This window comes from Nonomuraea sp. 3N208 (assembly GCF_052245935.1).
In the GTDB taxonomy this organism is placed as follows: Bacteria; Actinomycetota; Actinomycetes; order Streptosporangiales; family Streptosporangiaceae; genus Nonomuraea.
The window spans coordinates 1-110105 of sequence record NZ_JBQQBR010000016.1; the positions used below are offsets into that span (position 1 = coordinate 1).

Annotated in this window: 113 protein-coding genes, 4 pseudogenes and 1 riboswitch (1 of these 118 running past the window's edge); of the genes and pseudogenes, 60 read left to right on the forward strand and 57 right to left on the reverse strand. The window is 69.4% G+C overall.

Annotation, left to right across the window (positions count from 1 at the left end; genetic code table 11):
* Nucleotides 1–156: 156 nt before the first annotated feature.
* Both ACTWPT_RS24245 and ACTWPT_RS24250 read right to left on the reverse strand, forming a co-directional pair.
* Nucleotides 157–321, reverse strand: a complete 165-nt coding sequence (locus ACTWPT_RS24245; protein WP_443179728.1) for a DUF3073 family protein — start codon at nucleotides 319–321, stop codon at nucleotides 157–159.
* Between the two features lie 12 nt (nucleotides 322–333).
* Nucleotides 334–1022, reverse strand: a pseudogene (locus tag ACTWPT_RS24250) (alpha/beta hydrolase fold domain-containing protein).
* Between the two features lie 451 nt (nucleotides 1023–1473).
* Between ACTWPT_RS24250 and ACTWPT_RS24255 the strand changes: the two are divergent.
* Complete coding sequence (locus tag ACTWPT_RS24255) at nucleotides 1474–2667, forward strand: NAD(P)/FAD-dependent oxidoreductase (RefSeq protein ID WP_443179729.1); 1194 nt, start codon at nucleotides 1474–1476, stop codon at nucleotides 2665–2667.
* Here the strand turns inward: ACTWPT_RS24255 and sigJ are convergent.
* The 9 genes and pseudogenes from sigJ to ACTWPT_RS24300 all read right to left on the reverse strand — a co-directional run bounded on the left by sigJ (nucleotide 2642) and on the right by ACTWPT_RS24300 (nucleotide 9871).
* The gene (gene sigJ / locus ACTWPT_RS24260) at nucleotides 2642–3523 is read right to left on the reverse strand and encodes an RNA polymerase sigma factor SigJ (RefSeq protein ID WP_443179730.1); all 882 of its coding nucleotides are present in this window, start codon (nucleotides 3521–3523) and stop codon (nucleotides 2642–2644) included. The genes ACTWPT_RS24255 and sigJ overlap by 26 nt on opposite strands.
* Nucleotides 3520–4245 (reverse strand): LysR substrate-binding domain-containing protein, encoded by a 726-nt coding sequence (locus ACTWPT_RS24265; RefSeq protein ID WP_443179939.1) that lies wholly within the window; start codon nucleotides 4243–4245, stop codon nucleotides 3520–3522. The genes sigJ and ACTWPT_RS24265 overlap by 4 nt, the downstream gene beginning before the upstream one ends.
* Before the next feature lie 25 nt (nucleotides 4246–4270).
* A pseudogene (locus ACTWPT_RS24270) lies at nucleotides 4271–4465 on the reverse strand (LysR family transcriptional regulator); the annotation flags it as partial.
* Nucleotides 4466–4566: 101 nt separating this feature from the next.
* Nucleotides 4567–5781: an MFS transporter gene (locus ACTWPT_RS24275; protein WP_443179731.1), complete on the reverse strand. Its 1215-nt coding sequence runs from the start codon at nucleotides 5779–5781 to the stop codon at nucleotides 4567–4569.
* 302 nt (nucleotides 5782–6083) lie between these two features.
* Complete coding sequence (locus ACTWPT_RS24280; protein WP_443179732.1) at nucleotides 6084–6242, reverse strand: hypothetical protein; 159 nt, start codon at nucleotides 6240–6242, stop codon at nucleotides 6084–6086.
* Between the two features lie 69 nt (nucleotides 6243–6311).
* Nucleotides 6312–6971, reverse strand: a complete 660-nt coding sequence (locus ACTWPT_RS24285; protein WP_443179733.1) for a response regulator — start codon at nucleotides 6969–6971, stop codon at nucleotides 6312–6314.
* On the reverse strand, nucleotides 6968–8122 hold the full coding sequence (locus ACTWPT_RS24290; RefSeq protein ID WP_443179734.1) for a sensor histidine kinase: 1155 nt from the start codon (nucleotides 8120–8122) through the stop codon (nucleotides 6968–6970). Before ACTWPT_RS24290 ends, ACTWPT_RS24285 begins: the two co-directional genes overlap by 4 nt.
* A 7-nt stretch (nucleotides 8123–8129) precedes the next feature.
* Complete coding sequence (locus ACTWPT_RS24295) at nucleotides 8130–9581, reverse strand: alpha/beta fold hydrolase (protein ID WP_443179735.1); 1452 nt, start codon at nucleotides 9579–9581, stop codon at nucleotides 8130–8132.
* A 68-nt stretch (nucleotides 9582–9649) separates the two neighbouring features.
* Complete coding sequence (locus ACTWPT_RS24300) at nucleotides 9650–9871, reverse strand: hypothetical protein (protein WP_443179736.1); 222 nt, start codon at nucleotides 9869–9871, stop codon at nucleotides 9650–9652.
* A gap of 247 nt (nucleotides 9872–10118) precedes the next feature.
* Here ACTWPT_RS24300 and ACTWPT_RS24305 point away from each other — a divergent pair, with 247 nt between their 5' ends.
* The 3 genes from ACTWPT_RS24305 (at nucleotide 10119) to ACTWPT_RS24315 (ending at nucleotide 12782) form a co-directional block, all read left to right on the forward strand.
* Nucleotides 10119–11378, forward strand: coding sequence for a cytochrome P450 (locus tag ACTWPT_RS24305; RefSeq protein ID WP_443179737.1), 1260 nt, complete (start codon nucleotides 10119–10121; stop codon nucleotides 11376–11378).
* Between the two features lie 93 nt (nucleotides 11379–11471).
* Nucleotides 11472–12086 (forward strand): TetR/AcrR family transcriptional regulator, encoded by a 615-nt coding sequence (locus ACTWPT_RS24310; protein ID WP_443179738.1) that lies wholly within the window; start codon nucleotides 11472–11474, stop codon nucleotides 12084–12086.
* 312 nt (nucleotides 12087–12398) lie between these two features.
* Complete coding sequence (locus ACTWPT_RS24315) at nucleotides 12399–12782, forward strand: hypothetical protein (RefSeq protein ID WP_443179739.1); 384 nt, start codon at nucleotides 12399–12401, stop codon at nucleotides 12780–12782.
* Between the two features lie 67 nt (nucleotides 12783–12849).
* Here the strand turns inward: ACTWPT_RS24315 and folP are convergent, their stop codons facing one another.
* Complete coding sequence (folP, locus tag ACTWPT_RS24320; protein WP_443179940.1) at nucleotides 12850–13677, reverse strand: dihydropteroate synthase; 828 nt, start codon at nucleotides 13675–13677, stop codon at nucleotides 12850–12852.
* Between the two features lie 27 nt (nucleotides 13678–13704).
* A riboswitch (ZMP/ZTP riboswitch) is annotated at nucleotides 13705–13797 on the reverse strand.
* A 490-nt stretch (nucleotides 13798–14287) separates the two neighbouring features.
* Here folP and ACTWPT_RS24325 point away from each other — a divergent pair.
* Entirely contained in the window at nucleotides 14288–15133 is an 846-nt protein-coding gene (locus ACTWPT_RS24325) for an NAD(P)H-binding protein (RefSeq protein WP_443179740.1), read from the forward strand.
* A 7-nt stretch (nucleotides 15134–15140) separates the two neighbouring features.
* Complete coding sequence (locus ACTWPT_RS24330; protein WP_443179741.1) at nucleotides 15141–16049, forward strand: SDR family oxidoreductase; 909 nt, start codon at nucleotides 15141–15143, stop codon at nucleotides 16047–16049.
* Nucleotides 16050–16130: 81 nt separating this feature from the next.
* Here ACTWPT_RS24330 and ACTWPT_RS24335 read toward each other — a convergent pair whose 3' ends face one another.
* Together ACTWPT_RS24335 and ACTWPT_RS24340 are read right to left on the reverse strand one after the other, a co-directional pair.
* Nucleotides 16131–16775 carry a tetratricopeptide repeat protein gene (locus ACTWPT_RS24335; RefSeq protein ID WP_443179742.1) on the reverse strand — a complete coding sequence of 215 codons (645 nt, stop codon included), beginning with the start codon at nucleotides 16773–16775 and terminating at the stop codon, nucleotides 16131–16133.
* A gap of 306 nt (nucleotides 16776–17081) precedes the next feature.
* The gene (locus ACTWPT_RS24340; protein ID WP_443179743.1) at nucleotides 17082–17483 is read right to left on the reverse strand and encodes a hypothetical protein; all 402 of its coding nucleotides are present in this window, start codon (nucleotides 17481–17483) and stop codon (nucleotides 17082–17084) included.
* 519 nt (nucleotides 17484–18002) lie between these two features.
* Between ACTWPT_RS24340 and ACTWPT_RS24345 the strand changes: the two genes are divergently transcribed.
* The 4 genes from ACTWPT_RS24345 to ACTWPT_RS24360 all read left to right on the forward strand — a co-directional run bounded on the left by ACTWPT_RS24345 (nucleotide 18003) and on the right by ACTWPT_RS24360 (nucleotide 23536).
* Complete coding sequence (locus ACTWPT_RS24345) at nucleotides 18003–21761, forward strand: nSTAND1 domain-containing NTPase (protein WP_443179744.1); 3759 nt, start codon at nucleotides 18003–18005, stop codon at nucleotides 21759–21761.
* Between the two features lie 529 nt (nucleotides 21762–22290).
* On the forward strand, nucleotides 22291–22494 hold the full coding sequence (locus tag ACTWPT_RS24350; RefSeq protein ID WP_443179745.1) for a type II toxin-antitoxin system RelE/ParE family toxin: 204 nt from the start codon (nucleotides 22291–22293) through the stop codon (nucleotides 22492–22494).
* 160 nt (nucleotides 22495–22654) lie between these two features.
* Nucleotides 22655–22963, forward strand: a complete 309-nt coding sequence (locus ACTWPT_RS24355) for a helix-turn-helix domain-containing protein (protein ID WP_443164940.1) — start codon at nucleotides 22655–22657, stop codon at nucleotides 22961–22963.
* Between the two features lie 81 nt (nucleotides 22964–23044).
* Nucleotides 23045–23536 (forward strand): cupin domain-containing protein, encoded by a 492-nt coding sequence (locus ACTWPT_RS24360; protein WP_443179746.1) that lies wholly within the window; start codon nucleotides 23045–23047, stop codon nucleotides 23534–23536.
* Nucleotides 23537–23841: 305 nt separating this feature from the next.
* On the opposite strand, the gene ACTWPT_RS24365 is transcribed toward ACTWPT_RS24360, so the two are convergent.
* Nucleotides 23842–24390: a hypothetical protein gene (locus ACTWPT_RS24365; protein ID WP_443179747.1), complete on the reverse strand. Its 549-nt coding sequence runs from the start codon at nucleotides 24388–24390 to the stop codon at nucleotides 23842–23844.
* Between the two features lie 91 nt (nucleotides 24391–24481).
* Entirely contained in the window at nucleotides 24482–24844 is a 363-nt protein-coding gene (locus ACTWPT_RS24370; RefSeq protein ID WP_305919553.1) for a DsrE family protein, read from the reverse strand.
* Nucleotides 24845–24959: 115 nt separating this feature from the next.
* On the opposite strand from ACTWPT_RS24370, the gene ACTWPT_RS24375 reads away from it, so the two are divergent.
* The gene (locus ACTWPT_RS24375) at nucleotides 24960–25652 is read left to right on the forward strand and encodes a winged helix-turn-helix transcriptional regulator (protein ID WP_443179748.1); all 693 of its coding nucleotides are present in this window, start codon (nucleotides 24960–24962) and stop codon (nucleotides 25650–25652) included.
* Between the two features lie 155 nt (nucleotides 25653–25807).
* Nucleotides 25808–26182, forward strand: coding sequence for a winged helix-turn-helix transcriptional regulator (locus tag ACTWPT_RS24380; RefSeq protein ID WP_443179941.1), 375 nt, complete (start codon nucleotides 25808–25810; stop codon nucleotides 26180–26182).
* Here the strand turns inward: ACTWPT_RS24380 and ACTWPT_RS24385 are convergent.
* The 3 genes from ACTWPT_RS24385 to ACTWPT_RS24395 all read right to left on the reverse strand — a co-directional run bounded on the left by ACTWPT_RS24385 (nucleotide 26076) and on the right by ACTWPT_RS24395 (nucleotide 30238).
* Nucleotides 26076–27605, reverse strand: coding sequence for a nitrilase-related carbon-nitrogen hydrolase (locus ACTWPT_RS24385; RefSeq protein WP_443179749.1), 1530 nt, complete (start codon nucleotides 27603–27605; stop codon nucleotides 26076–26078). The two genes, ACTWPT_RS24380 and ACTWPT_RS24385, sit on opposite strands and share 107 nt — an antisense overlap.
* Nucleotides 27602–27838, reverse strand: coding sequence for a hypothetical protein (locus tag ACTWPT_RS24390; RefSeq protein WP_443179750.1), 237 nt, complete (start codon nucleotides 27836–27838; stop codon nucleotides 27602–27604). The genes ACTWPT_RS24385 and ACTWPT_RS24390 overlap by 4 nt, the downstream gene beginning before the upstream one ends.
* 99 nt (nucleotides 27839–27937) lie before the next feature.
* Nucleotides 27938–30238, reverse strand: a complete 2301-nt coding sequence (locus tag ACTWPT_RS24395; protein WP_443179751.1) for a LuxR C-terminal-related transcriptional regulator — start codon at nucleotides 30236–30238, stop codon at nucleotides 27938–27940.
* A gap of 496 nt (nucleotides 30239–30734) precedes the next feature.
* Between ACTWPT_RS24395 and ACTWPT_RS24400 the strand changes: the two genes are divergently transcribed.
* Complete coding sequence (locus ACTWPT_RS24400) at nucleotides 30735–30860, forward strand: hypothetical protein (RefSeq protein WP_443179752.1); 126 nt, start codon at nucleotides 30735–30737, stop codon at nucleotides 30858–30860.
* Between the two features lie 71 nt (nucleotides 30861–30931).
* On the opposite strand, the gene ACTWPT_RS24405 is transcribed toward ACTWPT_RS24400, so the two are convergent.
* Nucleotides 30932–31507, reverse strand: coding sequence for a TetR/AcrR family transcriptional regulator (locus ACTWPT_RS24405; RefSeq protein ID WP_443179753.1), 576 nt, complete (start codon nucleotides 31505–31507; stop codon nucleotides 30932–30934).
* Nucleotides 31508–31564: 57 nt separating this feature from the next.
* Here ACTWPT_RS24405 and ACTWPT_RS24410 point away from each other — a divergent pair, with 57 nt between their 5' ends.
* The 6 genes from ACTWPT_RS24410 to ACTWPT_RS24435 all read left to right on the forward strand — a co-directional run bounded on the left by ACTWPT_RS24410 (nucleotide 31565) and on the right by ACTWPT_RS24435 (nucleotide 35364).
* Nucleotides 31565–32398: an SDR family NAD(P)-dependent oxidoreductase gene (locus ACTWPT_RS24410; protein WP_443179754.1), complete on the forward strand. Its 834-nt coding sequence runs from the start codon at nucleotides 31565–31567 to the stop codon at nucleotides 32396–32398.
* Nucleotides 32395–32841, forward strand: a complete 447-nt coding sequence (locus ACTWPT_RS24415) for a nitroreductase family deazaflavin-dependent oxidoreductase (RefSeq protein ID WP_443179755.1) — start codon at nucleotides 32395–32397, stop codon at nucleotides 32839–32841. The genes ACTWPT_RS24410 and ACTWPT_RS24415 overlap by 4 nt, the downstream gene beginning before the upstream one ends.
* A gap of 181 nt (nucleotides 32842–33022) precedes the next feature.
* Nucleotides 33023–33715: a peroxiredoxin-like family protein gene (locus tag ACTWPT_RS24420; protein ID WP_443179756.1), complete on the forward strand. Its 693-nt coding sequence runs from the start codon at nucleotides 33023–33025 to the stop codon at nucleotides 33713–33715.
* A gap of 122 nt (nucleotides 33716–33837) precedes the next feature.
* Complete coding sequence (locus tag ACTWPT_RS24425) at nucleotides 33838–34182, forward strand: hypothetical protein (RefSeq protein WP_443179757.1); 345 nt, start codon at nucleotides 33838–33840, stop codon at nucleotides 34180–34182.
* Between the two features lie 43 nt (nucleotides 34183–34225).
* Complete coding sequence (locus ACTWPT_RS24430) at nucleotides 34226–34873, forward strand: response regulator (protein ID WP_443179758.1); 648 nt, start codon at nucleotides 34226–34228, stop codon at nucleotides 34871–34873.
* 77 nt (nucleotides 34874–34950) lie between these two features.
* Complete coding sequence (locus ACTWPT_RS24435; protein ID WP_443179759.1) at nucleotides 34951–35364, forward strand: hypothetical protein; 414 nt, start codon at nucleotides 34951–34953, stop codon at nucleotides 35362–35364.
* Between the two features lie 142 nt (nucleotides 35365–35506).
* Here ACTWPT_RS24435 and ACTWPT_RS24440 read toward each other — a convergent pair whose 3' ends face one another.
* On the reverse strand, nucleotides 35507–36103 hold the full coding sequence (locus tag ACTWPT_RS24440) for a superoxide dismutase family protein (RefSeq protein ID WP_443179760.1): 597 nt from the start codon (nucleotides 36101–36103) through the stop codon (nucleotides 35507–35509).
* A gap of 420 nt (nucleotides 36104–36523) precedes the next feature.
* Here ACTWPT_RS24440 and ACTWPT_RS24445 point away from each other — a divergent pair, with 420 nt between their 5' ends.
* Complete coding sequence (locus ACTWPT_RS24445) at nucleotides 36524–37234, forward strand: hypothetical protein (RefSeq protein WP_443179761.1); 711 nt, start codon at nucleotides 36524–36526, stop codon at nucleotides 37232–37234.
* A 104-nt stretch (nucleotides 37235–37338) separates the two neighbouring features.
* Here ACTWPT_RS24445 and ACTWPT_RS24450 read toward each other — a convergent pair whose 3' ends face one another.
* The 4 genes from ACTWPT_RS24450 to ACTWPT_RS24465 form a co-directional block, all read right to left on the reverse strand.
* Complete coding sequence (locus ACTWPT_RS24450) at nucleotides 37339–37557, reverse strand: hypothetical protein (protein ID WP_443179762.1); 219 nt, start codon at nucleotides 37555–37557, stop codon at nucleotides 37339–37341.
* Nucleotides 37558–37661: 104 nt separating this feature from the next.
* Nucleotides 37662–38102 (reverse strand): cupin domain-containing protein, encoded by a 441-nt coding sequence (locus ACTWPT_RS24455; protein WP_443179763.1) that lies wholly within the window; start codon nucleotides 38100–38102, stop codon nucleotides 37662–37664.
* A gap of 116 nt (nucleotides 38103–38218) precedes the next feature.
* Entirely contained in the window at nucleotides 38219–38710 is a 492-nt protein-coding gene (locus ACTWPT_RS24460; protein WP_443179764.1) for a hypothetical protein, read from the reverse strand.
* A gap of 523 nt (nucleotides 38711–39233) precedes the next feature.
* Entirely contained in the window at nucleotides 39234–39386 is a 153-nt protein-coding gene (locus ACTWPT_RS24465) for a hypothetical protein (protein ID WP_443179765.1), read from the reverse strand.
* Between the two features lie 253 nt (nucleotides 39387–39639).
* On the opposite strand from ACTWPT_RS24465, the pseudogene ACTWPT_RS24470 reads away from it, so the two are divergent.
* Both ACTWPT_RS24470 and ACTWPT_RS24475 read left to right on the forward strand, forming a co-directional pair.
* Nucleotides 39640–39855 (forward strand): annotated as a pseudogene (locus ACTWPT_RS24470) (nuclear transport factor 2 family protein); the annotation flags it as partial.
* Between the two features lie 74 nt (nucleotides 39856–39929).
* Complete coding sequence (locus ACTWPT_RS24475) at nucleotides 39930–40529, forward strand: dihydrofolate reductase family protein (RefSeq protein ID WP_443179766.1); 600 nt, start codon at nucleotides 39930–39932, stop codon at nucleotides 40527–40529.
* A gap of 33 nt (nucleotides 40530–40562) precedes the next feature.
* On the opposite strand, the gene ACTWPT_RS24480 is transcribed toward ACTWPT_RS24475, so the two are convergent.
* A complete protein-coding gene (locus ACTWPT_RS24480; protein WP_443179767.1) occupies nucleotides 40563–43301 on the reverse strand; it encodes a SpoIIE family protein phosphatase in 2739 nt (912 codons plus the stop codon).
* Nucleotides 43302–43559: 258 nt separating this feature from the next.
* On the opposite strand from ACTWPT_RS24480, the gene ACTWPT_RS24485 reads away from it, so the two are divergent.
* The 9 genes from ACTWPT_RS24485 (at nucleotide 43560) to ACTWPT_RS24525 (ending at nucleotide 53230) form a co-directional block, all read left to right on the forward strand.
* The gene (locus tag ACTWPT_RS24485) at nucleotides 43560–44453 is read left to right on the forward strand and encodes an ABC transporter ATP-binding protein (RefSeq protein ID WP_443179768.1); all 894 of its coding nucleotides are present in this window, start codon (nucleotides 43560–43562) and stop codon (nucleotides 44451–44453) included.
* Nucleotides 44450–45172 (forward strand): ABC transporter permease, encoded by a 723-nt coding sequence (locus ACTWPT_RS24490; RefSeq protein WP_443179769.1) that lies wholly within the window; start codon nucleotides 44450–44452, stop codon nucleotides 45170–45172. The genes ACTWPT_RS24485 and ACTWPT_RS24490 overlap by 4 nt, the downstream gene beginning before the upstream one ends.
* Before the next feature lie 8 nt (nucleotides 45173–45180).
* The gene (locus ACTWPT_RS24495) at nucleotides 45181–46302 is read left to right on the forward strand and encodes a sensor histidine kinase (protein ID WP_443179770.1); all 1122 of its coding nucleotides are present in this window, start codon (nucleotides 45181–45183) and stop codon (nucleotides 46300–46302) included.
* Complete coding sequence (locus ACTWPT_RS24500) at nucleotides 46299–46892, forward strand: response regulator (RefSeq protein ID WP_443179771.1); 594 nt, start codon at nucleotides 46299–46301, stop codon at nucleotides 46890–46892. The genes ACTWPT_RS24495 and ACTWPT_RS24500 overlap by 4 nt, the downstream gene beginning before the upstream one ends.
* A 118-nt stretch (nucleotides 46893–47010) precedes the next feature.
* Complete coding sequence (locus ACTWPT_RS24505; protein WP_443179772.1) at nucleotides 47011–48891, forward strand: hypothetical protein; 1881 nt, start codon at nucleotides 47011–47013, stop codon at nucleotides 48889–48891.
* 8 nt (nucleotides 48892–48899) lie between these two features.
* Nucleotides 48900–50288 (forward strand): hypothetical protein, encoded by a 1389-nt coding sequence (locus ACTWPT_RS24510; RefSeq protein WP_443179773.1) that lies wholly within the window; start codon nucleotides 48900–48902, stop codon nucleotides 50286–50288.
* A gap of 132 nt (nucleotides 50289–50420) precedes the next feature.
* Complete coding sequence (locus ACTWPT_RS24515; RefSeq protein WP_443179774.1) at nucleotides 50421–51017, forward strand: LGFP repeat-containing protein; 597 nt, start codon at nucleotides 50421–50423, stop codon at nucleotides 51015–51017.
* A 34-nt stretch (nucleotides 51018–51051) separates the two neighbouring features.
* Nucleotides 51052–51576 (forward strand): hypothetical protein, encoded by a 525-nt coding sequence (locus ACTWPT_RS24520; RefSeq protein WP_443179775.1) that lies wholly within the window; start codon nucleotides 51052–51054, stop codon nucleotides 51574–51576.
* Between the two features lie 136 nt (nucleotides 51577–51712).
* The gene (locus ACTWPT_RS24525) at nucleotides 51713–53230 is read left to right on the forward strand and encodes a serine/threonine-protein kinase (RefSeq protein ID WP_443179776.1); all 1518 of its coding nucleotides are present in this window, start codon (nucleotides 51713–51715) and stop codon (nucleotides 53228–53230) included.
* 4 nt (nucleotides 53231–53234) lie between these two features.
* Here ACTWPT_RS24525 and ACTWPT_RS24530 read toward each other — a convergent pair whose 3' ends face one another.
* On the reverse strand, nucleotides 53235–54146 hold the full coding sequence (locus tag ACTWPT_RS24530) for a hypothetical protein (protein WP_443179777.1): 912 nt from the start codon (nucleotides 54144–54146) through the stop codon (nucleotides 53235–53237).
* A 107-nt stretch (nucleotides 54147–54253) separates the two neighbouring features.
* Complete coding sequence (locus tag ACTWPT_RS24535; RefSeq protein ID WP_443179778.1) at nucleotides 54254–54685, reverse strand: DUF6294 family protein; 432 nt, start codon at nucleotides 54683–54685, stop codon at nucleotides 54254–54256.
* 291 nt (nucleotides 54686–54976) lie between these two features.
* On the opposite strand from ACTWPT_RS24535, the gene ACTWPT_RS24540 reads away from it, so the two are divergent.
* Entirely contained in the window at nucleotides 54977–55960 is a 984-nt protein-coding gene (locus ACTWPT_RS24540) for a hypothetical protein (RefSeq protein ID WP_443179779.1), read from the forward strand.
* A complete protein-coding gene (locus ACTWPT_RS24545; RefSeq protein WP_443179780.1) occupies nucleotides 55960–56325 on the forward strand; it encodes a GntR family transcriptional regulator in 366 nt (121 codons plus the stop codon). Before ACTWPT_RS24540 ends, ACTWPT_RS24545 begins: the two co-directional genes overlap by 1 nt.
* Before the next feature lie 150 nt (nucleotides 56326–56475).
* On the opposite strand, the gene ACTWPT_RS24550 is transcribed toward ACTWPT_RS24545, so the two are convergent.
* Nucleotides 56476–57228 (reverse strand): DUF429 domain-containing protein, encoded by a 753-nt coding sequence (locus tag ACTWPT_RS24550; protein WP_443179781.1) that lies wholly within the window; start codon nucleotides 57226–57228, stop codon nucleotides 56476–56478.
* Between the two features lie 106 nt (nucleotides 57229–57334).
* Nucleotides 57335–57994: a maleylpyruvate isomerase family mycothiol-dependent enzyme gene (locus ACTWPT_RS24555; protein ID WP_443179782.1), complete on the reverse strand. Its 660-nt coding sequence runs from the start codon at nucleotides 57992–57994 to the stop codon at nucleotides 57335–57337.
* Between the two features lie 131 nt (nucleotides 57995–58125).
* Here ACTWPT_RS24555 and ACTWPT_RS24560 point away from each other — a divergent pair, with 131 nt between their 5' ends.
* Nucleotides 58126–58278, forward strand: a complete 153-nt coding sequence (locus ACTWPT_RS24560; protein WP_443179783.1) for a hypothetical protein — start codon at nucleotides 58126–58128, stop codon at nucleotides 58276–58278.
* A 6-nt stretch (nucleotides 58279–58284) separates the two neighbouring features.
* On the opposite strand, the gene ACTWPT_RS24565 is transcribed toward ACTWPT_RS24560, so the two are convergent.
* From ACTWPT_RS24565 to ACTWPT_RS24580, 4 genes are read right to left on the reverse strand one after another with little or no spacing between them, the layout of a single operon-like run.
* On the reverse strand, nucleotides 58285–59022 hold the full coding sequence (locus tag ACTWPT_RS24565) for a class I SAM-dependent DNA methyltransferase (protein ID WP_443179784.1): 738 nt from the start codon (nucleotides 59020–59022) through the stop codon (nucleotides 58285–58287).
* A 48-nt stretch (nucleotides 59023–59070) separates the two neighbouring features.
* Entirely contained in the window at nucleotides 59071–59781 is a 711-nt protein-coding gene (locus ACTWPT_RS24570) for a hypothetical protein (RefSeq protein WP_443179785.1), read from the reverse strand.
* Between the two features lie 58 nt (nucleotides 59782–59839).
* The gene (locus tag ACTWPT_RS24575; RefSeq protein ID WP_443179786.1) at nucleotides 59840–60001 is read right to left on the reverse strand and encodes a hypothetical protein; all 162 of its coding nucleotides are present in this window, start codon (nucleotides 59999–60001) and stop codon (nucleotides 59840–59842) included.
* Between the two features lie 26 nt (nucleotides 60002–60027).
* Nucleotides 60028–60318 (reverse strand): hypothetical protein, encoded by a 291-nt coding sequence (locus ACTWPT_RS24580; protein ID WP_443179787.1) that lies wholly within the window; start codon nucleotides 60316–60318, stop codon nucleotides 60028–60030.
* 207 nt (nucleotides 60319–60525) lie between these two features.
* Between ACTWPT_RS24580 and ACTWPT_RS24585 the strand changes: the two genes are divergently transcribed.
* Nucleotides 60526–61671: a sensor histidine kinase gene (locus ACTWPT_RS24585; protein ID WP_443179788.1), complete on the forward strand. Its 1146-nt coding sequence runs from the start codon at nucleotides 60526–60528 to the stop codon at nucleotides 61669–61671.
* A gap of 9 nt (nucleotides 61672–61680) precedes the next feature.
* Nucleotides 61681–62147: pseudogene (locus ACTWPT_RS24590) on the forward strand (response regulator transcription factor).
* A gap of 1 nt (nucleotide 62148) precedes the next feature.
* Here ACTWPT_RS24590 and ACTWPT_RS24595 read toward each other — a convergent pair.
* Nucleotides 62149–62787 carry an HNH endonuclease family protein gene (locus ACTWPT_RS24595; RefSeq protein WP_443179789.1) on the reverse strand — a complete coding sequence of 213 codons (639 nt, stop codon included), beginning with the start codon at nucleotides 62785–62787 and terminating at the stop codon, nucleotides 62149–62151.
* 263 nt (nucleotides 62788–63050) lie between these two features.
* Between ACTWPT_RS24595 and ACTWPT_RS24600 the strand changes: the two genes are divergently transcribed.
* Nucleotides 63051–64085 (forward strand): ROK family protein, encoded by a 1035-nt coding sequence (locus tag ACTWPT_RS24600; protein ID WP_443179790.1) that lies wholly within the window; start codon nucleotides 63051–63053, stop codon nucleotides 64083–64085.
* A gap of 10 nt (nucleotides 64086–64095) precedes the next feature.
* Here ACTWPT_RS24600 and ACTWPT_RS24605 read toward each other — a convergent pair whose 3' ends face one another.
* From ACTWPT_RS24605 to ACTWPT_RS24615, 3 genes are all read right to left on the reverse strand, one after another.
* Nucleotides 64096–65334 carry an FAD-dependent oxidoreductase gene (locus tag ACTWPT_RS24605; protein ID WP_443179791.1) on the reverse strand — a complete coding sequence of 413 codons (1239 nt, stop codon included), beginning with the start codon at nucleotides 65332–65334 and terminating at the stop codon, nucleotides 64096–64098.
* Nucleotides 65335–65456: 122 nt separating this feature from the next.
* Nucleotides 65457–66404, reverse strand: coding sequence for a pectate lyase family protein (locus ACTWPT_RS24610; protein WP_443179792.1), 948 nt, complete (start codon nucleotides 66402–66404; stop codon nucleotides 65457–65459).
* Nucleotides 66405–66414: 10 nt separating this feature from the next.
* On the reverse strand, nucleotides 66415–68010 hold the full coding sequence (locus ACTWPT_RS24615; RefSeq protein ID WP_443179793.1) for a pectate lyase family protein: 1596 nt from the start codon (nucleotides 68008–68010) through the stop codon (nucleotides 66415–66417).
* Between the two features lie 343 nt (nucleotides 68011–68353).
* Here ACTWPT_RS24615 and ACTWPT_RS24620 point away from each other — a divergent pair, with 343 nt between their 5' ends.
* Nucleotides 68354–69637, forward strand: coding sequence for an ArsB/NhaD family transporter (locus ACTWPT_RS24620; RefSeq protein ID WP_443179794.1), 1284 nt, complete (start codon nucleotides 68354–68356; stop codon nucleotides 69635–69637).
* Here ACTWPT_RS24620 and ACTWPT_RS24625 read toward each other — a convergent pair.
* Nucleotides 69630–70079 carry a nuclear transport factor 2 family protein gene (locus tag ACTWPT_RS24625; RefSeq protein ID WP_443179795.1) on the reverse strand — a complete coding sequence of 150 codons (450 nt, stop codon included), beginning with the start codon at nucleotides 70077–70079 and terminating at the stop codon, nucleotides 69630–69632. The genes ACTWPT_RS24620 and ACTWPT_RS24625 overlap by 8 nt on opposite strands.
* A gap of 70 nt (nucleotides 70080–70149) precedes the next feature.
* Between ACTWPT_RS24625 and ACTWPT_RS24630 the strand changes: the two genes are divergently transcribed.
* Entirely contained in the window at nucleotides 70150–70704 is a 555-nt protein-coding gene (locus tag ACTWPT_RS24630) for a TetR/AcrR family transcriptional regulator (protein ID WP_443179796.1), read from the forward strand.
* Here the strand turns inward: ACTWPT_RS24630 and ACTWPT_RS24635 are convergent.
* From ACTWPT_RS24635 to ACTWPT_RS24645, 3 genes are read right to left on the reverse strand one after another with little or no spacing between them, the layout of a single operon-like run.
* Nucleotides 70682–72940, reverse strand: coding sequence for a xanthine dehydrogenase family protein molybdopterin-binding subunit (locus tag ACTWPT_RS24635; RefSeq protein WP_443179797.1), 2259 nt, complete (start codon nucleotides 72938–72940; stop codon nucleotides 70682–70684). The two genes, ACTWPT_RS24630 and ACTWPT_RS24635, sit on opposite strands and share 23 nt — an antisense overlap.
* The gene (locus ACTWPT_RS24640; protein WP_443179798.1) at nucleotides 72937–73926 is read right to left on the reverse strand and encodes an FAD binding domain-containing protein; all 990 of its coding nucleotides are present in this window, start codon (nucleotides 73924–73926) and stop codon (nucleotides 72937–72939) included. The genes ACTWPT_RS24635 and ACTWPT_RS24640 overlap by 4 nt, the downstream gene beginning before the upstream one ends.
* Entirely contained in the window at nucleotides 73923–74387 is a 465-nt protein-coding gene (locus ACTWPT_RS24645) for a 2Fe-2S iron-sulfur cluster-binding protein (RefSeq protein WP_327590971.1), read from the reverse strand. Before ACTWPT_RS24645 ends, ACTWPT_RS24640 begins: the two co-directional genes overlap by 4 nt.
* A 97-nt stretch (nucleotides 74388–74484) precedes the next feature.
* Here ACTWPT_RS24645 and ACTWPT_RS24650 point away from each other — a divergent pair, with 97 nt between their 5' ends.
* A complete protein-coding gene (locus ACTWPT_RS24650; RefSeq protein WP_443179799.1) occupies nucleotides 74485–75126 on the forward strand; it encodes a TetR family transcriptional regulator in 642 nt (213 codons plus the stop codon).
* A 115-nt stretch (nucleotides 75127–75241) separates the two neighbouring features.
* Entirely contained in the window at nucleotides 75242–76837 is a 1596-nt protein-coding gene (locus ACTWPT_RS24655) for a cellulase family glycosylhydrolase (protein ID WP_443179800.1), read from the forward strand.
* 54 nt (nucleotides 76838–76891) lie between these two features.
* Here ACTWPT_RS24655 and ACTWPT_RS24660 read toward each other — a convergent pair whose 3' ends face one another.
* The 8 genes from ACTWPT_RS24660 to ACTWPT_RS24695 all read right to left on the reverse strand — a co-directional run bounded on the left by ACTWPT_RS24660 (nucleotide 76892) and on the right by ACTWPT_RS24695 (nucleotide 88489).
* Nucleotides 76892–77305 (reverse strand): DNA-binding protein, encoded by a 414-nt coding sequence (locus tag ACTWPT_RS24660; protein WP_443179801.1) that lies wholly within the window; start codon nucleotides 77303–77305, stop codon nucleotides 76892–76894.
* Nucleotides 77302–77568, reverse strand: coding sequence for a CopG family transcriptional regulator (locus tag ACTWPT_RS24665; protein WP_443179802.1), 267 nt, complete (start codon nucleotides 77566–77568; stop codon nucleotides 77302–77304). The genes ACTWPT_RS24660 and ACTWPT_RS24665 overlap by 4 nt, the downstream gene beginning before the upstream one ends.
* A 37-nt stretch (nucleotides 77569–77605) precedes the next feature.
* A complete protein-coding gene (locus tag ACTWPT_RS24670) occupies nucleotides 77606–79663 on the reverse strand; it encodes a sensor histidine kinase (protein ID WP_443179803.1) in 2058 nt (685 codons plus the stop codon).
* Nucleotides 79664–79735: 72 nt separating this feature from the next.
* Nucleotides 79736–83647, reverse strand: coding sequence for a galactose-binding domain-containing protein (locus tag ACTWPT_RS24675; RefSeq protein ID WP_443179804.1), 3912 nt, complete (start codon nucleotides 83645–83647; stop codon nucleotides 79736–79738).
* Between the two features lie 97 nt (nucleotides 83648–83744).
* On the reverse strand, nucleotides 83745–85550 hold the full coding sequence (locus tag ACTWPT_RS24680) for a glycoside hydrolase family 127 protein (protein WP_443179805.1): 1806 nt from the start codon (nucleotides 85548–85550) through the stop codon (nucleotides 83745–83747).
* Nucleotides 85543–86307 (reverse strand): carbohydrate ABC transporter permease, encoded by a 765-nt coding sequence (locus ACTWPT_RS24685; protein WP_443179806.1) that lies wholly within the window; start codon nucleotides 86305–86307, stop codon nucleotides 85543–85545. The genes ACTWPT_RS24680 and ACTWPT_RS24685 overlap by 8 nt, the downstream gene beginning before the upstream one ends.
* Nucleotides 86304–87218, reverse strand: a complete 915-nt coding sequence (locus ACTWPT_RS24690; protein WP_443179807.1) for a carbohydrate ABC transporter permease — start codon at nucleotides 87216–87218, stop codon at nucleotides 86304–86306. Before ACTWPT_RS24690 ends, ACTWPT_RS24685 begins: the two co-directional genes overlap by 4 nt.
* Nucleotides 87215–88489, reverse strand: coding sequence for an ABC transporter substrate-binding protein (locus ACTWPT_RS24695; protein WP_443179808.1), 1275 nt, complete (start codon nucleotides 88487–88489; stop codon nucleotides 87215–87217). The genes ACTWPT_RS24690 and ACTWPT_RS24695 overlap by 4 nt, the downstream gene beginning before the upstream one ends.
* A gap of 111 nt (nucleotides 88490–88600) precedes the next feature.
* Here ACTWPT_RS24695 and ACTWPT_RS24700 point away from each other — a divergent pair, with 111 nt between their 5' ends.
* The 12 genes from ACTWPT_RS24700 to ACTWPT_RS24755 all read left to right on the forward strand — a co-directional run bounded on the left by ACTWPT_RS24700 (nucleotide 88601) and on the right by ACTWPT_RS24755 (nucleotide 97841).
* Nucleotides 88601–89614: a LacI family DNA-binding transcriptional regulator gene (locus ACTWPT_RS24700; RefSeq protein ID WP_443179809.1), complete on the forward strand. Its 1014-nt coding sequence runs from the start codon at nucleotides 88601–88603 to the stop codon at nucleotides 89612–89614.
* A 135-nt stretch (nucleotides 89615–89749) separates the two neighbouring features.
* Complete coding sequence (locus ACTWPT_RS24705; protein ID WP_443179810.1) at nucleotides 89750–90019, forward strand: sulfurtransferase TusA family protein; 270 nt, start codon at nucleotides 89750–89752, stop codon at nucleotides 90017–90019.
* Nucleotides 90020–90086: 67 nt separating this feature from the next.
* Nucleotides 90087–91121: a LacI family DNA-binding transcriptional regulator gene (locus ACTWPT_RS24710; RefSeq protein ID WP_443179811.1), complete on the forward strand. Its 1035-nt coding sequence runs from the start codon at nucleotides 90087–90089 to the stop codon at nucleotides 91119–91121.
* 166 nt (nucleotides 91122–91287) lie between these two features.
* Nucleotides 91288–92025, forward strand: a complete 738-nt coding sequence (locus ACTWPT_RS24715) for a CAP domain-containing protein (protein ID WP_443179812.1) — start codon at nucleotides 91288–91290, stop codon at nucleotides 92023–92025.
* Nucleotides 92026–92425: 400 nt separating this feature from the next.
* Nucleotides 92426–93010, forward strand: coding sequence for a hypothetical protein (locus tag ACTWPT_RS24720; protein WP_443179813.1), 585 nt, complete (start codon nucleotides 92426–92428; stop codon nucleotides 93008–93010).
* A gap of 16 nt (nucleotides 93011–93026) precedes the next feature.
* Nucleotides 93027–94190 carry a sensor histidine kinase gene (locus tag ACTWPT_RS24725; RefSeq protein WP_443179814.1) on the forward strand — a complete coding sequence of 388 codons (1164 nt, stop codon included), beginning with the start codon at nucleotides 93027–93029 and terminating at the stop codon, nucleotides 94188–94190.
* Complete coding sequence (locus tag ACTWPT_RS24730) at nucleotides 94187–94840, forward strand: response regulator (protein ID WP_443179815.1); 654 nt, start codon at nucleotides 94187–94189, stop codon at nucleotides 94838–94840. The genes ACTWPT_RS24725 and ACTWPT_RS24730 overlap by 4 nt, the downstream gene beginning before the upstream one ends.
* 29 nt (nucleotides 94841–94869) lie before the next feature.
* Entirely contained in the window at nucleotides 94870–95187 is a 318-nt protein-coding gene (locus tag ACTWPT_RS24735) for a DUF3140 domain-containing protein (RefSeq protein WP_443179816.1), read from the forward strand.
* A 3-nt stretch (nucleotides 95188–95190) separates the two neighbouring features.
* Complete coding sequence (locus tag ACTWPT_RS24740; RefSeq protein WP_443179817.1) at nucleotides 95191–95541, forward strand: nuclear transport factor 2 family protein; 351 nt, start codon at nucleotides 95191–95193, stop codon at nucleotides 95539–95541.
* Between the two features lie 37 nt (nucleotides 95542–95578).
* The gene (locus ACTWPT_RS24745; protein ID WP_443179818.1) at nucleotides 95579–95791 is read left to right on the forward strand and encodes a hypothetical protein; all 213 of its coding nucleotides are present in this window, start codon (nucleotides 95579–95581) and stop codon (nucleotides 95789–95791) included.
* Between the two features lie 142 nt (nucleotides 95792–95933).
* Nucleotides 95934–96602 carry a CGNR zinc finger domain-containing protein gene (locus tag ACTWPT_RS24750; protein ID WP_443179819.1) on the forward strand — a complete coding sequence of 223 codons (669 nt, stop codon included), beginning with the start codon at nucleotides 95934–95936 and terminating at the stop codon, nucleotides 96600–96602.
* Nucleotides 96603–96689: 87 nt separating this feature from the next.
* The gene (locus tag ACTWPT_RS24755) at nucleotides 96690–97841 is read left to right on the forward strand and encodes an MFS transporter (RefSeq protein ID WP_443179820.1); all 1152 of its coding nucleotides are present in this window, start codon (nucleotides 96690–96692) and stop codon (nucleotides 97839–97841) included.
* 79 nt (nucleotides 97842–97920) lie between these two features.
* On the opposite strand, the gene ACTWPT_RS24760 is transcribed toward ACTWPT_RS24755, so the two are convergent.
* The 5 genes from ACTWPT_RS24760 to ACTWPT_RS24780 all read right to left on the reverse strand — a co-directional run bounded on the left by ACTWPT_RS24760 (nucleotide 97921) and on the right by ACTWPT_RS24780 (nucleotide 100985).
* Nucleotides 97921–98592 (reverse strand): glycosyltransferase family 2 protein, encoded by a 672-nt coding sequence (locus tag ACTWPT_RS24760; RefSeq protein ID WP_443179821.1) that lies wholly within the window; start codon nucleotides 98590–98592, stop codon nucleotides 97921–97923.
* 62 nt (nucleotides 98593–98654) lie between these two features.
* The gene (locus ACTWPT_RS24765) at nucleotides 98655–98951 is read right to left on the reverse strand and encodes a helix-turn-helix domain-containing protein (RefSeq protein ID WP_443179822.1); all 297 of its coding nucleotides are present in this window, start codon (nucleotides 98949–98951) and stop codon (nucleotides 98655–98657) included.
* Entirely contained in the window at nucleotides 98948–99304 is a 357-nt protein-coding gene (locus ACTWPT_RS24770) for a type II toxin-antitoxin system RelE/ParE family toxin (protein ID WP_443179823.1), read from the reverse strand. The genes ACTWPT_RS24765 and ACTWPT_RS24770 overlap by 4 nt, the downstream gene beginning before the upstream one ends.
* A 73-nt stretch (nucleotides 99305–99377) precedes the next feature.
* The gene (locus ACTWPT_RS24775; protein WP_443179824.1) at nucleotides 99378–100346 is read right to left on the reverse strand and encodes an NAD-dependent epimerase/dehydratase family protein; all 969 of its coding nucleotides are present in this window, start codon (nucleotides 100344–100346) and stop codon (nucleotides 99378–99380) included.
* A 36-nt stretch (nucleotides 100347–100382) separates the two neighbouring features.
* Nucleotides 100383–100985 carry a TetR/AcrR family transcriptional regulator gene (locus ACTWPT_RS24780; RefSeq protein WP_443179825.1) on the reverse strand — a complete coding sequence of 201 codons (603 nt, stop codon included), beginning with the start codon at nucleotides 100983–100985 and terminating at the stop codon, nucleotides 100383–100385.
* Nucleotides 100986–101048: 63 nt separating this feature from the next.
* Here ACTWPT_RS24780 and ACTWPT_RS24785 point away from each other — a divergent pair, with 63 nt between their 5' ends.
* Genes ACTWPT_RS24785 through ACTWPT_RS24795 form a run of 3 tightly spaced genes read left to right on the forward strand, consistent with a single transcriptional unit; the run spans nucleotide 101049 to nucleotide 104476 of the window.
* A complete protein-coding gene (locus ACTWPT_RS24785) occupies nucleotides 101049–102302 on the forward strand; it encodes an FAD-dependent oxidoreductase (RefSeq protein WP_443179826.1) in 1254 nt (417 codons plus the stop codon).
* Nucleotides 102303–102346: 44 nt separating this feature from the next.
* The gene (locus ACTWPT_RS24790; protein ID WP_443179827.1) at nucleotides 102347–103084 is read left to right on the forward strand and encodes a hypothetical protein; all 738 of its coding nucleotides are present in this window, start codon (nucleotides 102347–102349) and stop codon (nucleotides 103082–103084) included.
* Nucleotides 103085–103090: 6 nt separating this feature from the next.
* A complete protein-coding gene (locus ACTWPT_RS24795; RefSeq protein WP_443179828.1) occupies nucleotides 103091–104476 on the forward strand; it encodes a fatty acid desaturase family protein in 1386 nt (461 codons plus the stop codon).
* 9 nt (nucleotides 104477–104485) lie between these two features.
* Here ACTWPT_RS24795 and ACTWPT_RS24800 read toward each other — a convergent pair whose 3' ends face one another.
* Nucleotides 104486–104704: a hypothetical protein gene (locus tag ACTWPT_RS24800; RefSeq protein ID WP_443179829.1), complete on the reverse strand. Its 219-nt coding sequence runs from the start codon at nucleotides 104702–104704 to the stop codon at nucleotides 104486–104488.
* Nucleotides 104705–104735: 31 nt separating this feature from the next.
* On the opposite strand from ACTWPT_RS24800, the gene ACTWPT_RS24805 reads away from it, so the two are divergent.
* The 4 genes from ACTWPT_RS24805 to ACTWPT_RS24820 all read left to right on the forward strand — a co-directional run bounded on the left by ACTWPT_RS24805 (nucleotide 104736) and on the right by ACTWPT_RS24820 (nucleotide 108662).
* Nucleotides 104736–105860 carry a sensor histidine kinase gene (locus ACTWPT_RS24805; RefSeq protein WP_443179830.1) on the forward strand — a complete coding sequence of 375 codons (1125 nt, stop codon included), beginning with the start codon at nucleotides 104736–104738 and terminating at the stop codon, nucleotides 105858–105860.
* Entirely contained in the window at nucleotides 105857–106525 is a 669-nt protein-coding gene (locus ACTWPT_RS24810; protein WP_443179831.1) for a response regulator, read from the forward strand. The genes ACTWPT_RS24805 and ACTWPT_RS24810 overlap by 4 nt, the downstream gene beginning before the upstream one ends.
* A 96-nt stretch (nucleotides 106526–106621) precedes the next feature.
* Nucleotides 106622–107875, forward strand: coding sequence for a cytochrome ubiquinol oxidase subunit I (locus ACTWPT_RS24815; protein WP_443179832.1), 1254 nt, complete (start codon nucleotides 106622–106624; stop codon nucleotides 107873–107875).
* A gap of 10 nt (nucleotides 107876–107885) precedes the next feature.
* A complete protein-coding gene (locus tag ACTWPT_RS24820; RefSeq protein ID WP_443179833.1) occupies nucleotides 107886–108662 on the forward strand; it encodes a cytochrome d ubiquinol oxidase subunit II in 777 nt (258 codons plus the stop codon).
* 28 nt (nucleotides 108663–108690) lie between these two features.
* On the opposite strand, the gene ACTWPT_RS24825 is transcribed toward ACTWPT_RS24820, so the two are convergent.
* Nucleotides 108691–110105: the 3' portion of an alpha-amylase family protein gene (locus ACTWPT_RS24825; protein ID WP_443179834.1), read on the reverse strand. It continues 247 nt past the right edge of the window; the window shows 1415 of its 1662 coding nt (coding positions 248–1662); its start codon lies off the right edge, out of view; its stop codon occupies nucleotides 108691–108693.

Genomic DNA, 110105 nt, shown 5'->3' on the forward strand with positions numbered 1-110105 from the left:
CATTCTCGTGGAGATCGAGCCAGGATTGTTCGCTCAGCCGCGTCCATAGCCCGGCAACGAGCCCGTGACCAGCACTCCTCATGCAGCGCAAGCGATCAAAGGGGCATCAACTCGCGAACCGCCCTCTCAGAGCGGCTTGCGGTAGGACACAGCCGCCTAGCCCTGCTCGTGACGAGAGAGTTGCTGAGGCTGCTCGTCAGCCTCCATGTCGCTGTCGGAGACGAGTTCCGTGCGGAGACGTTCGAGGTCGAGTCCGTGGTCGGCGTACTTCAGCTCGCGAGCCACCTTCGTCTGCTTGGCCTTGGCTCGTCCTCGTCCCATGCTTGCCCTCCCTCACAAGGGGCCGCCCCGGGCCCGCCGTTTTGTGGACTGTGTCCATCTCTCACACGGCGCTGATGCTACCGCGCCGTCCCGCCGCCCCTCGCCCCCAAGCACGTGCCATGGGCGCCCGTCACCGGAACGGGCGACCGGTCGACGTCTGTTCCACAGCGGCACGTCGTCGTAGGCGCGCATCGACGGCGTCTGGAGGCGGTCGTCGAGCTCGGGGACGCCCAGGTACTGGAAGCACAGCGTGGGCCCGCCGCGGTCGCGGGCGAGGAGGGTCACCGCGGCGGCGAGGCCGCCTCCCGCGCTCTCCCCGGCGAGGCCGAGGCCGTTGGGGTCGATGCCCAGTTCGCTCGCCGACTTCGCGGTCCACACCAGGGCCGCATAGCAGTCCTCCAGCCCGGCGGGAAGGGGTCTTCCGGGGCGAGCCGGTACTCGACGGAGACCACCACCGTGCCGACCTCCGCGGCGATGCGGGTGGCGGTGGCGTCGAACTGCTCGACGCTGCCCATGATGAACCCGCCGCCGTGGATGTACAGCAGGCCGGGCAGCAGGCCGTCGCGCTCGCCGGGCGCGTAGACGCGGACCAGCACGTCGGGTGCGCCGTCCGGCCCGGGGACGGTGACGTCGTGGATGCCGATCGGGATGTTCGGCTCGTAGGACGTATGGGGGATGTCGGCGAGCGCCCATCGCGTCATGACCCAGGCCCCGGACAGCAGGAAGGTCGCGCCCACCACCGCCCAGGCGGTTACCGGTGGCCCACCATGGAGCCTGTTGTGACCGTGATGCAGGGCGCGTCTTCGCGTGGACGCTCATTTAGCTCTCCGGACCAGCCGTGGCCCCACGCGAGGTGCGGCGGTGTAGCCACCACGTGCCCCGCGTCGGCGCCGGCGAAGCAGCCCGGCCCCGATCAGCAGCGGTAGCGCGCAGCAGTCCGCGTACGCCAGCACGGCCAGGGCGCGGTGACCTTGCTGCTCGGCGGCGGCCCGCCGACCCACAGACCTTCGGGTGAGGCCGTCTCTCATCGACAAGGTCACTGACGGTTGTGTATGACCAACGTCACATCCGCCCGAGCTCACGCCAGGACCTGTTCGCTTCGTCCGTGGGTGTGAAGGCGCTCCGATCGGGGCGCCAGGTGAGGAGGACATCATGACAACCGCGATTGTCGTGCTCGGCGGCGGCTACACCGGCGTCATGAGCGCGGTCCGGCTGGCCCGGCGTATCCGGCATGCCGACGCCCGGGTGACCTTGGTCAACCCGACCGACCGGTTCACCGAGCGGCTGCGGCTGCACCAGCTCGCCACCGGCCAGCCACTGGCCGACTACCGGATCCCGGAGCTGCTGAAGGGAACCGGCGTCGAGTTCGTGCAGGGCCGGGCCACCCGCATCGACCCTAATAGGCGCGAGGTCCAGGTCGCGAGTGCCGGTGGCGAGCGGTTGGTGGCCTACGACTACTTGGTGTACGCGGTCGGTGGCGTCACCGACACCACCAGTGTGCCGGGTGTGGACATGCACGGGTACACCCTGGACAGTCCGGCTGCGGCGGCCCGCCTCGCCGAACGGCTGGCCGAGCTGGAGAGCCGGGGCGGCGGAACGGTGGCCGTGGCCGGCGCGGGGCTGACCGGCGTCGAGGCGGCCGCGGAGATCGCCGAGAGCTACTCGGCCCTGCATGTGATGCTGCTCGGCCGCGATGAGCCGGGCTCGATGATGGGCCCCAAGGCCCGTCGTTACCTGAGCCGCGCGCTGGAGCGGCTCGGCGTGGAGGTGCGGGCCTGCGCCGAGGTGACCAAGGTGCTGCCGGATGCGGTGGAGCTGACCGGCGGCGAGCTGGTGCCGGTGGACGCCCTGTTGTGGACCGCCGGTGTGGTCGCCGCACCACTGGCCGAGGAGGCAGGCCTGACCGTGGACGCCAAGAGCCGGGTGGTGGTGGACGCCACACTCGCGTCGGTCTCCCACCCATCGGTGTACGCGATCGGTGATGCCGCCGCCATTCGGCAGGCCTGGGGCGAGATCCATGGCACCTGCCAGAGCGGCATACCGACCGGTGCGCACGCCGCGGACACCATCGCCCGCCGGCTGCGCGGCAAGAAGGCTATGCCGTTCCGGTTCGGCTACATCCATCAGCCCGTCAGCCTGGGCCGACGGGACGCCGTCATCCAGTTCACCCGGCCCGATGATTCTCCAGGGCGGTGGCACCTGACAGGCCGGGCCGCGGTGTTGTACAAGGAGGCCGTGACCAGCAGTCCGCCCGCGACCTACCGCATCTCGCGGTGGGTCTCCATCCCCACCCGCGCGTTGGCCCGCACCGGCGGCCGCGCTAGCCGGGCGGTCGCAGCCCGGTGAGCTTGTCCGGGTTGCTGACCAGATGCACGGTGTGCACCGCGCCGCCGACCAGGTGCAGGGTGAGCGCGACGACCGGGGTGTCGCCGGAGTGGACCACGATGCCGGGGCCGCCGTTCAACTCCATGATCTCGGTACGCGGATCGGCGGGCATCCGGCCGGCGAACCTCGCAAGCGCCTGCGCCACCAACCGTGGCCCCACGATGGCCTGGCGTGGCGCGGGCGCCTTGCCGCCGCCGTCGCTGACCAGCCTGACGTCCGGCGCCAGCACTGCCATGAGACCGGCCAGGTCACCGCCCGCCGCCGCGGCGAGGAACCGCTCGGTCACCTCGGCGCGGGTGGCGGGGTCGGTGTCGTAGCGGACGCGCCGCTGCTCGACGTGCTCACGCGCGCGGCGGGCGGTCTGGCGCACTGACGCCTCGCTGCGTCCGACCATCTCGGCGATCTCCGCGTATGAGTAGCCGAACGCCTCGTGCAGGACGAAGACCGCCCGCTCCAGCGGCGTCAACGATTCGAGGAGCACCAGCACGGCGGACGAGACGGTGTCGGCCAGCGCCACCTCGTCGGCGATGTCGGGCGTGGTGACGACGGGGTCGGGCAGCCAGGGCCCGACGTACTGTTCTCGCTGTGCCTGGGCGCTGCGCAGCCGGTCGATCGCCAGGCGCGTCACCACCCGCACCAGATACGCCTCCGGGTCGGCCACCTCGGCGGTGTCCGCGTTCGACCAGCGCAGCCAGGCGTCCTGAACCACGTCTTCCGCCTCACCGATCCGGCCGAGCATGCGGTAGGCGATCGCGCGCAGCCGGCCTCGATGCTCAGCGAAGATCCGCGTCGCCTGGTGGATGTCGACCGCCGTCACAGCAAGCACTCCGATCTTCGCCGGTCGGCGGCGAGGCCTTGGGCCACCTGGGCGAGGGCACGGATGCGCGCATTCTCGTGGGCGGTGCACCAGATCGGTCCCAGGCCGATGGGCGGCATGCCATGGATGGGGATGAGGACGATGTCTTCCCGGTTCTCCAAGATCTGTATTCCGGTCACGGTGGCGTGGACGATGTGCCCGAGGGCGATTTGGGCCACGACCTCCGACACCGACGTGCATGAGAAGACCCGCCGGAGTGGGCGGCCGGATGGGGTCCGCGGCGGCAGGAACCGGGTCAAGAAATCTTGCGGGAAGGGTGGAGGAAACGTTGGCGACTCGAAATCGGCAATGTCCTCAAGGGATATCGACGCCTTGCCCGCCAGCGGGTGGCGGGTGGAGGCGGCGAGGCGGCGCTGCCGGTATTCGATCGCCGGGCCCATGGTGAGATCGGGTTCGTCGTCGGCCACCAGCCAGTTGAAGGTGACGTCGACCTCACCGGTTCGCAGGGATCCGTATGGTTTCATGGTGGGGATTTCCTGGAGGATGACCTGGGTCTCAGGGTGGCGCGCTTCGAACGCGGCGACCAGGCGATAGAGGGCCACCCCCTCGGTGGTGTTGGTGAACCCGATGCGCAGCGTGCCGGCGAGTTGCTGCGCTGTGGCGCGGGCCTCGTGGACGGCGTCGCGCAGTTGGGTGTACGCCGGGGCGAGCCGGTCGCGCAGTTGCCGCCCGAGGGGGGGTGAGCCGGACGCGCCGGCTGGTGCGCTCGAACAGCGCCCCGCCGACTTCCCGTTCGAGCGCCGCCACCAGCCGGCTCACCTTCGGCTGGGTGAAGCGCAGCCGCTCTGCCGTGCGTCCGAAGTGCAGTTCCTCGGCGAGGACGAGGAACGTCTCGACCTGGAAGAGGTCCATGGTTCGCTCCGATCCATGCGTCGTCGACATGGATCTTCACATAGGCCGGCAGTGGCGGGAAGCCGGCGAACAGGAGCATATGGCCGCCGGGTCATGGAAGCTGTGGCCCTCGCCCCATGGCCTCCCGGTTGTCACGCGCTGGCCGGTCGCATCGACCTGGTGGCCAAAACGACGGGCAACGCCAGCAGGCAGACCGCGGCCCCGGCAAGTGCGGTGTAGTGCACCCCGACATGGGAGACGACCTGGCCGCCGATCAACGCGCCGGTCGCGATCCCGGCATTCGCCGCCGAGGCGCCAAGGCTGGCGGCCAGGTCCTTGCCCTGGCCCGCCAGGCTGATGACGCGAACCTGGATGGCGATCGAGACGAGCCCGAACCCGACATGTCCCCAGACGACGAGAACAACCGCTACCAAAACAGGGCTGGGACCGATCAGGTATAGCCCGCCGAGCACGCCGACCAGGGCGGCGTTGGTCACGATGAGCGTGGCGGTGGCGCTGCGGTCGACGAGGCGACCGCCGGCGAATGTCCCCGCTGCGGTGGCGGCGCCGTACGCGAGCAGGAAGGCGCTGATCGCGCCGCCGGAGACTCCGGTGACCTGGTTGAGGAACGGCTCGATGTAGGTCAGGGCAGTGAACTGACCGCCGATGATCAGGAAGCCGATGCCCAGGGTGGCCAGGACCGGCGGCGCCATCGCCTGGCGGGCTCCGTCGGTCAGGCGGCCCCCGCCCTTGCGCGCGACGGTCGGCACCAGGGCGATGGTGAGGACGAGCGCGAGGGCAGTGAGTATCGCCACGCTGCCGAACGTCGCCCGCCAGCCGAACGTCTGCCCGATCAGCGTGCCCAGAGGAACGCCCACGACCGTGGACAGGGCAACGCCGCCGAACACGATCGAGATCGCCCGGCCCTCGCGGCCCGACTCGACGAGTCCCGCCGCGATCATCGACGCCACCCCGATGAAGGCTCCGTGGACCGAACCCGCGACCATCCGCGAGACGAAAAGCAGGCCGAAGCTCGCCACGACAGCGATGAGCAGGTTCGCGGCCACGTACACCAACAGCGTGCACCACAGCATGAGACGGCGGTCGACGCGGCCGGTAAGAGCGGTGAGAACAGGCCCGCCGAGGGCGATGCCGAGCGCGTACGCCGTGACGAGCGTCCCTGCGGTCTCGATGGAGACCCCGGTATCAGTCGCTATCGGGTCAAGGATCCCGACCAGGACGAGTTCGGACGTGCCCACGACGAAAGCGCCGAGCCCGAGTGCGCCGAGCGCCAGCCCGCTACGACGTCCCGACAGTGGCTCACTCCTCGTCGCCGCCGGCAGTCCCGCCCGCGCGGTGCCCGACATCTCGCCTCCTCACTCCGGCCGCCCCAGCGGGCGTCCGGCGGTGCCGTCGTCGTCAGTCCATGCCGCGGACGCGTCGCGCACCACCAGCACGGTTTGTCAGGCCGAGGATGCTCCCGCACCCGAAAGCCATCAACGGAAAGTTCGGCATGCATCGATGCGCCCAGCGCATCGATGACGCTTCCGGCTCATTCCAGGTGTTCTGCTGAGGTGGAGTGATCCGCACGCCCTGAGCTTGTCGTTGAAGTTGCGTTCTTCGCATCGAGCCAGCCGATGTGCTGGGCCTGGCGGGCGGGCGGGGGCCGCTATCCGGCTCCGGCTCCGGCTCCGGCCTGGATGTTGTCGGCGGCCTCCTGCGGGCTGATCTCCGCCGCCTGCGCGGCGCTCCGCAGGTCCTGTGCGGTGATGTTGGCCGGATTACCGTGATCGTTGTCGGGCTCTCCGCAGCCACAGCTCAGACACATGTCAATCCCCCTTCTGCGAGCCCGCGTCCTACCCGACAGACGGTAATGAAACGGACGCCCTCCGCAAGGTCAGGGCAGATCCGTCCACGTGACGAGACCGTGCCGGTGGGCGTAGACGGCCGCCTGCACGCGGGTACGGAGCCCGAGCTTGGCCAGGATCCGCTCGATGTGGATCTTCACCGTGCCGGGTGAGATGACCAGTTCGCCGGCGATCTCGGCGTTGCTGCTGCCGGCGGCCAGGTGCCGTAGCACGTCCGCCTCGCGCGGCGTCAGCGTGGCCAGCTCGCTGGTCGGCGGGCGGGGCGACGTGGCCGCGAACCGATGCAGCAGGCGGGGGGTGACCTGCGGATCCACCAGGCCCTGCCCCTCGTGGGCGACCCGCACCGCCTCGATGATCAAGCCGGGGTCGCTCTCCTTCAACAGGAACCCGACCGCGCCCGCCTGAAGGGCGCCGAACAGGTATTCGTCCAGGTCGAACGTGGTCAGCGCCACCACGGCCGGGGCGGGGTCGAGGGCCACGAGGTCTCTGATCGCGGCCAGCCCGTCCATGCGCGGCATGCGGATGTCGGTGAGAACGACGTCGGGCCGGTGCCGCCGGGCCATCGCGACGACCTCGTACCCGTCCGACGCCGTCGCCACCACCTCGATGTCCGGTTCGGACGACAGCAGCAGGCGCAGGCCCTCCCTGGTGGGCGCCTGGTCGTCGGCGACGATCACGCGAATGGTCACGGGTCGGCTCCTTCCTTTTCGCCGAGTTCGCCAAGTTCGCCGAGCGGGAACCGGGCGGTCACGCGCCAGCCGTGGGGCTCTCGCGGCCCGGCCGTGAGCGTGCCGCCGAGCAGCGCCGCCCGCTCACGCATGCCCCGCAGCCCGCCGCCCTCGGGTTCACAGGGTGCGCCGGGTCCACCGGGTGCGCCGGGTCCACCGGGTGCGCCCGGTCCGCCGGGTCCTTCTGGGACTGCCTGCCCGTCGTCCTCCACCGTCACCTCCACGGCCCCGGACCTGCGGCGGATGCGGACGACCGCGTGCGAGACCCCCGAGTGGCGCATGACGTTCGTCAGCGACTCCTGAACGATCCGGTACACCGCGTACTGGATCCGGGGCGGCACCTCATCGCGGAGCGGGTCGCCGTCCAGGCGGACGCGGAGCCCTTGACGGGACAGGCGGGCGAGCAGCGGGCCGAGATCGGTGTCGGCGTGTTCCTCTTCGCGGAGCAGGCCGAGCAGCCGCCGGGTCTCGCCGAGCGCGGTGCCGGAGATCTCGGCGATCACGTCCAGTGCCCGGCCGGCGTCCGCGGGCGTGCCCCGCCGCGCCCCCACGGCCTGCAGCCGGATCGCGCTGAGGTGGTGGCCCACCACGTCGTGCACCTCGCGGGCGATCCGGGCACGCTCCTGCGCCCGCCGGACGAGCTCGGCCTGGCGGGCCTGGTCATGGCGCAGCCGCAGGATGTGCCCGAGCGCCACCGGAGCCAGCCCGGCGGCCACCGACCTCGCCAGCCCGGACGGATCCTCCATGGTCCCGCCGTACGCGAGGTCGAGCGCGACCAGCCAGCAGGTCGCGGCCACCGCGGGCAGCCACCGGTCATGGTCGCGATGGTAGGCGGCCGAGGCGAACGCCGCCACCGTCACCCATGCGCCTACCTCCGGCTGGTGGAGCAGCCGCGCGAGCACGACGACCGCGCCCGAGACCAGCGCGGCCGTCAGCGGCAGGCGGCGGCGTGCGGCCAGCGGCGCGCACACCGCGCAGACCAGCATCACCCACAGGAACGTGTGCCCGCCGGGAGCGCCCAGCAGCGGATACCCCGCGGTCACCAGTGTCGTGAGCAGGGCCAGCGCGGCGTCCTGCGCGAGCGCGGGCAGCTTCCGCCAGGCTCCGATCACACTCGGTTCACCCCCGGGGAATCCTAGCCATCAGGTCCCCGGGGCAGCGCGCCCCGGACCGGGGCAGGGCGCCGGCGGTCAGGTAGTCGTGCACGTATCGGCGCAGGCAGGTCGCCCCGAGCCCGGACGCGCTCTGCATGAGGTACGCGGCGTGCCCGTCGCCGTGCCTGACCACCCGCGCTCCGGGGACCTGCGCAGCCAGGTGCTCGGCGCCGGAGTGCGGCGTGTTGACATCCGTGTCACCGATCGCGATCAGCACCGGCGGCACGCCCTCGGCCCGCAGCGGGTGCGGCGGGTTGGCGGGGCTCTTGCCCATGCCCACGCAGCGGGCGACCTGGTACCGGCCATGGATCCAGCCGATGCGGGGCGCGACCGCGCGCAGCCGCGACTCGATGGCCTGGAACTCCCGGTATCCGGGCAGGCCGGGCATGAAGTCGTGGCAGAGCATCGCGCCGGCCGGGTACCCGGGAGACTCCGGCGGGAGCGGCCGCAGCTTCGCCAGGTCCGACGCGTCGCCGTCGGCGGCCTTGCGCAGCGCTGCGGCCAGGCGAGGCCACACGGGCGGGGTGAGCCCTTCCTTCACCGCGAGGAGGAACTCCTCCTTGCTCACCGTCCCCTTGCCCGCGGGGAGCGGGACGCGGGTGAGCAGCCGGTCGAACACCTCGATCGCGTCGTCGCCGCCCAGCGCGCATCCCGCCCTGCACCAGTCGCGGAAGCGCCCCAGCTGCTGTTCCTCGGTGCGGGCGTATTCCGTCAGCCAGCGTTCCAGCGAGGGCCGCGTGTGGTCGGGGACGCCGTCGAGTGCCATCCGGCCGACCTTGGCGGGGAACAGCTCCAGGTACGCCTGGCCGTACACGGTCCCGTACGAGTTGCCGAAATAGCGCAGCTCGGGTTCGCCAAGGGCGGCTCGCAGCGCCTCCAGGTCGTGGGCCACCTGCCAGGAGGTCAGGCCCGCGTAGGCGGCGCCCATGGCCTTGCGGCAGGAGGCGTCGTAGGCGGCGTTCGCCCTGGCCTGGGCGCGCCACCCGGCTTCGCCCGGCGCCAGGATCAGCCCCGCGATGCTCGGCTGCGGTGTGTCGCACTCGACGGCCGCGGAGCTGCCCTTGTCGCCCATGCCCCTGGGGTCGATCAGGACCACGTCGAACCAGGTGGTCAGCTCCGAGACGACCGTGGGTGTGGCGCGTACGGGTTGGATGGTCGCGCCGCCGCCGGTGTTGACGACGAGCGAGCCGAGCTTGCGCGCGGGGTCGCGGGCGGGCATCCGCGCGAGGTCGACCTGGGTCTTCCGGCCGTGCGGGCGTCTCCAGTCGATCGGTACGGTCAGCTTGGCGCATTGCATGCCGTCGCCGCACCCGGCCCACGTCAGGGCCGGGGGCGCGGCGGCCACCGGAGCCTGGAGGGTGGCCGCCAGCGCCGTCCCGAGGACGAGGCCGGCCAGCGCTCTGGTCGAGATTCTCATGACACCAACCTCGCCCGGAGCGCCCCGCGCCGGCATCTGCCGTCCGGCATATCCTGCGCGGCGGTCTCTCAACCTCCAGTTGTTCCGCGGCGCCAGGCGATGAACCGGCGGACGTACTCCCGGCAGGCCGGGACGATCGCGAGCGACTCCCGGCCGAGCAGCAGCGTGGCGCAGAACGGCGCCCACCAGAACTGGCCGGTGAGCGGAACCAGCGCGGACCGGATGCCGGCGGGCGAGGCGGCGGCCGACTCCTCGGCGGGAGCCCCCGCTAGGCGAGAACGGCTGACCACCCGTCCTTGACGGTGGCCTTCACGGCCTCGACCTTGCGGACCTCGATCTTCAGATCCTCCTCTCACAGGAAACGTGCGAAGCGCTGAGCTGAGCGTCGTTCCTGAGGAAATAGTCCCAGCACCCCGGTGCGGCGGGTGCCGGAGAAGTTCGTGATGGCCAACGGGGCGGCGCCGTTGCCGTTGACATATTGACCTGAGGTCACTATTAATGACCCAAGGTCAATAGCGTGCGTCCCAAGGAGTGCAGATGTCCATGGCAACCGACAGCCAGACACCCGGTTCCCGCCTGGTCGGCAGGCTTCTCGACCCCACGTCGAGGGCCGACCCGTACCCGATCTACGCCGGGTTCCGCGCCCTGGGCCCGGTATGGATCGAGGAGATGTCCTCGTTGGTGGTGGCGAGCTACCGCGACTGCGAGACCCTGCTGCGCGACCCGCGACTCAGCGCCGAGCGCGACCGGTTCTTTCAGGCCGATCAGGCAGCCGATCTGTATCCCGCGCACGCGCCGTCCTCCGTCCGGCAGCCCTGGTTCCTCTCCCTGGATCCTCCGGATCACACCCGGCTGCGGCGCCTGGTCATCAGCGCGTTCACCCCCCGTGCCGTCGCCCGGATGGAGGACTCCATCGCCCAACTGGTCGACGAGTACCTCGATGGCGCGGCCGAGCAGGAGACGTTCGACGTGCTGTCCGGCCTCGCCTACCCGCTGCCGGTGACGGTCATCTGCCGCATGCTCGGCGTCCCGCCGGCCGACGAGCGGTTGTTCCACCGATGGTCCGCCCAGCTCACCCGGATGCTCGACGGCTTCTCCAACCGCTATGACGGGAGCGGCGAGACCCCGGAGTGGATGCAGGGCGAGGTCGAGCTGCACCGATACGTCAACGAGCTCGTCGCCGACCGGCGCAAGAGCCCGCGCCGGGACGACCTGATCTCCGAACTGCTCGCCGCGGAGGACGGCGGTGACGTGCTCAGCCATGACGAACTGGTCTCCACGGTCGTGCTGCTGCTGGTGGCGGGGCACGAGACGACGGTCAACCTGATCGCCAACGGCGTGCTCGCCCTGCTACGGCACCCCGGCCACCTCGCCGCCCTGCGCGCCGGCCCCGGCACGGCCCCCGCGGTCGTCGAGGAGATCCTGCGCTACGACCCGCCCGTCCAGCTCACCGTCCGCGTCGCCGACCACGACCTGCGCGTCGGGGACGCGAAGGTGCCCGCAGGCGGCCTGGTCTTGCTCCTGCTGGCCGCGGCTCACCGGGACCCGGAGGCCACCCCGGACCCGGACCGGTTCGACCCGAACCGCGAACAGGTGCGGCACCTGGGCTTCGGCTTCGGCCCGCACTTCTGCCTCGGCGCGCCACTGGCCAGGCTCGAAGGGCGGCTGGCGCTGGCCGCGTTCGCCCGGCGCGTCCGGGAGCCGGAGCTCGTCGCCGACCCGCCGCCGTACCGGGAGCACGTCAACCTCCGCGGCGTTAGCGAGCTGCTCATCTCCCATGCGGGGGTGACGAGGTGAAGAGCGTGCCGGATGGGAGCGGGAGGCACGCCGACCCTGGCGAGCGCTTCAGATGATCAAGCTGAAGCGCTGACGTTCAGCTAACCTGGTGCGGTGGTCACCTCCAGGAGCCGGCGCCGCCTCTCCCCCGAGGCCAGGCGCAGTGAACTCATCGATGCCGCCATCCGGCTCCTGGACTCTGGACAGAAGGTGACCAACTGGGTTCAAGCCGTCACCGCCGAAGCCGACGCCGCCAAGGGCACTTTCTACGTCTACTTCTCCTCCTGGGAGGAGATGCTCGCCGCGGTACGGGACCGCGTGCTGCGGGACTACGTGGGCCGGTTCCACCAGCTCGCCGAATCCACCGAGCCGATCGACTGGTGGGCCACCCTCGACGCCGAATGCGCGGCGGCCATCGAGGCCATCGCCCGCCCCGGCGGGCTCCATGCCGCCGTCTTCCACTCCGGCTCCGCGCTCGCACCCGCGGGCGAAGGGCGGCTGGACACCATCGCCGCCATCGCCAAGGCGCTGCACCGCGGCATGGACGAGGGCGCGTTCCGCCCGGTCGACCCGCATATCGCCGCCACGATCCTGTTCACCGTCCTCCACGGCGCCGCAGACGCGATCGCCGCCGGAGAGCAACCGCAACGCTGGCTGGCGGGCGTCCGCGACCTCACCCGCCACTGGCTCGCACCATCACCAAGCGAGGAGTCACAGCGGATTGGGTGACCACCGCCAGCAAGAAGACTTCATGCCACTTCGTGGCGCCCGCGGATGCAGGAAACTGGGGGTGCGCCGACCACTCGTCGCCGTACGCCCTTGGTGCCATGTGACCGTATTTAAGACTGGCGCTGGAGCCTGTCCGGGACCTGCAGCAGCGGGGACGTTGTCGCCAGCACCAAAGGCGCAAGTGTAACTCCACCAGGGATTGTCCGTGAGTCTAGGCCCGGCATCATCGTCTTGGGAGGAGGCGTACGTGGGCAGAAGGTGCGGCTGCCCCTCGAGACCGGACGCAGGCGCGCCTCATCGTAGAGTGGCCCCGTGGCAAGGCCAGGTGATCTGCTCGCCGCGTACCCGTGGCTGAGGCTGCTGGGGACCGATCTGCTCGGCCGCCTCGACTTCGCCGAATTGGCCGATCCGCATCCTTGCGCGCTGGCGCTGGGGCCGACCGTTGTTGCCTACCGGCGCGGCGCCTGTCCCCGCCCGGGGCGGGTCTCGCTGTGCTCGCTGATTCCAGCAGCGCGGATCGGACCGGCACGGGTCGCGTTGCTCAATGAGGCCGAGCGTGTCAATCCCGAGATCGTGCTGGTCGAGTACGCAGGTGTTGACGAAACCGGCTTGTGCGGGGGTCTTCGGGGGGCCACGGCGGCGCGTCGGCCCATGTTGCTTCATGTCAACGACGGCGAACGTCGCGATGCCCTTTGAAGCCTTGCGCGGTCGGCCGGAGGGGCGAAGGCCGCACGCACCCGTGCCGCCGCCCCGGTTCTGGCTGTCAAGGCAGGCCGTGAGCAGTCTCCACGGCGGCGAGCACTGTGAGGGCGTCGTGGAGGGCGGCGACATCATGGGTCCGGATGAAGTCCACGCCCTGCCAGGCCGCGTACAACTCGGCCGCGAGTGTGCCCGATCCGATCCGATTCAGGTCGCGTCCGGTCAGCGTGCGCAGGAACGATTTGCGCGAGGGCGAGACCATGATGGGAACCCCGAACCGGTCTTTGAGCCGCCGCAGCCGCGACAGCACCAGCAATGACGGTTCAGGGGTGCGCCCCAGGAAGTAGCCGAGCCCGGGGTCGATGATCAACCGTTCCCGACCGACGCCGGCCGCCTCCAATGCTGCCAGGCGCTCGGCGAAGAACCGCTCCATGCCCGCCCAGACCTTCTCCGGGTCGGTCAGTACCTTGGTGGCCGAGCCGATGCGCTGCACCGAATGCATAACGATGAGTCGGCACGAGTCAACGGCCAGGTCCTTGTAGCGGCCCCGATCGGGAAAACCCTGAATGTCGTTGAGGTACGCTGCCCCGCACGCGGCGGCGAAACGCTGCGTCCCGGCCGCGCACGTGTCGACTGACACCGGGACATTCTCCGCGACCAACTGCTGGATTACGCCACTCAGCCTCCGTTGTTCCTCCTCCGACGTCACCGGCTCGGCATTCGGGTGGCTGGCCGCCGCGCCGAGCTCGATGACGTCGGCCCCGTCCGCCCGCAGCCGCCGGGCATGGGCCAACGCGTTCTCAGTGGTCAGGAATCTTCCGCCGTCGGAGAACGAGTCCGCAGTGATATTGACGATTCCGACCAGTTGCGGCCGTGTATGAGATGCGAACAAAGGCCGGGCCACAGCGCCACCTCCAACACCGAAGGCCCAGGCGCGCGACGCTGCATCACCGTGATGGGGTCGCTCCCCGATGGTTCATCCCATCCCGACACGCCAGTCACGACCCGGGATCACTATAGGGCGGGGGCGGGCACTGAGCCAGCCCTGGCCGCAAGCCGGCCCCGCGCGGCGCGGCGGGAGCGGGCTCGAGGGTGAGATGCCCGGCGGCCTGGTAGCGCCGCAGGTCACGCGCCGCGCATGTGTATCACGTTTGCCAGAGGGGCAGGGCGGCGGTCTTGGTGTGCAGTGAAGCCCTCGGGCCAGGAGCGCCCAAGGTTTGGCGTGAGCACGAAAACTACCCTGGCCGTTTCGGCCGATTTCATGGTGGACGTTGGAGAAAAATCTCAGAGATTATCTCTTTTTGAGAAAAGCGCAGGTCAGAGGCTCTGCCGACGCTTTCAGGTCACGCCGCAAGCCGCCGCTTTTCTGCAGGTCAAAGCAGAATGTGAACGTTATGTTCGCATTTGCTAGAAAGTGGGTCGAATAGCAAGAATAGGCCTGATCCACGCCAATCCCCGATCAGGGGTTCCGTTGGCGTGCGCGGAATCACAAAGGAGCGACGATGCCGATTCTGGTCACAGGAGCGACGGGGACGGTCGGGCGCAGCCTCGTCCGGCAACTCCTTGAGGCGGGGCAACAGGTGCGGGCGCTGACCCGCACTCCGGAGAAGGCGGCGCTGCCGCCGGAGGTCGAGCTCGTACGGGGCGACTTCGGCGACCCCGCGAGCCTCGCCCCGGCATTTCGCGGGGTTGAGCGGATGCATCTGGTGGCCATCGACGGCTACGGGCCGCTCACGACCGGCGCGGAGATCACCGAGCTGGCGGAGCGGGCCGGGGTGCGACGGCTCACCCACCTGGGCCACAACGATCCCAGCGCCCCCGACGACGACCCGATGGAGGCCGACCACCGCGCGCTGCATCGCGTCATCGAGGGCTCCAGCCTGGAATGGACCCACGTGTTCCCGGGCGAGTTCATGGCCAACACCCTGGACTGGGCGCCCTCCATCCAGGCCGAGAGCGTGGTGCGGGCACCGTTCGGCGGCTGGACCAACGCCATGGTGCACGAGGCCGACATCGCCGCGATCCTGACGGCCGCGCTGCTGGAGGAGGGTCACGCCGGCCACACCTACTGGCCCACCGGGCCCGAGCCCGTACGGCGGGCGGAGGCGGTGCGTCTCATCGGGGAGGCGATCGGGCGGGAGGTCCGCTTCATCGAGCTGACCCCGGAACAGGCCCGCGAGGAGTGGAGGGACGCCTACCCGCCCGAGGTGATCGAGTGGTTCCTGCAGCTGGGCGACTCCCTGAACGACGCCGAGGTGCCGATCTCGCCGGATGTGGAGAAGGTGACCGGACGCCCCGGGCGCGCCTTCGCCCAATGGGCCGTCGACCACGCCGACGACTTCCGGTGAGGCCGCCGTGACCGTCCTGGTGACCGGCGCGCGCGGGAACATCGGCCGCCATGTCGTGAATGAACTGCTGGCCCGCCACATCCCCGGGGTGCGTGCCCTGACCCGCCGCCCCCGCCGGGCGGGCGAGGAACTCCGTGCGGAACCGGCCCGTCCCATTGAGGCGGCACGGGCGTCCAGCAGCCCCTACCCGACCGGCCTCCCCAGATCCGCGCGGCAGGCGCGTGACACCCTCCAGGTCGCGTGGCCACCCGAGCTGGTGGAGGTGGTCGAGGGCGATCTGACCCGTCCGCAGACCGTGGCGCCCGCCCTGGACGGGGTCGAGCTGGTGTTTCTGTTCCCGGTACCCGAGACCGTGGCGGAGATCGTCGATCTGGCGGCGGCGGCGGGCGTACGCCGCATCGTCGCGCTCTCCTGCGGCTCGGCGGGCCACGGCGACGAGCACCACCTCGCCGTCGAGCGGGCGGTGGCCGCCTCCCGGCTGGAGTGGACGTGCCTGCGGCCGTACGGGCTGATGTCGAATGCGCCGCTGTGGGCCCCCGATGTCCCCCGGAGGCCAGCCGGGTGCGGAAGGTCGCCCTGGCCCGGGCGGCGGCCTTGGCGGTTGCGGGCCGCAGCGCTCGGGTCGCATCGCGATGCCCTTGGCGTCCACGCTGAGGGCCAGCACCATGGAGGAGGTGCACGGCAGCAGGATCTGCGCGGCGTAGAAGGCATCGACGTCGGCCGTGGCCTGGGCCGTGCTCGGCCTCCAGCAGTGACTCCAAAGCGGCGATCTGTTCCCGGATCTCCTCGATCCGCTGCTGGGCCACAGCCTCCCGCCGCGCCAACTCCTCCAGCAACGAACCTACCGTCACCACCGCCTTACACACCTGCACCCACGGTAGAAGGCGGCACCCCGATCAAACAGTCACAACCATAAAAGCCCAGCTCAGACAGTCACTGAGGACGAGCTACACCCATCGCCGGCAGTCGGCCGAGGCGCCGGCCGTGATCGGCGTGCTTACTCCTCGCGGCCGAGCGCCGAGGTGACGACGTCGAGGCTGGCCAGGCAATGGGCGAGGCCGGCGCGGTGCCGCTCAGGGGAGGCCGCGGCCAGCTCCCGGCAAATGGTGACCGCCTCTTCCACCAGGGGCAGCGCTTCGGCCGGCAGGCCACGTTCGGTCAGGGTCACGCCGAGGTCGGCGAGCACCTGTGCGAGGTCGGCCAGGTAGCCGTCGGGGGAGGCCGCGGCCAGGCGCCGGTAGAGGGCTACCGCTTCCTGCTCGGCGCTCAGGGCGTCGGCCGGCCGGTCCAGCTCCGCCAGAGTCGTCCCAAGGTTGATGAGGGCATCGGCGAGGTCGGCCAGGTAACCGTCGGGGCAGGCCGCGGCCAGGCGCCGGTAGACAGAGACCGCTTCCTGCTCGGCGTTCAACGCCTCGCCATGCCGGTCGAGCTCGGAGAGGGTCACGCCGAGACTGGTCAGGCAGGTGGCGAGCTCAGACAGGTAGAGCTCGGGGGAGACCGCGGCCAGCCGTCGGTAGATGGCGATGGCCTCTCGCTCTGCGCTCAGGGCATCGGCCGCGCTGGCCAACTCCCCGAGATGCACCCTCTCCATGAGCAGCCGAGCCCGCCTGCTCCCGTCGCCCTCGTCCGGGACTTCCGCCACAGCTCATCTCTCCATCGACATCAGGCAGCAACCGCTGCGGTGCCGCTCTTTCCTGAAAGGCCGTCACGGGCCTGGAGGCGTGACGGCCTTTCAGGCGCGGTGGGTGCGGCTTGGATGGTTTGGGCCTACGCACACTGTGCTGATAGCCCTGCGCTCTTGTGGGCTTTGAGTGTCTCGCCGGGCCTTGCCGGGGCAGGGATCAGAACCAGGGGGTGCGGCGCCACATGCGGCCGGCCTTGGCACAGGCGCGCTCTTGGCCTGCAACTCGGGTGCGGTCCACCCGGCCTGGGCACGATGAACAACCCATCAGGTGGTGCCGTAGCCGACATTGCCACACGAACCCGTGACGATGTAGTCGGTGCTCTGCTTCCCCAGGCACGTGTAGAAGACGACTTTCAGACCCTCACCGACATCTCCGTAAGAACGCTCAGTGCACTTTCCGGCACCGCTCGTGTGCCACTTGTTCGGCTGAGACCTGTAATTGATGTGGGTCCTGACCACGATCGAATATCCATCGGCGTACCCATCGCAGATCACCATCTTGTCGCCGTCAGCGATCCATCGGCCAGAGCCGGTGCCCCAGGTTTCGTAGCAGCCATAGGCCGTGCACGCTTGGGACAGGGCGGCCGCGGCGGGCGCCACGGTCACCGTGGCGAAGGCCACGGTCGCGGCGGATACGAGCCCCAGAACAGAGATGCCGCGCCTCACGGCATTGTGCCTGGTCGCCCCACGCCACGCGTGACGCGGTGCTCTGCCGTTCATCAGGCCTCGGAATTCGGCGGTCTTGGAGCTCGTGCGCATGAATGTCCTTTCGCAGGTGGTCGATCAACAGGGGACGGGATCACGAGACTGGCCGCGATCATCAGCGGTCGCTGAGCCCGATCTTCAAGCAGGCCGGGACGGGTCACACGGACGTGAGACCTGTCCCGGCGGTTCCCAGTGGCAAGCGGTCCCCGTGGCGCTTGCCCGCCGAGGCCTGTTGGCACCAGGATCGTGGCGGCAAGATTGTTCGGCACCCCTCATCGGGCAGGCAAACAATGCTTTTCCTGGCGCATGAATCCGCTCCGCGCCTCCCCGGCCAGTGCGCTCCTGACACCGACCGGCCTTCCTGCGGGCTCTTGTCGACGGCCAGGTCCGTGTCGCACACGCCTACCGGCATTCAGAGCTGCAACGCTCGCGATCGGCGAGCCGGGGTGGACAGTTAGTGTGATCTGCGAGCACATCTGAATGTCGTCTGGTGAATGGAGTCCCGCAGCGGTGGTGGGCCGTCGTGAAAGTCCGGTGGACCCGGCAGCGGGACCGGTTCAACGCTTTGCCTTCGAGTTACGCAAGCTGCGCCAGGAAGCGGGCCTCACCTATCGGGCCATGGCCAAGCGTGCCGGTTATTCGGTCACCACGCTGTCGCAGGCGGCGGCAGGTGAGCGTCTGGCTTCACTGCCCGTCGCCCTCGCCTTCGTGGAAACATGCGGCGGAGACGTCTCCGAATGGGAGCGCCGCTGGCAGCAGGTCGCTCATGAAGTGGCCCGCGAGAGGGCGGACGATGACGGTGCCGCCGGGCCGTACCTTGGCCTGGCCCCCTACGACGCGCACGATTCCGGACGTTTCTTCGGACGGGATCGGCTCGTCGAGGAATTGCACGAGCTGCTTCGACGGCACCGTTTCGCGGCGGTGTTCGGCCCTTCGGGCAGTGGCAAGTCGTCCCTGTTGCGGGCCGGGCTCGTGCCTGCCGCACGCGGAGAGACGACGCCCACGGGCGAATCCCTCGGGCAGAGCCGGATACTCACACCAGGCGAGCACCCGATGCGGCACGCCGACCGGCTCCTCCCGGGCGAAGGCGACTCCGACACGCTGATCGTGGTCGACCAGTTCGAGGAGGTGTTCACGCTCTGCCAGGACCAGCGCGAGCGGGGGCAGTTCATCGACCTGCTGCTCAACGCACGGCAACCGCACAGCCGGATGAAAGTGGTCATAGCGGTGCGCGCCGACTTCTACGGGCGATGCGCCGAGCACCGCGAGCTCACTGGAGCCCTGCGCGAGGCCAACCTGCTGGTGGGCCCGATGAACCAGGAAGAGCTCAAAGAAGCGATCGCCCGGCCGGCCATGGCCGAGGGCCTGACCGTGGAGCGAGCGCTGACGACCGAGATCGTCACCGACGTCGCCGACGAGCCCGGGGCGCTTCCGTTGATGTCGCACGCGCTGCGGGAGGTCTGGCGCCGCCGTACGGGGAAGATGCTGACCTTGGACGCCTACGAGAGCGTGGGCAGAGTCCACGGGGCGATCAGCCATACCGCGGAGGAGCTCTATGCCGGCCTGTCGCCGGCCCAGGCGAGGATCGCCCGGCGAATACTGCTCAGGCTGATCAATCCAGGCGAGCAAGCCCAGGACACCCGCCGTCCCGCCGCCCGGGCGGAGCTGGACCCGTACGGGGAGGCGGACACCGCGCTGGTCATCGAACAGCTGGCCGGGGCCAGGCTCCTCACCCTGCACCAGGACACCGTGGACCTTGCGCACGAGGCCTTGATCGAGTCGTGGCCGCGACTGCGTGGCTGGGTGGACGAAGGACGCGATCGCCTGCGCACACATCGGCAGTTGACCGACGCGGCCAAAGCGTGGGAGGCGCATGGCCGGGATGCCGGGCTCCTCTACCGGGGCACTCGCCTGGCCGTCGTGGACAAGCTGTTCATCGAGCCGGGTGACCGCGACGACCTCACACCCCTGGAACGGAACTTCGTTGACGCAAGCGCGGCGCTGGCCCGGCGCACCTCCCAGAGGCGGGTCACCGTCTCGGCCGTCCTGGTGGTCTTGCTGGTCGCCTCCATGGTCGCGGCGGGAGTCGCCATCCGGCAGGCCGGCCTGGCCGACGATCGGCTGGAGGAGGCGACGGCCCGGCTGGCCGCCAGGCGCGCGGCCAGCCTGCGGTTGAGCGACCCGAAGCTGGCCCGCCGATTGAGCGCCGCGGCCTGGCGGATGGCCCAGGTCCCCGAGGCCAAGAGCGAGCTGATCGACTCGATGGCGCTCCCCTTGGTCGACGTCTTCACCGCCCCGTACAGCCCGACGGACTTGGTGCATGGGCTCAGCGTGGATGGCACCAGGCTGGCCGTCTACACACCCCGTACGGCGGTCGAGCCGGGCGCACTGCGCGTGCTTGACCTGGCCACGAAGAAGGAGATCGCCAACGCCAGATGGCCGTGGCAACAGGTCTCGGAAGTGGTGTGGAGTCCTGACGGCCGTATGCTGGCGGTGGACGACGGGAGCAACGCACAGCTGTGGACCGTCGGCGCCGACGGCCTGACGGACCTCGGCGTGGCATTCCCCCAACTCGACCCAACGGAGTTCAGCCCGGACGGGCGCTTTCTCATCGGGGCTCGCGATGGGATGAAGGAAGTCTGGAGCATCGCGGACCGGACGCGCGTGCTCGACGAGCCGGTCAGTGCCATCAGCCCGGACGGCCGGCTGGCCCTGGTCATCCCGGCGGAAGCCAGTGAATCGACGACCGCCCCGCCGTCCCCCGGCAGCAGGGCGAGCTCGGGGCGGCGAGTGGAGCTCTGGGATTTCGAGAAGCGCAAGCCGCTCCGGGCCCCCTGGCTACCGGAAACCGCCACGGAAGGCGTGTTCAGTCCAGACGGGAAGCACCTGGCCGTCTCGACCAACAACGGTGTCCGGCTGTGGGAAATCTCCTCGGGCAAGGAGGTCCTACGCCCGCTGCTTCCGCCTGCGGAACGTGTGGAGTTCAGCCCCGACGGCCGGTTTCTGGCCGGGATGCGGGGTGGCGGGTGGGCGATTCTTTGGCGGGTGGACGACGGCTCGCTGCTGATGAGCACCTCGCTTCTCTCCGGCGTTGTGGGAGCCGAGCCCCGTATCTCGCCGGATGCCCGGGTTCTCCGGGTGATCGGTCACTTCGGCACGGTGAACGTTCTGGACATCTCCCCCTACACCCGCTCTGAGGTGCTCGCTCCGGGAAGCGACAAGCGGCTGTTCAGCCCTGACGGCCGCTTCCTGGTGACGACGAATCGCCGAAAAGGCAGGCCGGAGGTACGCATTTGGGATGTCGCCGCGAGGAAAGCCGTGAGCGGCCCGCTACCCGTCGACGATCTCCCCGAAAACGACCCTGCGGAGACGGCGTACTCCCCGGTGTTCAGCCCCGATGGGCGCACGCTTGCGCTCACCCACCCCGCGTCGCCCGTGGTGACCTTGTGGGACGTCACGAACGGCCGCAACATCGGCACATTGCGCGTCCGAAGACAGGGAGCCGTCGGAGTCTTGTCCGTGGCCTTCTCCCCCGACGGCAGAACCGTCGCGGTCGCCCCCCTCAGCGCGATCCCGGATAACGAAGAGTCGCTCGACGGCCTGATTTTCGACGACCTGGAACTGTGGGAAGTGAGAGCCAGAAGATGGATCCGCACCGTCTCCGGTGCGGGATCAGGGGTTATGCTCTTCGAGCCGGACGGGCGCCGGTTGTTCGTGGACAAATCCAGCAAGGGGCGAATCCTGGTCGATACGGCCACAGGAGAGATACTCCAGCACTCATCCGACGCCCGCGCCCAGGGAGAGATTCTCTTCATCGAGAACATGGCCGCGATCGGCGACGGGGACGGGCGTTTGGCGTTCTGGGACAGGGGATTACGCAGGCTCCTGGCCCCGCCACAGGCCGCGCACTCGGCATCGATCAACGCTCTTGTCCCTTACCCGCAGGCCGAGCTGCTCGCCACCGTCGCCAGCGAAGGCGACTTCGGCATCCAGCTATGGGACTGGCGGGGATATCAGCGGATCGCCTCACCGATCAGCTTCAACACCCAGTCCGTACCGGCAGCCGTGGCATTCAACCGGACCGCTCTCCTCATCTCATCCACCGACGGGTCCTTACGTGAGATCACCGTCGATCCCGGCACTGCCGCCGCCATGATCTGTCACCGCGACGGCGGCCTGTCCCCTGCCGAGTGGCAACAACACATCCCAGAACTGGCCTATCAAAAGACCTGCCACTGACGATGCCCCGCGAGAAACCGCGGCCGTTTCTCCCGAGGGTTGCGGTCTGCGGGATGATTGATCTCGGTGATTCTGTTTGGTCCCGCACCTGCTTCTGGCTGAAATCCGTCGTCCAAGGCCGGGTGTCGGGTTGGGTCGGACCGGGGCGCTCACCTGACGTGGGCCACGATCACACTCATGACAAGTGGCAAGAACGCGCAGCCATGGGGTTATGCGCGAAAAGTGTCGCCGCAAGCCGCATGAACCGGGCCATGCTGGGCCTGGCGCTCAGCCGGCTCAGGTGTTGAGCCGAAGACCCGGCTCAGCCGGGCAGTTGACAGCTCCGCATGATGTGTTTCCGCACGCCCGACAGCTGCACGCGGGGCAGGTCGAGGAGTTCCACCACGTGAGGGACGCCGAACCGATCGACATGATCGCATATGACGGCGACTGACCAACGCCCAGGGATAAATCAGGATGTTCTGCGAAGCCTGTCTCGTGGCGCGCTCCCGCTCGTTACGGTCTGTCACGGCGCCAGGAGGAATAGGCAATGCGAGAGCTGTATGGCTTCGAACTTGAGCCCGAGGTCCGGGAGTGGCTCGATGACCTCAGCGACAGGGATTTCAAGCGAGTTGATGAAATTGCAGGCCTGCTGGCGGAGAGGGGCACAGAACTCGGCGGGCCGTGGTCGGACCACTTGGAGGGACCCGTGTGGGAACTACGGATCCGGCTTCGTGATGTTGCCGCTCGGTAACGTACTGGTGTACTACGAACAGGACGATCGTGTTACTCACAGTCTTCCGCAAGACCAGACAGCATGATCAAAGGCAGATCGATCGAGCGGTTCGAGCGCAGAAGATCTGCGAGCGTGATCATTGGGGTCCGGTGACCGAGACCTTCGAAAGGCAGGTGTGATGGCCGGCTACCACACCCGCTGGGAGCGTCCTCCCGCGCGAGATGACGATCCCGAACGGATCGCCATCCGCGAGGCGCTGGCCTTCGGCAAGGCCCTGTACGACCGGCGCGTGGCCCTCGGCCTGAGCGTGACCGAGGTCGCCGATCGAGCAGGCATGACCGAGGATGAGATCGAGTGCATCGAGGAAGGCGGCACCACTCCGACCATCGCGCTGCTGCGCCGCCTGGCAGCCGCCCTGGACGCGGATGTCCGCCTCACGCCCGGCCATGACCTCGGATCAGTGTGGTTCGAAGCGCACGCCGCATAACGATGTACGCCCCGCACATTCACCCGTGAGCGGCTGGGTTACGGCTACGCCGCCGCGGCAAGATAGCCAAGGGGGTGTGCCATGCGTGATCGCATCAAGGGCAAGACACTGATCGCCAGGGACGAGGGCGACGACGCCAGCGGGGTCGTCATCAAGCTTTACGGCGAGGAGACGAACGGGGCCGTCTCGATCATCGAGCAGCCGTTCGAGCCGGGGTTTCTCCTACCACCACACGTGCACCAGAACGATGTCTGGCTCTACGTGCTCGAGGGGGAAATGCACGCCCGGGTTGGCGACGAGGTCGTCAAGGCGACACCCGGTTGCTGGGTGCTGAAGCCGCGCCGGATCCCCCACACCATGTGGAACGCAGGACCCAAGCCGGCACGCATCATCGAGGTGTACACGCCGGGTGGATTCGAGCTCTTCTTCAAGGACTTCGGAGACCGGTTGAGCCAAGGGTCGATCGGGCTCGACGAGCTGAATCGCCTTGGCGAGCCGCACGGCATCCGTTTCTTCGACGACTGGATTCCCGACCTCAAAGCGGCCTACAACCTGCGCGTCATCGGCGAGTAGCTTCCTCCACGTCTTCGGCGAGAGCTGTGATCGAGGACCGCGCCCAGTACTCGTTCATGATGCTGTTCTCGGTTTCCGCCGAGTACGCCTCGGCGAAACCGTCGTAGTCGTTCACTCCGGATCTTCAGGCTGGGTTGCGGGCGAATCCCAGGCAGGATGCCCTGCGGCGATGTTCTCGGGCAGGTCGGTTACGCGTTCCATCGTCGCCGCCTAACGATCTTTGGTCGCGTTTCTGGACGTTTGTGTCAAGTTTCCCGATGCCCGAGGGAGTCAATCTGCTGGCCGGCACGGCGGCCGGCTGCGGGTCAGCCCGGCTGACGCCATGGCGGCGGCTCGGCGAGGGCGCGCAGCGCTTCACGGGCGTTGCGCCCGGCCCCGGCCGAGACCTCGGCGCCGTCCTGATCGCGGGCGATGGCCAGGACGAGCCCTTCCACGGGATCGCGGGAGAGCGCGATGGTGTGGCCGCCGACCAGCAGTGCGTCGGCTGCCGGATGGTCCGAGGGAGCGGCCCTGTCCAGCAGGACATGGGCCGCGACCAGACCGGCGACCGGGGTGCGGTGGCGGCCCAGAAGCACGGGCTCCCCGTATGGGTCGGCGACCTGGCGGATAAGATCGCCGAGCTTGGACCGCGCCGTCGACACCGGCACGAGGGGCAGGCCGCTCCACACCCCACCCACCTTCGACAACGGCACCAGCCCGGCCCACTGCCAGCGCTCGCGGGTGATCATGATGGTTCTGCCGTTCCTGGCCTCCTCCACGAGCGAGCCCCAGCGGGCGCGGGCGTCTTCGACGGAGAAGGGGACGCCGAGCAGCGCCACGAGCTGGTCGTACGACGGCCGTTCTGCGTTGATCATCCAAAGATCGTAAGGTGCCTTACGGAATTATCGCAAGCCGCCTTACGAATGTGGCGAAGCGACGGGACGGCGTGAGCTGAGTGCCGCCCGGTCAGTAGCTGAACGTCGTCGCTCCGTCGCCGATCCAACGCCACATGGGCACCGTGCCGCCGATCTCGGCGGACTTGATCAGCTGGGTCTCGTCGAGGCCCTTGGCGTTGAAGCAGATCGGGCAGACCAGGAACGTTCCACCCGCGTTCTGGTACCGCTGAACCAGATCGGGCAGCGGCGGGCAGCCGTTGCAGGCCACTCCGGTGGCGACGCCGTGCAACGCCAGCCGGACCGCCTCCTTGGTCAGGAACATCAGCGTCGGTCGGCCTTCCTCGGCCGCGCCGACCGCGACCAGGAACGCCACGGTGACCCGCTCGGGGTCCTCCAGGCCGGTGGTCAGGCTGATAACCGCTTTTCCGGACATATCACTCCTCCTCGGATGTGCTTTCCCTTCGCTGATGAGATTGCGTGACGCGCGACCATCCGCCCAGTACTTTTTTTGTAGTGGCGAGGGCTGGCCCCCGCCGGGAGGTGGAGCCATGAAACGCTACGGCCAGTACTGCCCGGTCGCCCGGGCCGCCGAGATCCTCGCCGAACGCTGGACGCTGCTCGTCATCCGCGAGCTGCTCTGGGGTGAGGACCGGTTCAACGCCATCGCCCGCGGCCTACCCCGGATATCGCCGTCGCTGCTTGCGGCGCGGCTACGCGAGCTGCAGCGGGCCGGTCTCGTGCAGCGCCACATCATCGACGGTGAGCCCCGCTACCGGCTCACCCAGGCCGGGCTGGAGTTGCAGCCACTGCTGGAGCAGATAGGCGCGTGGGGCGTGCGCTGGATGCACGAGCTGCGCCCGGACGAGTTCGACCCCGTGCTGCTGATGCTCGACATCAAACGGCAGTCGCAGCCGGCCTGCATGCCCGAGCGGGCGGCCACGGTGCAACTCCACTTCCGGGACGCGCCGACCGGGCAGCAGCGATGGTGGCTGGTGCTCTCCCGGTCCGGCGGCGCCGACGTGTGCGACACCGACCCGGGCTTCCCCATCAACGTGTGGTTGGAGACCGAGGTAGCGACCCTCACCCGCATCTGGATGGGCGACATGAGCTGGTCGGCGGCGCTCCGCGGTGCGGCACTGCGCCTGAGCGGTGACCCCGCCGCCTGCCGGGCGCTGCCGCAGTGGCTCGACGTCAGCCCGTTCGCTGCCGTCGAGCGGGCGGCGGTGTCATTACCCCGGTGAAACCGCCAGCTGCCAGGCCCTGGCCGTCCGGCGGATGGCTGCCGCGACCGTCATCGCGAGCAGGCCGGTGAGGCAGAGCCTGGACCTACTCGGCTTGTAGGCCGGCAGGGAGCGAAGCGCTACGGCCAGTACTGCCGGTCACCCGGGCCGCCAAGATCCTCGCCGAACGCTGGACGCTGCTCGTCATCCGCGAGCTGCTCTGGGGTGAGGACCGGTTCAACGCCATCGCCCGCGGCCTACCCCGGATATCGCCGTCGCTGCTCGCGGCGCGGCTACGCGAGCTGCAGCTCAAACGGCAGTCGCAGCCGGCCCGCGTGCCCGAGCAAGCGGCCACGATGCAACTCCACTTCCTCGACGCGCCGACCGGCAGCAGCGATGGTGGCTGGTGCTCTCCCGGTCCCGGTAGCGCTTTCACTTTCAGCTTCATCCGGCAGACAGAGCGGGTTCCGTGGCCCTATCGGGCTCTGCGGTGGCCGTCCGGCGGAACCGGCGGATGGCTGCCGCGACCGTCATCGCGAGCAGGCCGGTGAGGCACAGCCAGGCGACGGCGTCGCCCACCCACTGGCTGTACGGGGTGGGCCGTCCGTGGATGGGCACCGTGACCGTCATCGTGTGGTCGGTCGTGCGGGCATCGCCGGTGAACCAGCTCGCCTCGTACCCGATCATCCGGCCCTGGTGGTCCACGGCCATGGAGGTCCCGCGCCGAGCGGGCCGGACGACGCTCATCCCGTTCTCCACGCCGCGCAGCACGGCCTGCTGTGCGAGCGCGTCGGTGACCTGTGCCCAGTCGCTGGAGGGCAGGAGCAGGATGTCGGCCCCGGCCTGCCCGGCCTGCCGGATCAGCGGCATGAAGTTGGCGTCGAAGCAGATGGCGGTCGCCAGCCGGCCGTACGGGGTGTCTATGGTGGGCACCACCCCGGGGCCGGGAACATTGCCGTCGCTGAGGGGCGTGGACGTCTTGAGGTAGTTCCAGACGACCGCGCCAGCGGGGTCGATCATGATCGCGCGGATCTCGACGTTGGGGCTCCGCTCTCTGGGCAGCCGGTAGACCACGCCGATCTGGAGGTAGATCCGTTCCGCTCGGGCGACCGCCTGCGCTTGTGCGACCACCGCTGCGCCGTCCTCGACGAAGTCGAAGACCGCGGCCTCGGACCACGTGACGATCCTGGCTCCCGATCGGGCGGCCGTCACCGTGCGGTCGAGCAGGTCGTCGAGCGCCGGGGCGTAGTAGCGTCGTCGCAGCTCCGCTCGTTCCGCCGCGCTACGTGGACCAGCCTTGATGCGGGCGGCCGCAGCCGCGTCGTCGGCTGCCCGGTTCGGCGCCAGTGCGGCCACCCGGACGGTCGACCCGGTGGGCGGGTCGAACGCCAGCCGCGCCCCGCCCAGCAGCAGCACGGCGGCCAGGCTGCAGACCCAGATGACAGCGCTCCGGCCGGCGGCTCGCAGGGCGAAGCCGCGTTCCCACAGCTCGTTGCACACTGGTGCGGTCCAGGCCATCAGGAACGCGAGCCCCCACAGGCCGGTCACCGACACCGACTGCAGCAGCGGCAGGTTTCCCACCTGGGTGCCCGCCTGATGCCCCATCGTGCCCATATCGCCGGTGCTGAACAGAAATCCCACCGCGACGTCGGCCGCCGGGAAGACTAGGGTACGGGGCAGCCCGCTCAGCCGGCGGCCGAGCAGCCCGTCCAGCGCGTACGGCACGACGCCGAGCACGCCGGCGCCGGCCGCGAGTATCGCGATCCGGTCACCCGGAAAGGCGCCCCGGAAGCTGATGGCGGCACCGACGGCCACCGCGACGGCCAGGGCCGGCAGCGCCCATCGGGCCCGGGTGGTCCGGGTGAAACGCAGCAGCAGCACCGGCGCCACCCACGCGGCCAGCGGAATGGTGGTCTGCAGAAAGGTGAACGGTAGCAGGGCCGTACCGGCCAGCAGCCAGAGCCACGATCTCATGGGTTCCTCCGCTCCGCGTCTGACGGGATGGCCTTGACGAGCAGCAGCTCGCCGTCCACGTCCCACAGCAGATCGAGTACGGCCCGCAGCGCGGCCTGGTCGACGGCCAGGCTCGGGATCACCGTGCGGTCGCCGTCCGACTGGACGACCACCGCACTGAACCGGCGGCGTAGTTCGTCGTTGAGACCGCTCGGGAGAACCCCGCGGACCTCCACCCTGTAGTTCGTCGTCATGTCGCGCCCTTTCGTCGTCTGGCGCGAAGCATCGCGGGCAACGGGGGGAGAGCACACCACCCAGGGGGTGGACCACCCAGGGTGGAGCGCGGAGCCGCGTCAGATCAGCCCGAGGTCGCGCCCGCGTTGGACGGCTTCGGCGCGGGAGGTGACGTCGAGTTTGCGATACAGGCTCTTGCTGTAGCCCTTCACCGTGTTCATCGACAGGTAGAGCTCCGCGCCGATCTCCCGCTGGCTCAGCGGACCGCACAGAGCACGCAGGATGGAGTGCTCCCGCTCGGTGAGCGGTTCCGCCGGCCGGCCGGCCCGGCTGGTCATGGCCATGGTGCTCCGCCCGACACGCAGGCGCGTCTCTGTGAGGGCGGCGGCCACCGCGGGGAACACCGGCCCGCTCCGCGTCACTTCGTCAGCCTCGGACAGAGCGGCCGAGGCCGCCCGGCGGTCCCCGCAGGCCAGTTCCAGCTCCGCCAGAGTGACCAGGGCCCGTACGACCTGGGTGGGATGACCGGTGATCTGGGCCAGGTCCACGGCGTGGCGCAGCAGATCCCGCGCCCGGATCAGCTGGCCGTCGCGATGGGCGACGACGCCCTCGGCCAGCCGCAGGAAGACCACCGCCGGCGCAGCGGCCTCCCCGAGCTCGGCCTCGATCGCCGCGACCTCGGGCAGCACGCCTCGCAACAGCACGCGTACGTGCTCGATATCGCTTCGGTTCGACAGGGCGATGGCGAGCAGGCCGGTCGCCTGGAGCCGGATGAACGCGGGCAGACCGGCCGCCGCGGCCCGTTCCACCGCCTGGGCCAGCACTCGCGCTGCGTCATCGTGGTGACCCGTGCCGGACAGTACGCTTCCGAGAGCGATCCGAGAGATCACCCATCCGGGAATCCCCGGGTCCACCTCCAGTTCGACGGAACGGCGGGCCATGGCGAGCAGTTCTACCGGAGTCCAGCCGTCCTGGGCGTACACGGCTCGCAGCGTCATCGCCGCCGCGTGCCCCGACCGCCATCCGGCTGGCGGGGCGGTGCCGGCGGTCATGGCGGCCTCGGCGGTGTCGAGCAGCGGCGCCACGCGGTGGAGGCAGCCGGTCAAGCCCGCGGCCGACGCGAGCGAGATGCCCAGCCTCGGATTGGCCCGTACGGCCTGTGCGTCGAGGCTGTCACCGAGCAGCAGGTAGGCGCCGATCGCACCGCGGGCAAGGAAGTCGTCGTCGGCGGCGGCCAGCAGCTCCGCCGCACCGTGCTGGTCACCGGCCGCGATCAGGTACCGGATCGCCTGCTCCTGGTCTCCGGCGTTGGCGTGCCACCCGGCGGCCCGGCTCAGGAGCTGCGGCGCAGCCTCGGGAGCCACTGTGGCCAGCTCGCGCCGGAGAGCTTCGCGGAACAGCCGGTGATAGCGGTACCAGAATCGCTGGGAGTCCAGCGCGACGAGGAACAGATCGGCCCGTTCCAACTCGGCCAGCGCCAGTTGCGAGTCGGCACGTTCCAGGACGGTGTCACACAGCGGGCCGCACAGCTGATCGAGCACGGATGTGCGGAGCAGGAAGTCGCGCTGCCCGGCGCGCAGGCCGTCGAGCACCTCGCTGGTGAGATAGTCGACGACGTGCCGCTCGTCGCCGCCGAGCGTGTCCACACTGGCCGGAGGGCTCGGTGCGGCCCGGATCGCCAGCGCCATCAGCTTGATCCCGGCCGCCCAGCCTTCGGTCCGGTGGACCAGGGCGGCGACCCCATCGATGCCGAGGGCGTCGCCTGCCACCCCGCTGACCAGGCCGGTCGCCTCATCGCCGGTGAAACGCAGCCCTGCCGCGCGGATCTCGGCCAGCTCTCCGCCGGCTCTGAGCCGGGCCAGCGGCAGCGCCGGGTCCAGCCGGGAGGCGACGATCAGGCGAAGGGAGGGCGGCAGGTAGCTGAGAAAGAACTCGACGGCCTCGTGGATCCGCCTGTCCCGGAGCACGTGGTAGTCGTCGAGCACGAGGGCGTGCCGCCCGGTCATCGCTTCGAGGTCGTTGAGGAGGGTGGGCACGGCCACCTCGAGCGGGTCGACCTCGGTCACCCGTAAGGCCTTCAGCGCCGCGCCGCCCAGCGCCGGGCTCACCGTCCGCAGGGCTGAAATCAGGTAGGTCCAGAACCGGTACGGCTCATCGTCGGAGTCGTCCAGGGTAAGCCACGCGACGGTGGTGCCGCCTGCGGGGGCGATTCGCCGGGCCCAGTCGGCGAGCAGGGTGGTCTTCCCCCATCCCGCGGGCGCGACCACGACGGCCAGGCGCTGGGAGTGGTCGTCGAGCAGTGTGGTCAGCCTGCCCCTGCCGACGGTGCCCGGCCGGACTGGCGGGACCAGCAGTTTGCCGTTGATGAGCGGGTGCGGGAGCCCTGGCGCGGCAGGCGGCCGCTCGCCCTGCAGAGCCATCCGGCCTCCGCTCGCCCAGAACAGGTGATGTCGCCCAGTGTGCCACCCGATCGCAGCCTCTGCCTGCGGAGCCTCAGGCGTCGCGCATCCACGCCTGCCGACAATGCCGTCCAGTCAGGTCATTGGCCTTGCAGAACTTCCCTGGCGTGCGCGAGCTTCGACCAACCGGGGAGGCACACCGAGTGCGGCACGCAGCTCCTCGGGTACACATACGTCTCCGAGGACGGCGAGGCGGAGCCGTCTCCCTCGCCGACCTGCGACGACCTCATCGACCCTTGCTACACGCCGACGAGCAAGCCTTCGGCTACGGCGACATCGGTTCCCGTGGGTGGCACCGAGCCGGCGGACACCACGCCGCCGAGCCTGACTGACCTGCGCGCGACCCTAGTCGTCGCGGCCTGCGCCGAGGGGACGGCGGTGGACTCCTCGTCGTGCTGAGCCAGCCGACCTGGCCGCGGCCTTCTACGACGACCGAGCCGCCACATGTCTGATCGAGTTGCCGATCGCCGCGGAGGCCGGCTTCGGCACGGGCGCCTCACTCCGCCAGCACCTGACCGCCGCCCTGGGCCTGTCCCCCACGATGTACCGCCAGACCTTCCGGCTCACCGAGCCCGCCGCCTGACGTTCACCCCCGCGGCGTGGCGGCGCAATAGGGAGGCTCGTTTCAGGCACCGCGGCCGACCTGCTCATGGGTCAGCGGGCGAGGACGCCGCGGATCATCTGTTCGGCGAGTTGATCGCGGAATGCCGGATCGGTGGGGTCGGTTTCTGCCGTCGAGCGGCCGAGAACGGCCAGGAGGATGCCGCCGAGGAGGGCGTTGGCCGCATCGGCGGTGTCGTCGACGGTGAAGGCACCGCTCGTTCGTCCTTCGGCAAGCAGGTCGCGGAGCGGGCCGGCGATCCAGGTGTCGTTTGCCGCGAGAGCCTCGCTCATGCGTCCGCTGGCCCCGAGGGCACTGAGCAGGCCCGCGCACGTTCCAGGGTGGTGGCCGAGGTACTCGGCCAGGGCGCCGACCATCGCGCGCAGTCGCTGCTCGGGCGGGTCGCCGGCCTTCATCGCGGCCCGCACCGCCTGCGCTCCGTGTTTGGCATGCGCGGTGAGCAGGAACGCCAATAGATCCTCGCGGCCGGAGAAGTAGTAGTACAGCGTCGCCCGCGACGCGTCCACGAGTTGCGCGACGTCCTCCAGGCGGGGCGGCGGATCGGTGCGCAGTATGTGCTCGCTGACCTTGAGCAGGCGCAGAGCCAGATCTGGTGGCGGGGTTTTCACGGCGAGCAAGCCTATCGGTCTTGTGTTGATACTTCGATTTAGATTAAAGTCTAGACCATGGTTGAAATCTCATTATATGGACCGTGGGCCGTCATCACCGGCGCCTCCTCCGGCATCGGCAAAGCCTTCGCCGAACACCTCGCCGCGGCCGGTCTGAATCTGGTCCTGGCCGCCCGCTCCACAGACAAGCTCCACGCCCTAGGCGACGAACTGTCGCGCCGCCACGGCATCGCGCACCGCGTCGTCACCGTCGATCTCAGCCGTCCAGGAGCCGCGGGGGCCCTCACGGAGGCGACCGGCGAGCTCGACGTGGGCCTGCTGGTGTCCAACGCCGGCGGCGGCCGCCCGGGCCAATTGCTCGATCAACAACTGCAGGACCTGCACAGCCGCCTCACCCTCAACGCCGTCACCCACCTGGACCTGGTCCACGCCTTCGGACCACGGCTGGTCGCGCGTGGCCGTGGCAAGCACCAGGCCGGCATCGTGCTCGTCTCCGCGCACGGCGCCCTGCAGGGGCTGCCGAACATGGCACACGAGAGCGCGGCCAAGGCGTACGTGCTCAACCTGGGCGAGGCCCTGCACCACGAACTGGCGCCCGCCGGCGTGAACGTCACGGTGATGCTGCCCGGCAACGTCGACACCCCGATCATCGACGCCTTCGGCTTGGACCGCTCGGCCCTGCCGATCCGCCCGCAGCCGGCCGACAGGGCCGTGGCCGAGTTCATGCGAGCGTTCCTGAAGGGCCGGGCCCTGCACATCCCCGGCAGGCTGATGCGGCTGATGACCCGCGTCATGCCTCGCGGCCTAGCTGTACGGGTGAACGGCCGCATGCTCGCCCAGGCCGCCCGTAACCTCGCCGAGCGCCCCCCGGCCACCGCCAAGACGTCATGAGGACCGGGGCCCGACTGCCGCCCGGGCTGGCCGGGGCCACCCGCTTTCCGTACCGGCTGCTCACCTGGGGGATCCCGATGGGACCACTGACCCTCCTGCGCACGCGCGGCAGACGCAGCGGGCTGCTTCGTACCGTTCCGGTCGCCATGCTGCGCCATCAGGGTGGCCGGTGGCTGGTCTCGCCCTTCGGCGAGACCGACTGGGTCCGCAGCGTGCGGGCAGATCCCCGTGCCGAACTCGGCCGTGGACGCCTCTTTCACCGGGTCCGGCTCACCGAGATCAACGACGACCGCAACCCCGAGATCCTGCACGCCTATCGCCGTACGTTCGGCCTGGTGCCCTTCGTACGCGACGCCTTCGCTGCCGCCCCTGACGAAGGGCCCCTCGCCTTCGCCAGGCAGGCGCACCGCCACCCGGTCTTCATCATCCAGCGCATCGACTGAGCCACGCCTACAGCGGGTGTGGCATGCGATCACCCACCCGAATACCCATCAAGACGGCTCACCCTGTCGCGCCTTCACCTAGATGGCGCTCCCCAGAACTCCGCGCGCGTGTGTGAGGCTCTGCCCGAAATCGGCGAATCGCCCGGCGTGCATTCCGCCACTCAGCTTGGAAAGGGATCAGATGAACACGACCCATCAGACCTATGCCGACAGACGCGCCGCCTACATCGCCGAACACGCGCCCAAGATTCCGGCGGACGTGCTCGCCGCCCTCACCGCCGAGCAGGTGGACTTGGACGCGGCCGGCGTGCCCGGCGGGGTGCTCGGCCCGGGATCGGCCATGCCCGACGGCGATCTGCTGGATTCCCACAGCAAGGCGACCACGCTGGAACAGACGCGCGCCGGCCGGGCCGCGGTCGTTGTCTTCTACCGCGGCGACTGGTGCCCGTACTGCAACCTGGTGCTACGCACCTACCAGCAGCAGCTCGTCCCGGCCCTGTCCGCTCTCGGCATCCCCCTGATCGCGATCAGCCCTCAGCGGCCCGACCGATCGCCGTCGATGCGAAAGGTCAATGACCTGACCTTCACGGTGCTGTCCGACCCGGGCAACCAGTTGGCACGCCACCTCGGGATCCTCACCGCCCCCAGCCGCGACGTCCACACCGCGTATCTGGCCATGAGAGTCGACGTGGCCGCGGGAAACGCCGACGCCACCACCTGCCTGCCCATGCCCACCGTCGTCCTGGTCGACGCCGACGGCGTCATCGCGTACATCGACGTTCACCCCAATTACAGCAACCGCACCGAACCCGCCGCCATCCTCGACGCCGTCGCCCAAACCCTCGACCAGCCCGCCCGCGTCACCGGCTTGTAAGACCCGGGCTGGGCGACTCGTTCACGGGTGGTGGCCCACTGATCGCCTCCGGGTTTTCCCGGAGTACGGGCTCCTGGACGGCCTGGTTGCCGCACCCGGCGGGCAGGGGCGATCATTCGGTCATGACCACCGAGGCCCGGCGGGCCGACGTACTACGCGTGGCCGGCTGGATCCTCGGAGTGCTGGGCGCGTTGCTCGGAATCGCCGCCCTGTTGCTGGCCCTGCCCAATGGCCTCGACGGCGTGGTGTCGGCGGTGGGCGTGGCGGGCGGCTCCTGCGTCAGCGTGTTGTGCGCGATCATCATTGATCACAAACCCGCCAATCGGGCCGCCTGGGTGTTGCTGGCAGGCGGATGGCTGCTGGCAAGGTGGACGATGACGGCGCAGGCGGCGCCTGCGTGGTCTCCGGTGGCGGGTTGCAGGGACTCAGCGACCGGGTGGCGGCCGTTGGCGGCCGGTTCAACCTGACCAGCCCACCCGGGGCAGGCACCCGACTGACGGTGGCGCTGCCATGCGTGTCGTGATCGCGGACGATAGCGTCCTGCTGCGCGAAGGCATCGCCGGCCTGCTCGCCAATGCCGGCTTCGAGGTCGTGGCCAGCGTGGGCACCGCCGACGCGCTCGTGGAAGCAGTCAGCGTCCATGAACCCGACGTCGCCGTCATCGACATCAGAATGCCGCCCACTCATACCGACGAAGGGCTGCGCGCGGCGGCGCAACTGCGTGACAAGCAGCCGGGCCTGGCGATCCTACTGCTGTCACAATGGGTCCACGCCGGACGCGCGCTCGACCTGTTCCGCAACGGCGCGGGGCTCGGCTATCTGCTGAAAGACCGCGTCATCGACGTCGACGACTTCCTGGAAGCGCTGCGCCGCATCGCCAAGGGCGGCACTGTGCTCGACCCTGACGTCGTCGCAGCCCTGGTCGGCGCCATTCCTGGGCACAACGCGCTGAGCCGCCTCACCGACCGGGAGAGGCAGGTGCTCGCGCTCATGGCCGAGGGCCGCTCCAACAGCGCCATCGCCGAACGCCTCTACCTCGGCCGCAAAACCGTCGAAACGCACGTCAACGCCATCTTCACCAAACTCGACCTCGACCCGACCAGCGACGACAACCGCCGTGTCCTGGCCGTTCTGACCTGGCTGCGCGCCCAGCAGTGAACATCGCGAGCCGAAGCCCGCGACGGGAACCCCTCGCGGCCTCGCCATCCCGGTCTGGGCTCCTTGGTCATGACCGAATGATCGTGGCCCGCCACGCACCATGGCTGGCCGGCACCGGACTGGCCTGTTCCTTCCTCGGCCTGACCGCGATGCTCGTCAACGGCATGGTGGACCTGCCGCTGATCATGATGGCCGGCATCGACGACAGGACAGGTTTCGCCGATCTAGCCACCAAGCTCGACATGCAATTGCCGATCGTGTCCTACCTGTTCCCGCTCTACCTCCTCGGCACGATCATGCTCGCCGCCGCCCTCTGGCGGACCAAGACGGTGCCTCGATGGTCGGCCGTCTGCATCGGCGCTGGAGGCCTGTTCCCCATCGCCATCATCACCGGGATCGGAGCAACCACGCTGGTCATCGCCGCCATCCGCATCGCAGGAGCCATTCCTCTGGTCAAAACGCTGTTGAACAAGTCAGCTGCCGACCGCTAGGCCACGGCCCCCGGCTTTTCCGCTCTCTTGCGTCCACCGCCTCCATACCGTGATGCCGACCACGAAGCCGCTGGGATCGCCGCGTCAGGCAGCGATCCCCGTGCGCTCCCAGCACACCCCGCCGGGCCGCCTACCTGAGGCGTCAGCGTTCTTTGATCACGCCACAGGCGATGCGGCCGCCCGAGTCCCCGGTCTTGAGGGTCTCGTCGTCGGGGCCTGCCTTGCCATCCGTCCGGCGGTAGCGGTCGGGGATGTTGGCCTGGTTGTCCCGTCCGGCGTGGATGATGATGGCGCTGCCGTCGCCATCGAAGAGCTGCTTGACTCGGAATCGATCGGTGGCAGTGGTTGCGTTGCCTGTGCCCTCCGGGCTCACCAGAAGGGCGGGCAGGTCACCGGAGTGGTCAGGGTGGGTGCCGGAGCCGAGATTGAAGTGACCGCCCGCGCTGAAGAACGGGCTGCCGGTGGATGGGTCGGTCGATCTGGGATCGCAGACACCCTTGGTGTGAACGTGAAAGCCGTGATATCCGGCGGGGAGGCCGCTGACGGCAACGGTGATTTTGGACGTGGTGGAATCCCCCTGCTCCATGCGGAGTGAGCCGACGCTCTTGCCATCGGCATTCTTGATGGCAGCTTTGGCCGCCGGTTGCCCTAGCATCACCTCTTCTGTCCCGGCGACCGCAAGACCTGCCGTTCCCGCCCCCAGCATGACGGCTAGAGCCAGATGAATCTTTCCAGGCATGACGCCCCCGTACCTGGTTGCCCTGCTCTGTGTTCTAGCGAACCCCTCCCGCTACCCATTTTTCGTGACAGGCACACTCCCAGGCGTTATCGGGCAACTCCCACGACGCACCATGACCGATCATCTGACCGCAATCCAACGCGCCAGTTGCAGCGACACGAACGCGAAGGTTCCGTCGCCGCAACCGTATTGGTGACTCACACCAGTCGCGGAGATGCGAGCCGGCAATGTTGTGCACCTTGGTCATGTTGCTGCGCGCCCGCCGCGAACCAGCGCTTGGCCGGCACCCGGTGTGGCCACGCCTTCATGCGCGTTCACACGTTGATGCGCGGCAGGACGGTGCTACCCGACTTTCGGCAGAGGCACTGGTTGACGATCGACAGATGATCCACCCGCCTCACCCTTGGCACGCTCACTCCCATGAACATGCACTTTCCCGGACGGTGGATCGGCGGCGTGACGCTCATCTTGGGGCCGGTGATCATGTGCGCCGGATACCTGCTGCGGTACCTGAGCACGGCCACTGCCCTCACCCCTGCGCAGCAGGCGTGGGCCGAGGCGCAGCCGTTCGCCGCCTACGGCCAGCTCCTCGCCTACGCTTCAGAACCCGCCCTGCTCACCCTTTCCTACGCGGTCTTCGCACTGGGGGCGGTGCTGCTCTTCCCCGCTTTCGTCGCTCTGGCCCAGCGGGTCGGTGGCGGCCTCGCCTTCTGGGGCGCCACGCTGCTGGTCGCCGGGCTTTTCTCCCGCCTGTACTCGGCCGGCGCCGACCAGACCGCCTTCCAACTCACCGAGGTCATCGGGCTGGACCAGGCGACGAATGCGACCATGAAGGAGTACGTCGACATTTCCTACGGACCGTGGCGGGTACCGGTCTGGGCCTCGGTCGGCCAGTACGCGGGCTCGCTCCTGCTGGCTGTCGCCGCCCTGCGCTCGGGCGTGTTCGGCACCGCACGTGCCGTGATGCTGCTGCTGGCGGGAGGCACCTGGATGGGCGTGCTGAAGGGCGCCTCGATCCCCGACGTGCTGGTCACCGGCTTGCTCTGCGTGGCCCTGGTCCCGCTGGGCGCACAGGTGCTGCGTGCGCGGCTGCCGGCCTCGACCGGGCGGCCGAAGGTGCTGAGCTGGTGAGCGCCTCACTGATGAAGGGCGTCTCCACCGTCGGCAAGCTGGTCGAATGACCTTCTGGCAACGCTGAAGGCGGGAACCGAACCCGGTTCCCGCCTTCTTCGCTTTCAGCGTGCGGTGCTGAACAGGAACGCGCAATCCTGCACAGCCTCCACGCGGTGGCGGCGTTCGGGCATGACCAGCAGATCGCCGGGCAGTCCGTCCCACGAGTCAGGCCCGGCGACCAGCCGCACCCGCCCGTGTAGCACGTGCACCGTGACCTCGCCAGGATGCTCGTGTTCGTGCATGTGCTCGCCCTGCCGCAACGCCATCACGGTCTGCCGCAACGAACGATCGTGTCCACCGTGGACAGTGGTGGCACTGCGACCACTGTCCGCCTCACGGGCAAGCGTGAGCAGGTTGCGAACGAGCGGCGTCAACGAAAACTTGGTCACGACTGTGGCGCCCGGCGGTCTCGCCGAGCCTCCAGCTCCTCCGGGCTGACCGGGATCAACATCGGCTGCCCAGGCGCGCAGAACATCGTCACCACGAACGCCGACTCCTCGACGGCGAGGTGGTTGCCGTCCTGGTAGTGGATCACGTCCCCACCGGGCTCCCAGAACGCCTCACCAGGCCGGAGAACCCGCATGGGTTCGCCTTCGAGCTCGAAGTTGACGGCGCCCTTGATCACGTACCCGTACGCGGGCCCGGAGTGCCGGTGAGGCGGCGCACCAGGGCTGTTCGGCGGCAGCGTGACCAGGAGCGTCATCGCCTCGGCTCCCTCCGGCGCAGGCGGCGCCCCCGGCACGGTGGCGACCACGTCGATCTTCGGCGGCGGCCCGCTCTTGTCGGGGTTCTCGAGGTGGTGAGCGTGAGCGTGATCAGTACTCATCAGGTTTCCTTCCGGGAAAGCGGCCGACTCGATCCGGCCGTACACCAGCTCAGACAAGACAGCATCCCGATGTGTGACAACACCCTGAACAGCGCGCCTGCCGAAAACCTACGGCATCAGAGGGCCAACGCGGCCATGAAGGCCATGCTGGCCGCCATTCCGGCCGAGCACACATCCTGGCTGAGCACCCTTCGATCCGCGTTCCGCTCGGGCAGAACGCGGATGAGCCGGGCGCAGGTCCACGCCAGCCCGATGACCAGGGCCACCGTGGCCAGCGAACCACCTCCATGCGGGTGCCCGGACGAAGCGCCGACGAGAGGGGGCCCGCTGAACGCCGTCAGCACCAAGAGCATGGACATGACCACGAAGTCCTGGATGTGATGACCGATCTCCGCGCGGCGGGAGGAGGAGCCGCAGAGCCAGCCGGCGGTCAGCAGCACGAGCACTGCGATGGAGAGGAACAGGCCACCCAGATGCCCGGCCGCCATGCCGAGCGCCATGACGACGTGCGGCCACCTCCTGGTGGGACGTGCGGAGGGCAGCAGGGCCGGGGCGAGGGCCAGGACGCAGCCGACCGATACTCCCGCCGTGTGGAGGAAGGCCTGCATCAGGCGATCTCAACCTTCACCCTGGCGTGCGCGGCGTCCTTGGTGTCGAGGCACAAGCGGGCATCCATGATGCACTCCTTGCCGATGTTGGTGGTTACACCCTCTGACAGGACAGCTCGGCAAGCTGTGACAGGTAGGAAGGGATATGCGTGGCCTTAACGACCGGTTTGTTCACGGGCACTTACTGATGATTAACAGCCCAGCCGGGATTTCCGCCGAACGGCATAGCCGGGCGTGCTTGGACCTTCATTCGGAGGGTGTTGCGGCTCCTGTCCGGAAGAAGCGGACGGTGTCGTCATCGGCGGGAAAGTATGCCTCGACGGCGATCTCTTCCAGCGTGACGTCGAAGGCGGCGCCGGGTCGGCTTCGGCGCCGTAGGACAGCAGTTCCTCATAGAGCACGCTCAGCTCCGGATCACCGGACTGCGCCACCTGGCGGGCGAGCCGGGGCAGCAGGTAAGCGCGGACCTGCCCGTGATTGCGCAGCCGGGGCGCGAAGCCGCCCGGGTGCAGGCCCAGCCGCATCATGTTGACCGGCGGTGCCCCCGCAGGATCTGCTCCAGGACATTCCGCGCCGACGCCAGGTGCGGATCTTCCAGTGGCCGCACCCGGACGACGGGCGCGTGGCCGGCCGCGACGAGCAGGCGGTTGCGTTCCCGCAGCGGGACGCCCGCCACTCGCGCAGCAGCTCGCCGACCGGCCGGTCCTGCATCATGCGGCGATTCTCGCCCCGCCTCGTCGATCATCGCGATTACATGCCATGTAATCGACACCGGCGGGTGGCCGCTGGGACGGTGAGCCAATGAGCGAAAGCAGCAAAGCCGCACGTAACAAGCAACTCGCCCTCCACGGCTTCACCCAGTTCGCGGCAGGGAACATCGACGTGCTCCGTACCCTCCTGCACGAGGACTTCATCGAGCACAGCTCGGGAACCCCTCCGGGCGGGAGGCGTTCATCGCGTTCATCGCCGAGGCTCCGGTGGCCCGCGCCCGGCTCGACCTCAAACGGGTCATCGCGGACGACGATCATGTGGTGATGCACCATCACATGGCTAGGGACGACGACCCGCGCGGTGTCGCCGTCGTCGACATCTGGCGGCTGATCGATCGGAGCCCGCATCCTGAAAAGATTCCGGCCGGCATGTAGAGAACGGGCGGACGGCTCCGACCTCCCCGTGAAGGCGGCGCCAGACGGGCGCCGGAAACACAGGAGGCAGTGAGATGAGCAAGGTCACTTGTGACATGGCGATGTCCCTCGACGGCTTCGTGGCAGGACCGAACCAGAGCCTGGACAAGCCGTTCGGCGACGGCGTGGGCGACCGCCTGCACCAATGGATGTTCGACGAGCCCGAGCAGCACGCCGCGGTGATCGAGGCCATCACCGCGGCCGGCGCCTTCATCATGGGCCGCAACATGTTCAGCCCCGGCCGCGGCGCCTGGGACCTGGACTGGAACGGCTGGTGGGGCGACGAGCCGCCGTACCACGCGCCGGTCTTCGTCCTCACCCACCACCCGCGCGAGCCGCTGACGATGAAGGGCGGCACGACGTTCGCCTTCGTCACCGACGGGATCGAGGCGGCGATGGCCCAGGCGCGCGAGGCCGCCGGCGACCGCGACGTCGCTATCGCCGGCGGCGCCGAGACGGTGAATCAGTACCTGGCGGCAGGGCTCATCGACGAGCTGCGCCTGCATGTCGCGCCCGTGATCCTCGGCAGAGGCGAGCGGCTGCTCGCGAACGTCGGGGACATCACCCTCGAACCCCTCGGCGACCCCTCAGGCACCAGCCTCGTCACGCACCTGACGTACCGGGTGATCCGATAGAAGGTGGGCGACCATCCCCCTCGGGGCGGTGCCTCACTCATCGCCCAGCAGGTCGTACAGGTCCAGGCCGCTCGGCTCGGGAAGCAGGGCAGGTGATGGGCACGTGAGAGGTTGTTCAGTCCAGATGCATTTGCCGGTAGCGGTGTAGCGGGTGCCCCAGCGATGGGCGATCGCGGCAACCAGCTGGAGTCCGCGTCCGCCCTCGTCGGTCTCGGCGGCGCGGCGGATGCGGGGCGTGGTGAGGCTGCCGTCGGAGACCTCGCAGGTGAGCACGTTGCTACGGAGCAGACGCAGGTGGATGGGACCCTTGGCGTGGCGGATGACATTGCCGACCAGCTCGCTGGCCAGCAGTTCCGTGGTCATCGATAGGTCATCCAGCTCCCAGGTGCTGAGCTGGGTCCGGACGTGTTCCCGGGCCTCGCCCGCGGCTTTGGGGTGCTCGGGCAGCGGCCAGGACGCCATGTCGTCCCCCGGCAGCGCGTGGGTGCGGACGACCAGCAGCGCGGCGTCGTCGGCCGTCCCCTGCCTGACAGGCAGCAGGGCAGTGAGGAGATTGTCGCACAGGGATTCGAGGCACTCGAGGCAGTGGAGCCCCGTCGCGTCGGGCGCGGCGACATGATCCTCGTGCCCGGGCAGAGCTCCGCAGATCGTGCCGTGGAGCTTCCTGGCCAGACGGGCCATGCCCTGGTCGATGTCGAGGGCGGAGGATTCGACCAGGCCGTCGGTGTACAGCACCAGCAGACTGCCTTCGGGCAGTTCCATTTCCACGGTCTCGAAGGGCGGGGTGGCGGCGCCGAGGGGTGAGTTCGGATCGGCGTCGGGAAAATGCACCTTGCCGTCCGGGTGGACGACGGCGGGCGGGGGATGGCCGGCGCGGGCGAGGGTGCAGAGGCGGGTGGTGGGGTCGTAGACCAGGTACAGGCAGGTGGCGTAGAAGTCGTCGCCGAGGTCGCTGACCAGGCCGTTGAGGTGGGAGAGCAGCTCGTCGGGAGACAGTTCCAGGTCGGCGAGGGTACGGACGGCGGTGCGCAGGCGGCCCATGGTGACCGCCTCCGACACGCCGTGCCCCATGACGTCGCCGATGACGATGGCGACCCGGTCCGCCGACAGCGAGATGACGTCGTACCAGTCGCCGCCCACCTCCATCTCCTTACCGGCAGGCAGATACCGGGCCGCGGCGGTGACCGCGGGCAGCTGCGGCAGCTCGCGCGGGAGCAGGCCGCGTTGCAGCTCCTTGGCGCGCGTGTGCTCCCTGTCGTACAGGCGGGCGCGTTCCATGGCCTGGGCGACCAGCCCGGTGAGTGCGGTGAGCAGGTTGCGCTCCTCGCCGGTGAACCGGTGCGGATCGGTGAAGGAGACGACACAGCTGCCCACCGGGCGTCCCGAGGCGATCAGCGGCAGGAAGGCCCACGCTTGCTTGCCTTCCACCACCGGAAGATCGGCCGTCTTCGGGTAGCGCTCGATGCACTCCTCGAGCGAGCTGATGAAGAGCGGGGTGTGCTCCCGCAGGACCCCCGTGATCGGTAGCCCCCAGGAGGCCGGCATCTGGGCTACCTGATCGATGAACTCCTTTGGATACCCTGTGAACCCGACCGGCCGCAGGTGGTCGCCCTCCAGGAAAGCGAGCATCAGCCCGGAGGCGCCGAACAACGGCAAGATGTGATCGGCGGAGCCGTCCACGACGTCGCGAACGGTGACCGCCTCGGCCAGCGCCCTGGTCAACTGCCTGATATGGGAGGCCCGCTCCGCGGAAGCGCGCTCAGCGTTAGCCGTCTGCGGTTCGATGACCGTCTCCAGGACGTCATGGGTCTTGGTGACGTTCCACAGGGTGCCGACCATGCGTGCCGGTTCACCGTTCTCGTCGACGACCAATCGGCCGCGGACCCGCACCCAGCCGGACGTCCCGTCCGGGCGGCACACTCGATATTCGGTGCTGTGCATCCTCCCCGTGCGGATCGCCTCATCTATGTCGGACAGCACCCACGGCAGGTCCTCGGGGTGGATGGTGCCCGTCCAGGTCTCGATTCGTCCATCGAAGGTGTCCGGATCGAGGCCGAGCACGGCGGGCATCGCGTCGTTCCAGATGACGTCACCGGTCCGGATGTCCCAGTCCCACGTGCCGACCGCCTGCAGGTTCTGTGGCAGATGCGAGTCAATGGGCTGTTCCTGCCGCGCCGTGAGGGTCGAACCGGACGGAGGCGCGGTGGACTTGCCCAGGCGCTCGCCGGCCCATCGGCCCAGCGTGTCGAGAAAGGCTCGCCGTCCGGCCGACGGCTCGTGTGGGGAGACCGTCACGATCGACATCGTGCCGATCGGACCGCCGGGGCCGAGGATCGGGACGGCCGCCATAGCTGTACCGACCGGCCAGGACCAGGATCCGGCTTCGGCCATGTCCGGTCGCCCGCTCGCCGTCGCGCCAGGTTCGGGCATCCCATCGGCGACGTTCGCCATGGGCACCCGAACGAACACACCGTCCCGGAACGCGCGCGCAGGGGCGAGCGGGCCGTTCCCGTCAATACGCTCCCATGCCTGGGCAAAGGCCGGGGGCAGGCCGCTGGTCACCACCAGGCGCAGCCCGCCGCCGTAGCCGGGGCTGCCAAGATGCACCATGCCGCCCAGCCCGGCGAGCTCGCCCACCGCCTGCTGGATCGCGAAGCGCAGGACCTCGATCCCCCATAGATCATCACCGACCACCGCCAGGAGCCGTTTCCGCTGCTCGGAAACCAGGTCCGGCCACATGATCTGCGGATCTTGCGCACGCTGTTCGACCATCCCCATCCCCTGCCCTTCGCCACGTCACCAGGGTCTCCATCAGGGTCAAGCGCGATCCTGCGGAGCCCGGGCTCTGGGACGCGTCTGCGGCACTAATCCGGGAGGAATATGCATATATAAGGGGATATGTACTGAGTATAACTACCCCAACACACGCTTCATCGTGCGCCGCCGGAGGAGCCGCCTGACATTTGTCACATCGGGCTGGCTGACGCACGGCACTACACCCGCTCCCCCTCTCTCGACCAGCCTGGACGCATGGGAATCGCGCTGGAACTCAAAGCCGTGAGCAAGCGCTACGGCACCACCGTCGCGCTCGACGGCGTGGATCTGAACGTGGAACAGGGACAGACGGTCGCCGTGCTGGGACCCAACGGGGCAGGCAAGACGACGATGTTGTCCATCGCCCTGGGTCTCCTTGCCCCTGGGGAGGGAACGGCTAGGGTGTTCGACCGCCCGCCCACCGAGGCGCTCCAAAAAGGCGAGGTCGGAGCGCTGCTGCAGGATGCCGGGCTGCTGGACGACGTGCAGGTGGCGGAGCTGGTGACCGCGGTGGCCGGGATGTACCCGGATCCGATGCCGGTCGAGCGGGTGATGCAGGCGGCGGGTGTGGAGGAGCTCGCCGGGCGGCGGGTCGGACGGTTGTCCGGTGGGCAGCAGCAGCGGGTCCGGTTCGCCCTGGCGCTGGCCGGGGATCCGAAGCTGCTCGTTCTCGACGAACCCACCGTTGGGCTGGACGTCGACAGTCGCCGCGCCCTCTGGCAGGAGGTACGCGCCCGTACGGCGGCGGGCCGCACGGTCGTGTTCGCCACCCACTACCTCACCGAGGCCGACGACTACGCCGACCGGGTCGTGCTGCTCGCGGACGGCAAGATCGTGGCGGACGGGCCGGTCGACACCATCAAGTCCCTGGTCGGCGGTACGGAGGTCCACTTCGCGACCGACGGCGCTGACGTGAGCCGGTTCGAAGGGCTGCCCGGTGTTCGGCAGGTGCGCATGGAAGGACCTGCGGTCGCACTGCGCACGAGCGACTCCGACGCCACGCTACGCGCCCTGTTCGCGACGTTCGACGACATCCGGCACGTACGGACGGCGACCACCGATTTGGAGAGCGCTTTCGTCAGCTTGACCGGCAGGAGGCAGGGGCGATGAGGTCGTATCTGGGTCTGGAGATGCGGCGGGGGTTCAGGAACCCGGCCGGGCTGATCCTGCTGACCGCCTTCCCGGTGGCGCTCTACCTGCTGTGGACCAAGGTCCTCAACGTGGTGCCGCAGGGGCAGCACGGCGACTTCGCCGCCGTCACCATGGTGTCCATGGCCACGTACGGCTCGATGGGCGGTGCGCTGTTCATCGGCGGCGCCATCGCGCTGGAGCGGGGCAAGGGCTGGGCGCGGCAGCTCGCGGTGACGCCGCTGCCGGCGCACGGCTACGTGGTGGCCAAGCTGATCAGCGGGGCAACCGGGGTGCTACCCAGCATCGTCGTCGTGCTGGCCGCGGGGGCGCTGGTCGCCGGGGTACGGCTGCCGCTTTGGACCTGGCCGGCCCTGGTGCTGCTGATCTGGGTGGGTGTCATGCCCTTCGCCGCCCTGGGCATCGCCTTCGGCTACACGCTCAAGGGACAAGCCGCGAACCTGGCCATGATGGCGGTCTACTTCGGCCTGTCCATCCTGGGCGGACTGTGGCTGCCCGTGCAGCTGATGCCGGAAGGGATGCGAGTGCTGGCCGAGTACAGCCCGGCCTATCAGGCGGGATCGCTTGGCTGGCGGGCACTGGCGGGCGAGTGGCCCACGGGGACCGCCATCGGGGTGCTGGCCGCCTGGACCCTGTTGTTCGCCGCACTGGCTGTCTGGCGTTACCGTCGGGCTCTGTGATGGTGGGGATGGCGCCGAGGGACTTCGGCCGGGGCCGCAGGGCGGCTCGGGTCGGGGGCTTGGTCTGGCTGCTGTTGCTGGTCTGGCCGCTCTGGGCGCTGCTGGAGTCGGGTCCTGGGGCCTGGCGGGTGGTGTGGGCGTTCGGGGCGGTGGCGGTGTTCGCGGCCTGCTGGGTGGCCGTCATGTGGCAGATGTTCAGCGGGAAGAGGACGCTGCCGTGGGCTGTGGCCGGGCTTCTTGCCGCGGCGCTTTCCCTGTTTCCGGTGCTCGGGCCGCCTTGGGTGTACGTCTCTTTCGTGTTCGTCGTCAGCGCGCTGGCCACCTCGATGGAGGGTGTCGCGTTCGCCGTCGCGATGGCGGTGACGGCGGGAGTGGCGGTGGTCGCGCTGCTGGTGCAGGGGGTCTCGTTCGGGGGGATCTGGTGGGTGCCGGTCGCCATCGCGGCCGAGGCGGCGGCGGTGGACAGCATGAAGCGGATGGGGATGCTGCTGGCACGCCTGGACGCGGCCCGCGCCGAGGTGGCGCAGTTGGCCGTGGAGAACGAACGGCTGCGCTTCGCCAGGGATCTGCACGACATCCTGGGTCACACGCTGACCTCGATCATCATCAGGAGCCAGCTCGCCGCCCGGCTGGCCCGGACCGATCCCGATCGCGCGGCACGCGAGATGACCGACATGGAACAGGTCGCCCGTCAAGCCCTTGATGAGGTGCGGCACACGGTCGCCGGGTATCGCGCGCCTGCGCTGTCGGAGGAGCTGGACAAGGCGGCGCGGGGGCTGCGGATGGCCGGGATCGAGCTGAAGGTCTCACCCGCCGACGGGCCCATTCCCGCCGCCACCGAGACCCTGCTGGCCTGGGCCGTACGCGAGGCCGCCACGAACGTGCTGCGCCACAGCCGGGCCCGGCACTGCTGGATCGATCTGCGGGTGGACCAGGCGACCGCCAGCTTGGAGGTCCGCGACGACGGCTCCCCCGATGCACCGGCCGTACCGGAGGCGGCGCACACCGGTAACGGGCTCACCGGGCTGGCCGAGCGAGTCGCGGAGGCCGGTGGGCGGCTGGAGGTCGGCAGGCCGGCGGGCGGCGGCTACCGCCTCTACGCCCGGGTCCCATTGGGTGATGCCGCATGATCCGCGTGCTGATCGCCGACGACCAGGATCTCGTCAGGGGCGGCCTGGCCGCCCTGCTCGCCCTGGAGGACGACATCGAGGTGGTCGCCGAGGTCGGGCGCGGCGACGAGGTCGTCGCCGCCGTGGCCGAGCACGAGCCCGACGTCATCCTGCTCGACATCGAGATGCCGGGCCTGTCGGGTCTGGAGGTCGCCGAACGCCTGCGCGGCCGAAAGGTGATCATCGTGACCACGTTCGGCAGGCCCGGCTACCTCAACAGGGCGCTGGACGCGGGCGTGAGGGGGTTCGTGGTGAAAGATGCCCCGGTCACGGAGCTGACGGCGGCCGTGCGACGGGTGATGGCGGGCGAGCGGGTGATCGACCCCAAGCTGGCCGTCACCGCCCTGACCGTCGGCCCGAGCCCGCTCACCCAGCGGGAGGCCGAGGTGCTGCGCGCCGCCTCCGACGGCTCGACCGTGGCCGACATCGCCGGCAGGCTGTTCCTCACCGACGGCACCGTACGTAACTACCTGTCCTCGGCCATCGGCAAGACCGGCGCCCGCAACCGCGCCGAGGCCGTCCGCGTCGCCGAGTCCCGCGGCTGGTTGTGACCGGCCGCGGAGACGGAGTGAGCTGCGGACAATACGGACCTATTGGCTAACAGCCCCACTCGCCTGTGAAGCGAATTAAGCTCAAAGTGATCCCGATCACATGGGGGCAGCCCTTCACATGAGCGATCCCGATCAGAACAAGGCACCCGCGCCGCAGCCGCATCAGCCGAACCTCGGCAGATCGGTGAGGGAGGCGCTGATCAGTGCCTTGGCCGCCGCCATCGTGGGCGTGGTGCTGGTGCCGTGGATCAACCTGTTCCGCACAATGCCCCTCTACATGCAGTTGTGGCTGCCTGTGGGGATCGGGATCGCCATCGCGGCCCTGCTGTACATTCCGGCGTTACGCCGCTTCTACGAGATGTTTGCGAAGCACATCCGGTTGGGCCTGTTGGTGTTGGCCGGGGCGGGATTGGCCACCGGGGGCTGGCTGGTGTTCCACGTGGTCACAGCGGACGACCAGTGTCCGGCGCCGACAGAGCTGCGGCTGGTCACCGCACCGGAGAACGTGACCGAGCTCACCACGCGCACCCAGCAGTACATGTGGGAGAACCGGATCGATGGTTGCCCCTCGATCCGGCTGACCGTGGCGGTCGCGCCGCCTCCCGTCCACCTCGAGGACGCCTTCGCCAACAGGTGGGAGTGGCGGGAGGACCGCCGCGATCAGCCGTATGCCCGGCTGTACGACCTGCAGCCCGACGCCTGGGTCGCCACCTCGGCGGCCGAGGCCGACGAGCTCAGCGCGGGCGGGCTCAAGTCGGAGCAGGGCAACGCGCCGGAGGTCCGGGTGGGTCAGGATCAGCTGGTCCTGGCGATGACCGAGCAGCGGCGCGAGGAACTGGGCAAGCACATGGACGATCCGGGCCAGTACCCGTTCAAGAAGGTTTGGACCATCCTGACCGAGAAGATGGGCATGACGATCGCGCGTCCGTTCCCCGAGACCTCCATGGCCGCGCTGATCGGCACCAGCGACGTGTTCCACGGCCGTGACCTCCCCCAGGACAAATACGTCCAGGCCGAGCAGGAGCTCGTCGAGAACGGGCTCGGGGCGGACACGGTCACCTCGCTGCTGTGCGAGTTCGACGACCTCGCCGACGAGTCCCGGCGCCGGCAGACCGATCCCAAGGTCGCGCTGCTGGTGCCGGGTCACAGCGTGGAGGACTTCAATGCCGGGCGGGTCGAGGGCTGCGCGGGCACCGGCGAGAGCACGCACCTCATCGCGGTGCGTCATCGCGAGCTGAGCACGCTCGACTATCAGTACGTCAAGGTGACCTGGACCGGCCAGCGCTCGGCCGAACGGGAGAAGCTGGTCGACCACTTCGGCACCTGGCTACGGAACCACCAGCTCTTCCCCAACGTACCGGTGCTGAACGAGAGGAGGGTGGAAGAGGAAACCCTCAGTCAGGTCAATCAGCTGAAGACGCAGCTGCTGGACGAGTTGCGCCCGCAGCTCGACCTGCGGCTGATCGTCGACACGTCGGGATCGGCGGATCGTCCGGTACGCATCCAGGCCGCCGAGGCCCTGCGTGCCAACAGCAGAATGCTCGGGCCGCGCGATCGCGTCCAGGTGTTCGGCCTGCATGCGCAGACCAGGAACGGGCCCGCCGAGGTGACCGGCATCGCCCCCAGGAGCGCCCCTGAGCAGCTCGGCACCATGGCCGCGAAGATCGAGAACACCCCGTTCGACAAGTGGGACGCACCCGCCTCCGCCGGGCTCGCCCAGTTGGGCGCAGGCGACGAGGCGGTGCCCGCGCCCGTGGTGCTGCTGACCGATGGCCGCCTGTTCGACAACGAGGGCGGCAGCGAGGCGGCGACGGTGATCGCCGGGGCACTCGCGGACGCCTCCACCGTCTCGGGTCTGTACGTGGTCGTCTTCGGGCAGGATCGGTGCGCCGTGACCACGTTGCAGGGCACGCGGAAGCCGTACCAGTGCGTGACGGCGGGCACCAACGCGGAAGAGGCGATCACCCGGGCCATCATCACGGTGCGGGGGTGGCGATGAAGCTGCCGGTGAGCAGGCAAGGCCTCCTGGCGCTCTGCTGCGGGGCGGCACTGATGCTGCTGCTCCTGCTGTTGCAGTCCCGCGGCCCGGAGGGACCACCTCAACCCGCCCCGTCTGCGGCCGCGGTCACCCCGATCCCCGTGCCCTCCACGCCTCAGGAGGAATGCGGCGGCCACGACGGCGAACTGGTCGTGGCCACCGGCAACGACGTCAGCACGGGCAGCGTGCGGCGCGAGGTGTTCGACGAGTGGAACAACCTGCACAAGCCGGCCGCAGACCCACCGGCCAAGCTGCTGGAGATCTCCGGCAGCACCGACGTGCGGCGCGCCCAGATGGCGGCGCTGGCCCAGGCCGGCAGCTGCGAGTACGACGTGCTCGTACTCGACGTGGCGTGGGTGACCGAGTTCGCCAGGCACGGCTACATCCAGCCGATCGAGCTGGGCGATCAGGGCGGCCGCTTCCTGACCGGCCCGCTGGAGGCCGGGCAGATCGACGGGGAGCAGTACGGTGTGCCGTTCGCCGCCGACGCGCCGCTGGAGTACCGCCGGCTGGACCGGCAATCCGGCGGCTACCTGCTGCAGCTGGACGACAACGAGATGGGCACGATCAACTTCCTGGAGATGATCGCGCTTGGCGGCGGAAAGGTGCTCGACGGCGACGACATGACCAGGGTGGCCCTCGACGACGACCGCGACGACACGTGGGAAGCGCTGAGGTCGTCCAAGCGCGTGCTGTCCAGCCCGGAGGAGAGCGTCACCGTGCTGCGCGAATCGCTCCAGGTGGACGAGGATCGCAGCGTCGTGGCCTTCAAGGAGGGCAGGATCGGCGAACAGCCGGTGTCCTACATGCGCAACTGGCCGATCGCGTTCCACCAACTGGCGTCGGACCCGCGCATGCGTGGCCAGGACCTGAAGCTGTTGTTCGACGTACGCGCGCCTGCCGCGGAGGGTGGCGTGCTCGGCGGCTCGGTGCTGGCCGTCTCCCAGCACATCAAGCCGAACAAGCTGCGCCCGGCCCGGCGTCTGATCGACCGGCTCACCAGCCAGGAAGTGCAAGCCCGGCTGTTCGCCTGCGGCGGCTACAGCCCCGTGCTCACCGAGGTGTACGAGATATACGAGGCAGGCAGAGGGCACGCGTGCCCGCGCCAGGCCACCACCGACATCACCAGCGCGAGCCTGGCCGAGCTCGCCACGCTTGCCTCAGAGACCAGGGAGTCCATCGAACGGGCCGAGCCGCGGCCGAAGTCGCCCTACTACGCCCAGTTCAGCGAGATCTTCCGCCGGTGCGCACGCGGCGTCTGGGAGAACAAGGTGACGGAAGAGGAGTTCTTCTCGTCCGTCGGCGCTCTGGAGGCGGCGCTGAACGGCCGAGTGCCCGACGACCGTCCGCCTTGTTGAGCCGCCCCCCAGACGAGCGCTGAAAGAGCAGGCGGCTCTCAAGCCGCCGTCAAGTTCCGGAATCTCGGGTGAAAGTGGCTTGCCTTACATAAGTGGTGTCCCACAAAACCTCTCGTGAAAAGGACACCCCCCATGGGCCGCACAGCTTCCCGTTCACTCACCGGTCTTGCCGCAGCCGTGGCGACGGCCGCCGTCTGTCTCGCCGCGCCGCAAGCCGCATCCGCCAGTAGCGCGTGCGACGCATCTCTGGTGGCGCCCCAAGGCAGCCTCATCGGTGACCTGTGGCGCTCCAACGGGGGCGAGACCAGCGTGTTCGGCTGCCCGAACACCAAGGAGTTCGGCTACCCGGACAAGAAGGGCTCCTGGCAGCGCTTCCGCAACGGCAAGATCGTCTGGTCGCCCAACCTCGGCGGCGGCACCCTGGTCCGCGTCTTCCAGAAGGGCCAGAACATCGTCTTCAAGTGGAGCGGCCTGGGCCGTGACTGGGACTACTTCAACGTCCGCTGGAGCAAGGACGGCGGCAAGGCCACCCAGGTCCAGGTCGGCCGGCTGACCCCGTGGAGCGGCCAGTACCTGATGGCCCCGTACGTCCAGGGCGGCGTCGGCACCACGACCAACGGCCACGAGGTCAACAAGTTCGCCTTCATCGTCCAGGGCTGCGACAAGACCACCTTCGGCTCGGACTGCGGCCCGTGGAGCATTCCCACCTCCATCAGCCTCGCCCACTGATTCCGCCCTGACAGCCCTCAGCAAGGAGACACAGATGAACAACAGCTCACGTGCCCTGATCGGGATCACTGCGGCGGCGCTCCTGGCGCTGGCCGCGATGCCCGCCGCGTCCGCCACGGCCGCCGCTTTCGATGCCGGTTCCCTGCAGGCGCGGCCGGTCACCGCCGCGCCCACGGCCTGGGGCCCGTACTACTCTCCCGGCGCCAAGCGGGCCAAGGCGCTCGGCAGGATCACCGCGACCGGCGAGGACCACGAGGTCATCCCATCCGCCGCCACGCTGACGGTCTCCGGTAAGGTCTCCGACCTGACCCGCGCCTCCACCTGCGGGTGGGCGGTCTTCGGCATCGCCACTGTCAACTCGGCCGGCAACAAAGTGAGCTGGAAGCGGCACCACGTACGCACCTGCGCCTACCGCACACCCAAGACGTTCTCCTTCACCTACCACCGGGTGTACCAGGTCGAGCTGAAGGTCTGCGCAGAAGGCCGGGCTGCCGAACCGTCCATCCAGTGCACCGCAGGCAACCCCGCCTGGAAGACCATCTACATCTCCCCGCACTGACAGCCGGGAAGACCTCATCACGTGTCACTACAATCTGGCATGATCCCGGAGAATCACGGCGTGCCGGTGGCAGCTCGCCCCAACGTGCGTGGAGGAGCCCATGCCCGCTGGCCCGCTGGAGCCAGGAGACCCACGTGTGCTCGGAGCGTTCCAGGTCGTCGCGCGCCTGGGCGAGGGCGGGCAGGGGATCGTCTACGAGGGGCGGAGCCCATCAGGCGACCGCGTGGCGATCAAGGTCCTCAGAGGTGGCACCGATCCTGACACCCGCCGCCGGCTGGCCAGGGAGCTGGAGTCGGCCCGCCGGGTGGCTCCCTTCTGCACGGCCCGCGTGCTGGAAGCCGAGCCCGACAGGCCGGCTCCGTATGTGGTGAGCGAGTTCGTCGCGGGCCCATCGCTGCAGGAGCGGGTACGCGCGGACGGCCCCCTGCGGAACGGCGACCTCGAGCGGCTGGCGGTCGGCACGGCCTGCGCCCTCGCGGCCATCCACGGCGCCGGGGTCGTTCACCGGGACTTCAAACCCGCCAACGTGTTGCTCGGTCCCGACGGACCACGCGTGGTCGACTTCGGCATCGCCCGGCCACTCGACGCCAGCACGGCGCCCTCGACGATGTCGGGCACCCCGCCGTACATGGCGCCCGAGCAGCTCAAGGGAGAGCACGGGTCCCCCGCGGCCGACGTTTTCGCCTGGGCCGCGACCATGGTCTACGCCGCGACCGGCCGGGCGCCGTTCGGCAGCGACACCGTTGCCGCCGTCTTCCATCGCATTCTCAGCCAGGAGCCCGACCTTTCGGGCATTCCGCAGAGTCTGCGCGAGACTCTGGCCACCTGCCTGTCGAAGGATCCCCGGACCCGCCCCTCTGCTCGGTCGCTCGTGATGCGCCTGGTCGACCCCGGGGCCCCCACCGTCACGGTTCCCAACGTCGGCCCGGTCCCCAGCGCGTACGTCCCGCCGAACTGGCCCCCCTCCGGCCCGACCAAAGTGCTGCCGACCGAGTCTGCGCCCCGCCCGGCCCCCCTCCCCGCAGACGGATCGACGGTGCCGGCTCTTGGCCGCGCCGGCATCTCGGGGCAGGACACCTCCTCCGCGCCACCGTACGGCGAACCGATCACCCGGCGGAGGATGCGGCCGGCCCTGCCGTTGATCGCCATCACCGTGGCGGCTCTCGCGACGGCAGGTGTGCTGTACGCGAGAGGAACGATCGGCGGCTCGGCCGCAGGCGACGGGGCGACGACACCTGATACGTCCGCAGTCCGGGAATCGGCCTCCGGGGCGACCTCGACGTCGTCCCCGGAACCGGCCTCCGGGTCGACTACGGCAGCGCCCCCGGCCGGGACGGGCGGAATCCCCGAAGCCTTCGCGGGGACCTGGACGGGACGGGCAGTCTCACAGGACGACCGCAAGAAGGACGTCGAGGTCACGATCACCCTGACGGGCGGGCAGAGCACCGGGACGTGGGCGAACGGCGACTGCGAGCAGCAGGCCACACTGACCCGCGTCAGGAGCGAAACCGTGCTCGAGATGACCGTGGCGCAGCGGGATCAGTGCGTGGGCGGGGACATGACCCTCACGCTGAATGGATCCGGGACTCTCGACCTCGTGCGGCAGGAGGGCGCGGGCGCGCTGGAATACCACGGGAGCCTGCGCCGCTCCTGACCGCTCAGCCGGCGCGCGCGATCTGGAAGGAGTACGCCCCGGTCTTCGCCTCGCCCGACCTGACAACCAGCGCATAGCGCCCGTCCCCGCCCGAGAGCGGGATGTCGAACTCGTAGCCGCACAGCGGGATGGGCTGCCGGGCGTTGGCGACGCTCTTCTCGGCAGCGTCGACCAGTTCCAACTGAATGGCCGTGCATGCCCCCGCGCCCCCGAGGATCTTGATGGCCGTGGCGCCGTCCGCGTCGAACTCGAAGCGGTCGATCCGTCCGGGGACATCCAGCCGCCCGGCCCCGGCGGGGCTGCCCTCACCGACCTTCAGGCCGATCGCGACGGGAAACGTCCTGACCTTGACGGTCGCGATCCGGAAGCTGTACGTCCCTATGACGTTCGTGTTCCCCCAGACCTCCAGCCGGTGCCCGCCTGCCTTGGTCAGCTTGAAGATCGAAGTGCCGAAGCTCAGCGCGATGCTCGACGGGCCCAAAGGCTCGCCATCGACTTCGGAGAACACCTGTAACTGGATGTCGTCACCCTGCATGTCGGTGACGTAGAACTCCTTGGCATCGCCCAAGTTCAGGGTGAACGTGTCCTTCTGCCCCGCGCGGGTCAGCTCGGCCGAGACCGTGCTGCCGTCGGTCAGGACGCCCCCCGGCTCGACCGCCGCCGGGGACTGCCCGTTCTGGCCGGTCTCGGCCTGGGCCGGCGCGGTGTCAGCCTCAGCGGGCGCGCTCTCGGCCTGAGCGGGTGCGCTCTCTCTGGGCGCGGCGGTCGCGCTGCTGGTCACGGACGCGGGAGCGGTGTCAGCGCCCCTTGTCTCACCGCCGGCGAGACCGCATCCCGCGAGCGCCACCAGAGTGAGAACGAGGACGGCGCCGTACCGGCCCGGAGCGACCCGGCGCACCACAGGGAGATTCGTCATGTCAGCCATTCTTCGGAGCGCGCTTACAAGCCGATTGCCGGCAACTATCCCAGTTCTGGAGGTTCGGGGCCTGAGTACCCTCCTACTCAGTCCGACCGGGATCCAGCTCAGCAGTGCTTGCCCAGCGACATGCGCTTGACCAGGTCGAACAGGTCGGGGTCGAACTGCCCCTTGGCGATCCAGCGATAGGTCCGCCGATTGTGCAGGTTCTTGACGAACTTGGTGCTGGTGCTCCCGTAGACCTGAATGTCGCCGAGCAGGGCGCCGCGGCTGTCCTTCATGTGCGCCCACATCAGCCAGGCGTCCTCATCGCCCAGGCTGGAAACCGTGGCGTCCAGACGCGCCGTGCCGTTGGAGTACAACGTCCACGTGGCGCCGGGCTCGATCGTGCAGTACCCGGCCGACTGGAAGCCGCGCCAGGTGAACGTCTTCTGCTCCAGGGTGGCCGCTTCTGCGGACGCGGTGGCCGGGAGCGCCATGCCGAGGGCGAGGGCGGCCATGGTCGCGACTACCCCTGTGGTCTTACGGATCCTTTTCACGGGTTCTCCTCCTCAGACATTCATGTGTCATCAGTCGCATGGGGCGCAGGTGCGGATCGGTGGCCGACCGCTGCTTCGGGCTTCGTTGGATCACAGTCAAGGGCGAACTGCCTGCGAGCACCTTGCGTCGTGCTATCCGCCCCGCGCCGCAAGCGGCCCGCAACCGCCACCTCACCCAGGCGATGCCGGCCTTTACCGGCCGGGACGCAGCAGCCGCCGGCGGGCCTTGGCTGAGACCTTGTCGAAACTGTTAGGAGTGTTATAGTCAAAAGCAAACAGTTGGAGGTGGCCGTGACCCGTTTCGCCGACCCCGCCGCGCCAGGGCGCCTCCGTCGCCTGGCCTTGACGGCCGTTCCCCCGTTGCTCCTGCTGATCGTGCCCATGGCCTTGGTCGGTTTGTACGGGGAGCGTCTCCCCGACCGCGCCTACGTCGACAACTGGGCCGCCAACCCCGAGTACACGCTCACCTGGGAAGGCTGGATCTCAAGACACCGCTCCTCGCTCCTGTTGTTCGAAGCAGCGCTCGTCATCCCGTTCCTGCGCTACTGGCGCCTGCCGCAAATTCAGCGCGGCATGGTGATCTTCAGCTTCGTCGTCGGCGCGTCCTTTTCGGTGTCTGCCACGCTTTGGGTGACGACGCTGGTCGACGCCCCGGGCCCCACGGCCCGGCCCGCCTGGCACCTGGTGGTGGAGATCGCCGCGTCCGCTGTGGCGGCCGTGCTTGGCTACCTGGCGGCGGGTCCAGTGCCGTCGCCGCCGGAGGCGACCGACACACCACCGCCGGACGCGCCCGCCATGGCACTCGGCCCGTACCAGCGTGTCCTGTTCGTGACGTCGACCTGGTCGGCGCGCAGGCTGCTGGTCGCCGCGGCGTTGGGCGCGGTTACCGCGCTGACCCTGCCCATCGGTTCCCTCACATGGCAAGGAACGGCGTGGCTGGGACTGTGGACGATCTTAGAGGCGGCACAGGCGCGCACCCGCCTGCAGATCGACAGTTCGGGGATCACGGTGAGGGCCTCTTGGCTGCCCTTCCTGCGGCGGACGGTGCCCTACTCCCTGGTACGGTTCGCTGAGGCCAGAAGTGAGCCGCCTTCCGGGCGATTCAAGCTGGACGACAGTGCGGCCGGCTGGGGCATCGTCAGCGGGAAAGGACCCGTCCTCGTATTGTCGTTGAGTGACGACCGGTGGTTCGTCTATTCCACCCGCGCAGCCGAGAGCGCGGCCGCGCTGGTCAACGGATGGCTGAGCAGGCAACGACAGGGAGAGACGGCGTAATGCTGATCACCATTGATCCGGCATCGCCCCAGCCGCTCGCCGAGCAAGTGGCCGCCTCGGTCCGCGCCGCGCTCGCCAACGGCACGGCGGCGCCCGGGGACCGGCTCCCCTCGGCACGCAACGTGGCCGCCACCCTCGGCATCAACCTGCACACCGTCCTGCGGGGTTACCAGCAGCTGCGCGACGAGGGGCTGGTGGAGCTACGCCGCGGCCGGGCGGCCGTCATCACCGAAACGGCCGACCGGTTCCGGCTCCGGCTGGCCGAGGCAGCCGAAGAGTTCGCCAGGGTCGCGTTGCATGCCGGAGCTTCCGAGGAAGAGGCGCTCGCCGCAGCGCGAGAGGCGTTGCTCGCCATGCGCGGCTGATCCGCCTCGATGGTCCGCTGGATCGCCCTGCCGGGGCACTGGCTTGCGTGGCGAGTTCGAAACTGCGGGTGACCGTGCGGCTTTGTCCTTCTGTCGCGAGATCGCGCAGGAGATGGTCGACAGGTACGGGATTTCGTGGCGCGAAGCGGTTCACCTGTCTCTGACGAGGCTGTTCAAGGGCGTGGTGGGCAGGGCGATCCAGCCCTCCGTGGCGGCCACCCCCGCCTGCTCAGCCGTCGGTACGGTCACCAGGCCGAGGGCCGACGCGCGTGCGGCGAGCGCGGACACGACGGCGTCGGTGGCGTCGTCCGATGCCCGGCAGATCGCCTCATACTCGCCCAGGTCCAGCCACGGCGCCGCCTCCAGCAACCGATCCACGAGCCGGCTCAGCTCCCCGAGGTTGGCGGCGCGCTTGTACCCCCGGTACGGCAGTCCCCACCGCTTCAGGCAAGCCGCCGGATACACCTCCACGATCACACCACCACCACGCCGGTCCACCGGCCGGCCCCGCCGCGCAAGCTCAGCGAGGACAGCCGCACACCGCATGGTGGCGTGCCCTATGCGGTCGGCCGACACGCTCAAAGGCGTCAGCCCGGTCTGCTCGTAAACGACCTGATCGGTGACCCGCAGCGCCAGGTCACGCCGCCAGGCCCGGCCCGCCAGCCCTTCCGGCACACTGACGTGCCCTGCACGGTGCGCGGTGATGAAGTCGACGAACCTGTCAGGCCAGCCGAGTGGGCAGTCGATCCCCGCCCTGCCGGCACTCATCACCGCCTCGACGATCAGAGCGTCGTCCGCCCCGACCTCCACCCGGACGAGCCGGGCACGGCCGGCCGACCAGTCGAGCCACGCCACGGCGGTCCGCACCGCCTCCGCGGCGAGATCGACTCCGACCGTCACCATTCCCCCACGATAGGGTTCTCGAGCTCCTTCCCTGGCAAGAGACGCCGGCTGCTGTTCATCGCCCCGCCGCCGGATCGGTTGATCTGCCCGTCAGGGCGTGTCCCGGTCAGGGGGTTCCGCAGCGGGCGCGCAGGGTGGTGACTCCGGGTCCGTCGAGTTCGTCGCAGTACGCCGTCCGCCCCGTCATCGCCATCGTCAGCGCCAGCGTGCGACCGGCCACGAGAGGGCCGCAACCGGTGGTGAAGGGTCCGTCGTTCGCGGCGAGGCGCAGGCCGCGGATTCGGCCCTTGGCGACGACGACCTGGTCGGAGCGACTGTAGTAGTCGGCCACCAGGGTGAGCGTGTCGATCGGATGGGTGCGGTGGATGCCGAGCGGCCGGCGGATGTCCTCACCGTGCACGATCGTCTCGCCCAGCATCGCCATGGTCGGCAGGGGCGGTTTGGTGGTGCTGGTGATGACCTGGCGGAACCTGTCGAGCGTCTCGGCGGGGGACGTGCCCAGTTGCTCGGTGAGCCGCATGGTCACCTGCTTGTCGAAGTCGAAACGGCAGCGGATGACGCCCGCGAGCCACCGTACGGCGTTGAGCCGCGCCGCCGCGACGAGGTGGGCGAGCACGTCGCGCACCGTCAGCCCCGTACACAGGGAGGGCGTCGCCCATTGCTCGTCGGTCAGATCGGCGAGGTCGGCCGCCAGGGCGGCGCGCTCGGAGTGGACCAGCGGCCAGAGGTCGTTACGGCGGCGCAGGGCTGGTTTCGGGGCCGTCATGGCGAGGTCCTCCGGGGAAGGTCGGCGCTGATCCATCACAGGTAGGACTGCCGTCCAGGGGCAGAATCGTCGCTTGTGCCTGCGCTTTCTTCCGAGATCGAATGTCGGTGCTCGCGTATAAGGTCCGGTGCGTGGACGAGACATCCAGAACCCGAAACGTCGTGCATGCCTACGTCGACAACGCCGAGCTCTCCGGCCGGGGCCTGATCAGCCGGATCACTGATTACTGGCCGGAGCCGTACGAGCCGCCGCCTGGCCGCGAGCACCTTGTGGAGCGCTTGTAAGACCTTCTAGTCCGGCGGAAGGCGATAGACGGACACGTGGGACCGCGACTCGGCGGTGAACTCCGCTCCGGCCCAGTCGGCATGCCTGCTCTCCAGCTCGAACCCAGCCAGCTGAGCCATGAGGTCCAGCTCGGCCGGCCAGATGAAGCGGTGCGGGCTCCGGTAAAGCCGAGCCTCCCGGCTCTCATCGAACTTGAAGTGGTGCGAGACCACGTGCTGGCGCAGAACGTCGTAGGTGTCCAAGCCGATGTAGCCGGGCTCGGAGAGCCAGACCGTGGCCTGCTGCCCCGGGGGGAGTTTGCGCAGCTCAGGCACCCAGAGCTCGATCACGAACCGCCCGCCGGGGGTGAGGTGGCGGGCGGCGTTGCGGAAGCACGCGACCTGCTCGGCCTGGGTGAGCAGGTTGGAGATCGTGTTGAAGACGAGGTAGACGAGCGAGTAATCCCCCGGAGCGACGGCAGTCGCCATGTCACCGACGATCACCGGGATGGTCGCTTCGTCTACTTTCGTGCGCAGTTGGTCGATCATCGGAGGTGACAGCTCGATGCCGGTTACCGGAACTCCTCGCTCGGCGAGCGGCACGGCCACGCGGCCGGTTCCGATGGCGAACTCGAGCGCTCGTCCGTCGCCCGCGAGCTCGGCGAGGCGGTCCACGGTCGGCTCCAAGACCTCGGGCGCGAACATGCCGATCCCCGGCGTGTCATAGCTCTGAGCGACTTCGACGTCCCAGATCTCCTGTCGCATGCCGCCCACCATGGCCGTGAGGTGTACGCGTTGTCCAACGGTTTTCGGTCAGACAACGGCGATGGCGGGGGCCACGCGTGCTGACCCGATGCCGCGATCCGGCTTGCCGAGCCGGAACCGTACCTTGCCCTTGAGCACGGTGCCGGACTCGGCCAAGCCACCGGTGAGACCTTCGCCGGGGAACAGGGTGAACGTCCAACTCTGGTTGGATTCGCAATCAGGCAGGTCGCGGCCACCTTGCAGGACCCGGGCTCCCCAGAGCTGACGGATCATCAGTGATCTGGTGTCGACGCCGGCCACCGTGAACGCCTCCGCCGGACCGCCCACGACCTGGTGGTGACTGCCCAGAGCCGGCCCGTAGACGCCGGTGACGGTGGCCACCATGGTCCACGGCACGCCATTCCGTACGCCCAGAACCCCCGCCGGCAGCCGGTCGTCGAACACGTCATTCACAGGCGTGCCGAGCTGGCCGGCTCTGACGTCGGGAGTCATCGGCCGCCGGGTGTCCAGCTTGCCCGGGTCCGGCACCAGCAGGATCCCGTACGTCGTCTCGTCGGCGAAGCGAGCCGAGGCGAAGTGGTCGCGGAGCGCGAGCACCGCCCGCTCGCCGGCATCCCACAGCTCGCCGGGGAAGGCCGTCCGCAGGTAGCCGGACGTCACCGCCGGCAGCCCGGTGCGCGCCACCGCTTCGACCACCGACGGGCATCGAGCCCATCCGGACTCGGCCAGCCTCGCGATCTGCTCGTCCTTGAATGACATCACTCACCCAAGACTGCCGCACAGCTGAACCATGCACCTAGTGGAGCGGCACGAGAGGTCAGGCGGTGGCGCGCTCGCGCTGGAAGAGGCGCACGCCGGCCACCCCCAGCGGCAGGAACAGCAGGGCGAACACGGTGCCGACCACGTACGTCAGGTCGATCGGGATGAACATCATCCCGACGAAGGCGGCGAGGTAGACCGCGGTCAGCCACCAGCCCACGACACCCGCCCGGGCGAGCCCCGCGCTCAGCGCGCCAGCCTGGGCACCGCGAGCGCGCCGAGTGCGCCGGCGATCAGGCCGTAGTGCAGCAGGATCGCCGACAACTCCGTCAGGAAACTGTCGCGGGCCAGCGACGTGACGTAGTCGGCGGCCGCGTCCGAGGCCTGGGGCGGGCAGGTCATCATGCCGGCGAACATCAGCACAGGGCTGCTGATCAGGGCGGCGCCGCCGGCGCGCCGCAGGAACCGGCTCGTCCGGCAGGAGTCGTCGGGGAGCACGTCCGGGGCGGGCGTGGCGGTGTGGGTGAGGGGGCTCATGTCGTACCTCCGTGTCTGCAGGTCGTTGCGTGGAGAACTCTCCCGTCGTGGCGCCCTCCGGCGCGTCAGTCGTTTCGTACCGTGATCGCTCCCCGATCCGGCGGACGGCGCACCGGCCGGGTCCGCTGAACGGCGGATGCCGTGGCCTGCGTGAGTCCGCCGTCCGGGGGAGTCGGCCGATGCCGTGCCTGGTTACCATCAGTGGCCATGACGATGACCCGGCTGAGGGACGTCCGCCTCATTCCCCTGGTGTTCGGGCCGCTGATCGGTTTCCTGGCCGTGATGGAGACACTGCTCGACGACTTCTTCGGCGCCAGTGCCACCGCCACCTGGGTCTCGGGTGTCCTGTTGGGGGCCGGGGTGGTGGTCGCGACCTGGTATCCGCTGGCCGGCACGCTCGTGGCGGCCGTCTGCCTGCCGATCCCCGTGGTCGCGTTCGACGCGCCGGGAGTCGGTGGCGCGGCGATGATCGGGATGATCGGGGTGGTGGCGTGGGCCGGCTGGCGCGAGCCGGTCCGGCGCTCACTTCTGGGGTTCTGCGCCGCGGCCGTGTCCTTCGCGAGCACATCGATCTTCGCCGGTCTGTCGTTGTGGGAGTTGTTCTTCATCCCGGCGATCCTGCTGCCCGGCTGGTGCATGGGGCTGCTCGCCCGGCGCAGCGGGGAGCGGGCCGCCAAGCTCGCCGAGCTGGCAGCCGCTCTCGACGCCGAACGTGAGGCGAACGCCCAGGCAGCGGTCGCGCAGGAGCGTACGCGGATCGCCCGGGAGGTGCACGACGCGGTCGCGCACTCGGTCAGCGTGATAACCCTGCAACTGGGAGGCCTGCGCCGGCTGCTCGCCGGCCGCCCGGCCGAGCAGGAGATCGTGGCCGGGCTGGAGCGGCTCGGGCGGCAGACGGTGGAGGAGATGCGCGGCCTGGTCGGCATCCTGCGCGAGCACGTCGACGGCGAACACCCGGCGCCGGTGCCGTCACTGGTCCGCGTCGGCGAGCTGATCTCTGACGTCCGCGCCGCCGGCCTGAAGGTGACCCTGGACTCCCCCGCCGAGCCGCCACAACTTCCGCCCGTCCTGGACCTCACCGCCTACCGGGTGCTCCAGGAAGCCCTGACGAACGTGCTGCGGCACGCCGGAGAGGTGCCGACCGCGGTCACCATCGGCTACACCGACCACGCCCTCACGCTCGAGGTACGCAACGAGCCGGGGCGGCCGGCGCCGGCCGCCAAGCGCGGCGGCCACGGACTGGTCGGCATGCGCGAACGGCTGGCGATGGTCCAGGGGAGCCTGCACACCGGTGTCGAGCCGGACGGCGGGTTCGCGGTCCGCGCCCGGTTCCCCATTCCCCGCACGCGGTAGGAAGAGCGAATGACAATCTCGGTAGCGCTCGTCGACGACGAGGCCATGATCCGCGTGGGCCTGCGGCTGGTGCTCAGCGGCGAACCGGACATCGAGGTCGTCGGCGAGGCGTCCGACGGTGTCGAGGCCCTCGACCTGGTGGCGCGTACCCGGCCGGACGTCGTCCTCATCGACGTGCGGATGCCCAGGATGGACGGGCTGGAAGCGTCGCGGCGGCTCGTCCGCGACCACCCCGAGAGCAAGGTCATCGTGCTGACCACCTTCGACGAGGACGCCGGGAGACGGACGTGCTGAAGCTGCTGGCCCAGGGCCTGACGAACACGCAGATCGCGGCCCGCCCCTACCTGGGTGAGGCCACGGTCAAGACGCACCTGTCCCGGATCCTGATGAAGCTCAACCTGACCACGCGAGTTCAGGCGGTCGTCTCCGCGTACGAGAGCGGCCTCGTCCGGCCCGGGGAGCAGGACCAACGGTGAGTCAACACGTGCGGAGCATGTTGAGCAGGGCCACCCGCTCCTTTCGAGTCACGAAGAGCCGGTAGTGGTGTTTCACGGCGATCCATGAGGTGGCGTAGCGGCACCAATGGGCGCGGCGCGGGGGACGCCAGCTCTGCGGTCCTTGGCCGCCCTTCGCGATGTTGACGGAGTGGCTGACCGTTAACAGCTCCGGGCGGGTGAGGTCGTTGGCGAAGGCGCGTCGCCGCGCCTGGCTCCATCTGCTGGCGCCCGAGCGCCAGGCGTACGCCAGCGGCACGACATGGTCGACGTCAACCTGCTTTTCGCTCTTCAGCCACTTTCCGTCGTAGGGGCTGTACCAGAGGGCTTTGACCGGGTGACAGGCCGCGTTCTTGCGTACGCGCCGGGCGTCGCGTGCCAGGACCATCTCGCGGGCATCGCACGTGCCCCGGTGATGTGCCCATCGAGGCTGGAAGCGGCGGTGGCTGTAGCCACGGATTGATAAGGGCTTGGCGACCTTCAGCTGGGCCAGCATGCGGCGGGCCACCGCCGCGGCGTCGGTCTGCTCGCGCGTGGTGGCCGACGCCCGCGGGATGCCGGTGCTCGGGACGACCAGGAGAGTCAGCACGGCGACTTGAACCGTCCGTCTCAAGAAGATCATGGTTTGCCCTTACCCCTAACTCGCGCCCATAGCCATCATTACTCATTGTGGTCTCATGAGCACAGCATGTCACCGATAATAGGATCGGCCATTGCCTCCGCCTCCGTTCGGGACAGGGACGAAGGGTGGCAATGGCCACAACATCCCTTCGCCCCCACCGTCCTGGTCTGGGCCACGACCGGAGTGGACCTTGCTGGTCCGCTAGAGGTCGGCCATGCTGAGGGCGACGTCTGACCATGAGGCACGAGGCGTGAGGAGCGGCCATGGGCTCCAATCCGTGGTACATCGTCGGCCTGGACAACGGCGGCACCACGAACAACGCCACCGTCCTCGACTCCTCCGGTCACTACCTCGTACCGGGAATGGCCGAATCCCCCAGCCACGTCCGCGAAGGTCCCGACGCGGCCCTGCAGGCGCTCACCTCAGCCCTGGATCAGGTGCTGGAGCTCACCGGCGTCAGCAGGGCCGCTGTGGCGGGGATCGGGCTGGACACGCCCGGGCCAGCCAGCGCCGACGGAGTGATCTCGGCGCGGGGCTCGACGAACTTCATCCACCCCGAGTGGGGCGGGTACGACATCCGGACGGCGCTCGAGGACAAGCTGCAGCTGCCAGTGGTGTACAGCAACGACGCCAATGCGGCGGCCCTCTACGCCCATCACGCGTACTTCGGCCCGGAGGCGATGCGGCGCTCCTCGGTTTCGGCGATCGTGGGCACCGGGCTGGGCGGCGGAGTCGTCGAGTCCGGGCACGTCGTCAGGGGCGCGTGCGGCATGGCCGGCGAGCTCGGCCACATCGGCCTGCCGCCCGGCGGCCTGCTCGACGACGGGCAAGCCCCACCGGTGTGCAACTGCGGCAATGTCTGCGACGTCGAGAGCATCGCCTCATTGACCGCGATCGAGCGGAACCTGCTGCCCCACTGGCTGACCCGCTTTCCGGACCACGCCCTGGCCGCGGAGCCTCTCGCCTACGCGGCCAAGGCGCTGCGCTCGTACGCCGAACGCGACGACCCCATGGCGCTGGCGATCTTCGAGCAGCAGGCCAAGGCGCTCGGGTGGCTCTTCACCATCGCCGCCAACTTCACCGATCCGCACGCGTACTTCTTGGGCGGAGGGGTGGTGGCGGCCGGCTCCCGGTTCCGGAACTGGCTGCTGGAGCAGGTGCGCCGGCACACGGTGCTCCGCGTCGAGCAGCAGCGGGCCGCGGTCTTCGCCCTCGTCCCCGACCTGGACATGGCCGGGGCTCGGGGTGCGGCGATCGCGGCTCGCGACGCCTTACGCCTTCGCCCCTCGGGCGACTGAGCGGTGCTGATCAGCCGGCTCTGCGGGCGAAGGCCGGCGCATGTTCCGGGCGGGGTCCGAAGCCCACCAACCGGGGAGGAATCTTGCGGAACCCCGGAACCACGCGGGGGAGGACGAGGAGTGCCTTCGGCAGTCCGGACCGTTTGCCCGTGAACTGCGCCTCGAAGACCACCCGTTGGAGCAGCCGCTGTGCACCCTGAATGATCACGGTGGGGAGGTGCCGGCGCCGTTGCACGGCCGCCAGGTCCTTGCGGGTGACGGCGTGCCGGCGCAGGGGTTCGGCCAGGATCGTGGCAGCGGCCACCGCGTCCTGAACGGCCAGGTTGATACCCACCCCGCCGGCCGGGGACATCGCGTGCGCGGCGTCGCCGATGAGCAGCAGCCCGTCGAGATACCAGCGCTTGAGCCGGTTCAGCTTGACGTCGAGCACGAAGACGTCGTCCATGCTCCGCAACTGGTCCACCCGGTCGGCGAGATCCGGCCGCAGGCGGGCGATGCGCTCACGGAACCGCTCCACCCCCTCGGTCCGCAGCCGCGCGTCCGAGCCCTTGGGGGCGAGGTACGCCAGCTGGTAGTAGTCCTCGCGGGCCAGAGAGATCAGCACCTCCGCCCCTCGCGCGGCCGGCGTCACCGCGGCGGGCCCGTCCTTGTCGCGGTCGAACTTGGGCAGCCGGAACCACCAGGCGTCGAAGGGCACGCGGAACTCCTTCGACACCAGGCTCGCGTCCCGGCGCAGCGTGGAGTGCCTGCCGTCGCACGCGACGGTCAGCTCGGCGTGGATCTGCCCTTCGCGGCCGTCCGCCGTGCGGTATCCGACTCCGACGACCTTCCCTCGGTCGCGCAGCAGCGCGGTGGCCTCGGTGTTCATGCGGAGGGTGAAGCCGGGCTCCTCCTCCGCCGCCTTGGCGAGGAAGGAGAGCAGATCCCACTGGGGCACCATCGCGATGTAGTTGTACGGCGCGGGCAGCGTCTCGAAGTCACCCAAGGTGATCGTGCTTCCGTCGCCGGCGGGGAACGCCACCCTGTTCAGGCGGCTCTGCGGCAGGGCTCGGAAGCCCTCACCGAGGCCGAGCTCGTCGATGAGCCGGACGGTGGAGGGGTGAACGGTGTCACCCCGGAAGTCGCGCAGGAAGTCGCCGTGCTTCTCCAGCACGGTGACGTCGATGCCCGCCCTGGCCAGCAGCAGGCCCAGCATCATGCCCGCCGGGCCACCGCCGCACACCAGGACGCCGGTGCTTTCAGCCATCATGATCGTCCCTTCTGTGCGCTCCTTTCCTCCATCAGCATGCCCGCTACGGGCCAAAGAATTCATCATGGGATGAAAATTGTTGGGGGCGGCCCGGAGACTCCGCGCCGCCCCACGGTGACGCCCTAGATCTTGCCGACGCCCGCTCCTGCTTGGACCTTCGCGGGGACGATCGCCGGGTCGTCGAGCGTGTAGGAGTAGTACGTACCGGGCTCGACGACGCTGCCCGCCGTCTCCGGCGCGCCCGAGTTGACGTAGACGTTGCGCCGTTCGACCACCCGGCCCGGGTCGCTCTCCGCGTAGCCGACGTGGATCGGGTGGGCGACGTTCTCGAAGTAGTTGCCCTCCACCAGCACTCCGGCGTTCTGCGTGGACGCGATGCCGTACAGGGAGTTGTTCCTGTAGTAGTTGTTGAACACGTGCACCGGCTCGCCGAAGCGGGCACGCGGGTGGCGCTGGTCGGTGCCGTCGAAGAAGTTGTGGTGGTAGGTGACCCGCAGCTTGCCGATGTCGGCGGTGTAGGTGTCGGAGTGGCCGAGCAACATCGCCTTGCTGTGGTGGTGGAACTTGTTCCAGGAGACGGTGACGTAGTCCGACTCCCGTTTGATGTCCAGCAGGCCGTCGTACCCGGCGGACAGGTCGTTGTGGTCGATCCACACGTGGTGTGCCTTGTTGGTGACGCTGATGGAGTCGTCCTCGGCGTCGGTGAACCTGATGTTGCGGATGATCACGTTGTTGCCGGGGCGGGTCGTGGAGCCGAGCTGGAGGCCGCCGCCGGTGATCTCGGCGGTCGAGCCGACGCCGATGATGGTCTTGTTGGCGACCACCGTGACCATGTCGCTGATCTGGATGCGGCCCTGGATGCGGAGGATGTAAGCCCCCGCCCGGCCGGCGTAGTCCTGCAGCTGGGCGCCCGTGGTGATGGTGACCTCGGTGCCGGCCGCGCCGCCGGTGGCGCCATTCTGGCCGAGGGCGTTCACGGAGGCGAACCCGATCGGGCCGTCCGCGGCGCTCGCCGGCGCCGGTACCAGGGCGATGACCAGCGCGGCGGCCGCGACAAGTCGGAAGAGCATGGCGGCCTCCTCAGATCTTCCCAGTGCCGGAGCCGGCGGTGACCGACGCCTTCACCGTGTTCGGGTCGTCCAGGGTGTAGCTGTAGTAAGTGCTGGGCTCCTGCACGCTGCCGCTGCAGTCCGGCGTGCCGGACTCGTCGACGAACACGTTGTTGCGGGCGACGCACCGGCCGCCCGGGCCGGCGTACGAGTTGCTGACCGGCTCCTCGACCCGCTCGAAGTAGTTGCCTTCGACCAGGCAGCCGGCGTTCGCCTGGCAGGCCACTCCGACGTCGGTGTTGTAGACGTAGTAGTTGTTGAACACGTGCACCGGCTCCCCGAACCGCACCCGCGGGTTGCGCTGCGGCGTCCGGTCGAACCAGTTGTGGTGATAGGAGACCTTCAACCGGCCCACGTCCTGCGCGTCGTTGTCGTCGTCGTGGCCGAGCAGCATGGTCTTGGTGTGGTCGTGCACGTGGTTCCACGAGACGGTGACGTACGACGACCCGCGCTTGATGTCGACCAGCCCGTCGTAGCCGTCGGCCAGGTCGTTGTGGTCGATCCAGATGTGGTGGCTGAACATCTGGACGTTGATCGAGTCGTCGGTGGCGCCCCGGAAGACGAGGTTGCGGACGATGACGTTGTGCACGGCGTTGGCGGGCGGCGAGGTGATCGAGTCGTCCGCGGCCAGGCCGATGTTGAACCCGCCCCCGGTGATGCCGGACGCGGCGCCGACGCCGACGATCGTCTTGTCGGAGGCGACGTTGTGCATGCCGGCCGGCACTGTGACCATCCCGCGGACGCAGATGTTCAGCGGCCCGCTCTGGCCGATCGCGGTGATCAGTTCTCCGGCCGTGTCCACCTCGACCGTCGGACCACCGGCGCCGCCCGTGGTGCCGTTCTGGCCCCAGGCGTTGACGGTGGCGAACCCCGTGGGCGTACCCGATGTGTCGCACGTGCCGGGCGGGGGCAACGTCGGGCTGGTCGGCGGGTCGGTCGGGCCCCCGATGTCCGTCACCAGCACGTCGTCGAACGAGGCACTGGCGTAGTAGCCGGCCAGGCCCGCCCGTCCCGAGCCGATCGAGGTGTCCGTCACCGTGGCGACCTGCACGTTGTTCACGAAGCCGCGCAATGTCGTGCCGAATGCTTCGAGCCGGAGGGTGTACCAGTCACTGGTGGCCACCGTGGCCGTGGCGAGCGTGATCGGCGTGCCGCCGGTGCGCTTGCCCAGGACGACCGTGCCGGCGCTGCTCAGGCCGAGGAAGTAGTAGGTGCTGGTGGTCTGCGCCCGGGCCAGCACCGCGACGTGCCGGCCCGAGCCGTTGAACGCGATCGGCCTGACCTGCGCCTGCACCGCCTGGTCGCCCCATCCGGCCCCGGCCCCGGCCACCGCGCGGGCGTCCGCGCTGGTGCCGGACTGCCGGTACGCCCTGGAGCCGTCGGTCACCACCGACCAGCTGCCGCCGGACCTCGACCACCCCGTGGCGTCACCGTCCTCGAAGTCGTCGCCGAGCAGCGTGGCGGCGGACGCGCTGGGCACCCCCAGCAGCACCGTTGCCGCGGCCGTCGCGGCGGCAACACCCGCCGCGAGCGCGGCGAGCACTGATCGTCTGCTTCTGCGCACCATGGAGCCTCCGGTTGTGAAGGCGACCGAGCGCACTCGACCCTCGCGAGGGGGTACGCGCCCGATCGCAGTGGCGAACCGGAACCCGTCGCGACATGAACGGGTTCCTCACTGCATGTGGTGTTGCGCGTAAGCTCGCGAGCTTCACACCTTTATGCAACCGATTGTTAGACGAGTCAATGCGTAGGGATGTGCAGTTTTGTTGCAGTCCCCCAAGCTCTGGAGCAGATCGTGCAAGCGATTGTAGAAAACGACCTGTGCTGGAGCGCGACGATGCTTGATAGGTTTTGCGGCAAGTGGGCCGAAAGTCCGAATCGGCGGCCCGCGCGCTGATCCTGGAGACGCCTTGACGGTTACGGCCTGGGTGGCGGTGGCCGCCTTTGTCACCGCGTACACGTTGATCGCCACAGAGAAGGTGCACCGGGTGGCGGCGGCGCTCGGCGGGGCCGGGATCATGTTGCTGATCCATGCCACCAACGCCGACGCGGCGTTCTTCGACGAGCACGCCGGGATCGACTGGAATGTGATCTTCCTGCTGCTCGGCATGATGGTCATCGTCGGCGTACTCAAGCAGACCGGCGTCTTCGAGTACCTCGCCATCTGGGCGGCCAAGCGGGCCAGGGGCAGGCCGTTCCGGCTCATGGCGCTGCTGATCGTGATCACCGCGTCCGCGTCGGCGCTGCTGGACAACGTGACGACCGTGCTGCTGATCGCGCCGGTGACGTTCCTGGTGTGCGAGCGGCTGGCATTGCCCGTAGCGCCGTTCCTGATCGCCGAGGCCATGGCGTCCAACATCGGCGGCGCCTCCACGCTGGTCGGCGACCCGCCGAACATCATCATCGCCAGCCGGGGCGGGCTGACCTTCAACGACTTCCTCGTGCACATGGCGCCGCTGATCATCGTGCTGGTCGCGGTGTTCGTCGGGCTGTGCCGGTGGCTGTTCAGGAAGTCGTTCAGGTACGACCCAGAGCTCGCCGCGGAGATCATGACGTTGAACGAGCGGGAGGCCATCGCCGACCACCGGCTGCTCTGGCAGTCTCTGGCCGTGCTCGCGCTGGTGATGGCGGCGTTCGTGCTGCATCCGGTGCTGCATTACGAGCCGTCGGTCGTGGCGCTGCTGGGGGCCGGGGTGCTGGTGGCGGCGACCAAGGTGACGACCGAGGACGCCATCCGCGAGGTGGAGTGGCCGACCCTGGTGTTCTTCGCGGGGTTGTTCGTGATGGTCGGGGCGCTGGTGGAGACCGGCGTGATCCGGCAGATCTCGGAGGCGGCGGCGCAGGCCACCCACGGGCAGCTCGCGCTGACGACCATGTTGCTGCTCTGGGTCTCGGCCGGGTTGTCGGCGGTCATCGACAACATCCCGTACGTCGCCACCATGAGCCCCATCGTCGCGGACCTGGTCCAGGCGAACGACGGGGCCCAGGTGCTGTGGTGGGCCCTGGCCATCGGCGCCGACCTGGGTGGCAACGCCACGGCCGTCGGCGCGGCGGCCAACGTGGTGATCCTCGGCATCGCCGCCCGCAACGGCACCCCGATCAGCTTCTGGCAGTTCACCAAGTACGGGATCGTGGTGACGTTCGTGACCGTGGCGTTGTCGACGCCGTACCTGTGGCTGCGTTACCTCACCTGAGCGGCAACGGCCCTTCGGTCCCCTGGCGCGGGCCGAAGATACGGCGCTCGCTCTCGTCGATGGGCGCGTCGTTGATGCTCGCCTCCCTGCGCCGCATCAGCCCGGACTCGTCGAACTCCCACTGCTCGTTGCCGTAGCTGCGCCACCACTGCCCGGAGGCGTCGCGGGACTCGTACTGGAAGCGGACCGCGATGCGGTCGCCCAGCACCGCCCACAGCTCCTTCCGCAGCGCGTAGTCCAGCTCCCTGTCCCATTTGCGGCGCAGGAACTCCCTGATCTCGTCGCGCCCCTTGAGGAACTCGTCGCGGTTGCGCCAGACGGAGTCCTCGGTGTACGCCAGCGCGACGCGGTCCGGGTCGCGCGTGTTCCAGGCGTCCTCGGCGGCCTGGACCTTGATGCGGGCGGTCTCTTCCGTGAACGGCGGGACAGGTGGGCGGGTCATGGAACCTCCTGGAGAACGTACGTTCTCCGGTAGCCTAGAGAACGACCGTTCTCCAGGCAAGTGAGGTGGCATGGAACACGCGGAGCGGGTCCTCGTCGCGGCGGGCGAGCTGTTCTACGGGCGCGGCCTGCGGGCGGTGGGCATGGACGACGTGCGCGCGGCATCCGGGGTGTCGCTCAAGCGGCTCTACCAGTGTTTCCCGTCCAAGGAGGCGCTGGTCGTGGCGTATCTGGAGCGGCGGGACGAACGGTGGATGTCCTCGCTCACGTCATACGTCGAGCAGCGCGAGAACAAGATCGCCGCTGTGTTCACGTGGCTGGAGCGGTGGTTCGCGGAGGACGACTTCCGCGGGTGCGGGTTCGTCAACGCCTACGGGGAGCTGGGCGCCACGTCGGAGGCGGTGCGTGAGGTGGTGCGGCGGCACAAGCAGCGGCTGCGCGACTATCTGCGCGGGCTGGCCACCGAGGCGCGGACGGCGGACCCGAACCTGCTCGCCGAGCAGCTGCTCGTGCTGGTCGACGGGGCCACCGTCACCGCGATGGTGAATCCGCCGGGCGCGGCGACGGCGGCACGGGCGGCCGGCCAGGCCGCCGCCGCGGCTGTCACAGCAGCTTGTCGAGAGTGATGGGCAGGTCGACGATCCGCTTGCCGGTGGCGTGACGTACGGCGTTCGCGACGGCCGCGCCGACACCTGTGATGCCGACCTCGCCCACACCGACCAATCCGAGCGGCATGGTCGGGTCCGGCTCGTCCAGCCAGTGCACGTCGATGCGGGGGATGTCGGCGTGCACGGGCACGTGGTATTCGCTCAGGCTCGCGTTCACGATCCGTCCGGTGCGCGGGTCGACCAGCGTCTCCTCCGACAGCGCCAGGCCGATGCCCATCACGATGCCGCCACGAAGCTGACTGGCCACCAGCTTGGCGTTGATCACCCTGCCGACGTCGAACACACCGAGCCAGCGCGACACCCGCACCTCACCGGTGTCCCGGTCCACCCGCACCTCGCAGAACTGCGCCCCGCACGCCGCCTTCACCCAGCGCCTCATGTCGCGAAGTGTCCCCACCATGCCGAGCGCGCCCGGCTTGATCTCGCTCTCCAGGTGGTCGCGCCCCGCCCGGGTCAGGATGGCCGCGTACGTCTCGCCGCTCACCCCGTGGAAGAGACCGCCGTCGCGGGCCTCCAGGTCGGGCAGCCGCCGGCCGCGCAACGGCGAGTCCGGGGCCCGGCGTGCCAGCGCCAGCGCGGACTCCTTGAGCTTGCGGCAGGCGGCCAGCACGCTCGACGCCACGCTCGCGGTCTGTATCGAGCCACCCGCCATGGCGCCCAGCGGCAGCTCGGAGTCGCCGGACTCGACGCGTACGGCCTCCAGCGGCACGCCCAGCTCATCGGCGGCGATCTGCGCCTGCACCGTGGCCGCGCCCACCCCGATCTCGGCCATGGCGCAGCGCACCACGACCCCGCCGTCCGCGGACAGCCGCACGGCGGCGCTCACCGGCAGGTGCATCGCGGGGTGGTACGCGGTCGCGACGCCCATGCCGACGAGCCACCGCCCGTCCCGCATGGCGCCGGGCCGCGGGTCCCGCTCGTTCCAGCCGAACCGCTCGACCCCCAGCGCGTACGCCTCCCGCAGGAATCGCCGGGCGAACCGCTTGCCGTCCACCGGGTTGCGCTCGGGCTCGTTGCGCATGCGCAGCTCGATCGGGTCCATACCGAGCTCCCAGGCCAGCTCGTCCACGGCCGACTCCACGGCGAAGGTGCCGATGGACTCGCCCGGCGCCCGCATGGGGGTGTTGGGGAGCAGGTCGAGCTGCACGAGGTGCTGGCGCAGGTGAATGTTGGGGGCGGCGTAGAGGTGCCGGGAGGCCGAGGTGATCTGCTCCTGCCAGCCTCCGACCCTTCCCGTCCTGGCCACACTGGTGTGGATCAGGGCGGTGAGCGTGCCGTCCTTGTCGGCGCCCAGCGCGACCCGCTGTGTGCTGGGGGTACGGCCGCCGACCGTGTGGTAGACGCCCGCCCGCGTGAGCGCCAGCCGCACCGGCCGGCCGGTCGCCCGCGCGGCCAGCACGGCGAGCAGCGTGCCCGCCCAGATCGGGCCCTTGCCGCCGAATCCGCCGCCCACGAACGGCGCCAGCACCCGGATGTTCCGCTCCGGCACGCCGAACCGCAGCGCGAGCTGCTTGCGCACCCACGGGATGCCCTGCGTGGCCTCGTGCACGGTCAGGTGGTCGCCGTTCCAGGCGGCGGTGGTGGCGTGCGGCTCGATGGCGTTGTGGTTGTGCGGCGGCGTGGTGAACCGCAGGTCCACCGACACCGGTGCGGCCTCCAGCGCGGCCTTCGCATCGCCCTTGTCGGCCTCGCTCTCCAACAGCATGCTGCGCTTCTGCGGGGTGGCATTCGGCTCCTCCGCCGAGAAGTCCACCACGGCCGGCAGCTCCTCGTACGCGGGCCGCACCAGGGACGCCGCGTGCCGCGCGGCCTCGTGCGTCTCGGCGACCACGACGGCCACCGGCTGGCCGTTCCAGTGCACCTCGTCGGTGGCCAGGTAGTTGACCGACGTCCCGGAGGCCATCGCACCGAGGGGGTCCAGGAGGCTGACCTTGAAGGGCTTCATGGCGGGGCCGTTCTCGTGGGTGAGCACCTCGATCACGCCGGGTACGGCGCGGGCGGCCGCGGTGTCGATGGCGGTGATGCGGCCGCGGGCGATCGTCGCGTGGACCAGGGCGGCGTAGGCGAGGTCCGGGTAGTGGTGCTCGGCCGCGTAGCGGGCCTCGCCGGTGGCCTTGGCCCGGCCGTCGAGCCGGTCGATCGGCCGGCCGACGTATTTCGTGCCGGTCGCGCGCTCGATCTCGGTCGTGGTCATGCCGCTTCCCCTCCGTTGGTCAGCTCGCGCAGTGTGGCCGTGATCGTGGCGCGGGCCAGGCCGCTCTTGAACGCGTTGCCCGGCCGCGGGGTCGCGTCCGCCAGTTCGGCGTCGGCCGCACGGCGGAACGCCTCCTCGGTCGCCGGGCCGCCGAGCAGCGCCTGCTCGGCCTCGCGCGCCCGCCACGGCTTGGGGGCGACGCCGCCCAGCGCCAGGCGGACGTCCATGATCGTCCCGTCCCTCACTTCCACCGCCGCCGCCACGGAGACCAGCGCGAACGCGTACGACGCCCGGTCGCGGACCTTGCGGTAGCTGGAAGGGACGGCGATCGGCGGCACCTCGACGGCCGTGATCAGCTCGTCGGCCGCGAGCGCGGTCTCGACCTGCGGCGTGTCGCCGGGCAGCAGGTGGAAGTCCGCCAGCGGGATCCGGCGCGTGCCGCGCACGCTCCGGGCCTCGACGACGGCGTCCAGGGCGAGCAGGGCCACGGACATGTCCGACGGATGCGTGGCGATGCAGCTGTCACTCACGCCCAGGATCGCGTGGGAGCGGTTGAACCCGCCGATCGCGTCACAGCCGGCGCCGGGCTCGCGCTTGTTGCAGGCCGACGCCTGATCGTAGAAGTATGGGCAGCGGGTGCGCTGCAGCAGGTTGCCGCCCACGGTCGCCATGTTGCGCAGCTGGGCCGAGGCGCCGGCCAGGATCGCCTGCGACAACACCGGAAAGCGGGTCCGGACCCGGCGGTCGGCGGCCAGAGTGCTGTTGCGCACCAGCGCCCCGATCCGGAGGCCGCCGCCGGGCAGCTCGGCCACCTCGTCGAGCGGCAGCCCGGTGACGTCCACGACAGTGAGAGGCCGCTCGATGCCCTCGCGCATGAGGTCGACCAGGTTGGTGCCGCCGCCGAGGAACTTGGCGCCGGAGTCGGCGGCCACCGCCTGCACGGCCGCGTCGATGTCGGGCGCCTTGACGTACGCGAACGGTCTCATCCGGCCACTTCCTTGATCGCGTCCACGATGCCGTTGTAGGCGCCGCAGCGGCACAGGTTGCCGCTCATCCGCTCCCTGATCTCGGCCTCCGTGAGCTCCGGAGCGCCTGCGGAGACCGCGCTCGGCATGCCCGCCGCATACTCATCGAGCATGGCGATCGCCGAGCAGATCTGACCCGAGGTGCAGTAGCCACACTGGAGCCCGTCGTGGCGGACGAACGCCTCCTGCAGGGGGTGCGGGGTCACGCCCTCGATGGTGGTGATCTCCCTGTCGGCGTATTGGACGGCCAGGGCCAGACAGGCGTTGATCCGCACGCCGTCGGCGAGGACCGTGCACGCGCCGCAAGCGCCCTGGTCGCAGCCCTTCTTCGGGCCCGTCACGCCCAAGCGCTCGCGTAGCGCGTCGAGCAGGCTGACCCATGGCTCGACGTCGAGCTTCTCTTCGGTGCCGTTCACTCGCATCCGTATCTCGGTCACATCTCGGGACGTTAACAGAACATCGTCCACTTAACAAGAGAACGATGTTCTTTTAACGCCTGGGCCTTATCCTGAGACCGCGATGACTTTCCTCAGGGCCAGACGGCCGGAGCACAAGCAGCAGCGGCGCGAGGCGATCCTCGACGCCGCGCGCGAGCTCGCCATGGCCTCGGGCGTGCGGAACGTGAGCCTGGGCGCGGTCGCGGAGGCCGTCGGCCTGGCGAAGTCCAACATCGTGCGCTATTTCGGCACCCGCGAGGAGATCTACCTCCACCTCGCCACCGAGGAGTGGGGGCAGTGGGCGGAGGCGGTGCGCGAGCGGTTGCGGCACGCCTCCGGCACACCCGAGGTGGTGACGGTGCTGGCGGAGACGCTGGCCGCGCGGCCGCTCTTCTGCGACCTGCTCAGCCACACCTCCACCAGCCTGGAGCACAACGTGTCGGTCGAGGCGGCGTACACGTTCAAGCGGGCCGTGGTGGGCGTGGTCGGCGAGCTGGGCTCAGAGGTGGCGGGCATCACCGACCTCACGGTCAACGAGGCGATCGAGCTCGTCATGGGCGCCGCCGGCCTGGGCGGCCTGCTCTATCCCGCCGCCAACCCCTCCCCCACGCTGGCCGAGGTCTACGCCCGTTACCCCGAGCTCGGCGCCACCTGCCCCCAGATGGTGCCCATGCTCGTCCGCATGCTCAGCGCGCTCGCCGCCGGCCTGCCGACGCTCCGGTGAAAGTTTCACCCGAATCCAGGCATTCTTCGCGGTCGCCCGGCTGATTCCTGTACATCGCGGCGGATTGGGAAGAGCGTGTGCCGAACCGGTTAATCCCAACGGAAGGGCACCCGCTATGAGCAGACTCGCGGCGTTCCTCGCACTCCTCGTCTCGGTGCTGATCGTCCCGGCCGCTCCCGCGCACGCCGCGGTCGGGCTCCGGGTCAGCGGCGCCAGGATCGTGGAGGCCAACGGGAACGCGTTCATCATGCGCGGCGTCAGCCACGCGCACACCTGGTACACGAGCCAGACGAGCTCCTTCGCCAACATCAAGGCGCTGCGCGCCAACACGGTTCGCGTGGTGCTGAGCGGCGGCCGATGGCCGGCGAACGGGACCGCCGACGTGGCCAACGTCGTCTCGCTGTGTCGGCAGAACCGGTTAATATGCGTGCTCGAGAACCACGACACCACCGGGTACGGCGAGCAGAGCGGCGCGTACACGCTCGACCAGGCGGTCACCTACTGGAACAGCGTCAGGAGCGCGCTCACCGGCACCGAAGACTTCATCGTCATCAACATCGGCAACGAGCCCTACGGCAACAACAACGTCTCCGCCTGGACCAGCGCGACCACCAGCGCCATCAGCCGGATGCGCAGCCTGGGCTTCCAGCACCTGCTGATGGTGGACGCGCCCAACTGGGGCCAGGACTGGCAGTTCACGATGCGGGACAACGCCCAGGCCGTCTTCAACGCCGACGCGCAGCGCAACACGGTCTTCTCGGTCCACATGTACGGAGTCTTCGACACGGCCGCGGAGATCACCGCGTACCTCAACGCGTTCCAGACCGCCGGGCTGCCGCTGGTGATCGGGGAGTTCGGGCACAACCACTCCGACGGCAACCCCGACGAGGACACCATCATGGCCCAGGCCCAGCAGCGGGGCGTCGGCTACATCGGCTGGTCGTGGAGCGGCAACAGCGGGGGCGTCGAGTACCTCGACATGGTCACCAACTTCAACCCTGCCCAGCTGACCTCTTGGGGCCAGCGCATCTTCAACGGCGCCAACGGCATCGGGGCGACCTCGCGCGAGGCGACGTACTTCGGCGGCGGCAGCACCGACACCACCCCGCCGACGACACCCGGCACGCCGTCGGCCTCGAACGTGACCTCCAGCGGCGCCAACCTGACCTGGGCGGCCTCCACCGACTCGGGCGGCTCGGGCCTGGCAGGCTACAACGTCTACCGCGAGCAGGGCGCCACCGACACACTCCTTGGGCAGAGCACGACCAACTCGATCACGCTGACCGGGCTGAGTGCCTCGACCCAGTACCAGGTGTATGTGCGGGCTCGAGACGGCTCCAACAACCTGTCAGGCAACTCCCCCACCACGACCTTCACCACCACGTCGGGAGGCGGCGGACCGGGCAGCTGCACGGCCACGGGGACCGTGCAGAGCCAGTGGAGCACCGGCTACGTCGTTCAGGTCACCGTCACCAACACCGGCTCTGTGCCCATCAACGGCTGGACGGTCACGTTCCCGGTGCCCAATGGCCACACGATCATCGGAGGCTGGAACACCACGATGAGCATCAGCGGGCAGGCCGCCACGGCCCGCAGCGTGAGCTACAACGGCCCCCTCGCCCCGGGCGCCTCGGCGAACTTCGGCTTCCAGGCCACCCGCCCCAGCGGCGACAGCGCGACCCCAGGCCCCTACACCTGCACCCCGTCCTGACCCACAATCGTGTCCTCGCCGGGCCCGAGCCGGCCCGGCGAGGACATGCCGGTGTCAGATCTTGATGACGACGACGCGGTCGCCGCAGAGGGCGGCGAGGTCCTCGGGGTCGGACGTGAGGGCGGTAACGGGGCCGGGAGCGGCGAGGGCAGTGGCGCACAACATGGCGTCGATGGCGTGCTTGGGGCCGTGGAGCCCGGCGTCGGCGAGCAAGGCTGCAGCGCGACGGGCGATGAACTCGGTGACCGGCTCGACGATAATGCGGGACAGGGTCCATCCCAGGGCCGGGCGGCTGATGCGGGGGTGGACCACCTCAACGAGGGTGGCCGCGCTGGTGACCACGCGCACATCATCGGCTCGGGCCAGGGCGAGCCATTCGGTTACCTCGAGATCGCGGAGCACGGCCTTGGCCAGCCCTTCGCTGTCGAGGACCAGCGTGCCGGCCGGCATGGTGGTCGGGCGCGTCATACGGCGTCCGCCCCGCCGGCCTGCCGCTGCTGCACACGGGCACGCTGCAACTGATCGCGCCTGGCCTGGATCGCTTCCTCCGTGATGGGGCCGTGTTCGGCCTCCGCGACAGCGATGAGTTCGTTAAGGTTGTCGCGTTCGATCTGGCGGGCGACGGCGGCGGCGACGTAGGCGGACAGGCCGGAAGGGCCGCTGCGGGCGCGGGCGGCCTCGGCGACGTCACGGGGCATGGTGATCGAATATTTCCCGGTAGGCTCGCTCATGCTCTCTATGCTACCTCTAATGCTACCGGGGCGCCGGTCAGGTGAGCGCTTGGGAGGGTGCGGTCAGGAGGGGGAGCATGACCTCGACGCGGGTGCCCGCGCCGGGCTCGCCGGCGACCACGCAGATGCCGCCCAGCTCGGCCGCCCGCTCGCGCATCGACCCCAGGCCCACGCCCGCCCGGTACGACGCGGGCAGCCCCTTGCCGTCGTCGCTGATCAGCACCCGCAGCACCGCCTGCTCCCGCTGGATCACTATCCGAGCCAGCGACGCGTCGGCGTGCTTGCGGATGTTGGTCAGGGCCTCCTGGACGATCCGGTAGACCGCTACCTCGACGGCCGCGGGCAGGTCCCGCAGGTCGCCCTCGACGTCCACCTCGACCTCCGTGTCCGGCGACGACTGCCCGGCCAGGTCGCGGACGGCCCTGGCCAGGCCGAGGTCGTCGAGCGCGGGCGGGCGCAGGCCGTACACGAGCTCGCGGATGTCCCTGGTGACCGCGCTCATCCCGGTGTGCAGGTCCTTGAGCAGCTCGTCGGCCGCATCTGGGGATCTCTTCAGGCTGAGCCTGGCCATGTTGATGGTCATGGCCATGGCGGAGAGGGTCTGGCCGAGCCCGTCGTGCAGGTCGCGGCGCAGGCGGCGGCGTTCCTCCTCCCTCGTGGTGAGGATGCGCTCGCGGGAGCGTTGCAGGTCGGCGGCCATGCGGACGGCGTGGGCGACGTCGGCGGCGTACGGGGTGAGCGTGGCCAGCACCCGCTCGTTGTGCGCGGCAGGGAAGCGGCGCGGCCCAGGCGGTCCGACGAGAAGGCGGCCGACGCGCTCCCCGTGCCACACCAGGGGCACCTCGCGCGGGCTGTCGCCCACCCGGCCGCTCTCCACGTACCGGGGCTCGCCGTCGGCCACCTCGACGGCCACGCCCTCGACCGCCAGCCCGTCACGCAGCACGCTCACCACCGAGGTCAGCGCCTTGGCCGGGTCGCCGCGGCGCACGGCCTGGGTGAGGCGCTCGGCGAGCACGCCGGGGTCGCCGACGGCCCCGTACAGGAGCCGGTCCACGAGCCGCTGCAGCGCCCGCCGCAGCGGCTGGAAGAACGCCCCCGCGAACAGCGCGGCGGCGATCCCGGCCACCTGGCCGTAACCGGAGACCAGCACGCTCGACAGCGTGCTGGCGGCGAAGTAGACCGCGCTGACCACGGCCACCAGCCCGGCCGCCACGAAGGCGCGGCTGATCACCGTGTCGACGCCATAGAGCCGGTAACGCATCACCGAGAACGCGACCGCGACCGGGATGAGCGCCGCCCAGACGACCGCGGGCCACATCAGGTCCTGGTCGAACACGGTGGCGACCAGGAACACGATGTACCCGGAGAACGCCAGCAGCGGCCAGCCGATCTGCCGCCTGGTGACCGGGTCCGCGCGCCGCATCCGCAACGCCAGCGACAGCGCGGCCACCGCCATCGAGATGTAGATGCCGGTCCAGGCGATCACCGAGATCGTCTCCGCGTACGGGGCGACCGCCGGGATCTGCAAGGGATTGGGGATGACCACCGGGTACGGGTAAGCCTCAGGTGGCGGGGGCGGCCGGAACGTCGAGCGCGCGAAGTTGGCGGTGATGGAGGCGTAGCCCAGCACCAGGGCGACCCGCCAGCGCTTGGAAGGCAGGTGGCCGTCAGGGGAGTACAGCGGCAGCACCATCGCGAGCAGCACGCCGCACACCGCCCAGCCGATGTTTGTGGGAAGGCGCAGGTAGCCGGCGGTGAGCAGGTCGCCGGAGGAGGCGGCGCGGAACATCAGCGCGGCGGAGACGTCGCTGAGCCCGCCCCCGAAGCCGCCCACGCACATCAGCCACGCCATGTTCAACCGGGGGCGGTGGAAGAGCAGGAAGGCGCCGACCGCGGGGAACGTCAGCGCGGCGGCGGTCTGCGGCGACACGGTCCTGGACGGGATCCACGCGGCGGGCAGCCGGCTCCAGATGATCACCGCGGCGACGGCGAGGACGGGAGACGCCACCGCCATGACGACGGCAACGACCCGCGCCGCCTTCGCCCGGGCGGAGAGTTCGCGGAGCTCGCGGGCTTCGGCGAGTTCGGCCATCATGCTTGTCCGCCTCTCCGGTCCCGCGCGCTGTCCTGGCCCCGCGAATGTGGCAGGGCCAGGACAGAATAGGCGCTACTGGACCGTGACGGTGGCTTGAGCGGTGATGGTTGTGCCCTGAACCTGGCCGGTCACGGTGAACGTGCCCGGCTGGGCGTACCGGTCAGGGCTGATGGCCTCCCAGGTGACGGCGACGGAGCCGTCCTTCGACCCGTCGTTGTACGTCGCCACGACGGTCTTCGGCAACGACGGCGCCACCCCGGCCCGCGTCGTGACCGCTTCCTCCGCGATCGACGTGATGGTCACGGCCGCGGTGGTGCGGACGTACACCGTGGCCTGGACGGGCTGGCGGACGCCCTCGGCGAGCCCGGAGACGGTGAAGCTGGTCCCACCCGTCTTCACCTGGTCGGGCGTCACCTGCTGCCAGGTGACGGCGGCCGTGCTGCGGGCGCCGTCCGCGTACAGGGTCTCCACGGTGGCCGGCAGCTTGGGCAGCGTGTCGACCAGGGTGGGGACGTGCACGGGGCGCACGGAGTCCGGCGGGACCTCGTACACCTTGACCTCAAGCAACCCGACCGACGCCCCGCCGGCCTCGAGCTGGACGCGCAGCCTCGAGGTCGTGACGGTGTCGAAGGAGACGGTGTTGTAGGCGTCGGTCGCCTTCGGGTAGGAGGCGACGCCGGTGACGTCCTCGAAGGAGTCCCCGTCCCACTGCTGGATCTTCCACGAGGCGGGCAGGCGCACGCCGCCGCCGTCGTCGAAGAAGTACACGTCGGCCTTGTTCACCCGCACCGTCGACGGCCACTCGAGCTGCACCCACTGGGTGCCCTGCTGCGGCCAGGTGCCCCAGCGCGGGTTGGCGCCGTCGTTGGAGCGCGGCGGGTCTATGCCGTCGTTGATGGCGGTGACCCGCTCCCATGGCGAGGTGTAGGAGGCGGTGGGCGTGGCCTTGGGCGCCACGTTCACCTGCGCGGCCTGGGCCGTGGCGGTGACGGTCACGGTCGCGGAGCCGCTCTTCTCGCCGTCCGTGGCGGTGAGCTCCAGCCGGTACGTGCCCGGCTCGGAGAACGAGACGACCGTGCTCGTGCCCGTCGGGTCGGTGAAGAACGCCTCACCGGGCCCGTCCACCTTGGCCCACTGGGTGGTGAGCGTGCCCTTCGGCAGCGCGTCGTCCTTGGCCACCGCGTCGATCCTGGCCTGGCCGGGGCGGCTGAAGGCGGGATCCACCACGGCCGCCACGTACGGGGCCCGGTTGGTGACCGAGCCGGCGTCCGCGCCGGTCTGGTACGCCTGGATCTCCTTCAGTCCTGTGGCGTAGCCGGGCCGGTGGGTGACCAGGACGCGCAGCTTCTGCGCCATGACGGCCGGGAAGCGGACCTCGTTGAGGTTCGCCCGCGGGTAGACCGGCTTCCTGGCCTGCCCTGGCACGTCCTTCCAGGTGTCGCCGTCCTGGTACTGCACCGAGTAGAAGGCGGGCTCGCTGTACCCGGCCGCCTTGCGGTCGTTGTAGAAGTACAGCTTGACCTGGTCGACCTTCTGGGCCGAGCCGAGGTCGACCTCCAGCCAGTCCTGGGCCTTGCCGGAGCCCTTGCTGCCCCAGTACGGCTCGTTGATCGTGAACCCGTCCACCGCACCGGCCGGGTCGCCGTGGGAGGCGGTGGCGGACTTGACCAGGTTCGGGCGGGTGGAACGCAGGTCCACGCCGGCCTTCTGGAACAGGTCCTCGACCCGGTCGCCTTCGAGCTCGACCTGGGCGGGTGCCTTCATCGCGGCCGCCTTCTCCGCGTGCACCACAGTGCCCCCCTCGACCTGGCCGGTCTTCGGGTCCCACACCGCGTGCTCGAGTCCGGAGAGGGTGACCTTGCGCTTGCCGTCGATGAGGATGGAGTAGCCCTCGGGCACGCCGGCGTAGTGCGTGGTGCCGTCGCCCGGCTTGTCCCACACGATGGTGAGGTCGTTGCCCCGGTAGTTGATGCCGTTGACGGTGAAGTGGTCCCAGCCGATGTCCACCGGCCACAACTCGACCTTGCCGTCCGAGCGCGGGCGCAGGCCCATGACATCCTCGATGACGGTCCAGTTGCTGCTGCCCAGGATCGTGTGGTGGATCCAGGAGCGGTAGCCGATGGTCTTGGTGGTCTTGTTCCAGTCGGCCCAGAACTCGTTGGCGTCGGGGTAGCGGGTGTCCCCGCCGACGTACTGCGACCAGGCGTTCCAGTAGAGCAGCTGCTTGTACTGGTCGGCCGTGATGTATGGCGTCTGGTACTGCCGCATCGCCTTGGAGAAGAACGCGAAGTTCCGGGTTGAGTTGATCTGCGAGAAGTTGTTCGAGCCCGGGTTCCCGGCCGCGGCCGCTTCGGCCTTGTCCTTCTGGTTGGCGGTGTACGCCGGGAAGATCGGATATTCCGCAGGATCGGCCCACAACCGCAGCGCCTCCCGATATTTCGGGTCGTCGGTAGGCACCAGGCCCGTCGCGTACGGGATGTAGTTGTTGGACTCCTTCCACGGGATCAGGTTGCCCGTCTGGAGGTCGCGGTGCTTGAACAGCTTGTTCTGCTCGTCCCAGAGCAGGGTGAGGATGCCGTTCTTCACCTTGTCGGCCACCCCGCGCATCTCGGCGGCCTTGGTCTGGTCACCCGACAGCTCGTACGCCTGCGCCGCCGCCATCGCGTTGGCGTAGACGTAGGCTCCTTCGAGTCGCTCGTTCGCCCGGTCGTAGTAGTGGAACGACACCGCGTCGGCGTCGTTGCCGGTCATGGCCTCCCAGTCGTACTCGATGACGCCGTTCTTGTTGGAGTCGTAGGCGTTGAGCTGCCCGTAGACGTCCTTCTCGGCATAACGGGCCAGGTTACGGAGGATCTGCGGCTGCCCGCCGTGGATCTGGTAGCTCTCCAGCGCCGCCGCCGAGATGTACTGCGTGTAGCTGTTCGACCAGTTCTCGGGGTCGCCCGGGTTGTCGGTGTACTTGGAGTTACGCGACACCTCGCCCGCCGACACCCACGGCCCGTACGAGTAGATCGGGTTGCGCAGGTACTTCAGGTCCTGCACGAACATCGGCACGGTCAGCACGATCGCGTTGTTGTAGCCCAGCGCGCCCTCCACCGACGTCGGGAACTGGTAGTCGTTCCCGGGGATGTCGGCGTCGAGGAAGTTGAAGCGCATGAGCCACCAGCGGTAGTACACGAACTTCTTGATGTTCTCGTCGGGCACGTCGATGTAGGGGACGTTGTCCGCCCACCACGCGTTGTAGTCCTGCAGCTGCCGCCGCAGCGCCTGCTCCGGCGAGCGGCCCTTGTAGCCGTCGTACGCGGCCCGCGACCCGGCGAGTTCCTCGGTGACGAAGCCCATCTGCACCTTGGTCCGCACCGTCTTGCCCGGCTCGACCGTGACGGAGCCCTTGAGCGTGCCGTCCGCGACCTTCAGCCCATCACCGCTGATTCTGGGGAAGATCGTGGTCAGCTTGTTCTTCGCGAACACCGCGCCGGTCAGCTCCCGGTCGCCGTCGGCCGTCTTGGTGTACGGCGAGGTGACCGTGATCGGGACCGACTTGGCCGCCGACCCGGTGTTGGTGATCTCCAGCGTTGTCACGGCCACGTTCTCGTGCGTGATGAACTTCTTCACGCCGACCGACAGCCCGTCCCCGGCGTACTGCCCGCTCCAGTGGCTGGGCATCTGCAGCCGCTTGGGCACGTCCTCGCTCAGATCGGCCCCGAACGAGATCGTGTACGCGTCCCGGTTGTCGATGCTCTCCCAGTACGCGACGTACCCGCCGAACCCGATCTTCCTGGGGTCGTGCTCCTTCATGAACAGCGCCCGCCCGCGCGACATCAACCACGTGCCCGCCGGGTCGTCGCCCGGCCGGGCCAGCATGCGGTCGATCCAGTACGAGTCGCCGCCCTTCTCCTTCTTGTAGATCTCCTCCATCATCTTGCGCGGGTGGTACCCGACCGGCTCGTCAGGCACGGGGTCGGCACCCGTGAACACCGGCATCCCGAGATCATCCACGGCGCCCGCCGAGATAGGTAACGCGACAAGAGAGGCTGTGAGCGCTAACACGGCTAAGAAACGCATGCATCCTCCAGAGAGTTCAGATCGGCAGCCAGACACGCATGGTCGCGGGACCCCGGTTGCCCCACCGGTGGTAAGGGATGAGCCGCAGCCGCGCATCCGAGGAGTCCACGTGGCCGTTCTGCGCGGGCGCATACGGCCAGCCGTCGCTGTCGCCGAGCTCCGCCGCGCCGAGCGAGGCCTCGACTTCGAGCTCGACCACACCGTTCGCCGCGTTCTCCACGGGCGGCTGGACCCGCACCGCCAGGTCGGCGAGCGGCGGCTCGTCGCCCACCGACTCCGCGCAGTAAACGAGTGGGCCCCGCTCGACCGCCGCGCACCCCCGAAGCGCGTCGATCTTCGTGTTGGGGAACGTCCACCGCGGCGATATCGGCAGCTCAAGCCGGAGCTCGTCACCCGCGCGCCACGGCCCGTCGGCGACCGCGTAGCCCGGGGTCACCTCGCGGACCGTCCCTCTGTGCGCGAGCGTCGCGTCCGAGGCCCAGGCCGGGACGCGGAGCTTGATCCGCCCGTCACCGTCTTCCAGCACCCGGACCGTCACTGACCCGTCCCACGGATAGCCGGTCTCCACCCGTACCGCCAGGTCGCCGTGCCGGATCTCCGACGGCGAGTGGTGGTGGATCTGGATGCCGTCGTCCGTGGACGTCGCGAGGTAGGCGGGCAGGGAGGCCAGGGTGCGGGCGATGTTGTTCGGGCAGCAGGACACGTCGAACCAGGGCGAGCGCAACCCGCCTTCGGCAGCGTGGTTCACGCCTTCGAGCGGCACCGCGGGCACCCGCACCTGCAGCGGGTTGGCGTAGAAGAACGACCGGCCGTCCAGCGCGACCCCAGTGGCGAGCATGTTGTACAGGGTCCGCTCGGCCAGGTCGGCGTAGCGGGCGTCGCCGGTGGCCAGCAGCAGCCGGTGCGCCAGCATGATCGAGGCGATGCTCGCGCAGGTCTCGTTGTAGGCGCGGTCCGGGGGCAGCTCGTAGTCGTCGCCGAACGACTCATCGATGTGCCGCGACCCCATGCCGCCGGTCAGGTGCGTACGCCGGGCGATCGTGCGCTCCCACTGCGCCTCGACCGCCTTCAGCAGCTCCTGGTCACCGGTCTCGACGGCCACGTCCACCACGCCGGAGGCCAGGTAGAGCGCCCGCACGGCGTGCCCGCGGAACACCTGCGCCTGGCGGACCGGAATGTCGTCCTGGTAGTAGGCGCGGCCGAACGGGATGTCAGCGAGCGCCGGCAGGCCGCGCCGCTCGACGAAGCGGCGGGCCATCTCCAGGTAACGCTCGGTCCCGGTCACGCGGTAGAGCTCGACGAGGGCCATCTCGATCACGGGGTGCCCGCACGTCTCGGTGCCCTCCATGAAGCGACGGCAGACGTGGTCGGCGGCCCACACCGCCACCTGGGTCAGCCGGTCCTCACCGTGCATGCGCAGCCTGGCGACGCCCGCCTGGATGAGGTGGCCGTAGCAGTAGAGCTCGTGACCCCACTCGAAGTCGGTGTAGCGGCTGCCGGACCAGCGGGTGTTGATGTAGCCGTCGCCCTCCTGGGCCTGGGCCACGGTCTCGGCCAGCGCGGGCAGCGCGGGATGGTCGGCCCAGGACATGGCCTCCAGCAGCTTGTAGATCTCGGAGTCGCTGAACTCCCGGCCCCTGCGGGGGCGCTCGCCCCGGAAGTTGCCGATCCAGCCTTCGCGTTCTTCCCAATCCTGGCAGTGGGCGATGGTGACCTCGCGGTTGAGCGCCACCCGGTCGCCCCAGAAACCGGGCGAGAGGCGTACCGCGTCAAGGCCGAGAGGGGACAGGACGCCCGATGAGGGCAGGACGGGGTTAGCCACGCAGAGCTCCTGACATGAATCCGCGCACGTAATGGCGCTGCAACACGATGAAGAGGATGAGACAGGGGAAGGCCATGACCATGACGCCGGCCTGGAGCATGCCGTAGTCGACCGCGCCGAACGACTGCTGTGTCATGCTGACCACGGCCACCGGCAGGGTGAACGAGGCGCCGTCGTTGAGCAGGATGAGCGGGGCGAAGAAGTCGTTCCACGAGGCGAGGAACGCGAACAGGCCCACCGTGATCAGCGCCGGCCGCACGGCGTGCAGCAGGATCCTGGTGAAGGCGCGGAAGGTGCCGCACCCGTCCACCAGCGCCGCCTCCTCCAGCTCGCGCGGCAGCGCCTCGAACGCGTTGCGCATCATGAACAGCGCGAACGGCAGCTGGAACATCACGAACACCAGCGACAACCCCACCAGCGAGTTCTGCAGCCCGATGTAGCCGAGCAGCACGTAGAGCGGGATGAGGATCGTCGCGTACGGCACCATGAGGATCGCCAGCGTGGCGAGGAACAGCAGGTTCTTGCCAGGGAAGTCGAAGCGGGCGAAGCCGTAGCCGCCGAGCGCGGAGACGACCAGCGTGCCCGCCACCGTCATGCCGGAGACCAGCACGCTGTTGGTCGAGTACGTGCCCAGCCCCTCGCCGAAGCCGGCCATCTCCAGATAGTTGGACGGCTCCTCCAGCGAGGCGTAGCCGCTCCACACCAGCGGGAACAGGAACAGCACCGCCAGGGCGGACAGCGTGAGGTAACGGCTCATCGCAGCCTCCGCATCATCACCGTGTTGAGCCCGACGAGGGCCACGAGCAGCACGACCGACAGCGCCGCGGCGCCGCCGAGGTCGAAACGGAAGAACGCGTCTCGGTAGACGACCATGACCATGGACACCGTGCTGTTGTCCGGGCCGCCGTTGGTGAAGACGAAGAACTGGTCGAAGGCCAGCAGCGAGCCCGTGACGCTGAGGATGAGCATCAGCGCCAGCGTCGGGCGCAGCAGCGGCAGGGTGATCTTGGTGAAGACCTGCCAGCGGTTGGCGCCGTCGCTCCGTGCGGCCTCGTACACCTCGGTCGGGATGGCCTGCAGGCCGGTGAGCAGGATGAGCATGTTGAACCCGGCGAAGCGCCAGATCACCAGCGTGATCGTGGAGAACAGCGCCATGTTGGGCGTGCCGATCCACTTCACGGGCTCGTCGGTGATGCCCAGCGACTGGAGCATGGGGTCGATGGGGCCGAAGTCGTTGTTCAGCATGCCGTAGAACAGCAGCCCGGCCGCGGCGAAGCCGACCGCGCCGGGCAGGAAGAACGCCGTCCTGAAGAACCCGATGCCCGGCTTGCGGTCCTGCACCAGCAGGGCCAGGCCCAGCGCCACCGCGGACAGCAGGACTGTGGTGATGGCGGTGTACTTGAGGGTGAACAGGACGGCGTCGATGAAGAGCGGGTTGTCAGCGATCTTGAGGTAGTTGGCCGGGGCGTTGAACGTGGCCTGGCCGAGCAGGGGCCAGCGGTTGAGCGACATCCAGACGACCAGCACGAGGGGCGCGATGAAGAGCACGCCCACGATGACGGCCGTCGGCGCCGCGTACAGCCAGCCCTGGACCTTCCTGCTCCGCCACCGGGCGGACGGCGCGGAGTGTGCCGGCCGCCGCCCGGATCGCGTGATCGTCAAGGTCATTGTTGCAGCGACTTCGTGATCTCGGTGTTGAGCTGCGGGAGTTTCGACGTGTCACCGAACACGGCCTCGCGGGCGTAGCGCAGCCACGGGCCCTGCGGGTCGTTGAACGTCTGGCCGAACCGCAGCGCGAACGGGGTCTCGCCCTTGCCCACCAGCGAGTTGATCAGTACCACGCGCGGGTCCTCGGCGGAGTACTTGTTGCTGGCCAGGTCAGTGCGGGCGAGCACGTCCTTGTTCTTCGCCATGACCTCGACCTGGGCCTGGTCGGAGACCGTCCAGGACAGGAACTCCCAGGCGGCGTCGGCGTTCTTGCTGGTGGAGGAGATGCCGATGGAGTCGCCGCCGACGAATGTCGACTCGCCGCCGTCGGGGCCGGCGATCGGGGTCACGCCGATCTTCATGTCCTTCGGCATCTGGCCGAGCGTGGTCGAAGGCATCGGCATGACGCCGATCTCGCCCTTGGGGAAGAAGCCGGTCCAGGTCGGGCCCTGCTCCTCCTTGGTCGTCGGGCCGGAGACCTTCTTCTCGTACAGCTCGCGGTAGATCTTGAAGACATCGGTCATCGCGGGCTGGTCGTTGAGCGACTGCGTGCCCTCGGGGTTCATGACCTGGCCGCCGGCCGCCCAGACGGACGGCCAGAACGTGAAGACGTAGCAGCCGCCGCAGTTGCCGCCGAAGAACGTGCCGTGGACCTTGCCGTCCTTGCCCAGCTTCTCCTGGATGGTGGTGGCGTGCTGAGCGAACTCCTTCAGCGTCTTCGGGCCCTGCTCGGGGTCGAGCCCGGCCTTCTGGTACAGGTCCTTGTTCCAGAACCAGACCGACAGGTCGAGGGTGTGCGGCAGGGTGTACATCTTGCCGTCGAGCGTGCCCAGCTTCATGTGCGAGGGCGCGAGCCCCGCTTTGTACGGCAGGGCGTTTACCCTGTCCGTGACATCCATGAACAGGCCCTGGGAGGTGTAGTTCGGGACGAAGATGACGTCGGCCGCGAACACGTCGGGCAGCTGCTTGGCGCCGGCCGCGGCGGCGATGCGCGGCTGGTAGTTGTCCGTGGGGATGACGGTGAGCTTCACCTGGTTCTTGTGGGTCTTGTTGTACTCCTGGACCAGCCGCTCGCTCTGCGCCTGCGTGGCGGCGCGGGTCCACATCGTGATCGTCACGGGACTGTCCGCTGCTTGCGTGCTGCCCCCACCACCGCCGCCGCCGCTGCCGCAGGCCGCTGCTGTGAGCGCTAACACACCGAGGAGGGAGATCCCGGCCAGCCTTCGTCTCATGATGTGCTCCTGGACTTAAAGGTTTTCGGAAACGTAGAAGAAACCTGTCTCACTGTCAATGGGTGTTAGGGTTCTATGCAGTTCACAGGCGACCGAAAAGGGTTTCGAAGAATGGCGACTAGGCGGGCGACCATCAGTGATGTGGCCTCGCTGGCGGGGGTGTCGATCGCCACAGCGTCCAAGGCGCTCAACGGGCGCCAGGATGTGCGGGCGGCCACGCGCGAGCGTGTGCTGGCCGCCGCGGCGGAGCTCTCCTTCCAGCCGAACGCTCTGGCCAGGGGACTGCTGTCGGGCCAGACCCGCACGGTGGGGCTGCTGACCTCCGACAGCGTCGGCCGGTTCGGCATCCCGGTGCTGCTCGGCGCGGAGAACGCGTTCGGGGCCGGCGAGATGGCCGTGCTGCTGTGTGACGCGCGGGGCGACGCGATCAGGGAGCAGCACCATCTGCGGGCACTGCTGTCGCGCCGGGTGGACGGGCTGATCGTGGTGGGCGAGAGCACCAACCCGCGACCGTCGGTGAGCAAGGACCTGCCGGTGCCCGTCGTGTACGCGTACGGGCCCTCCGAGGACCCCGGCGACGTGTCGTTCGTGCCGGACGACGTGGGGGCCGCGGCCATGGCCGTCAAACACCTGCTGGCCATGGGACGTCGCAAGATCGCCCACATCACCGGGCCAACCCACTACAAGGCCGCGCGAGACCGCGAGGAAGGGCTGCGCCTGGCGCTCGCCGAGGCCGGTCTCCAGCAGGTCGGCCAGACGTTGTCGGGGCCGTGGTCGCAGCGGTGGGGGCGCCACGCGGCCGAGATGCTGCTCATGGCCGAGCCCGAGATCGACGCCGTCTTCTGCGGCAGCGACCAGGTCGCCGCCGGGTTCGTGGAGACGGCGCGGGAGCGGGGGCGGCGGGTGCCCGACGACATCGCGGTGGTCGGGTACGACAACTGGGAGGTCCTGTCCACCGAGACCCGGCCCGCGCTGACGACCGTGGACATGAACCTGGAGCTGCTCGGCAGGACAGCGGCGCAACACCTGTTCGCGGCCATTGACGGCAAGGCGACGCCCGGCGTGCACAAGATGCCCTGCCAGCTCGTCATCCGCGACTCCACGTCCCCGCCCGGCGTCTCCTGACCCTCGCCTTGAGCGCACGCAGGACCGCACATCCGGCGGGCCCCCAGGCGCCGGCCGCGCGGCGGGAGGGGTGCGGTGGCCGTGGTGCCCGCGCCCACGTGCGGGATGGCCGGCCTGAGGTGGTTTCCTAGGCGTATGCCTGATCTCGTTGTGGACGGCGGCGACAAGCTGTGCGTTCAGCTGCTCATCGAGCTGCGCGGCCACGTACGCCGGGCCGGTCCCGGCGCCGTGGTCCACCTGATCGCCACCGACCCGGCCGCGCCCGTGGACCTGCCGGCCTGGTGCCACCTGACCGGGCACACGTATCTCGGGCCGGTGGAGGCCGCCGAGCGGCCCACGTACGCGTTGCGCGTGGCAGGGGTCGCCCAGGAGACCGAGGACACAAGACCCTGGCACGTGGCTTAATCGGTTAATGCCTCCGATCCGGATTAGCCTACAGTATGAGTGGTTACCCGGTTCAGAGAGGAAGTCCGTGAAGCGACCGACGATCGCCGACATCGCCAGCCGGGCGGGCGTCTCCAAGGTGGCGGTGTCCTACGCGCTCAACGGCCAACCGGGGGTGTCGGAGGCGACGCGGGCCAGGATCATCGCCATCGCCGACGAGATCGGCTGGTTGCCCAACAGCGCCGCCCGGGCGCTCAACGGGGCCCGGGCCCACTGCGTCGGCCTCGCACTGTGCCGTCCTGCCAGGATCCTGGGCGTTGAGCCGTTCTTCATGGAGCTGATCAGCGGCATCGAGGGCGTGCTCGCCGACCGGTCGTACGCGCTGCTGCTCCAGGTCGTGACCACCCACCAGCAGGAGAGCGAGGTCTACCGGCGTTGGTGGGGCGAGAGCCGCATCGACGGCGTCTTCCTCGTCGACCTGCACTATTCGGACGCCCGCGTGACGGAGCTGGAGCGGCTCGGCATGCCGGTCGTCGTCATCGGCCATCCTTCCCAGTCCGGCTCGTTGTCGGCCATCTGGTCCGACGACGGCCAGGCCATCCGCGAGACCGTCGGCTATCTCGTGGCGCTCGGCCACCGCCGCATCGCGCGCGTGGCGGGGTTGCCGGATCTGGTCCACACCGCCGTACGCGACCAGGCGTTCGCCGACGCCTGCCAGGGCGCGGCGGAGCACGTCATCGTGCACACCGACTACACCGGCGAGGAAGGCGCCCGGGCCACCCGGCGGCTGCTCAGCTCGCCGGACCGGCCCACGGCGATCATCTACGACAACGACATCATGGCCGTGGCGGGCCTGTCCGTCGCTCAGGAGATGCGGGTGCAGGTGCCGGGCGAGCTCTCGATCGTGGCCTGGGACGACTCGCCGCTGGCCCAGGTCGTACGGCCGCCGCTGACGGCGCTCAGCCGCGACATCCCGGCCTACGGGGCGCACGCGGCCCAGCGGCTGCTGGCGTTGATCGCGGGCGAGAGCGTGCCGCCGTACGAGGACCAGGCGGCGGTGCTGAGCCCGCGCGGCAGCACGGGACCCGCGCCCGCCACGGCGAAGGCGCAAATCCCGCTATAAGCCGTTAATACGACAAATCGCGCATTCAGCCATAAATCGGCCCTCTGGTGCTACAGTGGCGACGCGCCGGCCCAGCATGGAATGCCCAGAAAGACCTGGCTGCGCTCAATCGCCCCCCTCTTCCAGGACCTCAGAAACACCGCGATTGGCAACGAGGAGCTTCGTCGTGCCGCTCAGCAGAAAGCTTGTCACCAGGATCGGCCTCGGCGCCTGTTTGGCGGCCGTGTCAACGGCCGCGGGAGGGCTGCTCGCGGTCATTACCGAGCAGAGCTCCGCCAACGACATGGCCTACACCGCAACGCCCGAGTCCACATCGGCCGCAGGGGCTCTCGACCACCGCGACGACGTCGAGATCACTCCTGAACCCACCACCACCGGGACCCTGACCAGGACGGCCACCCCCCGGCCCAGCGCTACCCGGAAGCCCGTAGCCCCCAAGAAGCCGACAGCCGTCCCAAGGCCCTCGAAGACCACCCTGTCCCCGTCTGCCCGCTCGACCCCGAAGCCGTCTGCCACGACCGTCGGCACGACACTCGAGAACCAGGTCGTGAAACTGACGAACGCGCAGCGGGCCAAGGCCGGATGCAAGCCGCTCAAGCACGACGTCAAGCTTCGAGTGGCCGCCTACGGCCACTCCAAGGACATGGTCGCCAAGAACTATTTCGACCACACCTCACCCAGCGGGAAGGACACCGGTGACCGCATGAAGGTCGCAGGCTTCTCACCCGTCAGCTCGTGGGGCGAGAACATCGCGTACGGTCAGCGTACGGCGGCGGCCGTCATGGAGGACTGGATGAGCAGCCCAGGCCACAAACGCAACATCCTCGCCTGCTCCTACACCCACATCGGCGTCGGCTATGTCTCCTCCGGTTCGTATTGGACCCAGGTCTTCGCCGCGCACTGAACCTCTGTACGGCGAAATCCGGCACGTGCCGCGGATCGGCCCAGCGGCTGGCAGACCGCTCGTTCCGAGCCGCGGCACGTGCCGTCCCCTCCTTCGCGGCAAACGCCTGGGAGCCGGCCCCCACACGGCTCCAATCCTTACGGAGTGCGCGGACGGCCGCCTGAGTACCTCTCTACCTAATCGAAATCACAAAATTTCTGGATGAGCGGCCGGTGCATGCTGCCGCTCAGCGCCGAGACTGGCAGGGCGGCGGGCGACGTGCGATGCGCCCATCCTGTCGATCACCGCTGCCGGCGCGGATCGCCGACGCGACCGGTTTGTCCTCCCTCCTACGAGGGAGTTCCAGGATCGCCTGTACCGGCGATGCCCGCCGCCCCCCGGCGAGCCCAGGATTCTCCCCATGAATCTTCGCTTTCCCTTCATCGCCGCGCCGTTGCTCGTGCTCGCCTATGGCGTGATCCGTATCCTCGACGGCCTCGACGGCAGCCGGGGCCCGGGCATCGCCTGGACCACCGGCCATCTCGCGTTCATCGCGGCCCTTGTCCTCTTCGTCCCTATCTTCTGGCGGTTGCGGCATATGGCCGGTCGCACCCCGCCGGCCACCGTGAGTGCAGCGGCCGGCACGGTCGGCATCGCGGCGCTGGTCACGCAGTTCGCGATCGACATCGTGATCGGCTTCATGGCGGCCGACCACGACGCGATGGGGCCGCTCTTCGACCAGGTGCAGGCCGTACCCGGGGTGCAGCTCGCCGTCTACGACGCCGGCCCGTACCTGTTCTACGTGGCGCAGCTCGCGCTGATCGTCCACTGCGCTCTCCGCAAGGAGGTCAAGGCCTGGACGCCCGTCCTGGTGCTGGTCGACCTCATGCTCCCGATGATCGACAAGGATCTGATCCCGGTGGGCGCCATCTTCCTGCTGGTGTCGTTCTGGCCGCTGGCCCGGCGTGAGGCGCCGGCCGCCCGGCACGCGCTCGTCCATGCGTGAGGGACAATGGCACATCGTGTCTGATTTGACGTTCGTCGACGTCGCTCGCCGGAGGCTCCAGGCGCTGCCGCATCTGTGGGTGGACGGGGCGCTCGCCGGGCTGATCACGGTGATCCAGTTGTGGCCTCTGCTCTCGGCGCACAGCTCCACCGGCGAGCCGTGGCACTGGTGGGGATATGTGGTCGCGGTAGGCGCCTCGGTCCCCCTGGTGTGGCGGCGGCGGGCGCCGGTGATCGTCCTGGTGGTCAGCCTGTGCACGAGCGAGCTCTACGATCTCGCCGACGACGTTGCGCGACAGCCCATCTGGTACGGCGTCCTCGTCGGTTTCTACACGGTCGCCGCCTACAGCCCCCGGGCGCCGAGGGTCACCGTGCTCATGCTGGCCTTCGTCGGCACCCTGCTGACCGCCGGCTCGTGGGAGACCATGTTGCGCGGAACGGTGCAGGTCGTTGCCGCGTACGCCATCGGCCGGGCCGCCGCGACCTCCCGCGCCCACGCGGCCGCACTCGAGGAACGTGCCGCCAGGCTGGAAAGGGAACGTCAGATGGAAGCCGAGCGCGCCGCCGAGCGCGAGCGGGCCAGAATCGCCCGCGACATGCACGACATCCTGTCCCACGCGGTCAGCCTCATGGTGGTGCAGGCCGAGGCCGGGCCCGTGGTAGTGCGGAGCAACCCGGACAAGGCGGAGGCCACGTTCGACACGATCGCCTCGACGGGGCGCGACGCGATGATGCAGTTGCGGCGCATGCTCGGCGTGCTGAAAGAGGACGAGGTGTCCCCGCGTGCGCCACAGCCCACGATCGGCGACCTGCCGGCGCTGGCCGGGCAGGTCGGCGGCACGGGCCTGGACGTGGCCTTCACCGAGTCCGGCGAGCCGCGCCCGCTCGCGCCCGACTGCGCGGTGGCCGCGTACCGGATCACCCAGGAGGCGCTCACCAACATCGTCAAGCACTCCGGCGCGGACCGCGCCGGCATCCGGCTCACCTGGGAGGACGACACCCTGATGATCGACATCACCGACAACGGGACCGGCGCGGGACGGGCCCTGCCCTCCGGCGGGAACGGGCTGATCGGCATCCGCGAGCGGGCCGCCGCCTGCGGCGGCGCGGCCACGGCCGGGCCACGCCAGGACGGTCCGGGCTTCGCGGTGTCGGTACGGCTGCCGCTGGCGACGTCATGAGCGTGCGCGTCGTCGTGGCCGACGACCAGGAGCTGGTCAGGGGCGGGTTCGCGATGATCCTGGACGCCCAGCCGGACATCGACGTGGTGGCCGAGGCGGGCGACGGGGCCGAGGCGGTGGCCGCAGTCCGCGAGCACGCTCCCGACGTGCTGCTGCTCGACATCCGCATGCCCAGGATGGACGGCATCGAGGCGGCCAGGATCGTGTGCGCGGAGAGCGCGTGCCGGGTGTTGATGCTGACCACGTTCGACCTGGACGACTACGTGTTCGACGCGCTGCGGGCCGGGGCGAGCGGATTCCTGCTCAAGGACGTGCGGCGCGACGACCTCGTGAACGCGGTCCGCGTGGTGGCGGCCGGCGAGTCGCTGCTCGCCCCGGCCGTCACCGGCAAGCTGATCGCCGAGTTCACCAAGCGTCCGGCGCCCCGGCGCCCTGTGGCGACACTGGAGGTGTTGACAGCCCGGGAACGCGAGACGCTGCTGCTGATCGCGCGTGGGCTGTCCAACGCGGAGATCGCCGAGGCGATGGTGGTCAGCGAGCACACGGTCAAGACGCACGTCAGCAACGTGCTGAGCAAGCTGGGGCTGCGGGATCGGGTGCAGGGCGTGATCGCCGCGTACGAGTCGGGGCTGGCCGTGCCGGGTGCGTAACGCGATACGCAACGGGTAGGCGAGGCCCTATGACAGAGGGCTTCGACAACGACATGCTTTGGGACGAGTTCCACCGCGTGGTCAACATGAACTCCGAGGAGCTACGCGCGCACCTGCTGGCCGACGCCTCGGACGAGGACGGCTTCCCGCCCGACCCCGACCTGGGCATCGACGAGCTCGGGCGGGGCGTGCTGCATGTCCTGAGAAAGCGCAAGGGCGACCTGACCAAGGATGACCTGGAGGTGATGCGACGGGTCGTGGAGCTCGTCGAGACCATGGGCGACAAGACGGACGACGATTCGCGGCGCGAGCTGATGACCGTTGGCCACGATCCGCTGAGAGGATGAGCCATGGTCGAGCTGCGCCCGTGGATCGACGGGTACGTGCGGGCGTGGAACTCCAACGACCCCGACGAGATCTCCGCCCTGTTCACGGAGGACGCCGTCTACTACACCGAGCCGTACAGCGAGCCCTGGCGCGGGCGTGACGAGATCGTCGTGAAGTGGCTGGACCGGAAGGACAAACCAGGCGAGGCCACGTTCGAGTGGCATCCGGTGAGCGTCGCGGAGGACGTGGGCGTCATTCAAGGAGTCACCACGTATCCCGATAAAACCTATAGCAATCTTTGGGTGATCAGGTTCGTGCCAGATGGGCGATGCCGGGAATTCACCGAATGGTGGATGAGACACGACGCCAGATGATGCAATGGGCCGAACCGTCTTCACCCGAGGAGAACCGTTGAGAGACAATCTCGACCTCGCCGCGAGCGCCCAGCAGTTGGCCGACGCCGCCCCGACGGGATCGATCGACCGCGCTGCCGCCTCGTCCGTGGCGATCACGCTGGCCACCACGCGCGACATCCCGCACGCCAGGAAGACGCTTGACGGGCTGTCTCCCGAGGACGTGCGCAAGGCCGCGCTGGAGCTTTTCGACCGGCTCGCCGCGAGCTGAGCACCCGGGCATCGCCGGCCCGCCCGCGCCGCCGCCGGGCGGGTCTTCGACGTGCCACGCCCAAGCACTGATCGGCTGGGGTGACTTTAATCTATCTTTTCTGTGCTACCTCCAAAATGAGTTTGACCGGTAGCATCTGAATATGGACGTGTCCGAGCTGCCGCTGGTGGGCGGCCATCCGGCCCTGGATCTGGTCAACACCCTGGAACGGGGGATCCCGGCCCCCGGCTGGGAGCCACGGGACTACGTGTCGACACCGGCCACGCTGCTGCTGTGGGCACGCCGCGCCGGGTTGATCGCTGAGGCCGAGGCCCCGGTGGTCGCCGAAGCCTGGGGCCACGACCCTGACGCGGCGCACGCCGCGCTGGCCGCCGGCCGGGACATCCGGGAGTCACTGCACCTCATCCTGCTCGCCACCGCCGCCCCGGAGTCGGGGCCGATCGACGCCGCCGCTTCCAGCGCCGCGCTCGACCGGCTGCACTGCCGGTGGCTCGCCGCGGTGGGCCGCTCCAGGCTGACGCCGGATCCGCGAGGGGCGTCCGCGGCCCGGCTGGTCGTCGGCGTCGTCCCCGCGTCCCTGGTGCCGGACCGTGCCGTGGACGCCGCCCTCGATCTGCTGCGCACCGCCGACATCGGGCGCGTGCGCCGCTGCCCGACCGAGAGCGGCGGCTGCGGCTGGATCTTCCTTGACCGCAGCCGCAACGCCTCGCGGAGATGGTGCCGGATGGCCGACTGCGGGACGGAGGTCAAGGCGCGCCGTCTCACCGAACGCCGGCGGGCTGCCCGGCAGGCGACAGCGGCGGGATCCTGAAGTCGGCTTCGCGGACGCCGGCCAATCGCCCACAGACCTGAAACCCGTCGATCTGCTACCGGCAAAAGCGGCTACAGGAGAAGCAACATGGACAGGCGTAGCACCGCACGGTCGATCGGCGCGCTGGCCGCGCTCTCGATGTCCACGTTCCTCTACGTCACCAGTGAGACGCTCCCCATCGGTCTGCTCACATTGATCGCGACGGATCTGTCGACCTCGCCTTCGGCCGTCGGCCTGCTGGTGACCGGCTACGGGCTCGTGGTCGTCATCACCACCGTCCCGCTGACCCGGCTGACGTACCGGATGCCGCGCCGCCTCCTGCTGACGAGTCTGCTCGCCGTGTTCGTCGTGGCCGGCTGGCTTTCGGCCGTCGCGCCGAGTTACGCGATCCTTTTCGGCGCCCGGGTGATCATGGCGGTCAGCCAGGCGGTGTTCTGGGCCGTCGTCGTCTCGACCGCGACCGGCCTGTTCCCGCCACGCGTACACGGCCGTGTGATCGCCGTGGTGTTGGCCGGCGGCAATCTCGCCACAGTGCTGGGCGTGCCTGCCGGGACATGGCTCGGCCAGCAGGCCGGCTGGCGGGCATCCTTCGTGGCGCTCAGCGCGGTCGGTCTACTCGCCCTGGTGGCGATCGCGTTGCTGCTGCCGGCCACCGTGGCCGGGGACGCCCCCGTGACCAAGGGGACCGCCCCCGACGCCCGCGCGTACTGGAGGCTGCTGGTGATGTCCGCCCTCGTGGTCGCCGGGACGTTCACCGCGCTCACCTACGTCACCCCGTTCCTGACCGAGGTGAGCGCCTTCTCCGCCGGGGCGATCGGGCCGCTGCTGCTGTTACGGGGCATCGCCTCAGTCCTGGGCGTCGCCATCAGCGGGCACCTGGTCGACCGCTACGCCGGGGCGGCGATGGCCGTCCCGGTGGCGGCACAGGCCGTGGCGCTCCTCGGGCTGTACGTCCTCGGCAGCGTGCCGGTCGCAGCGGCCGCGCTGGTCGCGCTGTCCGGTATGTCCTTCGCCGCTCTGGCCACGGCCTTGGCCGGCCGGGTGTTGCAAGTCGCCCCCGGCAGTGTCGATCTCGCCGGGGCGGGCTCATCGACCGCCTTCAACGTCGGGATCACCGCCGGGGCCCTCATCGGCAGCGTCCTGCTGTCCGGCTTCGGCGTACGCAGCACCGTGCTGGTGGGAGGGTTGCTGAGCCTGGCCGCGCTCGCCTTCCTGATCAGCCCGCCAGGCGGGCGGTGACGGCGGCCGTGGTGCTGCACCAGGCCAACCTGCGACGCGGGGCGCCGATGTTGTTGTTCGGCTTCGGGGGCAACCTGTCCTATGCGGGCATGGTGGTCCGCTGTCCCTGATGTTCGGACAACACCGACCGCATGTCCTTGATCGCCCGCAGGGTTCCCCGTACGGTGCCGGTCACCTTGGAGCGGCCGGCGCGTGGGTAGTAGTGGACGTCGATCTCTGTGACCCGCCATCCGGCCGCGGCCGCCTTGAGCACCATCTCCAGCGGGTACCCGAACCGCCGGTCGGCCAGGTCGAGGGCGAGCAGCGCCGGTCGGCGGCAGGCCCGCATGGGTCCGAGATCGCGGACCGCCACCCCCGCCGCGCGCCGCAGCCGGCGGGCCAGGACGGCGTTCCCGAGTCGAGCATGGGCCGGCCACGCCCCCGCCGCCGCGGGCACCCGGCGGCCCAGCACGAGGTCCGCCTCGCCCAGTCGCGCAGTGAGGAGCGGCAGCTGGCCCGGGTCGAGTGACGCGTCGGCGTCCATGAAGCAGACGACCTCGGTGGTGGCGGCCAGGAGGCCGGCGTGGCAGGCGGCGCCGAACCCGCGCCGCGGCTCTCGTACGACCAGGGCTCCGTGGTCAGCGGCAATCCGGTCGGAGCCGTCGGTGGATCCGTTGTCGACCACGATGGGCCGATAGCCGGGCGGCATGCGCTCCAGCACCCACGGCAACGCCTCGGCCTCGTCCAGACAGGGCAACACGACATCGATCACAGCTCCGACGCTAGAATGCCCGTCCCATTCCAACGCTTACAGACTGATGACGTTCCGCCGGGTCACGCGGCGGGGGCGCGGGGCGTCAGGCGGACTTCGACGTCCGCGTCCAGGGCATGCGCCAGCCGCTCGAGAACGGGCAACGTCGGTATCGTCCCGCCGGCCTCGAACCTGGCCACCGCGGACTGGGTCATTCCCGCCTCACGCGCCAGGTCGTTCTGGGTCCAGCCCCGCTCCTCGCGCATGACTCTGACAGACCTCCCGAGCTCGTAGGCCAAGCGAGCGGCCTCGTAGGCCTCCGCGGCTCCGGGCTCGGCCATCCGACGATCTCTGAGCTGCCGCCAGTTCTCCTCGCTCATGCCCCTTCTTCTCCCTCATCGACGGTGTGCTCCAGCTCAACACAGCGCCGCATGGCTCGCCGTGCCCGCTCAACCTCGCGATCGTCACGCGCTCGCTTCTTGTGGAACACGGTCAACAGCACGATGCGGCGGTGTGGTGCGATCCAATAAGTGATGCGCATGGCGAACTCATCGAGGTGAAACCGGAGCTCACGTAGCTTGCCGTCAAGCTGCTTGGTGTAGGGCTCTCCAAGTAACGGGCCCTCCTCTGCCAGTAGATCGACGTAGAACGCCACCTTCGCGAAAGACGTCGCAGACAGCTCTTCGAGCCACTTTCGGACCTCCGGCTCGAGCTCTACGCTACCCCAGCTCATAGCGTTGATGCTATATACGACGCCTACCATCACGCTATGCGTTTACGCGATTACGTTCACGAGCCAGGTCCCCCTACCGAAGGGCGAATTCCTTCATGCCGTCCTCGAAGGAGATCTCGGCCGTGAAGTCCAGGTCGGCGACCGCCCGCGCAGGGGAGGCGACGATGTGGCGGACGTCGCCGAGGCGGTAGGCGCCGGTCGTCACCGGCTCGGGGCCGCCGGTCTCGGCGGCCAGGGCCGCCGCCAGGTCGCCGACCGTGTGCGGGGTTCCGCTGGCGATGTTGTACGCCGTCAACGAGCCCGCCGTCCCTGCCCCGAGCGCCAGCACATTGGCCCTGGCCACGTCACGCACGTGGACGAAGTCGCGGCGCTGGCCGCCGTCCTCGAAGACCTGGGGCGCCCGCCCGGACAGCAGAGCCGACAGGAAGATGGACGCCACTCCGGCATAGGGCGTGTTCCTGGGCATGCGGGGGCCGTAAACGTTGTGGTAGCGCAGAGCCACGACGGTGCCGCCGGTTTCGCGGGCCCAGTTGGCGGCCAGGTGTTCCTGGGCCAGCTTGGTCGTGGCGTAGGCGTTGCGGGGGTCGAGCGGGGCGTCCTCCTCGATGACCGAAGGGGAGAGGACGCTGTCGCACCGAGGGCAGCGGGGGTCGAAGAGTCCTTGCTCCAGGTCCGTGGACCGCCTCGGCCCGGGGCGGACGCGGCCGTGGCAGGGGCAGTCGTAGGCGCCTTCCCCATAGACGACCATGGACGAGGCCAGCACCAGCCGCCCGACGCCGTGCCTGGCCATGGCCGCCAGCAGGGTCGCCGTGCCGTAGGCGTTGACCGAGGCGTAGTCGGGCAGATCGGCCACGTCGACGCCGAGTCCGACCTTGGCGGCCTGGTGGATCACGGCGTCGACGCCGGGCAGGAGACGGTCCAGGGCCGCGCCGTCCCGCACGTCCACGCCCGTACGCAGGTCGGCGGGGACGACCTCGCCGTCGAGCGCTTCGGCGACGTGGCTGCCGATGAAGCCGGAGGAGCCGGTGAGGAGCACGCGCATGCCGCCGATCCAACACCCGCCCAAGGCAGGCGGATCTTACGAATCGGTGACCTCGGCCAAGTGCTCGACCAGTTTTTGCAGCTGCCCGGCGTAGTGCTCGGCGAACTCGGGCGAGGCCGGATCGAGGTCGAAGGCCGCCCGGGCGAGCTGCGGGAACGAGACGCCGGCTGCGGCCATGGCGAACAACGCCACCAGCACGGCGGCCGGATCGAGATCCGCGGGCAGCTCACCCGCCTCCTGGCGCTTCCGCAGTCCTTCCAGGTCACGGCGCACGTCCTCGGCGAACGCGGCATCGGGTGGGCCGTCATCGGTCAGCCCCTGCCAGACCAGCAGCTTGCCGAAGTCCCGCCGCTCGGCATTGGCCCGCACATACCCCGCCACGAGCGCGCCCAGCGAGGACGAGCGGTCGGCGAACACGCCCTCCTCGCTCTGCCAGCGGGTGGTGATCGCCTGGTACAGGCCCTCTTTGCCGCCGAAATAGTACGAGATCAGCTGCTTGTTCACCCCGGCCCTGGCGGCGATCTCGTTGACCCGAGCCCCCGCGAACCCCTTGGCGGCGAACTCCTCCAACGCCGCCTGCAGGATCCGGGCCTTCGTGCGTTCGGGATCGCGTTGCCTCTCCTCCGGCTCTCGTCTCATGTGCCGACTCTATCATCCAACCGGATGGTTGACAGAATCATCCAGATGGATGATAGTCGAGCCATGACAAACCACATCGCGATCATCGGTGGCGGGATCGGCGGGCTCTGCCTGGCCCAGGGGCTGCGAAAGGCAGGCCGCGACGTGACCGTCTACGAGCGGGACCGGACCCCGGCCGACCGGCTGCAGGGATACCGGGTGCACATCGATCCGAACGGCGCCCGCGCGCTGCGCGACTGCCTGCCGGACCACCTGTGGCGGTCCTTCCTCGACACGACCGGGCAGGGCGGCCAGGACTTCGGCTTCCTCACCGAGCAGCTCGACCTGCTGACGCTGATCGAGACGCCCCAAGCGGCCGATCCCGCCGGCGACCACCACTCGGTCAGCCGCATCACGCTCAGGCAGGTGCTGCTGTCGGGGCTGGACGACGTCGTACGGTTCGGGAAGACGTACGAGAGGTATGAGCGCCTGCCCGACGGGCGGGTCGAGCTGTTCTTCACGGACGGCACGAGCGAGACCGCGGACATCGTGGTCGCCGCGGACGGCGGGAACTCGCGGGTGCGCCGACAGTACCTGCCGCACGCCGAGCGGGTGGACACCGGGATCACGACCGTGGCGGGCAAGTTCCCGCTCACCGGCGAGACCAGGAAGTTGCTGGCGCCACGACTGGTGGACGGGCCGAACAGCGTCATCCCGCCGAAAGGCCTCGGGCTGTTCTGCGCGCCGCACGACCTGAGCGACCTCGGGCCCGCGGCCGGCGAGATCGGGGTGACCGAGCAGGAGGGTGCGCTGATGGACAACACCAGCAGCTACGTGTTGTGGGCGGTGGGCGCGGCGGCGGGGCGGTTCCCATCCAACATTTCTGAAATGTCGGGTGAGCGGCTGAAGGGCACCGTCGCGCGGATGATCCGCTCGTGGCACCCGGACCTCCGCAGGATGATCGACCTGTCGCATCCCGACACCGTCAGCCTGCTGCCGATCCGTACCTCCATCCCGATCGACCCCTGGCCGGCCACGAACATCACGCTGCTGGGCGACGCCATCCACAGCATGACCCCCATGCGTGGCATCGGCGCGAACACCGCCCTGCGCGACGCCCGCCTGCTGTGCCGCGCCCTGACCGCCGGCGGCGACCCGATCCAGGCCATCGCCGGGTACGAAGCCGAGATGCGGGAGTACGGCTTCGCCGCCGTACGCGACTCGCTGCGTGCGGCTCAGCAGTTCGCCGGGGAGAGCCGGGTCGCGCGGATGGGGTTCAAGTCCTTCCTCCGCCTGGTCCACAGGGTCCCGTCACTAAAAGCCAAGGTGTTCTCCTGACGCGGGTTGTTGCATGCCGGGACCCGGGCGAACACCCTGGAGGCATGCCAAGCGTCGACACGCTCGACGGCCTGCTGCGGGCCATAGCCGAGTTCGACATCGACCACTACGAGCCGGCCGTGGAGCCGGCGGCGCTGGACCGCGCCAGGCGGTCGCTCGACGAGGCCGGGCTGCTGCTTCTGGGCGAAGTGCATGGGGTCAGGGAGAACCCGTTGGTCATCCTCGGCCTCATGCGGCTGCTCGGGCTGACCAACCTGGCCCTGGAGTGGCCGGAGAACCTGAAGCCGCAGCTCGACCTCTACCTGGCCGACGCGAGCGGGCTCGACCATCCGCTGTGGTGGCTCGGCGATGGACGCGTCACGGCAGGGCATCTGGCGGTGCTGAGGAGGATCGACGGGCTGCGGGTCACGTTGTTCGACGGGGGGTCGCACATCGACGACTGGTCGCAACGGGACGCCGCGATGGCCGAGCGGGTGCTGGCGGCTCAGGTCGAGCCCGCGCTGGTCGTGGCGGGCAACGCACACGCGCTGACGTCGCCGACCGATCTGGGGATGCCGATGGGAGCGTGCCTGGCCGCCGCGCGGCCGGCACTGGAGAGCGTACGTGTCGAGTACGGGGCGGGGAGCTTCTACAACTTCGAGCCGCGGCACGTCAAAGGGCTGAGCACGGAGGCGGGACTGCGGATCGCGGAGGACGGGCTGGTCGTCGGGCTGCCCGAGTTCGGCGAGGCAACGGTGCCGCATCTGCCGTTCGAGCTGCTGCGGGAGCGGCTCGGGTGGTGAGGGGGTTTGGAGCGCGCCTGGGAGGCGGCGCTGGAGCTGATGGCGACGTGCACGGACCGTACTGTGCGGGCGAGCGTGCTGGAGGGTGTCGCCGAGCACGTAGAGTCTGTTACGGCGGCCGAGTTTCTCGGCGCGGCACAAGCGCTGCGCGGGATCCGTGAGTCGGCCGATCCGTTCGTCAACGCCGTTGCCGCGACGAGCCGGGGCGCCTTGGGCATAAAGGGTTACGAGGCGGCACTGGCGAGGGGCGCGGCGATACCGCACCCGGAGAGACACGCGCTGAGGCTGCTCTCAGCCCCACGACAAGGCGGGCTTCCGCTCGCCGCCTGGATGCGCCAGGGTTGGGTCAATGTGCACCGCGAGGTAAGGAGACCTGTGGTTAGTACCGGCACGCTCGAGACTCGGGGAAGCGACTTCGCCCGACTAGCCCACACGATCGCGGACGCCGGTCTCCTGGACCGGCGTCCCTTTTATTACGCGATGCGGATCAGCATCGCCGTCGTCGTCTACCTCGGCTGCTGGACACTGTTCGCCTGGCTGGGCGACTCGTGGCTGCAACTGCTGGTCGCGGCCGCGCTGGCTGTGGTGTTCGCGCAGTTCGGGTTCGTCGCCCACGACATCGGGCACCGGCAGGTCTTCAGAAGGCGGCAAGCGAGCGACGTCGCGGGCCTGCTGATCGGCAACCTCGGCGTCGGGCTCGGCTGGGGCTGGTGGACCAGCAAGCACAGTCGCCACCACGCCAACCCCAACCACGAGGACCACGACCCGGACGTCTCCCCCGCGGTCATCGTCTGGTCGACCGATCAGGCCATCGAGAGCCGGGGATTGCCGCGCTTCATCGCGAAATATCAGGCTTACTGGTTCTTCCCGCTGCTCACCCTCGAGGCCTGGCACCTTCACGTGGCCAGCTTCATGGCGCTGTTCAAGCCGTCGGCCAAGCGGCGCGGCCCGGAGCTGGCGCTGTTGGTCGTGCATTTCGCCCTGTATTTCGGGGTGATCTTCACGGTGTTGCCGGTCGGCAAGGCGCTGCTGTTCCTGATCGTGCATCAGGGGCTGTTCGGGCTCTATCTGGGGTCCACGTTCGCGCCGAATCACAAGGGGATGCCCGTACTGACCAAGGAGGACAAGCTCGACTTCCTGCGCAAGCAGGTGCTCACCTCGCGCAATGTCAGGGGTGGCTGGTTCGCCGATGTGGCGCTCGGCCAGCTCAACTACCAGATCGAGCACCATCTGTTCCCCAACATGCCGGCCCCGAGTCTGCGCCGGGCGCAACCCATCGTCCAGCAGTACTGCGCGGAAATCGGCGTCAGCTACCTGCAGACCGGGCTGCTCGACTCGTACGGGCAGGCGCTGCGACACCTGCACGAGGTCGGCGCTCCGCTAAGAAGATGAGCCGCCTCCTCACTTTTTTCCCTCCGCCAGCCGCTGGAGCAGCCAGTCACGGCGGAGCTCGAGATCGGCGATCAGCTCGACCTGCTCGTCCGCCTGGCTGATCATGGACGCCTTCTCGATCTGGTCGGTCACGCCCATGTCGCGGATCTGCTCGCGGATGTCCCGGTTCTCGGCTCGCAGCCGTTCCAGGTCCTCTTCGATCTGCCGGAGTTCGTCCTTGGTGCTCATTTATCGGATCTACCCGTACAGAATGGGAGGCATGCGAAGGCCTCCCACCAGCACAATCGTGTCGCTCGCGGCGATCGCCGCGGTGCTGGCCGGACTGCTGATCACCTACGCGTTCCGTAGCGACAGGCAACTGAACGCGCTGGACGTGGTGCTGCCGATCACCGCGTTCGCCGGGCTGCTGGCGCGGCGCAGATATCCCGTGACAGCGCTGATCGTCGTGGCCGCGTCCGTCGCCGTCTACTATCCGCGGGCGGGGCTCGACGGGCCGCTGATCGTGCTGGCGTTCATGATCCTCTTCACCGCGGCCGACCAGGGCCACCTCATCGCGGCCATCACGGTCGGCGCGGTGTTGCTCCTCGGCATGGGGCTCGGCGAGCTCGGCGGCCAGCGGCACGTGGACGACAGCATGTTCATCGCGATCGCCGGGTGGGTGGTGGCGGCCATCGCGTTCGGCGGGGTCACCCGCAACCGGCGCGCGTACCTGGAGGAGGCCGAGCGGCGCGCGATCGACGCCGAGCACGGCAAGGAAGAGGAGGCCAGGCGGCGGGAGAGCGAGGAGCGGCTGCGCATCGCCCGGGAGCTGCACGACGTGCTCGGGCACAACATCTCGATGATCAATGTGCAGGCGGCCGCCGCGTTGCACGGGCTGAAGAAGCGGCCCGAGGACGCCGAGGCGGCGCTGCGGACGATCAAGGACACCAGCAAGGAGACGCTGCGCGAGCTGCGGACCACGCTCGGGGTGCTGCGGCAGGTGGACGAGGACGCGCCGACCGCGCCTGCCGACAGCCTGACCCGAGTGGACGCATTGGTCGCGGCCTCGGGCCTGGAGGTACGCACGGAGCTGTCGGGCCCGCTCGACGCGGTGCCGACCGAGGTGGACCTGGCCGCCGCCCGCATCATCAGGGAGGCCCTGACCAACGTCTCCCGCCATTCCGGCACAAAGCAAGCCACGCTGACGGTCACCAACACATCGGGAAATATCATGATCCGCGTGGAGGATGAAGGGCCGGGCGCCTCGTACGACGGAGGCAGCGGCTTCGGTCTGCAAGGCATGCGCGAGCGGGCGAGCGCGCTCGGCGGCACCCTGGAGGCGGGCCCCCGCCCCGAGGGCGGCTTCCACGTCGTCGCCCGCCTGCCGTTGAACGGAGTGCGATGATCCGCGTGTTGCTCGCCGACGATCAGACCCTGGTACGCGCCGGGTTCCGGTCCATACTCAGCGACGAGGACGACATCGAGGTCATCGCCGAGGCCCCCAACGGCGCCGTGGCCATCGCCGGAGCCCACGAGCACCGCCCTGACGTCGTGCTGATGGACATCCGCATGCCCGAGCTCGACGGCCTGGAGGCCACCCGCCGGATCGCCGGCGACCCGCGGCTCGACGGCGTCAAGGTGATCATCCTGACCACGTTCGACCTGGACGACTACGTGTACGGCGCGCTGCGGGCCGGCGCGAGCGGCTTCCTGGTCAAGGACACCGAGCCGGCCGAGCTGATCCACGCGGTCCGGGTCGTGGCCAGGGGTGACGCGCTGATCTCACCGTCGGTCACCAGGCGGCTGATCGCCGAGTTCGCCGGCCGGGTCAAGCGCCCCGAGCCGGGCCCCGAGCTGAACGCGCTCACCGAGCGCGAACGCGAGGTCATGGCGCTGGTGGCCGCGGGCCTGTCGAACGACGAGATCGCGGCCCGGCTCGTGCTCAGTCCCGCCACCGCGAAGACGCACGTCAGCCGCATCATGACGAAGCTGTCCGTGCGCGACAGGGCCCAGGTCGTGGTGCTCGCCTACGAGGCCGGAGTGATCACTCCAGGCTGGCTTACACCCTGAGATGTACGCGGGGCGGCGCTCTACATCCCAGGGATGTACGCAGGTGACCGCCTGAGGCGGACGCGGCGGGCATGGCCGTACCCGGATGCTCTGAGCATGGAAACCGTGGACCTCGCCCGCCTGCAGTTCGCGCTCACCGCGGGCGCGCATTTTCTCTTCGTGGCGCTGACGCTCGGCCTGGCGACGCTGGTGGCTGTCATCCAAACCCGGGCGACGCTGACCCGCAGCCCGATCCACCTGCGGATGACACGGTTCTGGGGCCAGCTCTACATCATCAACTACGCGATGGGCATCGTCACCGGACTGGTGATGGAGTTCCAGCTTGGGCTGTCGTGGAGCGGGCTCACCCATTACGCGGGCAACGTCTTCGGCTCGGCGCTGGCGATCGAGACGCTGGTGGCGTTCTTCATCGAGTCCACATTCCTGGGCTTGTGGATCTTCGGCTGGAACAAGCTGAACCGGTGGGCGCACCTGGCGCTGATCTGGATCGTCACGTTGACCGCCTACGCGTCGGCGTTCTGGATCATGATCGCGAACGGCTTCCTGCAGAACCCGGTCGGCCACGTGGTGGACGGCGAGACGCTGCGGCTGGTCGACTTCGGCGCGATGGTGGCCAACCCGGCGGCGCAGGTCGCGTTCTGGCACGTGATGGGCGGCGCGATGATCACCGGTGGGTTCTTCATGGCCGGGGTGAGCGCGTACCACCTCCGCAAGCGCACCGCCGAGCAGGACTTCTTCCGCAAGTCGCTGCGGCTCGGCGTCGGGGTGGCGCTGCCGGCGACGCTCTTCACCGTGACGTTCGGCGGGCTGGGGTTCGAGACCATGCAGCCGAGCAAGCTCGCGGCCTGGTCGGGATCGGCCGCCGAGCGGGCCGAGGTCCAGGCGGCGATGGTCGCCGCGCACGGGCCCGGGGACTATCTGCCGCCGATCGGCTGGGTGTATGGCGCCGGCCTCACGATGATGCTGCTGTGGGTGGTGATGACGCTGGTCGCGCTGCTGAGTTTCCTGCTGATGGCCTTCCGGCCGGTGGTGCGGGGATTCCGGCTCTGGCACTGGCTGCTGACGCTGATGATCCCGGTGCCGTTCGTCACCATGATCTCCGGGTGGATCTTCCGTGAGATGGGCCGCCAGCCGTGGGCCGTGTACGGGCTGCTGAAGACGTCCGACGCGATGTCGCCGGTAACCGCGGGCCAGATGCGGTTCTCGATCCTGGCATTCGCCGGTGTCTTCTCCGTCCTCATCCTCGTCAACTACTGGCTGCTGGCCAGGCACGCCCGGCGCGGGCCCGGCGTCGTGGCCCTGGGCGACCGCCCGCTCGACACCCCCTCCGTCCCCGTTCTCAGCTTCTAGGGAGCCGATCATGGAGATCTTCATCCTGGCCTTTTTCGCGCTCGGGTACCTGGTGCTGGCCGGGGCCGACATAGGGGTCGGCATGGCGCTGCCGTACCTGGGACGGTCGGCCGACGAGCGGCGCGAGGTGATCGCCGCGATCGCACCCTTCTTCCTGGGCAACGAGGTGTGGCTGGTGGCGACGGCCGGCGTGCTCGCGGGGCTCTTCCCCGAGCTGGAGGGTGAGCTGCTGAGCGGGAACTATTCGGTGGTCGTGGCGCTGCTGCTGGCGTGGGTGGTGCGGGACATGGGGTTGTGGCTGCGCGGGCGGGTGCCGGGCAGGCGGTGGGCGGGGTTCTGGGACGGCGCGACCGTGGCGGGCAGCTGGGGTCTGGCGCTGAGCTGGGGCCTGCTGCTCAGCCACGTGCTGCTGGGCATCCGGGGGCCGATCGCCCTGCTCCCCGCCCTGGTGGTGGCCGCGTTGTTCGTCACGCACGGGCTGACGTTCGCGGCCCTGCGGCTGCGCGGGGTGCTGCGGGAGCGGGCGGCCGTGTTGTCCGGCGGAGCCGGGCCCGGGAGATCGGTCGGGGCTGGTTGGTCGGGGGTGGACGTCCGCACGTACGCGCTGACGGCGGCGGCGCTGGTGGCCGTCGGGGTGCTGGCGGGGCTGCGGCTGCCGCTGCATCCCGGCACGGCCGGGGCCGTGCTGGTGCCGGTGATCCTGGTGTTGATCCCGCTGCTGGTGGCGGCGCAGGGATGGGTGTGGTGGACCTTCCGCCACCGGGTGACCGGCCCGTCCTACCTCTGAACGCTGGCGATGTCCGCCTGGCCGGCCGCTACTGGGACTTGACCGAGGCGTCCTCCGGCGCGACCTCCGGCGGCGAGGCCCGCAGCCAGCGGCAGCCGTGCGGGTCCAGCGGCACCCGTACCACGCCGTCACCCGAGATCTGGAGCGTGCCGTCCACCAGCAGGTCCGTCAGCTCGTTACCCTCCAGCCCGGTCAGCGTCAGCTCCACGTCCACCGCCGTGTCGCAGAGGTTGTGCGCGACCACGACCGTGGCGCCGTCCACGTCGCAGCGGTGCGCCAGGACCGCGTGGTGGCCGGTGTCCAGCACCGTGTAGTCGCCCCACGCCAGCTCGGGACACTCGCGGTAACGCTCGATCAGGAGCTGGAACCAGCGCAGGAGGGAGCCGGTGTCCCGCTTCTGGCCGGCGACGTTCACCCGGTCGGGGGCGAAGGAGCCCTCGGGGATCTCGCGTACTGGCTCGGACTGGCTGAAGCCGCCGTCCTCCGACCACTGCATCGGGATGCGGACCGCCATGCGGCCCTCCTCGTCGAGGTTCTCCCCCATGCCGATCTCCTCGCCGTAGAAGATCACGGGGGTGCCGGGCAGCGAGAACATCAGGCTGTAGGCCATTTTGACGCGCCGCAGGTCCCCACCCAGCATGGTCGGCAGGCGGCGGCGCAGCCCGCGGCCGAAGATCTGCATGTCCTCGCGCGGGCCGAACGCCCGGAAGACCTCCTGCCGCTCCTCCTCGCTCAGCTTGTCCAGGGTGAGCTCGTCGTGGTTGCGCAGGAACACCGCCCACTGGCAGTCCTTCGGCGGCTGGGGGCGCTCGCGCAGGGCGGCGGCGAGCGGGCGGGCATCCTCGCGGGCCAGCGAGAGCCAGGCGTTCTGCATGCCGATGAAGTCGAAGCACATGGTGATCTGGTCGCCGAGGCCCTCGCCGAAATAGCGGACCAACTGCTTGTACGGGAGATTGACCTCGCCGAGCAGGATCGACCCGCCCTTGCGCCTGCTCATGAACGCCCGCAGGTCGGCCAGGAACTCGTGGGGGGTGGCCAGCTTCGGGTTGACGTTCTCGATGAGGAACGGCACGGCGTCCACCCGGAAACCGGCCAGGCCGAGCTCCATCCAGAAGCCCAGTATGCGCGCGATCTCGTCCCTGACCTCGGGGTTCCCGACGTTCAGGTCCGGCTGGTGCCGGTAGAAGCTGTGCAGGTAGTACTGTCCCGACCCCTCGTCGTACTCCCAGAAGGAGCTCTCCTTGTCGGGGAAGACCACCTGACTCGGGTCGTCCGGCTCGGGGGTGTCCGACCAGACGTACCAGTCGCGCATCGGCGAGTCCTTGCTCCTGCGCGCCTCCACGAACCAGGGGTGCTGGTCCGAGGAGTGGTTGACGACCAGGTCCGCGATCACCCGCAGGCCCCGGTCGTGGGCGGTGCGCATGAACTCCACGAAGTCGCCCA

Excerpts from the sequence above, each read along its gene's own strand:
- ACTWPT_RS24245 (WP_443179728.1), bottom strand. The coding sequence starts at position 321 with ATGGGACGAGGACGAGCCAAGGCCAAGCAGACGAAGGTGGCTCGCGAG.
- ACTWPT_RS24255 (WP_443179729.1), top strand. The coding sequence starts at position 1,474 with ATGACAACCGCGATTGTCGTGCTCGGCGGCGGCTACACCGGCGTCATG.
- ACTWPT_RS24275 (WP_443179731.1), bottom strand. The coding sequence starts at position 5,781 with ATGTCGGGCACCGCGCGGGCGGGACTGCCGGCGGCGACGAGGAGTGAG.
- ACTWPT_RS24280 (WP_443179732.1), bottom strand. The coding sequence starts at position 6,242 with ATGTGTCTGAGCTGTGGCTGCGGAGAGCCCGACAACGATCACGGTAAT.
- ACTWPT_RS24295 (WP_443179735.1), bottom strand. The coding sequence starts at position 9,581 with ATGAGAATCTCGACCAGAGCGCTGGCCGGCCTCGTCCTCGGGACGGCG.
- ACTWPT_RS24305 (WP_443179737.1), top strand. The coding sequence starts at position 10,119 with ATGTCCATGGCAACCGACAGCCAGACACCCGGTTCCCGCCTGGTCGGC.
- ACTWPT_RS24325 (WP_443179740.1), top strand. The coding sequence starts at position 14,288 with ATGCCGATTCTGGTCACAGGAGCGACGGGGACGGTCGGGCGCAGCCTC.
- ACTWPT_RS24345 (WP_443179744.1), top strand. The coding sequence starts at position 18,003 with ATGTCGTCTGGTGAATGGAGTCCCGCAGCGGTGGTGGGCCGTCGTGAA.
- ACTWPT_RS24350 (WP_443179745.1), top strand. The coding sequence starts at position 22,291 with ATGCGAGAGCTGTATGGCTTCGAACTTGAGCCCGAGGTCCGGGAGTGG.
- ACTWPT_RS24355 (WP_443164940.1), top strand. The coding sequence starts at position 22,655 with ATGGCCGGCTACCACACCCGCTGGGAGCGTCCTCCCGCGCGAGATGAC.
- ACTWPT_RS24360 (WP_443179746.1), top strand. The coding sequence starts at position 23,045 with ATGCGTGATCGCATCAAGGGCAAGACACTGATCGCCAGGGACGAGGGC.
- ACTWPT_RS24365 (WP_443179747.1), bottom strand. The coding sequence starts at position 24,390 with ATGATCAACGCAGAACGGCCGTCGTACGACCAGCTCGTGGCGCTGCTC.
- ACTWPT_RS24370 (WP_305919553.1), bottom strand. The coding sequence starts at position 24,844 with ATGTCCGGAAAAGCGGTTATCAGCCTGACCACCGGCCTGGAGGACCCC.
- ACTWPT_RS24375 (WP_443179748.1), top strand. The coding sequence starts at position 24,960 with ATGAAACGCTACGGCCAGTACTGCCCGGTCGCCCGGGCCGCCGAGATC.
- ACTWPT_RS24385 (WP_443179749.1), bottom strand. The coding sequence starts at position 27,605 with ATGAGATCGTGGCTCTGGCTGCTGGCCGGTACGGCCCTGCTACCGTTC.
- ACTWPT_RS24390 (WP_443179750.1), bottom strand. The coding sequence starts at position 27,838 with ATGACGACGAACTACAGGGTGGAGGTCCGCGGGGTTCTCCCGAGCGGT.
- ACTWPT_RS24395 (WP_443179751.1), bottom strand. The coding sequence starts at position 30,238 with ATGGCTCTGCAGGGCGAGCGGCCGCCTGCCGCGCCAGGGCTCCCGCAC.
- ACTWPT_RS24410 (WP_443179754.1), top strand. The coding sequence starts at position 31,565 with ATGGTTGAAATCTCATTATATGGACCGTGGGCCGTCATCACCGGCGCC.
- ACTWPT_RS24415 (WP_443179755.1), top strand. The coding sequence starts at position 32,395 with ATGAGGACCGGGGCCCGACTGCCGCCCGGGCTGGCCGGGGCCACCCGC.
- ACTWPT_RS24420 (WP_443179756.1), top strand. The coding sequence starts at position 33,023 with ATGAACACGACCCATCAGACCTATGCCGACAGACGCGCCGCCTACATC.
- ACTWPT_RS24425 (WP_443179757.1), top strand. The coding sequence starts at position 33,838 with ATGACCACCGAGGCCCGGCGGGCCGACGTACTACGCGTGGCCGGCTGG.
- ACTWPT_RS24430 (WP_443179758.1), top strand. The coding sequence starts at position 34,226 with ATGCGTGTCGTGATCGCGGACGATAGCGTCCTGCTGCGCGAAGGCATC.
- ACTWPT_RS24435 (WP_443179759.1), top strand. The coding sequence starts at position 34,951 with ATGATCGTGGCCCGCCACGCACCATGGCTGGCCGGCACCGGACTGGCC.
- ACTWPT_RS24440 (WP_443179760.1), bottom strand. The coding sequence starts at position 36,103 with ATGCCTGGAAAGATTCATCTGGCTCTAGCCGTCATGCTGGGGGCGGGA.
- ACTWPT_RS24445 (WP_443179761.1), top strand. The coding sequence starts at position 36,524 with ATGAACATGCACTTTCCCGGACGGTGGATCGGCGGCGTGACGCTCATC.
- ACTWPT_RS24455 (WP_443179763.1), bottom strand. The coding sequence starts at position 38,102 with ATGAGTACTGATCACGCTCACGCTCACCACCTCGAGAACCCCGACAAG.
- ACTWPT_RS24460 (WP_443179764.1), bottom strand. The coding sequence starts at position 38,710 with ATGCAGGCCTTCCTCCACACGGCGGGAGTATCGGTCGGCTGCGTCCTG.
- ACTWPT_RS24475 (WP_443179766.1), top strand. The coding sequence starts at position 39,930 with ATGAGCAAGGTCACTTGTGACATGGCGATGTCCCTCGACGGCTTCGTG.
- ACTWPT_RS24480 (WP_443179767.1), bottom strand. The coding sequence starts at position 43,301 with ATGGTCGAACAGCGTGCGCAAGATCCGCAGATCATGTGGCCGGACCTG.
- ACTWPT_RS24485 (WP_443179768.1), top strand. The coding sequence starts at position 43,560 with ATGGGAATCGCGCTGGAACTCAAAGCCGTGAGCAAGCGCTACGGCACC.
- ACTWPT_RS24490 (WP_443179769.1), top strand. The coding sequence starts at position 44,450 with ATGAGGTCGTATCTGGGTCTGGAGATGCGGCGGGGGTTCAGGAACCCG.
- ACTWPT_RS24495 (WP_443179770.1), top strand. The coding sequence starts at position 45,181 with ATGGCGCCGAGGGACTTCGGCCGGGGCCGCAGGGCGGCTCGGGTCGGG.
- ACTWPT_RS24500 (WP_443179771.1), top strand. The coding sequence starts at position 46,299 with ATGATCCGCGTGCTGATCGCCGACGACCAGGATCTCGTCAGGGGCGGC.
- ACTWPT_RS24505 (WP_443179772.1), top strand. The coding sequence starts at position 47,011 with ATGAGCGATCCCGATCAGAACAAGGCACCCGCGCCGCAGCCGCATCAG.
- ACTWPT_RS24515 (WP_443179774.1), top strand. The coding sequence starts at position 50,421 with ATGGGCCGCACAGCTTCCCGTTCACTCACCGGTCTTGCCGCAGCCGTG.
- ACTWPT_RS24520 (WP_443179775.1), top strand. The coding sequence starts at position 51,052 with ATGAACAACAGCTCACGTGCCCTGATCGGGATCACTGCGGCGGCGCTC.
- ACTWPT_RS24530 (WP_443179777.1), bottom strand. The coding sequence starts at position 54,146 with ATGACGAATCTCCCTGTGGTGCGCCGGGTCGCTCCGGGCCGGTACGGC.
- ACTWPT_RS24545 (WP_443179780.1), top strand. The coding sequence starts at position 55,960 with ATGCTGATCACCATTGATCCGGCATCGCCCCAGCCGCTCGCCGAGCAA.
- ACTWPT_RS24550 (WP_443179781.1), bottom strand. The coding sequence starts at position 57,228 with ATGGTGACGGTCGGAGTCGATCTCGCCGCGGAGGCGGTGCGGACCGCC.
- ACTWPT_RS24555 (WP_443179782.1), bottom strand. The coding sequence starts at position 57,994 with ATGACGGCCCCGAAACCAGCCCTGCGCCGCCGTAACGACCTCTGGCCG.
- ACTWPT_RS24565 (WP_443179784.1), bottom strand. The coding sequence starts at position 59,022 with ATGCGACAGGAGATCTGGGACGTCGAAGTCGCTCAGAGCTATGACACG.
- ACTWPT_RS24570 (WP_443179785.1), bottom strand. The coding sequence starts at position 59,781 with ATGTCATTCAAGGACGAGCAGATCGCGAGGCTGGCCGAGTCCGGATGG.
- ACTWPT_RS24580 (WP_443179787.1), bottom strand. The coding sequence starts at position 60,318 with ATGAGCCCCCTCACCCACACCGCCACGCCCGCCCCGGACGTGCTCCCC.
- ACTWPT_RS24585 (WP_443179788.1), top strand. The coding sequence starts at position 60,526 with ATGACGATGACCCGGCTGAGGGACGTCCGCCTCATTCCCCTGGTGTTC.
- ACTWPT_RS24595 (WP_443179789.1), bottom strand. The coding sequence starts at position 62,787 with ATGATCTTCTTGAGACGGACGGTTCAAGTCGCCGTGCTGACTCTCCTG.
- ACTWPT_RS24600 (WP_443179790.1), top strand. The coding sequence starts at position 63,051 with ATGGGCTCCAATCCGTGGTACATCGTCGGCCTGGACAACGGCGGCACC.
- ACTWPT_RS24605 (WP_443179791.1), bottom strand. The coding sequence starts at position 65,334 with ATGATGGCTGAAAGCACCGGCGTCCTGGTGTGCGGCGGTGGCCCGGCG.
- ACTWPT_RS24610 (WP_443179792.1), bottom strand. The coding sequence starts at position 66,404 with ATGCTCTTCCGACTTGTCGCGGCCGCCGCGCTGGTCATCGCCCTGGTA.
- ACTWPT_RS24615 (WP_443179793.1), bottom strand. The coding sequence starts at position 68,010 with ATGGTGCGCAGAAGCAGACGATCAGTGCTCGCCGCGCTCGCGGCGGGT.
- ACTWPT_RS24625 (WP_443179795.1), bottom strand. The coding sequence starts at position 70,079 with ATGACCCGCCCACCTGTCCCGCCGTTCACGGAAGAGACCGCCCGCATC.
- ACTWPT_RS24630 (WP_443179796.1), top strand. The coding sequence starts at position 70,150 with ATGGAACACGCGGAGCGGGTCCTCGTCGCGGCGGGCGAGCTGTTCTAC.
- ACTWPT_RS24635 (WP_443179797.1), bottom strand. The coding sequence starts at position 72,940 with ATGACCACGACCGAGATCGAGCGCGCGACCGGCACGAAATACGTCGGC.
- ACTWPT_RS24640 (WP_443179798.1), bottom strand. The coding sequence starts at position 73,926 with ATGAGACCGTTCGCGTACGTCAAGGCGCCCGACATCGACGCGGCCGTG.
- ACTWPT_RS24645 (WP_327590971.1), bottom strand. The coding sequence starts at position 74,387 with ATGCGAGTGAACGGCACCGAAGAGAAGCTCGACGTCGAGCCATGGGTC.
- ACTWPT_RS24650 (WP_443179799.1), top strand. The coding sequence starts at position 74,485 with ATGACTTTCCTCAGGGCCAGACGGCCGGAGCACAAGCAGCAGCGGCGC.
- ACTWPT_RS24655 (WP_443179800.1), top strand. The coding sequence starts at position 75,242 with ATGAGCAGACTCGCGGCGTTCCTCGCACTCCTCGTCTCGGTGCTGATC.
- ACTWPT_RS24660 (WP_443179801.1), bottom strand. The coding sequence starts at position 77,305 with ATGACGCGCCCGACCACCATGCCGGCCGGCACGCTGGTCCTCGACAGC.
- ACTWPT_RS24665 (WP_443179802.1), bottom strand. The coding sequence starts at position 77,568 with ATGAGCGAGCCTACCGGGAAATATTCGATCACCATGCCCCGTGACGTC.
- ACTWPT_RS24670 (WP_443179803.1), bottom strand. The coding sequence starts at position 79,663 with ATGATGGCCGAACTCGCCGAAGCCCGCGAGCTCCGCGAACTCTCCGCC.
- ACTWPT_RS24675 (WP_443179804.1), bottom strand. The coding sequence starts at position 83,647 with ATGCCGGTGTTCACGGGTGCCGACCCCGTGCCTGACGAGCCGGTCGGG.
- ACTWPT_RS24685 (WP_443179806.1), bottom strand. The coding sequence starts at position 86,307 with ATGAGCCGTTACCTCACGCTGTCCGCCCTGGCGGTGCTGTTCCTGTTC.
- ACTWPT_RS24690 (WP_443179807.1), bottom strand. The coding sequence starts at position 87,218 with ATGACCTTGACGATCACGCGATCCGGGCGGCGGCCGGCACACTCCGCG.
- ACTWPT_RS24695 (WP_443179808.1), bottom strand. The coding sequence starts at position 88,489 with ATGAGACGAAGGCTGGCCGGGATCTCCCTCCTCGGTGTGTTAGCGCTC.
- ACTWPT_RS24700 (WP_443179809.1), top strand. The coding sequence starts at position 88,601 with ATGGCGACTAGGCGGGCGACCATCAGTGATGTGGCCTCGCTGGCGGGG.
- ACTWPT_RS24705 (WP_443179810.1), top strand. The coding sequence starts at position 89,750 with ATGCCTGATCTCGTTGTGGACGGCGGCGACAAGCTGTGCGTTCAGCTG.
- ACTWPT_RS24720 (WP_443179813.1), top strand. The coding sequence starts at position 92,426 with ATGAATCTTCGCTTTCCCTTCATCGCCGCGCCGTTGCTCGTGCTCGCC.
- ACTWPT_RS24730 (WP_443179815.1), top strand. The coding sequence starts at position 94,187 with ATGAGCGTGCGCGTCGTCGTGGCCGACGACCAGGAGCTGGTCAGGGGC.
- ACTWPT_RS24735 (WP_443179816.1), top strand. The coding sequence starts at position 94,870 with ATGACAGAGGGCTTCGACAACGACATGCTTTGGGACGAGTTCCACCGC.
- ACTWPT_RS24740 (WP_443179817.1), top strand. The coding sequence starts at position 95,191 with ATGGTCGAGCTGCGCCCGTGGATCGACGGGTACGTGCGGGCGTGGAAC.
- ACTWPT_RS24750 (WP_443179819.1), top strand. The coding sequence starts at position 95,934 with ATGGACGTGTCCGAGCTGCCGCTGGTGGGCGGCCATCCGGCCCTGGAT.
- ACTWPT_RS24755 (WP_443179820.1), top strand. The coding sequence starts at position 96,690 with ATGGACAGGCGTAGCACCGCACGGTCGATCGGCGCGCTGGCCGCGCTC.
- ACTWPT_RS24765 (WP_443179822.1), bottom strand. The coding sequence starts at position 98,951 with ATGAGCGAGGAGAACTGGCGGCAGCTCAGAGATCGTCGGATGGCCGAG.
- ACTWPT_RS24770 (WP_443179823.1), bottom strand. The coding sequence starts at position 99,304 with ATGAGCTGGGGTAGCGTAGAGCTCGAGCCGGAGGTCCGAAAGTGGCTC.
- ACTWPT_RS24775 (WP_443179824.1), bottom strand. The coding sequence starts at position 100,346 with ATGCGCGTGCTCCTCACCGGCTCCTCCGGCTTCATCGGCAGCCACGTC.
- ACTWPT_RS24780 (WP_443179825.1), bottom strand. The coding sequence starts at position 100,985 with ATGAGACGAGAGCCGGAGGAGAGGCAACGCGATCCCGAACGCACGAAG.
- ACTWPT_RS24785 (WP_443179826.1), top strand. The coding sequence starts at position 101,049 with ATGACAAACCACATCGCGATCATCGGTGGCGGGATCGGCGGGCTCTGC.
- ACTWPT_RS24790 (WP_443179827.1), top strand. The coding sequence starts at position 102,347 with ATGCCAAGCGTCGACACGCTCGACGGCCTGCTGCGGGCCATAGCCGAG.
- ACTWPT_RS24800 (WP_443179829.1), bottom strand. The coding sequence starts at position 104,704 with ATGAGCACCAAGGACGAACTCCGGCAGATCGAAGAGGACCTGGAACGG.
- ACTWPT_RS24805 (WP_443179830.1), top strand. The coding sequence starts at position 104,736 with ATGCGAAGGCCTCCCACCAGCACAATCGTGTCGCTCGCGGCGATCGCC.
- ACTWPT_RS24810 (WP_443179831.1), top strand. The coding sequence starts at position 105,857 with ATGATCCGCGTGTTGCTCGCCGACGATCAGACCCTGGTACGCGCCGGG.
- ACTWPT_RS24815 (WP_443179832.1), top strand. The coding sequence starts at position 106,622 with ATGGAAACCGTGGACCTCGCCCGCCTGCAGTTCGCGCTCACCGCGGGC.
- ACTWPT_RS24820 (WP_443179833.1), top strand. The coding sequence starts at position 107,886 with ATGGAGATCTTCATCCTGGCCTTTTTCGCGCTCGGGTACCTGGTGCTG.